Origin of the sequence: Roseovarius atlanticus, from assembly GCF_001441615.1 — a bacterium.
Taxonomy (GTDB): domain Bacteria; phylum Pseudomonadota; class Alphaproteobacteria; order Rhodobacterales; family Rhodobacteraceae; genus Roseovarius; species Roseovarius atlanticus.
Genome location: NZ_LAXJ01000016.1, coordinates 57,074 through 168,223, shown reverse-complemented (window position 1 = coordinate 168,223; position 111,150 = coordinate 57,074). Strand labels below are relative to the sequence as shown.

Below are 111,150 nucleotides of genomic sequence, written 5' to 3'. Positions count from 1 at the left end.
TCGGCCTTACTGATAGAAGCTTGCAGCATTCCGGCGAAATCGGTCTGATCCTTCCCGCCGAGTGCGCTGCGCAGCGCCGTGTTGGGCCACTGCAACGGCATGAGTCGGGCGCGCAGGATCGGCTCTTGCAGCAGACCGGGCAGGCGCGGTGCCAACGGACGCAGCAGCCGGGCTGTCATCAGCCAGAAACGGTAGGGCAGGGGCAGCACGAGATGTGGCCACCCGGCAATCCGGCGATGCGTTCGTACGAAACGGATGCGCGTCGGGCGATCATCATCCAGTACGTTGAGCGCGCGCACCCCACCCGGATCCGTGCAAGCCGCTGCGACCAGAGCCTCGGCCGTGTGATCGACATGGGTGTGCGGCAATTCTCCGCCGCCATCGATACAGACGAAGAGCTTTGATACCCAGAAGCCAAGCAACGGATGGAAGGTGCGCCCGGGACCATAGACCGCGCCGGGCCGCATAAGCCATGTCGGTTGGCCCGCCGCGATGATCAGTTCCTCCTGCCGGAGCTTTCCAGCGGTGTACGCGTCGCGCGCGGTCTCGGGATTGTCCTGCGCAGTCTCCTCGGTCACCGTGTCGCCATCCGCCAGAGTCATCGGATCGTAGACGGCGATCGAACTGACATGAACGAGACGAAGCGGCTTGTCAGATAGTACCGCCAAAAGCGTTTGCGTCGCGGCCACGGTGTCGCGGTCATGTGCATCAGCATCTCCACCGAGATGCGCGGCGGCATGGATTACTGCGTCGACATGGTCCAACGCATCGACCAGAGCGGCTCCGGCAGTATCATCCGACAGGTCGATCCGAAGCGGCGTGATCCCTGCATCGTCGGCCCAGTCGGGGGGCAGTGTGCTGCGGTAGATCGCAAAGACCTCGAGCCCGCGCGCTCGGGCGGCCCGGACACTCGCCTGGCCGATGAAGCCACTTGCCCCGGTGATCAGTATCCGCGTCACATCGCCCATGGCATCGGCTCCATCGGGGCGCACCGCGTGGTCATGCTTTGCGCGCCGCTTGTCTCGCCCGCGGACTGGATCGCGAGTGTCACTTCAGTCATGTGCAGCGCAAAATCCCCGCCGAGCCGACACTCGCGCCCCTCGCGGATCGCAGCAAGAGCGTCAACGGGACCGAGCATGAAGTTCATTGCCGCCGCGCCCTTGCGCGTGACCTTGGGGTGGGTCGGTTGCGGCAACCGGATACGGCGGGGAAAAGGATGCTCCAACAGCCGCCGCCGGATCGTCATTCGCCGAGCGAACGTCACCTTCGCGGCATTGTCCCAAGCCGCCTTGCAGGCCAGTACGCCGGCATCTCCGGTGATGCGGATGGTGTGATCGTGTGGCGCTAGGATTGAACAGGTCAGGCGCGCAACGGGTCCGTTCTCGAAAAACAGCGTGGTCACAGACAGGTCCGGCGCGAAGGGCCCTTGGCCTTCTTTCTCGGGATAGCATTCCGCCGAGGCCGAGACCACGGTGCGCACAGACCCGAACCACGAGATCAGCCAGCCAAGGTAATACCCTGCATGTTCAAGTGTGCATCCCACGCGAAATTCATCCTCGAAGGGCCAGGGCGCACCGCTTTCCGAGGTCCATTTGCGGTAGGCGGCCTGCGGGATGAATCCGTCGTCGAGTTCGGCATAGATGACGCGCGGCGTGCCCGCGATTCCCCGACGCAACGCATGTCCCAGCGTCTGCGCCGCCTCGCCCAAGCTGGAGCATGGCGCCGAGGCGAGTATCAGTCCCTTTTCCCGTGCCCGGGCGTGTAAGGTCTTCGCGTCCTCCACGCTCATCGCCAGCGGCTTCTCCGAATAGACCGGATGACCGGCATCCAGGCAGGCCAGGGTTGTCTCGTAGTGTGCGGACGGATTGGTGAGGTTGAGGACCAGCGCGCCGGGCGCCGCATCCAGCAACGCCTCGAACGACGGCTGTGCCGGCACGTTCCAGTAGTCGCAGAATTGCTTCAACCGGGTCTTGTTCTTGTCGTAGACCCCGGCGACGGAGATCTCCGGATGGCCCTTGAGGGACCGCATGTAGAGATCCGCGACAAACCCGCATCCCATCAAACAGACCCTATTGCTCATTCCACATTTCTCTGAAATCGCGCCACGTCCCGGCATTGCAACCCAAATACTTTAAAAAAGACGACGTTCGAAACCTTCTTTCAATCGACTGTAAGCTGCCATTATTCAGGGAGGCTTGGCAACGGAATTGGGCGGAATCGTCCAAGAACACCGTCAGAGCCGCCCTATGGCACAACAATCCACCACGTACCCCGGCATTGTTGCGCCGGGGCGGTTTTGCCGCCGAAAGCCCGTGAAAAATCTTCGCGGCGATTGAAATTGGTATAAAAACCGGCTCAGGGGAAGTCGCGCGCGCCGAGGTTTACCTCGCGATGCGTCTTCGTCCTAGGCTGACAGCCGTACTGTATACTGCTAAAGATGTCGATATTTTTATTGAAGGTACAAGATGGTTGATAGAAGTCCGCCGCGCGTCCTTTTGATAGCCGAAGCGGCGAACCCAGAATGGGTCAGCGTGCCTCTTGTCGGCTGGTCACTCGCCAAGGCGATCCACGATCAGTTTGATGCTCATCTCGTTACCCAAATTCGAAATTGCGACGCTATCGAGCGAACAGGCTGGACACAGGGTAGGGAATTCACCGCCATCGACAGCGAGGCGCTCGCGCGGCCTATGTGGGCGATGTCCAAGACTCTTCGCCTGGGACACGGTAAGGGCTGGACTATGGTGACGGCTATCTCCGCGGTCTTCTATCCCTATTTCGAGCGCCTTGTCTGGCAGCGTTTCGGTGCGGATATCCGTGCGGGAAAATACGATATCGTCCATCGAATCACACCACTCAGTCCCACAACCAACAGCAGCTTGGCCTCCAAATGCGCGGCCGCCGGTATTCCCTTTGTTCTCGGCCCGCTCAATGGAGGCGTGCCTTGGCCCAAGGGTTTCGATGCTGAGCGGCGCCGTGAAAGGGAATACTTGTCTTACGTCCGCGGAGCCTACAAGGCAATGCCGGGGCGTCACTCCATGCTACGGGCGACATCCGCGATTCTGACAGGCTCGCGCTTCACCGCCAGCGAGATCCCTAAGGCATACCAAGACAAATGCATTTACCTGCCAGAGAACGCGATCGACCCGTCCCGTTTCAATCTGAAGACCGACCAGGTTTTAGAAGAGCCACTCAGGGCGTGTTTCATCGGTCGCATGGTGCCCTACAAGGGGCCCGACATGCTGCTGGATGCGGTCGCGCCGTTCGTGCGGGAGGGGAAACTTTTGCTCGACATGGTCGGAGACGGGCCGATGCTCGTCGATCTGAAAGCTACGGCGGCCCGGGAAGGAATTGAGGCGGGTGTCAATTTTCACGGCTGGCTGGAACACATCAAGGTGCAACAGGTTGCCGCTCGTGCCAATCTGCTGACCTTTCCCTCTGTGCGTGAATTCGGCGGTGGTGTCGTACTTGAGGCAATGGCGCTCGGCGTGGTGCCGGTCATATGCGACTATGCCGGCCCTGGAGAGCTAGTCAGTGATGAGACGGGCTACAAAATCGCAATCGGGTCAAGAGCCGAGATCGTCGATGGGTTGCGACAGAGGCTCGGGGCGATCCTCGCGGATCCCGCGGCTTTACCTGCCAAAGCGAAAGCAGCGCGGGAAAGAGCACTGACCCATTTCACATGGACCGCCAAGGCCGAGCAGGTTTCGCGGGTTTACGATTGGGTTCTGGGTCGGCGCGCTGACAAACCGGTACTGGTCTAGTTGTGAACTCTCAGTAGGTTGTTCATCCGGTTCGGAGTTAGGCTGCAATCGCCAAACTCCAGCCGAGGACCCCGAAGGATGAACAACCCACATCAAGGTGCACGTCTCACTGTTCATAGTCGAGAGCTTATCGTGGCCCGCCGTGCCGCAGGTCGGCCCGCCCGACAGATTGCCGAGGAGTTCGGCGTGTCGGTGCGCACGATCCACGAATGGCTCCGACGATACCGGGAGGGCGGTCATGGCGCGCTCGGCAATGGCGCAAGCGCGCCCGTTCGGCGCCCAAGGCGTCTCGGTGAGGCCCGGATCGCTCTGATCCTCGATCTGCGCCGCCGCTTCCGCATGACGGCGGCGGTCATCGCCGAGCGCCTCGGTCTGGCCCGCTCGACCGTCGCGCGGTGGCTGGCCCGTCATGGTGTCGGACGACGTGCGGCACTCGATCCGCCGCCACCCGTCCGGCGCTATCAGCGGGAGAGGCCGGGCGAACTGATCCATATCGACATCAAGAGGCTGGGCCGCTTCGACCGGCCGGGTCATCGCGTCACGGGGTCACGGACGAAAGGATCAAGCCGCGGCGCCGGCTGGGACTTTGTCCATGTCGCCGTCGATGACGCGACCCGGCTGGCCTATGTCGAGGTCCTGCCCGACGAGCGCAAGGAGAGCGCCACCGCCTTTTTGGGCCGCGCGCGGGCCTGGTTCGCCGCGCGCGGCATCAGGATCGAACGGGTGATGACCGACAACGGGTCATGCTACCGGTCGCGCCTCTTCCGCCAGGTCCTCGACGCACACACCATCCGTCACATCCGGACCCGGCCCTACACGCCCAAAACCAACGGCAAGGCAGAGCGCTTCATCCAGACCCTCATCCGCGACTGGGCCTACGGAACGACCTACGCCTCCTCCGCTGCACGCAACTCTGACCTGCAGCGATGGCTTGACTGGTTCAACCTTCGAAGACCACACTCAGCCCTCAATGGCCAAACTCCGACAATGGCTCTGAACAACCTTATGAGAAGTCACATCTAGTCGCGGCAACCTGCGGCAATTTACTTGACACGCTTTGGACATCAAGAAACCCTGTGTCTCACGTGTGATCCTACTACCGAAACGAACAAATTCGTAGCGGGTCCACAGATTTTAGTAGCCGAGATTAGTTTATGTCGCAGTCAAAGAAATTGGGATACCTGGTCCCACAGTTCCCGGGTCAAACGCACATTTTCTTTTGGCGGGAAATCGAGCATCTGGAAAAACTTGGTGTTGACGTGCACATCTTTTCGACCAAGCCGCCACCGCAAGGGTTAATTTGCCACGAATGGTCGCACGATGCCATTGATCGTACTACGTATCTGGCAAGTCGGTCGATTGCTAAGCTCATCACCGCCCTTCGGCGATTGCCGCTGCGCGAAATCGCTTCAGAGATATCAAGGGACGGGAAAAACGTGCTGAGGGACTTTTTGATTTCCGTTCCGGCCGCGCAACGTCTGATAGCCGAATGCAAGCGGCACGGAATAACCCATGTTCATGCGCATTCGTGCGGACGTGCGGCGTTGATCGCCGCGACCGCGAACCGTATCAGTGGATTGAATTATTCTCTGACCTTGCACGGTCCGTTGCAGGACTACGGTCTCGGGCAATGCTTCAAGTGGCGAAAGGCCAGCTTCGCGACCATTATAACGCAAGGGCTTCTGGCCGAAATGCGACGGCAGATGGCGGCGGATATGCCTGAAATCATCCACGTGCAGGCCATGGGCGTGGACACAGCAGTTATGCGCCGAGATACACCTTATAAGGCTCCGGCGGTCAGCGAGCCGCTTTATGTTTTCTGCTGCGCGCGGCTGAATGTCGTCAAGGGCCATCAGGATTTGATCAATGCCGTTGCCATTATGCGTGATCAAGGTGTCGACGTGCATTTGGAGATTGCCGGAGAGGACGACGACGGTGGATCCGGGTTTCGGAAAGTTTTAGAACGTGAGATTAACAAACTCAACCTCGGCGACCACGTGATCCTGCTTGGGGCAATTGATGCTGAAGACGTACGTCGGCGTCTCTGCAAGTCGCATCTCTTTGTTCTTGCCAGTTGGGCCGAACCTCTGGGCGTGGCCTACATGGAAGCGATGAGTTGCGGGACGCCCACCATAGGCACGGCGGCGGGAGGCGTGCGAGAACTGATTGAGAATGATGTGGACGGTATTCTGGTTCCCCCACGGGATCCGGAAGCGATTGCAGGGGCCATGTTACGGTTGGCAAGAGATCCGGCATCGTTGCAGCGGCTGAGCGCCGCAGGGCGCAAAACTGTTGAAGAGCGTTTTTCCTCAGAGCAAGGGGCTAAGCTTTTGATGAAAGAGATTTGGAAAAGCTAAGACTTCTAAGCGGTTTGAGATTGCTCGCTGTCGAATTGCGACCGTACTTCTACATAACGATGACTGGCCTGCGGTAGAGATCGGTGCGTAGGCGTTGCGGCTACCGTGTAAAGAAACTTGCTTTGCACTTAGGATTCTTGATAGACAGCCAAAGCTGAATTGCAGTTTGATAATGGATAAATTGAATGACTCATTGCCCTTTTAGACTTCGCTACCCTGCGGAGCGCTACAAGGCATAAATGGGCATTCTGTCCAAGTTTTCTCGTGGTAGCGGTCTGGAGGCGCGCGCCGCCCGATCGCTGGCTCTTACTGCGACAAGTTTCGCCGCAAGCCAGATCATACGGCTCGCAAGCAACCTCATTCTCACCCGCTTGCTTTTTCCCGAAGCGTTCGGTCTCATGGCGCTGGTCATGGTCGTCATTATCGGGCTTGGCCAATTCTCCGATGTGGGGATTAGCCCGGCGATCATGCAGTCGCGTCGAGGAGACGATCAGGATTTTTTGAACACAGCTTGGACGATCCAGATCTTCCGCGGTTTTTGTCTCTGGCTAACGGCTAGTGCTCTTGCATGGCCTGTGGCAGCTCTCTACGGAGAGCCGGATCTGGCCGCCCTTCTTCCTGTGGCCGCCTTCACACTTTTCATAAATGGCTTCCGGACAACCCGATTGGAAACGTCGCAGCGGCACTTGCAGTTCGGGAGGATCACAGTGCTGGATCTTTCGAGCCAATTGATCTCTGTCTTAATCAGCATCCTTTTGGCATGGTGGCTGAGGTCGGTCTGGGCCCTTGTTGTCGGCAATGTGGTCGCGGCCTTCTTCAGCGTTCTCTTGTACCAATTCTATCTGAAAGGGCCGAAAAACAGGCTTCATCTGGAGCGTGCGGCTGTTCATGAGCTGATCCATTTTGGCAAATGGATTTTTCTCGCCACTGTGTGCGGTTTTGTTCTGTCGCAAAGCGACAAGCTGATCCTAGGCAAGTACCTCAGCCTCGAGCAGTTCGGCGTCTACAATATCGGCTTCTTTCTCGCATCCGTACCGATGCTTCTAGGTCACGCAGTAAACAACCGCATCTTGATCCCGATTTATCGAGAGAAGCCGCCGCAAGTATCGGTTGAAAATTTTTTGGCGCTAAGGAGGATGCGAATGGCCATGACCGGTGTGCTTATGGTCCTCGTGGTCGCTTTTTCTGCCACCGGTGTCTGGCTGGTGACCTTGCTGTATGATCCGCGCTACTACGATGCCGGAGCGATCGTGACCGTTCTGTCGATCATGCACATCCCGCACATCATCATCCTGACTTATGACCAGGCGGCAGTCGCGGCGGGCGACACTCGCCGATTTTTTGTACTCGCTCTGGCAAAAGCTGCGTTCATGGTTGCAGGTCTGATCATAGGGCTCGAACATGCTGGGCTCCTAGGAGCATTGCTAGGACAGGGAGCGGCGATGATAGCGATCTATCCGGTCGTGGTCTGGCTTGCGCGGCGCATGCACGCGTGGGATCCGCAGCACGACATTTTTTTCGCAGTTCTTGGACTATTGATCGGCGCGATATGCTTCTGGCTGAACTGGTCGGCCATTATGGACCTCTGGACCAAAGCCCAGATTTAGTGCGGGCCATATGCGTTAACTTTCATTCGCCCAAGTACGGACTTCGCCACGCAGGTCAAGTATCTGGCACCAAGCCTCCAAAAAACAGCTGGAACGTCTTCCACAGAATGCTACGCGAGATAACAGGGTTTAAACTGCGCTTTTTCGAAGCACAGCAAGCCGGAAAAGACCCGCAAAATCCTGCCCATCACAAAAATTTGCATTGTGTCTCGGATGTGTGAAGCAATCTTGTTTCTCGATACCTTCGTAAACTCGTTTGATAACTGGAATTCTGAGCTCAACTAGTTTTTTCGGCGCATCACAAGAGGCAGACTTTATGATCAAGAACGAAGTCAAATTGCATCAAGTACCAGTTGGAAAACCCTTCAACCCGCAGCGCTTGCGGTTTGACGGAACATTGTCGCGGGATGAACTGGTCTTTTGCCGACAGAACGCCATCGCCTTGGCCTTCGACCCTGTGCAGCAAGGATGGGTGACCCTCGATTGTGAGGAAGGCGAAGAGGCTTTGATGACCGCCCGTTCAACTCGGGACAAACAGCCCGCCTCCGTCGTGGGACCCGTCGCATGTACATTCCGCCGGTGGCGGCAAGAAGACTTGCCGGTCTACAGAGCGCTTCTGGACGATCCAGAAATCTGGGCTCACCTTCCCGAGGACTATCCAGACCCTCTCGACACCGAGACGGCCAGGACCCTGATTGACATATCCATTGAAGGTCAGCATCACGATGTGCGCGCAATCGAGTTCGACGGCGACCCGGTCGGACAAGTGCGGTTGGCCTTTGATACGAAAGTTGCGAGGGACAGAGCCGATACGGCCGAACTCAGCTACTGGGTCGGAAGACGCTATTGGCGCCGTGGCATCGCCAAAGAGGCGATTGCACGGTTCTCCGAACAAGCATTCCTGCAGTACCCAGCTCTGAACGATATCTTTGCGGTCGTCGATGATGGCAACGCCGCCTCTGCAAGGGCGCTCGCACGTAGCGGTTTTCAAAGGGCCGGCGCTTCGGAAAACCAGGCAGGCGCGACAGTGTTCACGAAACGCCGCAGGGCCTGAAGCGGATCACGCAAACCGGATCTGTGCAAGTCCTACGCTGTCGATGCGGCGGGTCACCCCATTTTTTTGAATCGCTTTTCTCTGCAAAATCTTACTAGTATGCGCCAGTAACTTTTCCCGCCGAGTGCGGCCATGCGTTTGAGACCTGCGAGTGCGATTTCACATGACGGAGATACCGGCAGCGCGGCATGACGTGACACCTGACACGGACTCGCCGAAGTGGGGTGGCATCTGGCTGGTTTTCGCTACGCTCGCAACAGCGGCGTTTTTCTGGACTGGCATTGCCGGACTGATCGAGGTTTGGAAGCTTCCGGAATACAGCCATGGTCCACTGATACCGATCTTGTCAGCGCTTCTGTTCCTGCGGCATCTCAAATCCGTTCCGACGCAAGCTGGGCCTCCGGATCGGGTCTGGCCGGGCGTCGTTCTCTTGGTGGTGGCGCTGGCCTTTGGAGCGGTTGGCCGTCTGATCGATATCGATGACATAGTCGCCTACGGGCTGATCCTATGGATCGGGGCGATCATCCTGATCTGTTTCGGCTGGGACACCGGCAAGCAATTTTGGCCCTCGGTCCTTCATCTGGTTTTCATGCTGCCGTTGCCGGGTGCGCTCTATTATGCGGTCTCGACTTATCTGCAGGGCATCTCTTCCGAACTCGGCGTCTTTTTAGTCCGGCTATTGGATATTTCGGTCTTTCTGGACGGCAACATCATCGATCTCGGAGTGTACAAGCTACATGTCGCAGAGGCGTGTTCCGGGCTGCGCTATCTTTTTCCGATCCTCAGCTTTTCCTACATCTTTGCAGCCCTCTACCAGGGGCCGTTTTGGCATAAGGCCGTGCTTTTGCTCGCGGCCGCGCCGATCACGATCTTCATGAATGCGCTGCGCATTGCGATCGCTGCGGTGGTCGTGAACGAATACGGGGTCGCTCATGTCGAAGGCTTCGCGCATTTCTTCGAAGGCTGGGTGATCTTCATGTCCTGTGTGCTCTTGCTCTTCGTGCTGGCCGTTATACTGGTACGCCTGCATCCGCAGCGGCGGCGTCTGGTCGACGTGCTGGACCTTGAGACCAACGGTCTCTGGACGCAGGTGAGGCGAGCTAAGTTCCTCCATCCTTCTGCCGCCCTGATCGGCGCCGGACTGTTGACGGCCGTTGGCGCGCTCTTTTCGGAAAGCCTGCCCGCCCGTCCGACCGTTATTGCGGACCGGTATCAGTTCGTGGTTTTTCCGACGGAGCTTGAGGACTGGCGTCGCGGGCCACATTCCAGCTTGGATCCCGAAACCGAGGCGGTTCTGGCCGCGGACGATTATCTCTCTGTGCGGTTGGAACGGGCAGAGCACTCTGTTCCGGTCGAGCTTTTCATTGCCTGGTATGAGAATCAGAATCGCGGCGGGGTGCACTCACCCGAGGTCTGCCTGCCCGGTGGCGGCTGGGAAATCGCGAACCTGAACAGCATCGTGGCCCCGATAGACACCGGCGACAGCGCGGCGTCGTTCACACTGAACAGGGCGATCATCCAGAAGGGAATGGAGCGTATGTTGGTCTATTACTGGTATGACCAGCAGGGCTTGCGCACAGCATCGGTCCTCGACGCCAAGTTTCGCCTTCTGCAAAGCAAAATCCGCCATGGTCGAAACGACAGCGCCATCGTTCGTCTGCTTACTCCGATTCAGTCTGGTGAAGACGTTGCCGCGGCCGAGGCGCGTTTGAAGGACAGTCTTGGGGCCGTTCTCAAGACCCTGCCGCGTTTCATACCCGGTCACGGTCCAACTGCGGGCCATGTGTCCGAAAGCCGCTCCTGAAGGACACTTATGCAGACTCTGGATGCCGAAAACCGGATTTGGGATGTGATCGTAATCGGTGCCGGCATGGGAGGTGGCCTGGTCGGCCGGCGCTTGGCAGAGAAGGGACACCGTGTGCTCTTTGTCGAGAAAGGGCCCAGGGGCCATCGTCACGAAGGCCAGGGACTTGCCGACGACGTGACCGATCCTGCGGCGAGACTTGTGCGCGGGTACTGGCCTGTCCCAGTGCGCGCCGTTGTAGAGGGGCAGACGCTGAATTTCTACGCGCCGATCGGTGCCGGAGTTGGGGGGTCATCAGTGTTTTACGCTGGGTCGCTAGAGCGACCGGAGCGTCACGATCTTGAAGCAACGCCTGGTCATCCGCATCCGACCGGTGGCTGGCCGGTAAGCTACGATGCGTTCCAGCCTTACTTTGATGACGCTCAACGCCTGCTTGGGATCTCCGGCACGCCTGATCCGTTGTCGCGGGAGGATCCGGGCCCGCTTGCGCCGCCACCGCCACTGTCAGAGGGCGACGCAAACCTTTTGGCAAGTTTCCGCGACGGCGGGTTGCATCCTTACCGCCTGCATTCTGCGATCGGAAATGTTGAAGGATGCCTGCAATGCGTCGGCAGGAAGTGTCCCAAGTCTTGCAAGAAGGATGGCCGGTCTGCCGGTGTCGAGCCGGCCCTGGAAACCGGCCTTGCGGACATTCTGGACCTGTGCGATGTACGTGAGATCCAAGAAGATAAGGGGTATGTTTCAAGACTTGTCTGCGATCGACAGGGTGTACGACTGCATCTCCGCGCCCGCATATATATCCTCGCCGCGGGCGCTTTGAACTCGCCTCGACTGCTGCTTGCATCTGCCGCGTCGTCGAAACGCGCCATCGCCAATTCCAGCGGCTGGGTGGGGCGCGGGCTAATGTTTCACTTGGACGAGTACTTCGCGATCTGGCCGAAGAAATCGGTTCCGGGCGACGGTCCCTCAAAATCGATTGCATTTCGAGATCTCTACTCTCGCAATGGCGACCGGTTCGGCATGGTACAATCGCTCGGTGTCGACGCGACCTACGGAATCGTCGCCATGCATATCAAGCAGCTTTACGAGCGCTCGCGCTTTCCCAAGCTGAAACTTGTGCACAACGGTCTGAACGTGCTGGCGGCGGTTGCCTGCAGATACTTCGGCAACGCCAAGATCTTTGCCGGAATGGTCGAAGACCTGCCCCGCTACGAGAATCGCGTTATTTTCGATCCGGATGACCCCGATGTTCCGGTTTTTCACTACGAAATCCCCGAGGAGCTGCATCACCGCCGGCGCCTTTATCGATCAGCGATCCGCAAGGCGATGAAAGGCATGCGGCTTTTCCATCTCACCAAGGGGCCACAGATCAACTACGGTCATCCGATGGGCACGCTGCGCTTCGGCGACGATCCGAAATCATCCGTTCTCGATCGGTCCTGCCGATCCCACGATCTTGCAAATCTTTATGTTGCGGATGCGTCCTTTATGCCGACCTCGACGGGCGTGAATCCGAGCTTGACGATAGGGGCAAATTCGCTGCGCGTCGCTGAAATCGTATCCGACCGTCTGAAGGAGGCAAATCAGCAAAATGACTGAAACCGTGACTGCGCTGCGCGATGGTGTGGCTGTCGTGACCGGCGCAAGCCGGGGCTTGGGACTACAGTTGGTCAAAGGCTTTCTGGACCGTGGTATGCGGGTGGCGGGGATCGTCAGGTCGACCGACGTGCTGTCGAGCCTTGCCTCCGAAAGCGACGGCCGCTTTCTTCCGGTGACCGCAAATATAGCCGACCCTGAGCAAGTCAAAGCTGCCTTTGCGCAGATCAAGAACCAACTCGGCCCTGTAACGATCTTGATCAACAATGCCGCCGTCTATCCGCGCCGCGATATCCTTGACGAAACGCCGGCCAGCTTCATGGACACGATCAATATAAACCTCGGCGGCAGCTTCTTCGCCTGCCACAATGTGCTGCCCGTGATGATGGACCTCGGGTTTGGTCGTGTGATCAATGTGGTCACTTTCGCGGATCAGGCCCCGATCCCCTTTGCTGCGGCCTACTCGGTTTCGAAAGGCGCGCAGAGGGTGCTGACCAAAGTTCTCGTTGCCGAAATCGGCGACCGGTTCCCCAACATCGTCTTTACCGACTGGGTGCCGGGCGCGCTGCAGACCGAAATGGGCTTGCCCGACGGACTGCCGCCAGAGAAGGCGGCGCAGTGGGGCGTCACGCTCGCCCTGATGGATGAACGTGATTTGCAGGGTGCGTTCTTTGTCGAGAACGCGCAGGTCCTGCCTCCGCGATCAAAGAAAGAGCGGGTCGTTCAGGCCCTTCTCGGTCAGAAGCCCGTCGCGCGCAGTCTCGACTGACGCGTTGCGTCTCACCTGAGACGAGGGATTGAGCATGGAGGCGCCAAGCGCTTTTATTTCGGCTTGTTGCCGGAAGCAGCACTTAGGGCCTTCCAGGCGAGACCCGGAAGGATCGCGGCACAAGCGCCGTAGCGGCGAGCAAGGCGGCCGGGATTGCTTGCCATGCGCCACAACCACTCCATCGCGATCTGTTGGACCCATTTCGGAGCACGCCGTTGGCTGCCCGCGATGAAATCGAGTCCTGCACCGATCGAAACGAACCCGCAGTCCGGGGCGATGTCGCAACCCCGGGCGGCGAATATCTCCTGCTTGGGTGCGCCCATCGCGACGAAACACAGGCCGGCGCCGCTGGATGCGACCTGTTGCAGCGTCTCATCGGCGGCAGTGGAGTCGGGGTCAAATCCCATGGGAGGCGAGATACACAATACAATGCGCAGACCGTCATGCGCATTAGCAAGTCTGTCGGCCGCACGGGATAGGGTATCGTCCGTTGACCCGAACAGGGCAACCGGCACATTCATCTCCGCGGCCATCGCGCACAGCGGCTGTACCAACTCCGAACCCGGGATCAGTTCCACTGGTTGACGCATCAGTCGCCGAAGCCAGACAATCGGATTGCCATCCGCGACGACATAGGTCTGCTGTTGATATGCCTCCTGGAACCGAACTTCGTTATGCAGCTTTACCACATGATCCAAATTGAGCGTCGCCACCGAAAAACCTTGCCCGGCGCGAAGGCGCGTAGCGACGGCGTCCAGCAACTCCTGCCATGTCGCCACATTGACGAGGTTCATGGGATTGTACCGATCTTTCAAATCGTCCAGAGGCATGAGGTCCCGCATTGTCTTGTTTCGCATTATGGGTCGGCCAGTGCCGGCGCTATCGTCGCATTCTTCTTTACGCAAGCCAGCCTTGTCCAGAGCGCACCCAATGGCACGAAAAACACTGCGTGCTCTGTTTGGGCGGAACTTTTGGCATGGCCTTCAGCGATGCGCGACGCTAGCTTTGGCGACACTGTCTTACTTTGTGTTCGGTAATTACGAAAAATGGCGCAGCAGGCCCAAAGCTACGACCCGACCGACCTCATCAGCGTCATCATCCCGGCTAACAACGAGGAACCCTATATAGATGACTGCCTGAAGGCTCTGGCTGCGCAGGATGCAGCCGCCGGCCCGGTCGAGGTTTTGGTCGTTGCAAATGCATGCACCGACCGTACCGTCGCGTTTGCACGCGAGCATACTGCGGCTTTTTCTGCGCGGAACTGGACGCTGACAGTGCTCGACCTTGAAGAGCCTGGAAAGATCAATGCGCTGAATGTCGGGGACAGAGCGGCAACCGGGTGCTTAATTGTCTATCACGATGCAGATATCCGCTGTGATCCCGCGCTTCTCGGTCAACTGCGGGAAGCGTTGTCCATAGAAGCGCCGCGATATGCCACGGGCAGCTTGCGGGTCGGGCCGGCATCCAGCTGGGTCACCCGGCAGTACGGGCGTTTTTGGACCAAGCTGCCGTTTGTCGCAGGCGGCGCGGTGGGGGCCGGCCTTTACGGGGTCAATCGGGCAGGCCGGGGGCGGTGGGCCGAATTTCCTGATATAATCTCCGATGACACGTATGCGCGCCGCCAATTCAACCCAGACGAGCGAATCGAAGTACCTGCCAAATATCAATGGCCTATGATCGAGGGATTTCAGAATCTTGTTCGTGTTCGAAAACGTCAGGACGAAGGTGTGCAAGAACTGTCCGAACAATTTGGTTCGATGCTGAGGGAGGAGGGAAAAAAGCCCTTGTCTTGGCGGGAGCTTGCACGATTGGCTATCGCAGATCCCATTGGATTCACGGTATATTCCTGCGTCAGCCTTGTGGTCCGGCTCAAAAGATCGAACCGGGAATGGGTGCGCGGCCGTTAGTGCGGGACCCGGATCAGAAGGTGAGCGAGACAGATCCGAACAAAGTTTTTCTTGCTTTGGAAGTGTTTTAGAGGGATTATTTCGATGCTGGGAAGGTATAAACAAGCATCTTGTGGTTTCTGATTATGCATTCTTAAACTATTGGGGTTTTTATGAGAATTTTATACACAGTTGCGGTCGCAATCGGATTGATGAGCTTTCAAGCATCTCAGTCAAAAGCTGCCGTTTATCAGATTGATCTTGTTGGCGAAATTGGGCACGTTTCGTCGGCGTTTTCAGACACGGTATCAGTCGGCGATTCCGCAACCTTCAGCCTCACATACGACACGAATACACCGGACGTGCATCCTGCCGGCCATGTTGGCATTTTCACCAGCGGCATCCTTGGCTTGAGCGCAAGCTTCGGCGGCCAAGAATCCGCAGTGCGTCGCAATGCGCTCCTTAGAACTTCGAGCGTGGACAACTGGCTGGTTGAGCTTAGTTCGCTGCTCTATCTTGGCGACGCTTCGCTCGGAGCACATAACGGTATTATGGGTATCCGCCTTTTCAGTTCCGACGCCAACGCAGTTTCGGCAAGCAGTCTGCCGACGGTTTTGAATCTTTCCTCTTTCGACATAGACAGCAGTTTCTTTTTCGGTCGCCCACTGAATCCCGGGCTATCCGGAACGTTCAGCAGCTTGACGGTGACGGCCGTGCCGTTGCCAATGTCGGGTCTGCTCTTGCTCACGGCGGTTGGAGGTCTTTTGATGTGTCGCCGTAAGGCTGCGGTTTCCGGAAAACAGACCAAGCGCCTGGAGACGGCCTGAACCGCAAACTTACTCCTCTTCGCGCAGACGTTGCGCGTGAAGCTTGGTGATATTAATAAATTATTTAAGGCATCACTGCCTGCTATTGGATGCGTTTTTGAGATCCGCCCATATGAACAATTGTTAGACTTGCAAGAACTAGGTTGACCCATTTGAGAAGGACAGGGCCGGCTGCGGTGTATTAAGCAAGCATACCTTTATTTAAAAGGATATATACTGTTGCACAATCCCTGCTTTTGTAGTCCGCACTAGCCCGATGTCGAAATGTGCGTCCCACTTGCGTTGGCTGGATTGATACCGATGTCAGCCTTACAACGGAACGGGATTGAACTTATTAGAGTTGCCTATCGGACGAGGCGCTGCACCGATTTTTGAAGTTAAGTGATTTAAGTCCCATGTCTCCAAAACCGTTTTTTGCACATATTTGCCCTATACTTTGCCACACCAGATCACACGACCCGAAACATGCACGTGACCTCGAGTAAAACTGTGATTCGCTTACTCTGTACAACCTTAGATTACCAGCCTAAATCGTGATGATACCCTTGCGTGTTGAAGGGTTGTTTAGTTCCGAACAATCGATTGAAAATTAGACAATTGTTCACCTAGGAAATTTTAAGAAAAATGTATAAATTTCAAAAGCTTAAAGGGGGGTATATCGATTAATTTGAAGGCAAAGCCCACGTCGTACGCGTAAATTTCTTTGGCGGACGCGTGCCATGGGTTAATCTCTTCCACTAGGGGAACTTTCAATCGCAAACGGTATTTTAGTCAGAAGGTTGTTGGTATTGTGTTTTATTTTAGGCAATTAGAAATCATTTCTCCGGATGCTCTCCGGTTCTTAATCCATAGCTCTAGCAATTAGGCGTAAAATGTCATGACTGTAAGATTTGAAAGCACTTTCGTTTCCAAAGGTATAGGTCCAGACAAAGGCCTTGTCGTTAGGTCTTTTGAAGGCCGGGTTGGATTTTATCAACATTTTTTCAAGCGAGTTTTCGACGTGCTGCTCGTCGGTCTGTCGCTGCCCATCGTTGTACCGCTAATAGCACTTTTCGCATTGGCTGTGGCTCTGGACGGACGCAAACCGTTTTATCGGCAGTCGAGGATCGGCAAGGATGGCCGCATCTTCTTCATGATGAAGCTGCGCACCATGGTCCCAGACGCGGATGCGACGCTTGAGGCTTACCTGGCTTCAAACCCGGATGCGCGCTTAGAGTGGGACATCAAGCAGAAGCTGACGCACGATCCTCGGATCACCCGTATCGGCCATGCTCTTCGCAAAAGCTCTATGGACGAACTTCCGCAGCTTTGGAACGTGCTCAAGGGAGATATGTCGTTGGTCGGACCCCGTCCGATGATGACAGGCCAAGATCAGCTTTATCCGAGAATGGACATGTATACGCGTATGCGTCCTGGCATTACCGGACTGTGGCAAGTGTCGGATCGGAACCATTGTACTTTCGCAGATCGCGCGAAGTTCGACCTTTCATATCTCGACGAGATGTCGTTCAAAACAGACATCCACCTGCTGATGCGTACCGTCGGTGTTGTGTTCCGTGCGACCGGATGCTGAACTAGACTGAGGGTGCTGTCAGAAAAGGGACCACGCCAGACACAAAAGAAGAGACGGGAAACCTTATATGCTCAAGCGCATGATGTCCCTCGGGGCGGTGGTGGCATTGTCCCTTTATCTCGCAGCTTGCGACTCGGCCGAAAAGCGGGCTGAAAAGCATTTTGAGAAAGGGCTGGCCCTTCTGGAAGAAGGGGATATCGACCGAGCGCTTGTCGAGTTCCGAAACGTCTTCAAACTCAACGAGACGCATACTGGCGCGCAGCTTGCCTATGCCGAAGCGCAGGAGCGTCGAGGCCATTTCGAAGAAGCCTATGCACAGTACCTCCGTCTGATCGAACAGGACCCCGAGCATCTTGCCAGTCGTCGTGCGCTGGCCCGCTTGGCAACAGAGCTTCGCGATTGGGATGAAGCGGCGCGTCATCTCGCGATTGCCGAAAGGCTTGCTCCGTCCGATCCGCTGCTTCTCTCGCTGCGCGTAGGTCTCGATTACCGTAGTGCTCTGCTCGCAGAAAACCGCACAGAGACCGCTGCTTCGGTCGATCGCGCGGGTGCTTTGCTGGCCAGTGATCCAACACTGACAATTGCGCGCCAGGTCCTGATCGACGACCTGATCCGAAATCGAGACTGGAATGCGGCCCTGACTGCAATCGACAATGGCCTGGAGCAGGTAGACAACTTCGAGCTTTTCCGGCAACGCCTGGGCGTGCTTGAAGAGCTTGGGCGCGAGAGCGACGTAATCGCCCAACTGGAGGACATGGTCGCGCGGTATCCCGACCAAGGCCTGCATAGGGTTCTCATCGCTCGCCACATCTCTCAGGGCCGGATTAACGCCGCCGAAGCTTATCTTCGGTATCGCCTCGAGAAAGCGGGGACGGCGGACGTGCACGACACGACGACCGATCTTATCGCCTTCCTGAGGACATATGTCGGTCCGTCAGCAGCGATCGAAGAAATCGACAGGCTTCTTCAGGATCCGCCACTGGAGCCGCGGATGCTGCAGGCTGCGCGAGCGGAACTGGCTTTTGAAACCGGCAAGCATTCGGCAGCCATAACCGGAATGCAGAAAATCCTACAAAGTGCCGATCCATCTGACAGGACCAGCAGCATCAAGGTCACGCTGGCGGAAATGCACTTTGTAACAGGTGCCATCGATAGCGCTAAAACGCTTGTGGAGGAGGTGCTGGCTGATGATCCGGGTCAAATCGATGCACTCAAAATCAAGGCCGAGTGGCTGATTGAGGAAGACCGTCCCGCCGAGGCGATCATTCAGCTCCGCACGGCCCTGGATTTCGCACCGCGCGACGCTGACACCATGTCTCTCATGGCCGCCGCATATGAACGCGCCGGCGATGCGGACCTCATGGGTAACATGCTATCTCTCGCCGCCGAAGCGTCGCTGTTCTCCCCCGAAGAGAGCTTGCGCTATGCGCGGTATCTTTTGGGCAGCGACAAACTTTTGGCCGCCGAGGAGGTGTTGTTGTCTGCCCTTCGTATGCGGCCGGGACATCTGTACCTTCTCGCCTCACTGGGGGACCTTTACGTGCGCAAGGAGGATTGGGCTCGAAGCGCGCATGTCATCTCGACACTTGAAAAACAAGAAGGCGATACAGCACAGAACTTTGCCCACGAGCTGACTGTAAGAAACCTCGCCGCGCGCAACCGGGCCCAAGAACTCGAAGATTTTCTGCTGGGGCTTGCGGAAGACGGCGCGACGCTCAGGACAGCGCCCGCGATCATACGTCTGCGACTGACCGAAGGCGACGCTGCTGGCGCGGTGCGATACGCAAATGACCTTCTAGCAAAGGATCCTGACAACCCGACCCTGAAATATCTGCGTGCTGCCAGTCTGATCGAAAGCGGGCAATTGGATGAAGCGATCACCGCACTCGAAGGGATCCTTGCGGACATTCCCGAGGCCGAGGCGGTCTGGCTTACGCTGTACAAGCTTCACCGCCGACACGGTGACACCGATGCTGCGTCATCTGTGCTGGCCCGGTCGCTAGAGGCGCTTCCTGCAAGCACCAAGCTCAACTGGGCCGCCGCTGGAGAAGCCGAGGAGCAAGGCGATGTCGACCGGGCGATCGCTATCTACAAAGATCTTTATTCAGCCGACAGCACGTCCGTAGTGATCGCCAACAACCTTGCAAGCCTCTTGGCCAACTACCACAGCGACAGGGTGAGTCTGGAACGTGCCTTTGCTATCGCGCGCCGATTGCGCGGCACGGAGGTACCTCAGTTTCAGGATACGTATGGATGGATCTCCCATCAGCTTGGCAACGACGCTGAGGCACTTGAGTATCTTGAAGACGCAGCCGGAACTTTGGTTTCAGATCCGGAGGTGCAGTACCATTTGGCCGAGGTCTACTTGTCCCTTGGGCAAATGAAAAAGGCTCTTCACCAGTACGGGATAGCATCCGAGCTTTTGCGGGATGAACAACGCAGCCGACCTTTCACAGAAAACCTCGAAGCACAGCTTGAACGGCTGAAAATGGAACTCAACTGACGACACTGCTTAGCGTGCAAGCGGACAACGCAACATAAGACAAATTTCGCGCTTTTTGCCCACTGACCTTACCCCAATGCGTGCTACAGGTTGGATCAATTGCATCGTCGGCCTGCGTTACATCGGGACGATGCTTTGCGGCGCGGGGAAACAAGCAGAATTCCCTTACATCAGGTTGTCTGGTCGTCGACCCGCGCACTGGGCGCATTGGATTCCACAGACGCGTCTATATTTTCGCTTGCCGAAGCGCTGGTATAGGATTGGCTGGTTCCAATGACCTGGCCGCTGCCGGCCTTGAGATTGAACATCGGCTTTCCGGCAGAAATGATTTTACATTCGTAGCGCTCGTCCACGGGCCCAGGCCATCGCTATGCTTGCCTGTAGGGAGAGATTTGAGTTTTGCGACTGTGAATGCATTAGATTTTGCCATGATAATATCCTCCGTTTTATATACGTTCTGGCTTCGCACTTCACGGGTCATTCCGGGACGTACTGAGATCTTAGGTTTTCCGACTAAAGGAAGATTTATTCCGGTGATACGCAGTTCAAACGTATGACAAAGCGAGGACACCCCTCCGGCGGGAGTATTTCGGGAACCGTGAAACCGTTTTCGGCTTCACTGTTAGGACAACACTCCGGGGTGCTCGAGGGGCTGGCCCCTCGACGAAAAATAGAGCGCGGCGCAGCCGCACCTTTGGATCAGGCTTTTTCTTCCAGTTCGCGCAGGTATTCGGCGCCGCGATCGGCCAGCGGGCCGGTGCCGTCTTTCCAGCGGCGATGGATCCAGAACCATTGTTCCATGTTGTCGCGCACGGCGGCTTCCAGCCGGGCATTGAATTCGCGGGTCATGGTGACCGGGTCGGAATGGGCGATGGGCGTCTCGGTGTGGATGGTGAAGTTGAGACCGTCGGGGTCGCGCAGGCCCCAGACCGGGACCAACAGCGCGTCGAATTTCAGCGCCATCTCGGCGGTGGCGAGCGACGTGAGCGCAGGTTTGCCGAAGAAGTCGAGCGGCACGCCGTCATGGGCGTTGAGGTCGTTGAGGATCGCCAGCACGCCGCCGGAGCGCAGGTGCTTGACCATCTGCATCATGCCTTTGCGGCCTTGTTCGAACATCGGCTCTGACAGGGCGGCCATGGCCTGCACGTAATGCGAGTTGAACGGGCGGTTGGCCATGGGGCGATAGAAGACGCCCATGTTGAAGCCCTGTTCCATCATCGCCATGCGGGCGGCGTTGAAGCTGCCGAAATGCCCGGTCACGAAGATGACCGGGCGGCCGGCGTCGCGGGCGGCGCGCACGTCCGGCAGGCCGGGGCCCACCACTGGCGACTTGCGGGCATGGTCGGGAAACTCTGGTGAGTAGAGTTCCATCATGTTGCGCCCGGCATTGTCGGGCACGCGGCGGGCCAGTGCCTCGACTTCCGCTTGCGACAGGTCGGGGCGGACGAGGGCGAGGTTTTCACGGACGCGTTTGCGGTAGCCCGCGAGGGGCGCCAGCACGCGGGTGGTCAGCCAGGCCGCGACGGGGATGCGCCAGCGGTAGGGCAGCAGGCGGGCCATGCGGATGGGGGCGACGAGGACCGCGCCGGTCAGGCGTTCGCCAAGGGGGATCGTTTCGGGCTCGGGGCTCATGGGCAGGGGATACGCCGGGGGCGGAGCTGCCTCAAGTGTTTTCAGGCGCGAGGGGCAGGCCGGTGCCGATCATGGAGTCGCGGGTGACCAGCTTGGCCAGCGCGGCCTCGTCCATGCCGTCGGTGTCGACGGGCCGAGCGGGCAGGACGATGTAGCGCATGTCGGCGGTGCTGTCGTGGACGCGGATGCGCGTGGTTTCGGGCAGGTCCAGGCCGAATTCTCGCAGCACGGCGCGGGGTTCTCGGACCGCGCGCGAGCGGTAGGCGCGGGTCTTGTACCAGTCGGGCGGCAGGCCCAAGAGGTTGCGTGGATAGCACGAGCAGAGCGTGCAGACGATCATGTTGTGGGTGTCGGCGGTGTTCTCGACCGCCACCAGGTGCAGCGGCCCGATGTCGAAACCCATGTCGCGGGTGGCGTCGCCGGCGTTTTCCATCAGCCGCGCCTTGAAGTCCGGGTCGGTCCAGGCGCGCGCCACCACAGCGGCGCCGTTGGCAGGGGATCGGGCATCCATCCTGTCGATCTGGGTGGCGATCTCGGCCTGGGTGAGGTGGCCCTTTTCGATCAGGAGTTCGCGCACGGCGATTTCCATGCGTTGGAAATAGGTGAGAGGCGCATCGTTGTCCTGCCGGTAAGGGTGGCCCGAGGGCGAGAGGTGATCGTGGTGGTCGTGGGGCATGTCAGGCCTCTTCCAGCCAGTGGTCGTAGATCTCGGCGTCCAGCGTGTCGGCGGGGTTTTCCGCCGCGTCGCCCCAGAGTTCGGCCATGGTGAAACGGACGCGGTAGAGGATTTTCTGGGACGCGGGCAGGCCATAGGCCAGTTGCTCGGGGTTTCTGAAAGGCCCCAGGACGCGTTCGATCTCGCCCGTTTTGCCGCGCAGGTAGAAGGGCGCGCGGATATGGCCCGGGGGGGTCATCGCCTTGACGCGGACCTTCGTGCCCGAGGGTGTCATGCCTGCGCCTCGCCATAGGTGGCGCCGCGCTTGGCGATGTCTTCCATGCGCTGGCCTAGTTCCTCGAGGCTGTAGACGCCCGCCTCGATGAGGTTCTGGTTGGTGGCGGCGATCCAGCGGTCGTAATAGGAATATTTCTCGAACGCGTCTTCGCCCATGTCCTCAAGCGCGCGCCTGAGCCCGTCGACGGTGAAGAGGCCCTTGGCGCCGCAGAGCACCATCAAGGCGTCGACGCGTTTTTCCCACAGGGCGAAATCGTGACCTTCCATCGGGATGGGTCCGGCGGATTGGCCGCCCATGTCGTGCCAGCGGTGTTCGGGTGTGTCGGTCATGGGGGGAGCGTAGGACAGCCCGACGGGGTGTGTCCATGGGGGTCGGTGGCGGAGCGTGGGTTTTCACCCACCCTACGCGATGAAGCCTTCGCCGTTGCAGAGCCCGCAGCGGGTGGTCTTGCGTCCGAAGCAGCCGTCGCAGCGGTCGTGGACGGGTTTGCCGAAGCGGTCCAGTCGCCGGTGGGTGGTGCCTTGGCCGAAGCAGACCTGGCAGGGGGCCTGGCCCGAGCCGGTGCAACGGTGACAGCGGCGCATCTGCGCGTGCGCGTGGGACGGTCTGTTGAATCCGACTGACATCGTATCGCCTTTCGCCCCCGGCGCAGGTGCGTATCATGCGTTTTGGGCGATTTTTAGGCAGTGCGCGGGAGGCGCGCGGGGTCAGGCGCGAGGCGTGTCGTCCTTCGGCCTGCCGGTGTAGAGCAAGAGACCCACGCCGATGACCATGACGATGGCGACAAAGAGCGCGGGCGAGCCGATGCAGCCTTCGGCGGCCGCGGCGATGCGCTGACCGCCGGTGGGGTCGTAGATCGTGAAGGCCGAGACGAGGAGGCTCCAGCCGACAAAGACTGCCAGTGCGCCCCATGCGCTGCGGAAGCGCAGGACGAGGGCGGAGGCGAAGAGCAGGACCAGCGCGGCGGGCGAGCCGAAGAGCAGGATCGCCTCTTCCCACGCCGGGACGGGCGCGCCGTCCCAATCGGGGCGGACCTTGGCGCAAACGTCCTGTGCGCGGGCGGAGGCGGGCAGGACCAGGAGCGCGGACAGGATCAGTCCTCTTCGAAGGGGTCCCATTCTTCGTCCACTTCGGGCAGCGCGTCGGCCTGGGCCTCGGCGGCGATATCCTCGGGCGTGCGGATGTCGTCGATGCGCGCCTCGGGGAAGGCGGCGAAAACGGCCATGACCAGCGGGTGTTCGCGAGCCTGCTGTTCCAGTGCGTTGCGGGCGGCGTCGCGGATTTCGGCGATAGTTTCGGCCCCGCCGTCGTTGACCACCGAAACGGCCCAGCGGTTACCGGTCCAGGTTTGCAGTCGCGTGCCGAGGCGTTGGGCGAGGTCGGTGGGTGCGTTGTCGGTCGGGACGAATTCGATGCGGCCCGGCTGGTAGGCGGCGAGGCGCACGCAGGTTTCGACCTCGACCAGCAGTTTCACGTCGCGGTGGGCGCGGATGAGTTCGACCACGTGGTCGAAGGTGGGGTAATGCGCCAGGGCGGCCTCGGCCTGGGTGGCGAGCGCGGTGACGCCGCTGCCATGGCCGCCGCCGGACGTTTGCGTCGGGGCATATCCGCCGGACTGGCCGGGCTGGGGCGCGGGCGCGCCGAGGGATGCGCCGTTGCCGCCGGAGGGCGGCGTGGGCGCGGGGCCGGAGGGAGGCCCGGATGGAGGATTGTCGCGCAGGCGGCGCACGAGATCCTCGGGGGTGGGCAGGTCGGCCACGTGGGTGAGGCGGATGATCGCCATCTCGGCCGCCATCATGGAATTGGGGGCCGCCGCGACCTCTTCCAGCGCCTTCAGCAGCATCTGCCACATGCGGGTCAGCACGCGCATCGGCAGCGCCTCGGCCATCTGGCCGCCGCGGGTGCGCTCGTCGGGGCCGATGGTGGGGTCCTCGGCGGCCTCCGGCGTAATCTTGACCACGCTGACCCAGTGGGTGACCTCGGCCAGATCGCGCAGGACCGCCATCGGGTCGGCGCCTTCGGCGTATTGCGAGGAGAGCTCAGTCAGGGCGCCCGCGGCGTCGCCCTTCATCACGAGGTCGAAGAGATCCATGACGCGGCCCCGGTCGGCGAGGCCCAGCATGGCGCGGACCTGTTCGGCGGTGGTCTCTCCGGCGCCGTGGGAAATGGCCTGGTCCAGCAGCGAGGTGGCATCGCGTGCGGAGCCTTCGGCGGCGCGGGTGATGAGGGCGAGCGCATCCTCGGCGATCTGGGCGTTTTCGGCGGTGGCGATGCGGCGCAGGAGGTCCAGCATCACCTCGGGTTCGATCCGGCGCAGGTCGAAACGCTGGCAGCGCGAGAGGACCGTCACCGGCACCTTGCGGATCTCGGTGGTGGCGAAGATGAACTTCACATGCGCGGGGGGTTCCTCGAGCGTCTTCAGAAGCGCGTTGAACGCGCCCGTGGACAGCATGTGAACCTCGTCGATGATGTAGACCTTGTAGCGGGCCGAGGCGGCGCGGTAGTGCACGCTTTCGATGATTTCGCGGATGTTGCCGACGCCGGTATTCGAGGCCGCGTCCATTTCTAGCACGTCCACGTGCCGGCCTTCCATGATGGCCTTGCAATGCTCGCACTGGCCGCAGGGATCGGTGGTGGGACCGCCATTGCCGTCGGGGCCGATGCAGTTCATGCCCTTGGCGATGATCCGGGCGGTGGTGGTTTTCCCGGTGCCGCGGATGCCGGTCATGATGAAGGCCTGCGCGATGCGGTCGGCCTCGAACGCGTTCTTGAGCGTGCGCACCATGGCGTCCTGGCCCACGAGATCGGCAAAGGTCTCGGGGCGGTATTTCCGGGCCAGAACCTGATAGCCTTTGTCTTGGGTCTCGCTCATGCCACGCCTTATGGGATTCGGGGTTTCCGGGCAGAGTAGAGGCGTGGCGCGCCGGGGTCCAGACGGGGTGTTAGTGTCAGAGGTGCCAGAGGATTGCGCCGACGGCCAGGGTGGCGAGTGTCATCAGGCTGGCCAGAAGGGTGAAATTTTTCGTCGGCATGGGGGCCGCGTCGTAATTTTCCATGCTGCGGATGGTCTTCCGGGCCTGGTTGCGGGCGGCCCAGAAGACCACGATGGCGATGCCGAGAAAGACCGATGCGACGGCCTTGGCGGCCCAGGTGGGCTCGAAATCGCCGAAGACGGCTTTCAAACCGATGGCGACGCCCACGGCACCGAGGCCCGTGCCCATCCAGCTGTTGAAGGTGCGCTCGTTGGCCAGGATCGTGCGGTCGGAGGCCCAGTCGGTGCGGTTCTCGGCCCACCTGGTTTTCTTGTCCTGTTCGCCGTGGTCGGCGTCGTCCTGTGGCATCCCCGGCTCCTTGCGGAATTTTCGTTCATATTCAGTATATCCGAAGGAACGAAAACCGGGCTATGTTGGTTGCGGAACATCGTCCTTGGGGGGACATCATGCGGTTGAAGGGCTTTCGGCGCAGCCGGAATGTGGAGGATCGGCGGGGCATGGGCGGCGGCGGGCTGCGCCTTGGCGGTGTCGGCCTGCTGATCGTGCTGGCGATCGGGTATTTCACCGGGATCGACATCACGCCGCTTCTGGAAGGCGCGGGCGGACAGCAGACCGCCCCGCGTGAGATAAGCGCCGAGGACGAGGCGGCGGCCGAATTCACCTCGCGCGTGCTGGCGACCACCGAGGAAGTGTGGACAGGTGTGTTCGAGGCGCAGCTTGGCGAGACCTACGTGCCGCCGGTGCTGGTGATTTATTCGGGCGTGACGCAAAGCCCTTGTGGCGGGGCGTCGGGGGCAACGGGGCCGTTTTACTGTCCGGCGGATCGCAAGGCGTACCTGGACACCGAGTTTTTCGGCACGCTGTCGCGGGAGCTGGGCGCGAAGGGGGATTTCGCGGCGGCTTACGTGATTGCCCACGAAGTGGCGCACCATGTGCAGAACGAGCTGGGCATCCTGCCGCAGGTCAGCCGCGCGCGGCAGCAGGCCAGCCAGGTGGAGGCCAACCAGCTGACCGTGCGGCTGGAATTGCAGGCCGATTGCCTGTCGGGGGTCTGGGCGCGGTCGGTCGAGGGGCTGCTGGAGCCGGGCGATATCGAGGAGGCGCTGAACGCGGCGCGGCGGATCGGGGACGATCATCTGCAGAAGCGCGCGGGGCGGGTGCCGCAGCCGCATACGTTCACCCATGGCACGTCCGAACAGCGCGCGCGCTGGTTTGCCACCGGCTACGAGAGCGGCGACCTGCGCTCTTGCGACACGTTCGCGGCGGATCGTCTCTGAGGGCCGGGCGGGCATGTCGCAATTCGTCATATACGCGTTGCCGGTGGCCGAGGGCATTCTTGGCATCGCCCCGATGCCGGGACGGGGCGGGCATTGGGACGACGACCTGCAACACCTGGCCGACTGGAAGCCCGCGCTGGTGCTGTCGATGACCACGGTGTCGGAGCAGGTCAGTCACGGCCTGACGGAAATGGGTGCCGAGATCCAGGACAAGGGTACGCGGTGGATCCACCTGCCGGTCGAGGATATGGGGGTGCCCGGGCCGGAACGGATCGAGGATTGGCACGTCGCCAGCAAGACCGCGCTGGCCGCCCTGCAAGGCGGGGGGCGCGTGCTGATCCATTGTTTCGGCGGCTGCGGGCGGTCGGGCATGGCCGCGCTGCGCCTGATGGTCGAGGCCGGCGAGGACGCGGATGCAGCCCTGGAGCGGCTGCGCGCGGTGCGGCCTTGCGCGGTCGAAACCGACGATCAGCTGCGCTGGGCGCGCGCCGGCTGAGGCGGGCGCAATTTTTTTGTGAAAAAATTTGGGGCGGAAAATTTGGAGTTTTCCGGCGCAGAATTTTTGGAAAAATTCTGTTGCGGTCAACGGAGGTCGTGCGGGATTGGTTTGGGGTGGGCCTTACGGGGATGCGAGGCATCCCCTTTCGGCCTTCGCAAACCGCGCTGTGTCCGGTTCACGTAGGTGAGAGGCTGGACAACGACCCAAGCGGGGCTCGTTACGGCTGCTTCCTTCCGGACCTGACCGGGTTGGCGAGGCGCCTGCCCGCGCCAACCTCTCGACCGGGTATCTAGGGTTTCCGGCGGAGATTCGCAAGGTCTGCCAATGCGGCAAGAGGAATCGCGAGCTGCAGAAAGCCTGTGGTGTCCACGCCCAGATCGCGCGCGCGAAGGGCCGCCAGATCCTCGGGGTGATTGCGCACGCCGGGGCCGGTTTCCAGCAGAAGGGTCGCATCCCGCGGGTCGTCGATATGCCAGCCTCCGGGGTCGGGCAAGGTGCTGTGGCTGCCGTTTTCCCGCAGGTGCGCGGTGAGGTGATCGCGCACGGTCCGCGACCCCTGATGCACTATGATGTCTGGCGTGGCGGCGGGATAGGGGCCGCCACCGAAGGCGCGGAAGTTGTTGGTGGCCACGCAAAAGTGCGCATCCCGTGACAGCGGTGCGCCGTCATGCACGAGGTCGCGGATGCGCCGGGCGCCGGGGTTCGCCAGCTTCCCGCGGGGGTCGTAGCGTGGCGGCTGCGACAGGTCGATGCGATAGCCGAGGTTCGAGATCGTATCGAGCGCATGGCTGGCAAAGGCCGGGTTCCAGAGCGGTTGCGGTGTATCCCGCTGACCAGGCAGGATCTGATAAAAGCAGGAGGCGGCGCGTTCGAGCCAGTCGGCCACCTGGGCCCCGGTCAGAAGCAGGCCGACCAGCGTGTTGGGAAACGGATAGAGCTCGGCCATGTGGCCCTGGTTCAGCGGGCCGGGGGGTATGTCGATGAAGTCGGTGGGCCCGCCATGGCCGCCGGATTTGAAGCAGGGTGTCGCGGCCAGCACCGGCAGATGCGCGTACCGGGTTCCCGCAAGCGCGGCGGAGAGCGCGGCGGTCTTGGCCTCGAGCACGGGGCGGAGCGCGTTGCAGGGTCGCACGCGGGAGAAATAGCTGTGGATCGGTTGCGCGGTATGACTGACGGGTCGGGATGTGACATCGAGCGTGGCCAGGTGCGCCGGGCGCAGGATGGCCGAAACATCCGGATCCGCGGCGGCCGGGGCGGTGCCGTCGGGCGGCGCGACCGGGCGCGCGCGGCAGTGAAAGGCCTGGACGGACCAGCCCGCCGTCGCGTCCTCCTGGACCAGGCAAAGATCGAGTACGCCGAGATGCGAGCCGCGGAAGCCCGCCATGACCGTCGGAACCCCGGCCAGGGTCCCGTTGTCGTGATCGACGTCAGGCATCGGCGGGTCGGCTGCCCACGGGTCGGGGAAGACCTGGTGACTGTGCCCGGTCAGAATCGCGTCGATCCCCAGCACCTTCGCCAGTGCGAGGGCGGCGTGTTCCGCGGCAGGGTCGGCGCTCGCGGGTGCGGGTGTCGCGGGGCCGATGCCTGTATGGGCCAGCACGATCACGATGTCGGCGCCGGCCTCGCGCAGGCGGGGCACTTCGGTCATCGCCGTCTCGACGATGCCGCGTGTGGTAACGCGGCCCGCAAGGTGCTGGTGGTCCCATGTGGTGATCTGCGGCGGCAGCAGGCCGAGCACGCCGATGTGCAGCTTATGCTGTTCGCCACGACTGTCGCGCAGCACTGTGGGCAGGATTATCGAGGGCGGACGCAGCGGCGTCGCGGCCGTCCCGGCCCGTAGCGCGTTGGCGCAGAGCACCGGGAACGTGGCCTGGGACAAGGCGCGGTCCAGCCAGTCGAGTCCGAAGTTGAATTCGTGATTGCCAAGGGCGGCGGCGTCGTAGCCCAGCCGGTTCATCGCCGCGATGACCGGGTGGGGGCCGGACCAGGCGCTGTCGGGGCCGGTGCCGATATCGCTGAGCGCGGAGCCCTGCAGGAAATCGCCGTTGTCGAAGAGCAGGCTGTTGGCGGCCTCGGATCGGGCCTGGGCGATCAGCGTGGCGGTGCGTGCAAGTCCGTAGTGCGGCACCTCGGTATCGCGGTGGTAATCGTATGGTGCGAGATGGGCGTGCACATCCGTGGTTTCCAGCACCCGCAGCCAGATGTGCCGGTCCGGTAGGGGATGTTTTTCAGTAGCAGGCGCGTAAGGCCAAGCAGGGTCGGGCGCGTCGTAACTCATGTGCGTCGTAGAACTGTTAACGAGCCGGGCGATCTTCCGGCCTTTTATCAGAGTGACACAGACCCCGGGGGCACGGCAATCGCCTTTCGGTTGATGTCATTTATTTAGGATCGCGCGATGATTGGGCGTCCTGAGGATGAGCGGGAGCCGCGGGGCCGGCTGTGGCGGGTGCCGCTTGCCGTTGGCAGGGGGCTGTGGCAGGTCTGCGGCAAAAGGAGATGCAGATGCGCCATGCCGAGACGGTGACATTTGGCGGCTCGACGCTGGACCGTGCTGCCGAGCTGCGGCGGCGGCCGGAAGAAATTGCGCAGGCGCCGCGCGACATTGTGCTGCTGTGGCAGGGCAAGCCGCTGGTCGAGGCGCCGGGGCTGGACCGGCTGGTGCGGGTGCCGGTGGATCATCCGGTGCTGGCGCAGACCGCGCCCGAGGCCGTGCTTCTGGGCCGGCAGGAGGATGGGCGCTTGATCGAGGCGCGCGAGCTGGTGGGCTGGATGCCCGAGGACGTGGACCCCGCGCAGATGAACAGCTTTGTCGACACGTCCGAGCAGCGGCATCCGCTGATGGATGACGCGCAGGTCTTTGCCGAGCTGCGCCGCGTGATGACCCGGCTGAGCCCGCGCGACGCCGAACTGGCCGCCACCGCCAAGGCGGTGCTGCACTGGCATGTCAGCCACCGTTTCTGCGCGCGCTGCGGGGCGCAGAGCGAGGCGGTCCAGGCCGGGTGGCAACGCGCCTGCGCGTCCTGTGGCGCCCAGCATTTCCCGCGCACCGATCCGGTGGTGATCATGCTGATCACCCATGGCAACAGCGTGCTGATGGGCCGTTCGCCGCATTGGCCGACGGGCATGTTCTCGCTTCTGGCGGGGTTCGTGGAGCCGGGCGAGACGATCGAGGCGGCGGTGCGGCGGGAGGTCTGGGAAGAAGCCGGCGTTAAGGTGGGCGCGGTCGCGTACCTGGCAAGCCAGCCCTGGGCCTTTCCGGCATCATTGATGTTCGGCTGTCGCGGCGTGGCGCTGAGCCGAGAGATCACCATCGACCCGGTCGAGATCGAGCAGGCCATGTGGGTCAGCCGGGAAGAGATGATGCAGGCCTTTGCCGGAACGCATCCTGTCCTCAGTCCGGCGCGAAAAGGTGCGATTGCGCAATTTTTGCTGCGCAACTGGCTGGCGGATACGCTATAACGCCGGTAATCGACAGTTATCCAGAGCCCAGCCCGGCGCGAAAGACCGGGCGGGACAAGACAAGAAGAGGCGCAGTGATGAAATTCGTGGCCCATGAAGACGTAGAAGCCCCGATCGAGTTCGTGTTCGAGCAGGTGACCGATTTCGCCGCGATCGAGCGGTCGGCGTTGCGGCGCGGGGCGGAGGTGCAGCGCGTCGACGACCTGAATGAGACGCGGCCGGGGATGAAATGGGACGCGGCCTTTACCCTGCGGGGCAAGCGGCGCGAGATGCAGCTGGAGCTGACCGAGCTGGACCGGCCCAACGGCCTGGTCATCGCGTCGCGGTCGCCCAACATGGGCGGCAAGATGGTGCTGGACCTGGTGGCGCTGTCGCGGTCGCGCACGCGGATCAGCGTGGTGATCGACATGACGCCCAAGACGCTGGCGGCGAAACTGCTGGTGCAGTCGATGAAGCTGGCGAAGGGCAACCTGAACAAGCGGTTCCGCCTGCGCGTGGCGGGTTATGCCAAGGAGCTGGAGGACCGCTACAAGACCGTCGCCTGAGTGTCTTGGGCTGAACGCAAAACGGGCCGCCGATAGGGGCGACCCGTTTTTCCGGTGTCAGTCGGGGCCGATCTTAGCCCAGCTGGTTGTCTTTTTCTTCGTCGAAGTAGGGCGCGCCGTAGCCGAACGCCAGGCCCAGCTGGTTGTCTTTTTCCTCGTCCTGGAACGGCGCGCCGAAGCCGAAGCCCAGCTGGTTGTCCTTTTCCTCGTTCATGAAGGGGGCGCCGTATTTGCTGTTCGCGATCAGCTGGATGTCGGAGGCCGCGTCGGTGCCATAGCCGCGCTGGCCGTCTTTCTCTTGGTTTACGAAGGGCGCGCCGAAGTTGGCGGCGAGGCCGAGCTGATTGTCCTTTTCCTCGTCCTGGAACGGTGCGCCGAAGCCGAAGCCGAGTTGATTGTCTTTCTCATCGTTCATGAAGGGAGCGCCGTATTTGCTGTTCGCGATCAGCTGGATGTCGGAGGCCGCGTCGGTGCCATAGCCGCGCTGGCCGTCTTTCTCTTGGTTTACGAAGGGCGCGCCGAAGTTGGCGGCGAGGCCGAGCTGATTGTCCTTTTCCTCGTCCTGGAACGGTGCGCCGAAGCCGAAGCCGAGTTGATTGTCTTTCTCATCGTTCATGAAGGGAGCGCCGTATTTGCTGTTCGCGATCAGCTGGATGTCGGAGGCCGCGTCGGTGCCATAGCCGCGCTGGTCGTCTTTCTCCTGGTTTACGAAGGGCGCGCCGAAATTGGCGGCGAGGCCGAGCTGATTGTCTTTTTCCTCGTCCTGGAACGGCGCGCCGAAGCCGAAGCCCAGCTGATTGTCCTTCTCGTCGTTCATGAAGGGGGCGCCATTGGTCAGGACGCTGCTGTTGAGCGGCGTGCTATGCTGGCCCAGAACGTTGACCACCTGGAGTGCGGCGGCGGGAGTGGCAAGTGCGGCGATGACCGCGACGGTGCTGATGATACGCATGATGTGTTCCTTTCGTTGTTTGTGTGGGCGTCGCGGGCTGTCCGCGTCGTCTGGCAACAAGATGGGGACATATGGGGTGGCGCGACAGGGGACCTCCGCGCCTCGTTACCGGAGCGTCACGCGAATGCACAACGCTGTGATAAGCGAGCGATAGGCGATCACGAAGAACGTGTTTAGGGCGAGATGTATTCTCATAAGAGTTTGTTTTAATGAGGTAAAATAGTTTCAAAATAATCGTGCAAATTTGCACATGAATGGTGTGAAATTTGGAGTCACGGCGCTTTTGTAACAAGTGAGCGTTCGTGGCGCCGCCGTGACCCGGTTGTGCGATCAGCCGTTGCCAGAAAAGAGGCCACTACCGGCATTTCCGACCCCGCATGGACCGCGAGTGACGGGTTTTGGCGATGCCACACATCCGATCCGGCGCGCCCTAGTGGCGGCGCGGATCTGCGGGATAGACGCCCAGAAGGGTGACGTCGGAGGTGAAATAATCCAGTTCTTCCAGCGCCAGCTTGACGCCGGGGTCTTCGGGGTGGCCTTCGATATCGGCGTAGAACTGCGTCGCGGTGAAGGAGCCGCCGACCATGTAGCTTTCCAGCTTGGTCATGTTCACGCCGTTGGTGGCGAAGCCGCCCATCGCCTTGTAAAGGGCCGCTGGAATGTTGCGGACCTGGAAGACGAAGGTTGTCATCATGCCGTCTTCGCCTCGATAGGAATGATCCGGCTCGCGCGACATGACGAGGAAGCGCGTGGAGTTGTTGCCCTCGTCCTCGATCTCGCGGGCGAGCACGTCGAGGCCGTAGATCTCGCCGGCGAGTTCCGAGGCGAGTGCTGCCATTTCGGGATCGCCGGCCTGGGCCACCTCGCGGGCCGAGCCGGCGGTGTCGGCGCCGGTGACGCGCTGGATGTCGTGTTGGGCCAGGAATGCGCGGCACTGGCCCAAAAGCATCGTATGACTTTTGGCGCGTTTGATCTGCGTCAGCGGCACGCCGGGCAGGGCCAGAAGATTGATGTTCACGCGCACGAAAGCCTCGGCGATGATGTGCAGGCCCGAGTCCGGCAACAGGTGGTGGATGTCGGCCACCCGACCGAATGTGGAGTTTTCCACGGGCAGCATGGCAAGGTCGGCCTCGCCCGAGCGGACGGCCTCGATCGCGTCTTCGAAGGTGCGGCAGGGCAGGGTATCCATGTCGGGATAGGTGTCGCGGCAAGCCTGGTGGGAATAGGCGCCGGGCTCTCCCTGGAAGGCGATGCGTTTGGTCATGTGAGTGGGTCTTCGCCTGTTTTTTAACTGTTTCCCGCCAGTTTTAACGAAAGGCGGGCGTTTGGTCGCGGAAACTACACCTTGCACCGCCCGAGGGGAAGCGGATAGATACCGCGCGAGAGATTCAGATGGAAGCGGGCTATGTTTGACACAATGACCTTCACAAAGATCATGGGCGGCCTTTGCGGCACGTTCCTGGTCTTTCTTCTTGGCAAGTGGGCTGCGGAAGAGATCTATCACGTCGGCGGAGGCCACGGCGGCGAGCACGAGGCGGCCTATGTCATCGAAGTGGACGAAGGCGAAGGCGGCGGTGAGGAAGAAGAGGAAGCGGTGACGCTGGCCTCGCTTTACTCCGAAGCTGACGTGGGCGCTGGTGAGCGCGTGTTCGGCAAGTGCAAGGCTTGCCACCAGGCGGAAGACGGTGCGAACGGCGTCGGCCCGCATCTTTATGGCGTGGTCGGGCGTGATGTGGGTTCTGTCGATGGGTTCAGTTATTCTGGTGCGCTGAGCGAAGCCGCAGACGTGTGGACACCCGAGAATCTGTATGCATTCCTGGAGAACCCGTCGGGCTATGCGCCGGGGACGTCGATGAGCTATAACGGTCTGTCCAAGCCGGAAGACCGCGCCAACGTAATTGCCTTTCTTGATCAGACCGATGGCGACATGACGGAAGTGGCCGCCGAGGAAGGCGCGGAAGAGACCGCATCGGCCGAAGAGGGCGCCGAGGAGGGATCGACCGAAGAGGGTTCGGAAGAAGAAGCCACGGAAGAGGCTTCTGCCGAGGAAGGTTCGGAAGAGGAAGCGACCGAGGAAGCATCTGCCGAGGAAGGCTCGGAAGAGGAAGGCACGGAAGAAGCCGCTGCCGAGGAAGGCTCGGACGAAGAAGCTACCGAGGAAGCGTCGGCTGAAGAAGGCTCTGAAGAAGGCTCTGAAGAAGCAACCGAGGAAGCGTCCGAGGAAGGCTCTGACGAGAGTGGCTCGGAAGAACAGGCGTCCGAAGAAAGCTCGGGTGGCGAAGGCTCGGCCTTTGCCGAGCTGGTGGCTGCTGCGGATGTGGGCGACGGGGAACGCGCGTTCCGCAAATGTGCCGCCTGCCACAAGGCCGAGGAAGAAGCGAATGGCGTCGGTCCGCACCTTGTGGGTGTGGTGGGCCGTGACCAGGCTTCGGTCGAAGGGTTCAACTATTCCGACGCGCTGGCCGGTCTGGGCGGGCAATGGACGCCCGACGAGCTGAACGCGTGGCTGGAAGACCCCAAGGGCTATGCACCGGGAAACAAGATGGCCTATCGCGGCGTGCGTGACGAAGAAGAGCGCGCGGCGCTGGTCAAGTACCTGGAGTCCACCGGCGGCTGAGCCGGGCGCCGAGACATGGAAAGCTGTCGCTCCAGGCCGGAGCGGCGGCTTTTTCGTGCGCGATGCCAGCCAGAGAGGCGGCAAGACGTCGCCACACGGAAAGTTTGAGCGGGAATTCCGCTTTCGGCGCTTGAAACCCCTTTCAAACCTCCTTTAGCTTGCCTTGCAACGACACTGACCCCACATCAGGCAGGTCAAGAGGAGAGACCAATGACCCGACGCCACAGCCGGGCCACGACCCCGGCCATCGCCGTTTCCCGCACCCGTTTCCTGACCGCCGCGCTGACCGGGCTGTGCATCGCGGCGCTGGCCGCGACCACCGCGCTGGCGCAGGACGAGGCCGCGGACGAGACCATTATCAAGAGCCACGGATATTCGTATTTCGGAGAGCTGAAATACCCCGAGGATTACGAGCATTTCAGCTATGTGAACCCCGATGCGCCGAAAGGCGGCGAGATTTCCATCGCGCTGGCGGGCAGTTTCGATTCCATGAATCCCTATACGCGCAACGGACGCGCCTCGGCCCTGTCGACGATCGGGTACGAGAGCCTGCTGGGCCAGGTTCTGGCCGGGTCGGGCAGCCTGCCGGGCGACGACATGAACGGGCTGTACGGTCTGGTGGCGCACACGGTCGAATACCCCGAGGACAAGTCCTGGGTGATCTTTCACATGCGGCCCGAAGCGACGTTTTCCGACGGCACGCCGGTCACCGCCGAGGATGTGGCGTTTTCGCACAACCTGCTGTTGGACCAAGGGCTGAAAAGCTATGCCGAGGCGGTGCGCAAGCGCATTCCGAAGGTCGAGGTGCTGGACGAGCACACGGTGAAGTTCTATTTCGCCGAAGGCATTTCGCGCCGCAGCCTGATCGACCAGGTGGGCACGGTGCCGATCTGGTCGAAGGCGTGGTACGAGGAGACCGGCGCGCGGCTGGACGAGCCGCGGCTGGAGATCTCGCCGGGCTCGGGCCCTTACGTGATCGAAGAGGTGGTGCCGAACCGCCGCGTGGTGATCAAGCGCAACCCCGATTACTGGGGCTGGGATTTGCCGATCAACAAGGGCCGGCACAATTTCGATACGATCCGGCTGGAGTATTTCGCAGATGCCACCGCCGCTTTCGAGGCGTTCAAGGCAGGCGAGGTGACCTATCGCACCGAGGCCGACCCCAAGCAGTGGGCGAGCGCCTATGACTTTCCCGCCGCCAACAAGGGCTGGGTGAAGCTGGAGGCGATCCCGGATGGATCGCCGCCGCAGATGACGGGCATCGTGTTCAACACCCGCCGCGACGTGCTGAAGGACAAGCGGGTGCGGCAGGCCATCGCGCTGATGTTCAATTTCGAGTGGACCAACGAGTCGTTGTTCGCCGGGTTCTACGAGCAGCAGCGGTCCTATTCCACCGGCACACCGCTGGAAGCCACCGGCGTGCCCGAGGGCGACGAGCTGGAATTCCTCAATTCGCTGGGTGACGTGGTGCCCGAGGAGGTCAAGACGACCGAGCCGTGGGTGCCGCATACGAGCGATCCCGCGCGGCTGACCTCGCGCAAGAACAAGCGGCAGGCGCTGCGGCTGATGCAGGAAGCCGGATACACGGTGGGCGACGACGGCAGGATGCGGGGCGAGGACGGCCAGGTGCTGCGGCTCGATTTCCTGCTGAACGCGTCGGGGCAGCCCACGGAAAAGGCCGTGGCCGAAAATTTCATCTCGAACCTACAGGACCTGGGCCTCGATGCGCGGGTCGAGGCCGTGGACAGCGCGCAGTTCACCAAGCGCGAGCGCGATCATGACTATGACCTGGTGTTCGACGGCTATCCGGCCCTGATGGGGACGGGCACCGGCCTGGCCCAGCGGTTCGGAAGCGAGGCGGCCGACGATCTGTTCAACCCTGCGGGATTGCGCAGCCCGATGGTGGACCGGATCATCGAGGAATCGCTGATGACCGAAAGCCAGGAAGAAGAGGACATGACGATACGCGCGCTTGACCGGGCGTTGCGGCACGAGTTCGTCCTGATCCCCGATGGCTATGCGCCCGATCACTGGGTCGCCTATTGGGATCAGTATGGCCGGCCCGAGGAAATCCCGCCCTACCTGCTGGGAACGCTGGACTTCTGGTGGTACGACGCCGAGAAGGCCCAAAAGCTGAGAGAGGCGGGCGCGCTTTGACGATCTGGCAGGTTCTGGAAGACGGGGCGCTGACGCGCGCCGCGCGGGCATAGGGGGCCACGGGTGGGCGCCTATATCGTAAGACGGCTGTTGCTGATCATTCCGACCCTGATCGGAATCATGATCATCAACTTTGCGCTGGTGCAGTTCCTGCCCGGCGGCCCGGTGGAGCAGGCGATTGCCGACATCCAGGGCCAAGGCGACGTGTTCGGCGGTTTTGCGGGCGGTGAACAGGATGGCGCGGTGACCGGCAACGAGGGCGACAGCGGCTATATCGGCTCGCAGGGTCTGCCGCCGGAGTTCATTGCCGAGCTCGAGGCGCAGTTCGGGCTGGACAAGCCGCCGCTGGAGCGGTTCCTGACCATGCTGGGGAATTACGCGACCTTCGATTTCGGAGAGAGCTATTTCCGCAAGATCGACGTGATGGACCTGGTGCTGGAAAAGATGCCGGTCAGTATCACGCTGGGCATCTGGACGATGCTTCTGTCCTACTTGGTGTCGATCCCCTTGGGCATCCGCAAGGCGGTGAAGGACGGCAGCAGTTTCGACACCTGGACGAGCGGGATCATCATTGCGGCCTATGCGATTCCGGCTTTCCTCTTTGGGATCATGCTGCTGGTGTTGTTCGCGGGGGGCAGTTACTGGCAGATCTTTCCGCTGCGGGGCCTGACCTCGGACGGGTGGGAGGACATGACCGTTATCGGCAAGGTGCTGGATTACCTGTGGCATATCGTGCTGCCGGTCACCGCGCTGAGCATCGGCGGGTTCGCCACGCTGACGATCCTGACCAAAAATTCGTTCCTCGACGAGATCAAGAAGCAATACGTGATGACCGCGCGGGCCAAGGGCCTGACCGAGCGCAAGGTTCTGTACGGGCATGTCTTCCGCAACGGGATGCTGATCGTGATCGCGGGCTTTCCGGGGGTCTTCGTGAGCGTCTTTTTCACCGGCAGCCTGTTGATCGAGACGATCTTTTCGCTGGATGGGCTGGGCCGGCTGTTCTTTGAGGCGGCGATCGGGCGGGATTACCCGGTGATGTTCGCCACGCTTTACCTCACCACGCTGATCGGGCTGATCGTGGCGCTGATCGGGGACCTGACCTATGTGCTGATCGACCCGCGCATCGACTTCGAGAAGAGGTCGGGCTGAGATGATCAAGCTCAACCCCCTGAACCAGCGGCGCTGGCGCAATTTCAAGCGCAACAGGCGGGCGTTCTGGTCGCTGATCATCTTTGCGCTTTTGTGCGTGATCACCCTGCCGGCCGAGTTCGTGGCGAATGACAAGCCTTTGTTGGTGAAGTATCGCGACGCCTATTACATGCCGATCTTCAAGTTCTATCCCGAGACCGAGTTCGGCGGGGATTTCCGGACCGAGGCGGTCTATGCCGATCCGGAGGTGGAGTGCCTGATCGTGTCGGGGGGGCTAGTCGATTGTTTCGACGATCCCGAGGGGATCATCGAGAACGCCCAGGACGGCGAGGTGATGGGCGAGACGATCGAGAAGGGCTGGACCATCTGGCCGATCATTCCCTACAGCCATGACACGCCGGTGGACCGGCCGGGGGCCGCGCCGCTGCCGCCGAACGAGCAGAACATCCTGGGAACCGACGGGACCAAGCGGGACGTGCTGGCGATTGTCATCTACGGCTTCCGGCTGGCGGTGATGTTCACGCTGGTGGTGACGTTCTTTTCGTCGGTCATCGGGGTCGTTGCCGGTGCCGTGCAGGGGTATTTCGGCGGGCGGATCGACCTGTTTTTTCAAAGGTTCATCGAGATCTGGGCGTCGACGCCGCAGCTATACGTAATCATCATCCTGTTCTCGATATTGCCGAGGGGATTCTGGCTGTTGGTCGGGATCATGGTGGCCTTCGGGTGGATGGCACTGGTGGGCGTGGTGCGCGCCGAATTCCTGCGCGCGCGCAATTTCGAGTATGTGCGCGCGGCCAAGGCGCTGGGCGTGGGCAACATGAAGATCATGTTCCGCCACATGCTGCCCAACGCGATGGTCGCGACGCTGACCTTTTTGCCGTTCATCATCACTGGTACGATCAGCCTGCTGGCGACGCTGGATTTCCTGGGCTATGGCCTGCCGTCGGGGGCGCCGTCGCTGGGCGAGCTGACATTGCAGGCCAAGCAGAACTTGCAGGCGCCGTGGCTGGCCTTTACCGCGTTCTTCACCTTCGCGATCATGCTGTCGCTGCTGGTCTTCATCTTTGAAGGCGTGCGTGATGCGTTCGACCCACGGAAGACCTTTCAATGAGCCTGCTTGAAGTCAAAGACCTGAAGGTGGGGTTCCGCCAGGACGGGGCGGTGACGCAGGCGGTGCATGGCGTGTCGTTCAGCGTGGACCGGGGCGAGACCGTGGCGCTGGTGGGCGAGAGTGGCTCGGGCAAGTCGGTGACGGCGCTGAGCACCGTGTCGCTGTTGGGGGACAGCGCGATTGTCGAGGGCAGCGTCACCTATGACGGGCAGCAGATGATCGGGGCGAACGACAAGTTGCTGCGCAAGGTGCGGGGCAACGACATCAGCTTCATCTTCCAGGAGCCGATGACCAGCCTAAACCCGCTGCACACGCTGGAAAAGCAGCTGACCGAGTCGATCGAGCTGCACCAGGGGTTGCGCGGCGCGGCGGTGCGGGAGCGCATTTTGGAACTGCTGAACCGCGTCGGTATCCGCGACCCCGAAAGCCGGCTGGGCGCCTATCCGCACCAGTTGTCCGGCGGCCAGCGGCAGCGGGTGATGATCGCCATGGCGCTGTCGAACAAGCCCGATGTTCTGATCGCGGACGAGCCCACCACGGCGCTGGACGTGACCATCCAGGCACAGATCCTTGAACTGTTGGCGGAGTTGAAGCGGGAAGAGAACATGGGGCTGCTTTTCATCACGCATGATCTGGGCGTGGTGCGGCGGATCGCCGACCGGGTCTGCGTGATGAAGGACGGCGAGATCGTGGAGACCGGCCCGACATCCGAGATCTTCGACAATCCGCAGCATGACTACACGAAAAAGCTGCTGGGCGCCGCGCCGTCGGGTGTGCCCGATCCGGTGCCGGAGGGCGCCGAGACGCTGGTCGAGACGCATGGGCTGCGCATCTGGTTCCCGATCCAGAAGGGGCTGTTGAAGCGCACGGTGGGCCATGTGAAGGCCGTGAACGAGGCCGATATCGAGGTGCGCCGGGGCGAGACGCTGGGGATCGTGGGCGAAAGCGGGTCGGGCAAGACCACGCTGGCGCTGGCGCTGATGCGGCTGATCGAATCCGAGGGCGAGATGCGGTTCGAGGGCGAGGACATGCGCGCGTGGTCCACGCGGCAGCTGCGCCGCAAACGCTCGGATATCCAGATCGTGTTCCAGGACCCGGTGGGCAGCCTGAGCCCGCGGATGACCTGCGAGCAGATCATCGCCGAGGGGCTGGGCGTGCATGGCAACCCGGACGGACGGCCGGTGCGAGAACTGGTGGCCGAGGTGATGCGCGAGGTCGAGCTGAACCCAGAGACGATGGACCGCTATCCGCACGAGTTTTCCGGCGGGCAGCGCCAGCGGATCGCCATCGCGCGGGCGATGATCCTGCGGCCCAAGCTGGTGGTGCTGGACGAGCCGACGAGTGCGCTGGACATGACGGTGCAGGTGCAGATCGTGGACCTGTTGCGCCGGTTGCAGGTGAAACACGGGCTGACGTATCTCTTTATCAGTCATGACCTGGCCGTGGTGCGGGCGATGAGCCACAAGGTGGTGGTGATGAAGCAGGGCGATATCGTGGAATACGGGGCGTCCGAGGACATCTTCAACGCGCCAAAGACCGAGTACGCCAAGACGTTGTTGCAGGCGGCGTTGGATTTGACGGTTTAGGGGGCGCGTGGGTTTTACCCACCCTACGCAGGGGCCTGCGGGGCGAGCTTACGATATCGCGCTTACCCTGCGGCAGGCTGCGCACCACCTTGACCCACGGGGCCAGTTGCGGCCTACTTGCCGAAATCAAAAAGGGGGCGGCGTGATTCAACCCATACGGTCGATCATGTACCGGTCCCGGCACCTTAGGGAGAGACGCATGACACTGATGAAGACCCTTATGAGCGCGGCCGCCACGCTGGCGCTGTCCGCCGCTGGCGCGCTGGCCGATCCGGCGCTGATCTATGATCTTGGCGGCAAGTTCGACAAGTCGTTCAACGAAAGCGCCCATAATGGCGCGTCGCGCTGGGCCGAAGAAACCGGCGGCAGCTACAACGAGGTCGAGCTGGAATCCGAAGCGCAGCGCGAGCAGTTCATGCGCCGCTTTGCCGAGGCCGGAAACAACCCGGTGGTGATGGTCGGCTTTGCCTTCGGCGAGACCCTGGGCGAGGTGGCGCCGGACTATCCCGACACCAAGTTCGTGATCATCGACATGGTGGTGGAAGAGCCCAACGTGCGCTCGGTCGTGTTCAACGAGCACGAGGGCAGCTATCTGGTGGGGATGATGGCGGCGATGGCCAGCGAGTCGGGCACGGTCGGGTTCATCGGCGGCATGGACATTCCGCTGATCCGCAAGTTCGCCTGCGGTTACGTGCAGGGGGTAAAGGCCGCCAATGCGGAGGCCACCGTGATCCAGAACATGACCGGCACCACGCCCGACGCCTGGAACGACCCGGTCAAGGGGTCCGAGCTGACCAAGGCGCAGATCAGCCAGGGCGCGGACGTGATATATCACGCGGCGGGCGGCACCGGGACGGGCGTGTTGCAGACCGCCGCCGACGAGGACGTGCTGGGGATCGGCGTGGACAGCAACCAGAACTACCTGCATCCAGGCAGCGTTCTGACCTCGATGGTCAAGCGGGTGGACAACGCCGTCTATGACGCGATGTCGGCGGGCGCGGACGTCGAGACCGGCGTGAACGTGATGGGCCTCGCAAATGACGGGGTGGCCTATGCGATGGATGAGCACAACGAGGCGCTGGTCACGCCTGAGATGAAAGAGGCCGTGGACGCCGCCGCCGAGCAGATCGCGAATGGCGAGCTGGTGGTGCATGACTACATGTCCGACAACAGCTGTCCGGCGTCCTGATCATGTCAGGCCGGGCCGCGACGGTGGCCCGGCGCTGGCCGGAGGCTGCCATGAGTGACAGTGTCAGACGGTTTTTCAACGCCTGGGGCGACGGTGACGCAGAGGCGCGGATGGCCGTGCTGAATGACGTGCTGGCGTCGGGCGTGCGCTATGCCGACCCGAGGCTGGAGGCGCCGGTGGTCGGCACGGCGGCGGTGATGGATTACGTCGGACAGTTTTCGCAAATGGCCCCCGGCGCGATTGCGCAGATCGCCTGTATGGAGGACCGCGACGGCGTGATCCTTGCCACGGTCGAGTTCATCATGGCCGGCGGGCACATGCAGACCGGGCAATTCGTGATCGAGACGGACGCGGGCGAGCGGCTAAGCCGGATCGTGGGCTTCAAGGGGACGGGCACGTGAGCGTGGCCCCGGCCATCGAGTTGCGGGGGATATCGAAATCCTTCGGTCCGGTGCAAGCCAACAAGGATATCTCGATCCGCGTGGCCCCCGGCACGATCCACGGGATCATCGGCGAGAACGGGGCGGGGAAATCGACGCTGATGTCGATCCTTTACGGGTTCTACAAGGCCGACGCGGGCAAGATTTTCATCAAGGGGCAGGAGACGCGCATCCCCGACAGCCAGGCGGCGATTGCGGCGGGCATCGGCATGGTGTTCCAGCATTTCAAGCTGGTGGAGAATTTCACCGTTCTGGAGAACGTGATCCTGGGGGCTGAGGACGGCGCGCTTTTGCGGCCCAGCCTGGCGAAGGCGCGGCGGGAACTGGCGGCCCTGGCCCGTGAATACGAGCTGAACGTGACGCCCGACGCGCTGATCGAGGATATCGGCGTGGGGATGCAGCAGCGGGTGGAGATCCTCAAGGCGCTGTACCGGCAGGCGGACATCCTGATCCTGGATGAGCCGACGGGGGTGCTGACACCCGCCGAGGCGGATCAGCTGTTTCGCATCCTCGCCCGGCTCAGGGACGAGGGTAAGACGATTATCCTCATCACCCACAAGCTGCGCGAGATCATGGAGATCACCGATGACGTGAGCGTCATGCGGCGGGGCGAGATTGTGGCGACGGTCCGGACCGCCGAGACGGGGCCGGAGGAACTGGCCGAGCTGATGGTGGGGCGCAAGGTGCTGCTCAGGGTCGAGAAGGCGCCGGCCCGGCCCGGCGACGTGGTGCTGGAGGTCGAGAACCTGCACGTGGTCGATGGGCAGGGGGTTGAGCGGTTGCGCGGCATCGACCTTCAGGTGCGCCGCGGCGAGATCGTGGGGCTGGCCGGTGTGGCCGGGAACGGGCAGTCGGAGCTGCTGGAGGTTCTGGGCGGGATGCGGCCCGCGACGGGCCGCGTGACGGTGAACGGCGTGGACCTTGCACTGACCGGGCGTGGCGCGGATGGCAAGGCGCGGCGCGCGGCGGGGGTGGGGCACGTGCCCGAGGACCGGCAACGCGAAGGGCTGATCATGGCGTTCTCCGCGTGGGAAAACAGTGTGTTCGGGTATCACCGCGATCCGGCTTCGGGAACGGGACTGTTGATGGACAACGCCGGGATCGAGGCCGAGGCGGCGGCCAAGATGGAGAGGTTCGACGTGCGGCCGCGCGATGCGAAACTGTCGGCCAGGCATTTCAGCGGCGGCAACCAGCAGAAGATCGTTCTGGCGCGGGAGATCGAGCGGAACCCCGATCTGTTGTTGGTGGGGCAGCCGACGCGGGGCGTGGATATCGGCGCGATCGAGTTCATCCACGCCCAGATCATCGCGCTGCGCGATGCGGGCAAGGCGATTTTGCTGGTCAGCGTGGAGCTGGACGAGGTGATGGCGCTGAGCGATCGGATCGCGGTGATGTTCGACGGGCGGATCATGGGCGAGCGTCTGCCAGGGCAGACGGACGAGACCGAGCTGGGCCTGCTGATGGCCGGGATCGAGGGGCGGCCCGAGGATGCCGCCGCCGCCGTGCAGGAGGCACAGGAGGCGCAGGCGCAGGAGCACGCGGAAGAACACGGCACGGCACAGGGAGGCGGGCATGGATAGGCTGCCGGGCTGGGCCGACGCGGTGCTGGTGCCGCTGGTGTCGCTTTTGCTGGCCGCACTGCTGTCGGCGCTGGTGATCCTGGCGATCGGGGAAAGCCCGGTCGAGGCGGTCAGGATCATGGTCGTGGGCGCGTTCGGGTCGACTTATGGCTGGGGCTATACGCTTTATTACGCGACGACGTTCATGTTCACCGGGCTGGCCTTTGCCGTGGCGAGCCATGCGGGGATGTTCAATATCGGGGCCGAGGGACAGGCGATGCTGGGCGGGCTTGGCGTGGCGCTGGTGTGCCTGGCGCTGCCCTGGCCGCACTGGACGCTGGCCTTGCCGGCCGCGATGGCGGGGGGCGCGGTGTTCGGGGCGCTTTGGGCGCTGATACCGGCGTGGCTGCAGGCGACGCGGGGCAGTCACATCGTGATCACCACGATCATGTTCAACCTGATCGCGGCCGCGCTGCTGAACTACCTTCTGGGCGGTGTGTTACGCCCGGCGGGATCGGTGGAGCCGGCCACGGCGCGGTTTCCGGAGGGGGCGACCTTGCCGACGCTGCACGACATGCTGGCGCCCTTGGGTATTTCGTTTTCGCGCGCGGCGCCGGTCAATATCAGCCTGTTCGTGGCGGTGCTGGCCTGCCTGTTCGTCTGGCTGCTGATCTGGCGGACGCGGCTGGGATATGAGATCCGGGCGCTGGGGTATTCGCAGACGGCCTCGCGCTATGCCGGGATCGGGCCGGTGAAGATCGTTGTTGTGGCGATGCTGATCTCGGGCGGGCTGGCCGGGCTGATGGCGGTGAACGTGGTGATGGGTGAGGCGGAACGGCTGCTCTTGAACCCCACCGAAGGCGCCGGGTTCATCGGGATCGCGGTGGCGCTGATGGGGCGGAACCATCCGTTGGGGGTGTTCCTGGCGGCGATCCTCTTTGGGTTCCTGTACCAAGGCGGGGGCGAGCTGGGCCTGTGGACGTCGATCCCGCGGGAGCTGATCGTGGTGATACAGGCGCTGGTGATCCTGTTCACCGGGGCGCTGGACAACATGGTGCGGATGCCGATGGAGCGGGCCTATGGCGCGCTGCGGCGGAGGCGGAAGGCATGAGCGCGCATGGTACGGCCTGGAGCGAAGTGTTGATGGTGGGGAAGTGTGGCGGTGTGTGGCATATTGGACGTGTCACACTTTATCGGAGCCTCGCATCATGACCGAATTCGCGCCTTACTTTCCCGGTTTCGTCGCTGCCTATGCCATCTTGCTGGTGGGGGCGTCCTCGCCCGGACCGGCAGTCGCAATGCTGTTGGGCATCTCGACCAACCAGGGGCGGGGGCCGGCACTGGTGACCTGTGCCGGGATCGCCACGGGCAGCATGACGATCAACATCCTGACCATGCTGGGCGTGGGGCTGATCCTGTCGCAGGCTGCGTGGGCGATGAGCCTGCTGAAGCTGATCGGTGCGGCTTACCTTGTGTGGCTGGCCTACGGGGCGTTCAAAAAGGCGCTGAACCCGCCAAAGCTGTCGGTGATGAAAACGCCGAAGCAGGCGACTGCAATGCTGTTCGCGCAGGGCTACGCGTTGCAGGTGACGAACCCAAAGGCGATTGTCTTCTGGCTGGCCATCGCGGCGGTGGGTGCTGTCGAAGGGGCGCCGGGGACGGTGATTGCCGCCTTCGTCGCCGGGGCCTTTGCGATCAGTTTCACGATGCACGCGGCCTGGGCGCTGTTCCTGTCCTCGGGCCCCATTCGCACGGCCTATGCCAGCGGGCGGCGCTGGATCGAGGCGGGCCTGGGCAGTTTTTTCAGCTTTGCGGCATACAAGATGGCCACATCGGAGAGTTGACCGCATGGAGTTCCTGACCCTTCTGCAAGTTCTCGACAGCACTGTGCGGTTGGCCATACCGCTGTTGCTGGCCTGTCTTGCGGGGCTGTTCAGCGAGCGGGCGGGGATTTTCGACATCGGGCTGGAAGGCAAGATGCTGATGGCGGCGTTCTTTTCGGCCGCCGTCGCTTATGTGTCGGGGTCGGCCTGGGTGGGGCTGCTGGCGGGGATCGGGTCTTCGATGATGTTGTCGGGGCTGCACGGGCTGGCCAGCATCACGTTCCGGGGCAATCAGCTGATCTCGGGCGTGGCGATCAATTTCCTGGCGGCGGGGCTGACGGTGCTGATCGCGGCGGACTGGTTCGAAGAAGCGGGGCGGACGCCGTCGCTGGGCACGGGCGCGCGGTTCGAGCCGCTTTCGCTGCCGTTTGCGCACAGTCTCGGGCCGGTTTATGGCGAGCTGGTGTCGGGGCATACGATACTGGTTTACCTGGCATTCTTGTCCGTTCCGGTGAGTTGGTGGGTGCTGTATCGCACCCGTTTCGGGCTGCGCCTGCGGGCGGTGGGCGAAAACCCCGAGGCGGTGGACACGGCGGGCATCAGCGTGCCGGGGATGCGGTTCGCGGCGCTGGCGATCTGCGGCGTTCTGTGCGGGGTCGCGGGGGCGTACCTGTCGACCGCGTTGCAGGCCGGGTTCGTCAAGGACATGACGGCGGGACGGGGATTTATCGCGCTGGCGGCGCTGATCTTTGCCAAGTGGCGGCCGTGGCACGCGTTGTGGGCGACGCTGCTCTTTGGGTTGTTGCAGGCGGTGGCGCTGCGCTATCAGAACCTTGAACTGGGCGGGATCACGATCCCGACGCAATTGATGGATGCGGCGCCGTATATCCTGACAGTAGTGATCCTGGCGGGGTTCGTGGGTAAGGCGATTCCCCCGAAATCGGGTGGGGTGCCTTACGTGAAGGAGCGCTAACTGCCTAAGGTGTCTCAAAAGTTTTGGAAACGGAAGCGCATGGACCGATGCGTTCACACTTCGTAAGGCCAGTTCACATAAATTGATCAGACCTGAGACGGCAAAGCCGATGCCGCACTTGCAAAAAGCCCTGAGCCGGGGCTAACACGGGTTATGCAGATCTACCTTCCCATCGCCGAGGTTTCGGTCAACGCGTTCCTGCTTTTGGGGCTGGGTGGATTGGTGGGTGTGCTGTCGGGCATGTTCGGCGTGGGTGGCGGGTTTTTGATGACGCCGCTGCTGTTCTTCATCGGCATCCCGCCGGCGGTGGCCGTGGCGACCGAGGCCAACCAGATCGTGGCGTCTTCCTTTTCGGGCGTGCTGGCGCATCTGAGGCGGAAGACCGTTGATCTCCGAATGGGCACCGTTCTGCTCATAGGCGGCCTTATAGGCGCCGCGCTGGGCGTTGTGGTCTTCAACTACTTGCGGTCGCTGGGGCAGGTCGATCTGCTGGTGCGGCTGTGCTACGTGGTGTTCCTGGGCATCATCGGCGGGATGATGTTCTTTGAAAGCCTGCGGGCGATCCGGCGCAGCAAGTCGGGCAAGCCCGCGCAGCGCAAGAAACACACCTGGATCCAGAAGCTGCCGTTCAAGATGCGGTTCCGCACGAGCGGCCTTTACATCAGCGTCATTCCCCCGGTGATCGTTGGCATCTGCGTGGGGATCCTGGCCGCGATCATGGGCGTTGGCGGCGGGTTCATCATGGTGCCGGCGATGATCTATCTTCTGGGGATGCCCACGAAGGTGGTCGTTGGCACGTCGCTCTTTCAGATCATTTTCGTGACCGCATTCACCACGCTCTTGCACGCCACGACGAACTTTACCGTGGACGTGGCGCTGGCCGTGCTGCTGTTGATCGGGGGTGTGATCGGGGCGCAGATCGGCACGACGATCGGCACGCGCATGAAAGCCGAGCAGCTGCGCATCCTGCTGGCCATCATGGTGCTGGCGGTGTGCTTCAAGCTGGCGCTGGACTTGCTGCTGGTGCCGTCCGAGCTTTATTCCATCGGCGCGGCGGAGGGGCATTGATGCGCTGGCTCATTGCCCTTGTGTTCATGGCCGGGCCGCTGATGGCCGAGGAGGTCGTGCTGGGCCTGAGCCGTGACAAGGTGGCGATCACGGCGACCTTCGACGGCTCGGAGATCCTGGTCTTCGGTGCGGTCAAGCGCGAGGCAAAGATCCCCGAAGAGCCGCTGGACGTGATCGTGACCATCGCGGGCCCCAGCAAGCCCGTGGTGGTGCGCCGCAAGGAGCGGCGGTTCGGCATCTGGGTCAATGTCGACTCGGTCGAGGTGGACCGGGCGCCGTCGTTCTATGCCATCGCCACGACAGGGCCGCTGGACAAGGTGCTGTCGAATGTCGAGGATCTGCGGCACAGCATCTCGATCCCGCGGGCGATCCGGGCGGTGGGAACGGCCAGTGCCACGGTCGATCCCAAGGCCTTTACCGAGGCGATCATCCGCATCCGCAAGGCCAACGGGGCCTATAGCCTGCTGGAAGGGGCGGTGTCGCTGGACGAGCAGACGCTGTTCCGAACATCCATCGAGATGCCGGCCAACCTGACGGAAGGGGCCTATGCGACGCGCATCTTTCTGACGCGCGGCGGCGAGGTGGTGGCGACTTACGAGACGGCCATCGGGGTGCAGAAGGTCGGGCTGGAGCGGTGGATCTTCAACCTGTCGCGGGAACAGCCGCTGATCTATGGGCTGATGTCGCTGGCCATCGCCATCGCGGCGGGCTGGGGCGCGTCGGCGGCGTTCCGGGCGATACGGGACCGCTGAGTCGGGTCTTTGGTTAAATCCTGTTTTACTGGGTTTCAGACGTCGGTATCGCGTCGGTATCCGGGGGGTATCGCGGCGGTGCCGGTTCGTGGCACGGCGGATTAACGCACCGCGCGCATTTCGCGAGCGCAGCATCAAAACTTAACGATACGTAAAAACCATAAGTCCAGATATTGCGAATTCACCGGGCGAGGACGACGTCCCCGCGGATGTCCAAACCCTGCTCGATCGCGTCGATCAGATAGCAGGCGGTGTCGGCGCGGGAGATAAGACCGTTGCGCCACGCCTTGGGTTCGCGCAACACCTTGCAGGTACCGGTGCGCGCGCCGTTGGTCAGGATGACGGGGCGGGCGATGGTCCAGTCGAGGGGGCTGTCCATGATCAGCGCCTCCTGCCGGTCCTTGTCGGCGTAGGGCCGGCCCAGGATCGCCTTGTGGCCGAGGCTTTCAATACTGCTAATGGCGGCGCGGCTGCGGCCTGCGCCAAAGCCGGTGACGGCGACGAGGCGGGAGACGCCCGCGTTTTGCATGGCGTCCAGAAGGATGCGGGTGGACTCGGAAAAGAGCGTGACCTCTTTCCAGAGCATCGAGACGCTTTCCTTGATGCCCAGCGCGTAGATCACCGCATCCGTGCCCTTGAGCGCCTCGGCGACGGTGGCGGGGTCGAGCGCGTCACCGGGAAATGGTTCCAGCCCCGGAGCGGGGGCCATGTCGCCGGCCGAGCGGGCGAAGGCGCGGACGGTGTGATTGCGGCGCAGCGCCTCTTCAACGGTGCATTGGCCGATGCCGGAGGTGGCGCCGAAGATGGTGATGTGTGTGCTCATGCGGGTCCCTTGCGTGGCGTTCGTGTCAGGACCTAGCGGCGGCGGGAGCGAGGTAAAGTGCGTCGGGTCACCCTGAGACAATCAGGTCCCAGGCGGCGGCGATCCAGTCTGTGCGAAAGCTGTGGCCGCCGGGATGCAGGCATTTGAGCAACCGGGTCTCGTTGGGGGCGGTCCAGGCTTCGCAGGTCAGGCCGTCATGCAAGGCGGAGGCCTTCGACGGCTCATGCCCGCCGACCTTGCGATACATGGCGAGGACGGTTTCGACATCGCCCTGCCGTGCCTCGCCGATGGCGCGGCCCGCAAGTGGAACGATCTGGTCGGACGTGCCGTGGACATGGATGATGTCGGCGGGAGGCATCGTGCAGCTGTCGGGCGTGGGCGCCCAGAAGGTGCCGGCGACGGGAATGAAGCCGGCATAGTCGGCGGGCCGGTGGCAGGCCAGTGTCCAGGTCATCATCCCGCCGGCGGAAAAGCCGGCCATGACGATGTGCTCGGGGTCTATCGCGTTCCTGGCCAGAATGTCGGTGCGCAGGGCGTCGAAATAGGCCAATTCCGTGTCGGGCGAGGTGACGCCGCCAGAGGGCGTGCCGGGCAAGCGCCAGTCGTCGCCCGCCGCATTTGCCGCGACCAGTGCGATTCCGAGGCGGTCGGCCATGCCGCGCAGTGAGCCGTTGCGCATCGTGCCCGCCGCCGAGCCCTTGTACCCATGGGCGAAGATCAGCGCTCCCATGGGCGTGATGCCGTCCTGCCCCTGTGGCAGGTAGATGCGGTAACTGCGGTCGCCGATCCGGCAGTCGGTGTCGGGCCCGCAGGCGAAGGCCGGAAGACCGGGCAGCGTCAGGCTGAGGAAGAGGGCGAGGAGGGCAGGCAAGCGTTTCATGTTGAAAGGAGTAGCATCGACCACGCCGAGAAACAGGGTCAATGCGGGCCTTCACAGCCATTTGACCATGCGTCCATGCAAAACGCCCCGCAGCGGAACCGCGGGGCGTCTCAAGCAAGCAGAACTCGCTTACTTGTGCTTCTTGTACTTGGTCGCCTCGATGCTGTTGCCAAAGAGCAGGGCGGCGATGCAGATGCCTATGGCGATGACGCTGTAGATCAGCGTGTGGCCGCCGGTGCCGCCGACGAAGATCACGCCGCTGACACCGTCCCAGGATGCGTTTTCAAAGGGAAATCCCATGGTTTCTTCCTTTCATTACTGTGACGCCGGGGGCGACGCCATGATGCCTTCGGGATAGGCCTGTGCCGGCACCTTGACCGTGTCCAGACCCGCGATTTCGGCCGCCTCGGGCACGCGCAGCATCCCCACCATTTTCAGGATGAGGGAACTGACATAGCCGGTGCTGAAACCGATGGCCACGAAGACGACGATGCCGACAAGCTGGCCGATGAAGCTGACCGTCGGAGCGCCTTCGCCGGTGAGCGCGGGGTAGCCGGATGCGAAGATGCCCAGCATCAGCATTCCGAAGATGCCCATCGTGCCGTGCACCGTGACCGCGCCGACGGCGTCGTCGATCCCCATGTTTTCGAGGATCGTGGCGGCGGGTTTCAGCATGATGCCCGCGACGATGGCGATGATGAAGGTCAGCGACGGGAAGTAGATGTCGAGACCCGAGGCCACCGAGATGAGTCCCGCCAGCGCGCCGGACATCATCCAGAACGGATCGCGGGTGAAGAGCCACGCGCCGATGATGCCGCCGGAGACACCCATCAGGATGTTGAAGCTGAGCGCGCCGAGGTTGGTGGGCGTGCCGTAGATCGTGGTGAAGTTGGCACCCCAAGACCACGCCTCGCCACCAACGACGAGGCAGGCCATCAGGAAGCCCCAGAAGCCCACGACGATGAGCATGAGACCCGTCGCGGTGAAGGGCATGTTGTGGCCCGCAAGGTGATTGGCGGTGCCGTCGGCATTGAACTTGCCGATGCGCGGGCCGAGGTTGATCAGCACGCCGAGGGCGAAGAAGGCCGCGACCGCGTGCACCAGTCCGGCGGCGCCGAAATCATGCACGCCCCAGTCCTGCACCAGCCAGCCATCCGCGTGCCAGCCCCAGGCGGCGGCCAGCGTCCAGCTGAACCCGCCGAGGATGATAGCGAGGATGACGAAGCCCACGGTCTGGATCCGTTCGATCACCGCACCCGACATAATCGAGGCGGTGGTGGCGGCGAACAGTGTAAAGGCGCCCCAGAAGACGCCGTCGATCTGGTCTTCGGTGTTGGGTCCCATGTAGGCGGCGGAGTCGCCCCAGGGCCAGGCGATGGAATTGGCATAGGCCGCGCCGGAAATGCCATTCGGCCCTTCGGAGAGCGAAAAGCCGGTGGGGAAGCCCCAGTAGACCCACCAGCCGAAGAAGTAGAAGGCGGGGATGACGAAGGCGATGGCGAGGATGTTCTTGACCCCCGACGACAGCGCGTTCTTGGCGCGCGATGCGCCCATTTCGTAGGCCAGGAAGCCTGCGTGGATGATGATCATGAGAGGGATTGAGAGGTAGTAGTACGTCTCTGCGAACATGGTGTTGGTCATGTTCCCCTTCGCCTCGATCGCGGCCACCTGGGCCGCAAGTTCCGCGAGTTGTTCTTCCATTTTTCTTATAACCTCCGTGTTGGCCGGAGTGCGCAGTCCCGTACGCTTTCGATTCCGGCGACGCCATTACTGAAACGGGTCAGCGGCGTTCCGCCAAACGTTTTTTTGGCCTTGAAACAGACCGCAATGCAGCACGTATGGACGGGATCTGAGGGGGTGCCGGGTCGCGGCAGCACGTTGATCGCGGCGGGTCTTGCGAGTTAAATTACGGGAAAATATAGATTAATTTCAATATCCAGCGCGATGGAGATCACAGCCTGAGTTTGAGCGCAGCGAATTTAATCCAGCCATGGTTGTGCGGCATTAATTTTCGGTGCTTTTTGGGAATGTACCAAAAGAATACCAATAACTGCGTAAATTTTAGGCGTCTGGTGGTGATCGAGCGGGCGGACGTACCAGATGTGTACCACATTCCTGTGGCGGGTCACGGCCGGGTCACTCGCTCTTCGGCGGCAGGACCTTTCCGGGATTGAGGATACCTTGCGGGTCCAGCGCGGCCTTGATGCTGCGCATCACGTCAAGCGCGACGGGGTTCTTGTGGCGGGCCATGGCGGGGCGTTTGGACAGCCCGACACCATGTTCCGCCGAGAAGGATCCGCCGAGCGAGATGGCCACATCCTCGACCGCGCGGACGATGGCGGCGTGTGTGTCCGGGTCGTCGGTCGAGGGCCAGCCGGAGAAATGCAGGTTGCCGTCGCCCAGATGCGCCACGTGCAGGAAGGGGATGCCGGGATCGACGGCGCTTGTCGCGGTCTCGATCCCGGAGATCAGGTCGGCCATGCGGTCGAGCGGGACGGCGATATCGTTGTCGACCACGGGTGAATGCAGGCGCGTGAGTTCGGCGGCGGCCTCGCGCCTGGCCCACATCTCGGACCGCTGGGCGGCGTTTTGTGCGACTGTGGCGTCGAGGATATCGCCGGCCTCGAGCATGTCGGCGAGCACGGTTTCGAGATGCGTCGCCATGGGCACGGCGCCGGTGGTGTCGGGCGTGGCGTCGCGCGCCGAGAGCGCGCCGAGTTCGAGGAAGATGTTGACGTCGTGACGCTCCTCGAACGGGGCGCGGGCATCGGGGTGGCGGGTGAGATGCGCGTCGATGTAGTTGCCGGGCATCAGCTCGAACGCCTCGACCGAGTTGGCGGTTTCAGCCTGAAGCCGGTGCAGCAGCTTCAGGGCCGCGCCGATGGAGGGGCAGGCGGCCATGGCGCTGACATAGGCACGGGGCTTGGGCGCGAGTTTCAGGACGGCGGCGGTGATGATGCCGAGCGTGCCCTCGGCGCCTATCAGAAGGTCGCGCAGGTCGTAGCCGGAATTGTCCTTGTGCACGGCGCTCATCAAATCGAGCACGCGGCCATCGGCCAGGACCGCCTCGATCCCCAGGCAGAGGCCCCGGGTGGAGCCGTACCGCACCACGTTGGAGCCGCCCGCATTGGTGGAAAGCGCGCCGCCGATCATCGCCGAGCCACGGGCGCCGAAGGTCAGGGGGAAGATCAGGTCGTGGGCGTCGGCGGCCTCGTGCAGGTGGGCGAGGATGACGCCGGCCTCGACCACGGCGACACGGGCGTCGGGGCGGATCTCGCGTATGGTGTTGAGCCGGTCGAGCGACAGCAGAAGCGCGCCGCCGGCGTCGGTGCCGTGGGTTAGCCCGGTATTGCCCGAGATCGGCACGACGGGGGTGGCGTGGCGCGAGGCGCATTGCAGGATGTCCGAGACCTGGGCGGTGTCGGCAGGTCGCAGCACGGCCAGCGGTTCGGGGCGGGTGTCGCCCATCCAGTCGATGCGGTAGGGGGCCATGGCCTCGCCGGTCAGCACGTAGGCGTCACCGAGGGCCGCGCGCAGGTCGGAAAGCAGGGGGGTGGTGCGTGTCGTCATGGCGCGCAGACTGCGCTTGGTGCTTGGCCGCTGCAAGATGGAAATGCGTTGGATTTCCGGCTTGACGCAGTGAAGCGCCTGTCTTAACTAGCGCCACGGTTTGGCGGAGTAGCTCAGGTGGTTAGAGCAGCGGAATCATAATCCGCGTGTCGGGGGTTCAAGTCCCTCCTCCGCTACCAACACCCCACAATGAAGAAATCCAGAAAATCGGCTTCAGGCGCGCTTTCGGCCGAAACCGCATGTGTTGCGGGGGATGCCGGATCTCGCCTATTCCGCTCGGTTTCCGGGTGTTCGTGTAGGTCGGCTTTGAAAAAGTGGCGTTGGAGAACGGACGCCGCCCAATGGCACGATCCGAAAACACCGGTTGCAGTACAATGCCGTGGCCGCCTAAGCTCAAACAGAAAACGAGCCGACGCTTCCGTTGCCAAAATAAACGACGTGTCCGAATAATCTTGAAGGCGAACAGCGATGAAGGGATATGCGCATGTCTGACCCGTTTCAGCCGACCCGGGGCGTCACGACGCTGGATCGCCCTGCATCCGGAACCGCCTATCTGAACCAATCTTCCGTGGACTGGCAGGAAACCGGTACAACCGGCTTTGAGACGAAGCCGCTGTATCAGTCTGCATCGGGCGAGATGACAATGCTGATGAAGATTGCCCCCGGCGCGGTCTCGGAGGCCCACGCGCATGACACGGTCGAGGAAATTTACGTGCTGGAAGGGTCTTTCTTTGATGACGAGAACAGCTATGAAGCGGGCGATCTGATCATCCGGGCACCGGGTGCCGTGCATACCGCGGGAAGCAAGTCCGGTGCGCTGGTGCTGCTCAAGTTCTCGCCTGCCTGAAACGCAGGCATCGGTGTTCAAGGCGTTGGCGATGCCGGCCAGTCCGCCGTTTGTGGGAGTCCCCGGTTGCCGCCGGTCTGATCTTGAGCCGAAGGACAGCTTCATGACGTACCAGGACAGTCTTGTCGCCTGCGGAGTGAGCGCCGCCGGAACCATCCGCGGGCGCGAACGCGGATCTGGCGCATGGCGCGCCTGTATGCGCCGCCAGACCGGCGCGGTGAATTTCGCGCGCGATTTGCCGCCGGTCCAAGGCAGTTCGTTCAACATATGAAACACGCGCCGCGCCCAGACAGCCTGTGGTCCGACACGGCCCCCGCCCGTGCCCGCTTTGCGCCCTTGCAGGGTGCGGTCACCGTCGATGTCGTGGTCATCGGCGGCGGGTTCACGGGGGTTTCGGCGGCGTATCACCTGGCGGCCGAGGGTGCGTCGGTGGCGCTGATCGAGGCGCGCAGCATCGGGTTCGGCGGATCGGGCCGGAACGTGGGGCTGGTCAATGCCGGGCTTTGGACGCCGCCGGACCAGGTGGACGACAAGCTTGGCAAGACGGTTGGCGGGCGCCTGAACGCGTTGCTTGCCGGCGGGCCTTCGGCGGTGTTCGAGCTGATCGAGACGCACCAGATCCGGTGCGAGGCTGTGCGGCAGGGAACGCTGCATTGTGCGCATTCGCCGGCGGGTCTGCGCGACCTGGAAGACCGATTTGCTCAGCAGCAGGCCCGTGGCGCGCCGGTCAAGCTGCTGGATGCCGCCGAAACGGCGCGGCGCACCGGCAGCACGGCCTATTGCGGTGCCTTGTGGGACGCACGGGCCGGGACGATTCAGCCGCTGGCCTATGTTCAGGGGCTGGCCCGCGCGGCCGAAGCGCAGGGGGCGCGGATCTTTGAAGAGACCGCCGCGCTGGGTATTACGGAAAGCGGCGGTGGCTGGGTCGTTCGGACCGCCGGGGGAGAAGTGCGCGCGGCGCGGATGATCCAGGCGACCAATGCCTATGGCATGGGTGCGGCGGACGATAACGCGATCATCCCGGCGCATTTCTTTCAACTGGCGACCGCGCCTTTGCCGGAGGAATTGCGCCAGGACATCCTGGCGGGGGGCGAAGGTTGCTGGGACACGGCGCTGGTCATGTCGGCCTTTCGGCTGGACCAGGCGGGGCGGATGATCTTTGGCGCGCTGGGCAATCTCGACGGTCCCGGCGGCGGGATGCATCGCGGATGGGCGCGCCGCAAGCTGGGCCAGCTGTTCCCGCGGCTGAAAGGCATACCGTTCGAGCAGGAATGGACCGGCCGCATCGCGATGACCGGCACGCATCTGCCGCGCATCGAACGCCGCGGGAGGTCCGGTATCTCGATCTTTGGCTATAGCGGGCGGGGCATTTCGCCGGGCACCCTGTTCGGCCGGGCCGCCGCGCAGTGGGCGCTGGGTACCGGCGATCTGCCACTGCCCGTGACCGAACCGCGCCCCGAGCGTCTGGCCGGTGCCAGGGGGCTTTACTATGAGACCGGCGCGACGCTTGCGCATTTCACGAATGGTCGGTTGTAAGGGCAGACGGACCCGGGCGATTTGCCTTCGGGTCGGAAGGATCATCGCAGAAATGTGTTAAATCCTTGCCATCTTCGCGTGTTTCGCGATCCTTTTGGGCAGGAGAATGATCATGCAGGATGATGTCCTCTACGACCGGCAGGTCATAGCGTTTCTGGAGCATATCTGGGGCGACGGGTTCCTGTCGCCCGGCGGCCCAGAGGAGGTGGCGCGCGTTCTGGCCGGAGTGGATGTGGCCGGCGCGCATGTGCTGGATATCGGGTCGGGGTCCGGGGCCTGTGCGGTCTTGCTGGCGCGGGATCATGGCGCGGCGCGGGTGATCGGCATCGACGTCGAGGCGCCGGTGTGCCAGGCGGCAAGGCGCCGAGTCGACGTAGAGAATGTTGCGGATCGGGTTGAAATCGAACTGGTCGAGCCGGGGCCGTTTCCGTTTGCGGACGAGACGTTTGACCTCGTTTTCTCGAAGGACTCGATCATCCATATCCCCGAGAAGGCCGCCATGGCCCGCGAGGTCTTTCGCATTCTCAAACCCGGCGGGAGGTTTGCCGCGTCGGACTGGTTGATCAGCCACGAAGGCCCGCCCTCCGACGAGATGGCGGATTACATCAGGGAAGAATGGCTGGATTTCGCCATGGCGTCTCCGGTAACATATGCGAAAGCCGTGTGAGACGCGGGCTTTGCCGATGTGGAACTCGCCAATCGCAATCCGTGGTACGCAAAGGTCGCCGCCAAGAAGCTTGAGTGGCTGCGCGGGCCTGACCGGGAGGCACTGTCAGAGCGGCACGGTGCGGATTTCATCGATCACCAGATCGCGATCTGGACCAAGCTTGTCCGCGTGCTGGAAAGCGGTGAACATTGCCCGCATCATATCCGTGCCCGAAAACCCGGCTGACGGACTGGGGACGCGAGCGCCGCTGCGTGCCGACATTGAACTGGAAATGACATGACACTTGCCGACGACCATAACAGCCGACTTGAAACCCTGATCGACGCGGATCGCAGGCATCACCTGCACCCGTGGGAGGACCTGGCGACTTGGCAGGAGGCGAAGCGGTTCACCGTGACGCACGGCGAGGGCATTCATATTTTCGACGACAAGGGCCGCAAGTATATCGACGGGCCCGCGGGCATGTGGGCCGTCCAGATCGGGTATGGCCGGACCGAGATGGCCGAGGCGTGTTTTTCCTGACATGGCCGTTCGGGTTCGACCATTCCGTCGGATTCTTGGGCGGTGCCTTCGGTTGGGATCTGGCTCGGGCGGGCGAGGACGCGATGATTGATTTCGCCCTGGAAAAATTCGTCGAGATGGCCGGCAGCGATGCGCGCAAGCACTTTGTCGGTGGCATGGCGTCGGGATGGGCCGATGACCCCAATACGCTGGGCGCGTATGCCGCGGCCCGTCCCGGACGATACGCGGCACGTGATCTGTTGGCGCGGCCCATTGCCGACAAGCTGTTTTTCGCGGGTGAGGCGGTTGCCGGACCTTATGCGGTTCTGTGCAGCGGTACCTATTATAGCGGACAGGCCCAGGCGGAGGCCGTCATAAGGGCGCTGGGGCCATGAAAGAACCGCCCTCGCGGGATCGGGCCGTGCCACATTTGCCGCCAGAGGGTCTGGTTCTGAGAACGGCCAGGCTAGAACTCCGTCCACTCACACTGGAAGACGAGGACCTGGCCGTTGCGCTTTTCACCGATCCCGAGGTGGTGAGGTATGTGTGCGACGTCTACACCCCCGAAGCCATCAAGGATCATCTGCCTGTCGAGGTCGAACGCGGTGCCGGAGGGCGGATCGGGATCTGGACGGCCAAGCTGATCGAGACGGGCGCCAAGATCGGAACCGGTGTGTTGCTGCCGCTTCCGATTGACGCCAAGGACACCGATTGGTCCTTGCTGGTGCACGACCGGTATCCGGACGCCGAGATCGAAGTGGGATACATGCTGTTGCCTGGCGCCTGGGGGCAGGGATTTGCCACCGAGATCTGCGTGTGTCTTTTGCAATTCGCCTTCGAGCACATGGCGCTGGATGAGATCAAGGCCGTCACCGACCCCGGCAACCTGGCGTCGCAGCGGGTTTTGCAAAAATGCGGTTTGGCCGCCGAAGGGATGCGGCGGGCTTATGGCGAGGATTGCGCCGGTTTTGGCATCACCCGGCGGGCCTGGGGCAACACTGCGCAAGGCCGTGGTGCGGGCGGGCGGCGCGGCTAGGTGCGCAGGGCGATGGGTAGTATGAGAAGAAGCGCGAGGATCCGGGCGAAATGGTGCAAGGCCACATAGGCCGGATCGTACCCCAGGGACAGGCCGATCGCCGCCATCGCTTCGACCCCGCCGGGCGCATAGGCGATCCAGACCTGCGCCAGTGACACGCCCGTCACGGCTTGTGCGATCAGCGCGAATGCGAACGATATCACCAGCGACACGGCCACCACCGACAGGCCCGCCAGCACGTAGAGCCTGATCTGGGCGGCCGTCACCCGGCTGAGCCGGGCGCTGAGCACGGCACCGGTTACGGCGAAGGCGACGAAGATCGCCCACGGTGGAGCCGCCCCGTCGATCAGCCCGGTGGCATGGCCGGACGCGCTGACGATCATTCCGGCCAAGAGGCTGGCGGCGGGCACGCGCAGGCGCGTGCCCAGCAGTCCGAGCGCGATGGCGAGCGCCAGAAGCACGGCAAACCCCGCCACGGACATGGCCGGCGCGGCAGTTCTCAACGCGGTGGTCGAGCCTTCGAGCGCGACGGCGAGTGGCGGCGCCGCGATGACGAGGAAAAGAAGGCGCATGAGTTGCAGGAACATCACTGCGGTCGCGTCGCCATGTCCTTCGCTGGCGATGGCGATGGTGTTCGACATCGTGCCCGGCGCGCTGGCGAGCGTCGCTGTCTGCCGGTCCAGGCCGTACCCACGGGTGAGAACAAGCCGCCCCACAAGGACGGTCACGACGAGGGACACCACCAGGATCAGCAGGCTGGCGGCCCAGGCCCCGAGCTGATCCATCAGCCCTTCGTCCACCCCCGAGCCGAGCGAGATGCCGATGGTCGCGAAGGCGACATCGCGCAGCCGGGCCGGCAGGCCCACTGGATGCCGCGCTGCGGCCACGGCGACGACGGCCAGCGTGCTGCCGATCAGGGGGCCGGCGGGAATGCCGGCGAGGGCGGCCAGTGCCGCCCCCGCAAGTGCGGCCGCAAGCGTGACCGCGTGGGTTCTGAGATCCTGTGGCATCGTCTCAACCTCTGGAGGTTGCATCCCCTTCCATGCGGCGCGCGCGGCGGGCCAGCCAGATCGGCGCGATCACGACCAGCACGGCCAGCACGTAGAGCGTGACGCTCTTGTAGTCCTGAACGAGGATGGACCAGTCGCCGCCCGAGATCGACAGGGCGCGGCGCAGGTTGTTCTCGAACAGGCTGCCGAGGACGAAGCCGAGGATGACCGGCGCGAGGCTGAAGTCCAGCTTGCGCAGGAACCACCCGAAGACGCCCAGGCCGGTGATCAGCAACAGGTCGAACGGGTTGCCGACGATGGTGTAGATGCCGATGAAGGCGAGGATCGCGATCAGCGGCGTCAGGTAGTGTTGCGGGATCGTCAGCATCCGCGCGAAGAGACCCACCAGCGGCAGGTTGATGACCAGAAGCGCGACGTTGCCGATATACATCGACGCGATCAGGCCCCAGGCCACTTCGGGGCGCTGGGTGAACATCATCGGGCCGGGCTGGATGTTGAACATCAACAGGGCCCCCAGCAGGATCGCCGTGGTGCCCGAGCCGGGAATGCCCAGCGTCAGCATCGGCACCATCGCACCGCCGGCGGCGGCGTTGTTGGCGGCCTCCGGTGCGGCAAGGCCGCGCACGTCGCCCGTGCCGAAAGTCTTTTCGTCATCGTTGATGCGCTTTTCCGTGCCGTAGGCGACGGCCGAGGCGACCGAAGCGCCGGTGCCCGGCAGGATGCCGATGAAGAAGCCGATGATGGACGATCGCACGATGGTCCACTTGCACTTCACCAGATCCGCCATCTTCACGAAGCTCTTGTCGACGGGAAGAGACTTCAGCTTGCCCGAGACCTGCTGTTCGACCAGCGTCAGCAATTCGGCCATTCCGAAGAGGCCCACGACGACGATCAGGAAGTCGATACCGGCAAGGATGTCGGGGATGCCGAAGGTGAAACGGGGCACGCCGGTGTTCGCGTCGATGCCGATAGTGGCCAGCATCAGGCCGATGACGGCGCCCAGCAGGGTCTTGACCGTGCTTCTGCCCACCAGCGAGGCGAGCGACGCGAAGGCAAAGACCATGAGCGCCACGTAGTCCGCGGGTGAGAAGGTGACCGCGAAGCTGGCCAGCAGCGGCGCAAACAGCGAAAGCAGGATCACCGCGAATGTACCGCCGACGAATGAGGCGATCGCCGAAAGGGACAGTGCCCTTCCCGCATCGCCACCCCGCGCCATAGGGTTGCCATCGAGCGTGGTCATCACCGCGCTCGCGTCCCCCGGCACGTTCAGCAGGATCGACGAGATCCGCCCGCCGTATTCGGCACCATAGTAGATGCCCGCAAGCAGGATTAGCGCGGATTCCGGGCCGAAGCCCAGGCCGTAGGCGATAGGCAACAGGATCGCGACACCGTTGATCGGGCCAAGGCCTGGCAGCGCGCCGATCAGGGTGCCAAGGAAACATCCCGCGAGCACGAGGAACAGGTTGAAGGGGTCGAGCGCGACGCCGAAGCCTGTCGCAAGACCGGAAATCACGGCATCCATCACGAGGCTCCTTCCGTGGACGACGGTTCGAAAAGCCATTCGACCAGCTCTCCGAAGGGCAGGTTGAGGTCGAGCAGCGTGACGCAGAACAGGTAGCCGCCGACGCCCGCCGCCACGCCGAAGATGACGGAGCGCAGGATGCCGGCGCCCAGCATGGCGCTGAGGGCAGTGCCGAAGAGGATCGTCGAAAGGATGAAGCCGAGTGGCTCGTAAAGCTCGGAATAGGCGGCAAGCATCACCACCGTCGCGGCAAGGCGGAACCAGGTCTGCCGGGCCACGTTCATCTTGATGGCGTCAGGTTTCCACAAGATCACCAGAAGGCAGGCGATCGCTACGACCGACAGGATTTGGGGCCAGCTTTCCGGGCCGAGCGGGTCGTATTGGAAGGGCGCACTGATTGCGGTGAAGGCGATGACAGCATAGGCCAGCGTCACGATCAGAAGCACCCCGGCGAAAATGCGGTCGACCATGGCAGGTCTCCTTGTATTCATGGGGTGTGGTGTCGGGGCTCCGGCCCGCATCCCGAGGGAAGCGGGCCGCACCCATGGCGCGCGATCAGTTGCCCAGCAGACCGGCCTCGGTGGCGATCTGGCGCAGGTTCTCGACGCGCTTTTCGATGGAGGCCTGAAGCTCGTCACCGGCCAGGTTCAGCGGCAGCAGACCCTTTTCCTTTTGCACGGCAGCGAATTCTTCGGTCGCATAGGCGGCCTTGAAAGCATCGACCCACTTCTGGTAGTCCTCGTCGGAGACCTCGCCGCCCATGTAGAAGCCGCGCAGGATGGTCCATTCCACGTCATAGCCCTGTTCCATGGCGGTCGGGATTTCGGCGAAGGGCGCGTCGAGGCGGTCGGGCGACATGACGGCGAGAATGCGCATCTGACCGGACTCGAGATGCGGGACCATTTCGCCGACATCGCCCATGTAGACCTGGATAGAGCCGCCCAGCAGCGCCGCGATGGCGTCACCGCCGCCGTCGAACGCGACATAGCGCATGTCCATCGGCGCGGCACCGGCCTCGCGCAGCAGAAGCGCGCCTTTCATCCAGTCCTGCGAGCCGACGGAGCCGCCCGCACCCACGACGACCGACGCCGGATCGGCCGAGAAGTCGTCCATCAGGCCCTTGAGGTCCTGATACTCACTGTCGGCGCGCACGACGACGGCGCCGAAATCCGCACCGGCGGTGCCGACCCAGCGAACGTCCTTTTCGGTGAAGTCGCCGTATTTGCCGGTCACGATGTTCAGAAGCGAGCCTGTCGAGAAGGCGACGATGGCCGAGCCGTCATCGGTGCGGGTGGTGTTGAACAGGTTGTAGGCCACGGCGCCGATGCCGCCCGGCATGAACGTCACCTGGACGGGGTCGGCGATGTGGGGCTCAAGTCCGGTTTGAGCGACCCGGCAGGTCAGGTCGAAACCGCCGCCGGGGTTGGCGGGGGCGACGCATTCGGCATCGTCGATCTGGCTTTGGGCGAAAGCGGGTGCCGCGAAGGCGGCGGTGGCAGCGACAAAGGCCGCGCCAAGGCGTGCGAATGACATTGGTGTCCTCCCATAAGTGTGTGTCCGGGTCCTCCCCCGGAGTGTGGTGGTTATCTCGAAACAGGCTGTGCACATCCTGACGCGAAACTGACCGGATGCTGACTCGGGGCTTTGACCCCGATGCGCAGCTTCCCCGCGCCTGTCGGCAGTGCTAATTTCCCCACATGAGAATGCTGCTTGTGGAGGACAACGAGGACCTTGCGGAGACGATCCTGGATCGTCTGCGGGCCGAAGGGCATTCGGTGGACCACGAGCGGGACGGCAACGAGGCGAATGAGCTTTTGCGGCATTTCAAGTTCGATATCGTGCTGTTGGATGTAAACCTGCCGGGGCGCAGCGGCTACGAGGTGCTGCGGTCTTTGCGCAACCGGTCGGACGAGACGCCGGTGATCATCCTGACCGCGCGCAGCCAGATCGACGACCGGGTGATCGGGCTGGATGCCGGGGCGGACGATTACATGATCAAGCCGGTCGATTTCCGCGAATTGTCGGCCCGGTGCCGCGTGCTGGCCCGCCGCCGCGCGGGCGCCGCCAGCAACATCTTTACCGCCGGCGCGCTGGTGTTCGACCGCGCGGCGAAGCAGGCCAAGATCGACGGCCGCGACGCGCAGTTACGGGCGCGGGAAATCCAGCTTCTGGAAATCATGATCGACAACATGGGCCGGATGCTGACCAAGGAGGATGTCGCCGACCGGCTTTACAGCTTCGAGGAAGCGCCGAGCCTGAATGCCGTGGAGCAACTGGTGACAAGGCTGCGGCGCAAGCTGGAAGGCACGCCGCTGGTCATCAAGACGGCACGGGGGCTGGGGTATATCGCCTATCTGGCGGAAGATGACTAGCGGGATGACAGGCTCGGGCGGCCATTCGCTTCAGCGCCGGCTTCTGGTGACGATGGCGCTGGGATTTGTCATTCTGCTGATGCTGATCTCGGCCCTGCTGTGGACCTATGCGCGGGCGTCCGCGAACCGGCCGCACGACCTGCTGTTGGCGGGAACCGCGCTGTCGATACTGGAGCGGATCTCGGTCGGGCCCGATGGGGCGACTGTGGATTTGCCGAATTCGGCCATGGAGATCCTGTCGCTCAATCCCGTGGACAGGGTGCTTTATCGCGTGTTCGTGCCGGGCGGGCGGAACCTGACGGGCGCGGCTGATCTGCCGGCGCCTTCGGATCTGGCGCCCTCTGCCGAGCCGGTGCTCTTTGAGGACGCGTATGGGGGGGCGCAGTTCCGTTTCGTCATCCAGTCGCGGCAGTTGAGCACCGCGGAGGGGCGCCAATGGTTCGCGGTGCAGATCGGACAGACGGTCGAGCTGCGGAATGCCGAACAACTGTCATTCTTTGCGACCAGCTTGGTGGGGCTTGCCGGTCTTTCGCTGATCGGCCTGGGATTTGTCTGGGTCGCGATCCGAACATCGCTGGCGCCGCTGCGCCAGGTGGCGGCCGATCTTGCGCAGCGCGAACCTGCCGATCTGGGCCGGGTCGTCGGCACGCCGCCGCGCGAAATCAAAGGCCTGTTCGACGCGATCAACGGCTTTATCGAGCGATTGGGCCGCAACCGTGCGCTGACCGAGACTTTCATTGCCGATGTCGCCCACCAGACGCGCACCTCTTTGTCGGCCATGCAAGGGCATCTTTCGCTGGCGGTGGACGCGGACGACCCCGCGCAGATGCGGTCGCGGCTGATCAAGGCGGATCGGCAGGCCACGCGGACGGTCCGGCTGACGAACCAGCTTTTGGCCAACGCGATGGTCATTCACCGGTCGGACCGGTCGAACCTGGAGCCCGTGGCGCTTAGGCCGCTGGTGCGTGATATACTGGCCGAGATGCTGCGCGACAGCCGTATGCGCCATATCTCTTTGTCGTTCCTCGACGGCGGAATCGAGGCGGGGCAGGACATGATCCTGGGCGACGCCGTGTCGATACGCGAGGCGCTGCGGAACCTGATCGAGAACGCCGTCCGGCATGGCCCGCCGGACAACACTGTGACGATCAGCCTGGAGGCCACCGACACCGAACTGGTGCTGAAGGTCGAGGATGCCGGGCCCGGCATCGCCGAGGCCGATCTTGCGCGCGCGACGCAGCGTTTCACCTCGCTGTCGGAAAACAGCATGGGGTCGGGCCTGGGCCTGTCGATCGTCAAGGCCGTGACCGACGGGCACGGCGCGGACCTGAGCCTGGGGCGCTCGTCGCTTGGCGGGCTTGGCGTGACGTTGATTTTCAAACGGCTGCTGGCGGTTCTTTTCCTGGTGCTTTGTCCGGTTTGGTCCGGTACGCCCGCGCCGGCCGATACGCTGGTGATCCACAGCGCGACCGACACGCCGGCGATGCAGCCCTTGATCGAGGCGTTCGAGTCCCGGATGGCCGAGGTCGATGTGGAATATGTGGAGTTCCAGACGCTCGATCTGTACCGCGCGATGCTGGCGGAGGCGGACACGGCCAGACCGGACGTGGTGATTTCCTCGGCGATGGATTTGCAGGTCGACCTGGTCAATCGCGGCCTTGCCCTGCGGACGCAATTGTCGGTCCAGACCGCCCCGCCAAGCTGGGCCGTGTGGCGGTCGGAGCTTTTCGGGTTCACTTTCGAGCCTGCCGTCGTGGTCTACGACACGCGGGCGATTTCGAAAGAAGAGCTGCCTGTGTCGCACCGGGAACTTGCGACCTTCGTGCGCGACAACGAAGAGCGTTTTCGGGGGCGGATCGGGGCCTATGATATCGCGCAATCGGGTATTGGCTATCTTTATGCGACGCAGGACAGCTTGCAGGGGCCGCAGTCCCTGCGCCTGTTCGAGGTTCTGGGCCGGGCCGATCTGAAGACCTATTGCTGCACCTCCGAGATGGTCGAGGCGACGGCGCGCGGCGAGCTGGCATTCGCCTTCAACGCGATCGGATCGTACGCGGCGGCGCAGGTGGCATCGGAGCCAAACCTTGGGCTGCATTTCTTTGACGACTACAATCTTGTGATGACCCGAACCGCCTTTATCCCCAAGGAGGCGCGGCAGGCCGAACTTGGGGCGCGCTTCATCGAGTTCTTGCTGTCCCGCGAGGGCCAGCGGATCATCGCGGACAAGACGCCGCTGTTGCCATTGATCCGGGAAGGCGAGCAGCAAAGCCTGATCGGGCGGGAAATTCAGGCCCGGCTAGGTACATTTCTTCCGATCAGGCTGACGCCGGGTCTGTTGACGTATCTTGATGAGTTGAAGCGGAACGATTTCATGTCCGCGTGGGAGACGTCGCTGAGGCGGTAGGTGCGGTTCGGTGGCCGACGCCGCAATGTCCGTGCCGGGCCGGTTCCGGTCAGATGCGGCGCAACAGGTAGCTGTCCATGATCCAACCGTGTTCGGCGCGCGCCTGGGCGCGTGTCTTGACGATTTTTTCCCCGACCTCAGCCAGGGGCCCTTCGATAAGGAGCTGCTTGTCAGACCCCAGGTAGGCACCCCACCAGATATGGAGGCCTTCGGGGTCGAGCTGTTGAAACGAGCACAGACCGTCCAGCATCACGACCGCGGTGGTTTCATCTTGCGGCAGGCCGCCATCGCGAAGTTGGCGGCCGGTCGTGATGCGCACAGGTCCGTCAACGGTGTTGAGCGGAATGGCGTGGGCCGCGGTCAGGGCCTGAATGGCGGTGATGCCGGGCACGACACGGATCGCCGGTTTCGGCGACAGGCGGTCGGCGATCCGGATGGTGCTGTCGTAGAGCGACGGATCGCCCCAGACGAGCAGGGCCACCGGCCCGTTGACGGATTGCCCGCCCAGGGCCGCGATCCAGCGTCGGGCGATCTCGTCATGCCATGCGGCAACGCGTTCCATGTAAGGCAGGTCGGGGTCGCGCACCGGGTATTCGAAGGGCACGATGCGAGCCGTGCTGCCGGACGCGGTGATGATGGCGCGTCTGAGATGGGCCAGATCCTCTTTGTCGTCGCCTTTCGTCGGCAGCAGGATGACGGCGGCGTTCCGCAGCGCATCCGCACCTTCGAGGGTGACATGCGCGGGGTTGCCCGTTCCGATCCCGATGAGCCAGAGATTGTCGATCATGGGCGGGGTCCGGTCTGGGCCCGCCGCGCTGCGGGAAGGGCGCCGGAATGTGGGGCGCGTCTTTGCATCATGTGTCTGCCAGAGATCCGTAAAGGATGAGGGCGGGATGGTCGCTGCTCTCTTGCGCCAGCAGGTCGGACAGGGTTGCGACGGTGTGGCGGCTGATCTTCTGTTCGGGGCGGCTGACGGCTTCGGCCAGGATCGCGGGGGTCGCGGGCGGAAGGCCAGCATCGATCAGGCGCGCGGCCAGTTGCGGAAAGGTGCGCTTGCCCATGAAGACGACGGTGGTCGCGGCCGGATCGGCGAGGGCGGCCATGTTGACGTCCTCGGGCAGGGCGCCGGTGACGTCGTGGCCGGTGATGTATTGTACGCGCCGTGCCGTCAGGCGGCGGGTCAGCGGAATGCCGGCGGCGGCGGCGGCGGCATTCGCGGAGGGAACGCCGGGGATGATCTCGTAGGGGATGCCCTCTGCCTTGAGCGCGACGATTTCTTCCTCCAGCCGGCCGAACACGCCGCTATCACCGGATTTCAGGCGCACGACCCGCTGATCCAAGCGGGCGTAATCCACCAGCAGGCGGCTGACATGGTCCTGCTTGGGCGAGTTGCGCCCGGCCCGCTTGCCCACGCCCACCAGGTCGGCTCCGCGCCGTGCGTGGGCCAGGATCGGTCCCGAGGACAGGTCGTCGAACAGAACGGCGTCGGCGCGCTTGAGCCGGTCGACGGCCTTGAGCGTCAGCAGGTCGGGATCGCCCGGACCCGAGGACACGAAGGACACGAAGCCGGTCATTACGTCTCGTCCCCGGTGATCAGGTGAAAGAACGTGCCGGAGACGTGACCCCGGGTCGAGCCGGTTTCCGGCACCGGGTTGCCATCGGCATCCGCGACCTGCGCCAGCGGCGCATCGGGTTGATCGAGGATGGTGGAATAGTGGAATTCATGACCGCGCAGGGTTGCGCCTGCATCGAACCCCGGCATCGGGGCCGACAGGGTCGCGCGGCGGTATCCAAGGTGGAACTTGCGCTTTTCATAGGAGGTGACGAGGCCCAGGAGCCCGGCCATTTCGTGGCGCGTGCCGTCCTTGTCGATCAGCGCCTGGCCGAGCGCCATGTAGCCGCCGCATTCGCCATGCACAGGCTTGGACTCGGCATGTTTGCGCAAGGCGGCGCGGAACCGCGTGGCGGCGGCCAGTTTGCCAGCGTGCAGTTCGGGATAGCCGCCGGGCAGCCAGACGAGATCGGCGTCGGGATCGGGCGCTTCATCCGCGAGGGGAGAGAAGGGCAGGATCTGAGCCCCGGCGGCGTGCCAGCCTTCCAGCAGGTGCGGATAGGTAAAGCTGAAGCCGGCATCGCGGGCGATGGCGATGCGTTGCGCCGGGGGGCGGGGCAGCGCGGCGGGCGCGGGCAGGGGGGCGCCGCGAGCGGCGGATTTGATCGCGTTAAGATCGACGTTCTCGCGCAAGAAGGCGGCATATCCGGCGATGGCGGCGTCAAGGTCAGGATGTTCGACCGCCTGGATCAGCCCCAGGTGGCGTTCCGGCAGGGTCAGGTCGCCGCGCCGGGGCAGGACGCCTAGAACCGGCATCCCGGCGCGGTCCATCCCCAGCCGGGTGAGCCGTTCATGCCGCGGCGAGGCGCAGCGGTTCAGGATGACCCCGGCAAAGGGCAGGTCGGGCATATACTGCCGGAACCCCAGCGCCGTGGCGGCCGCGGATTGCGCCTGGCCTCCGACGTCGAGCACCAGCACCACGGGCCAGCCCATGGCCAGCGCTGTCTCGGCACTTGAGCCGAAGCCTTGCTGGCCGCGCGTTGCGACGCCGTCGTATAGCCCCATCGAGCCTTCGGCTACGCATATATCCGCGCCCGCCGCCTGTCCTGCGATGGCCTGCCACAGGCCCTTGCCCATGGCCCAGCCATCCAGGTTGAAGCTGTCGCGCCCGCAGGCGGCCTTGTGAAAGGCGGGGTCGATATAGTCGGGGCCGGACTTGAACGGTTGCACATTCAGACCGTCATCGGCCAGCGCCCGCAGAAGGCCCAGCATCACGGTCGTCTTGCCGGTGCCCGACGACGGCGCGGAGATCAGCAGCCCGGGGCTCATGACGTGCCTTCGCTTTCCGGGGTCCAGTCAGACCAGGGGCTGTCGGCGCTTTGCGGCCGGTAGCGGCGGTCGTAGTCCACGGCATAAAGGCAGGACTCGTCGAAGCCTTCGCCTGCCAGCGCTGGGCCTACCAGAATCAGCGCGGTGCGGGTGATGTCCTCGCCCAGGCGGGCGGCGATATCGCCGAGCGTGCCGCGTATGATCTGCTGATCCGGCCAGGAGGCCCGGTAGACCACGGCGACCGGACAGTCGGCGCCGTAGGCCGGGGTGAGATCGGCGGTGACGGTGTCGAGGTTCTGGATCGACAGGTGAATTGCCAGCGTCGCTCCGGTGGCGGCGAAGTTGGTTAGCGTCTCGCCCCTAGGCATCGAGGAGGCGCGACCGGGCGTGCGGGTCAGGACCACGGATTGCGCGATACCCGGCAGGGTCAGTTCCGCGCCGAGTGCCGCCGCAGCGGCGGCGAAGGCGGGGACCCCCGGTGTGACCGACACGGGGATGTCCAGCGCCCGTAGCCGTCGCATCTGTTCGCCCATGGCCGACCAGACGGAAAGATCTCCGGAATGCAGGCGCGCCACGTCATGGCCTGCCTGATGCGCGGCCTGGATTTCCGCGATGATCTGGTCCAGATCGAGCGGCGCCGTGTTGACGATACGCGCGCCGTCGGGGCAATGCGACAACACCGCCTCGGGCACCAGAGAACCGGCGTAGAGGCAGACCGGGCAGGACGCGATAATATCGCGGCCGCGCAGGGTCAGAAGATCGGGCGCGCCGGGTCCGGCGCCGATGAAATGAACGGTCATGGGGTCTTTCCTTGGGCCAGGGCACAGGTGGCCATGCGGTCGGTTGAAATGGAGCGGGGGGCCAGCAATGTCGCGCCGGGGCCTGCGGCGGCAAGGGCCGCGGCTTCGGCGACCGAGCCGGTGCCGCGTGCGCGCAGGGACGCCGCAGAGGTGCTGTGCGTGACTTGTCGCGCCAGCTCTTCGGGAGGCACCGCGTGCAGGGGCAGGCCGAGCTCGCGGGCGAAGGGCGCCAGTTGATCGGCCTTGTCCTCCGCGGTGGCCAGCGCATCGGGCGTGCCGCCGGTCCGCGTCAGGGCATCTTGGAACGACTCGCGCGTGGCGCGTTTGGTGAATCCCATCCCGGCGACGATCATGGCAAGCTCCATTGCGTGATCGGATAGGCCTGCGTCCAGCCGCGTTTGCGTCCCATGGGTTGCGCGTGCGCGACCTCGATGCGGGTCAGATCTCCCCCAAGGCGGGCGTGGGCGTCGGTCAGAAGCGCCTCTGATTCCAGGGTGACCGCGTTGGCGACGATGCGCACGCCGTCTAGGGCCTCGACACAGGCCAGAAGCGGCGCCGACAGACCGCCACCAATGAAGATGGCATCGGGGTTTGGCAGGTTTTTCAGCGCGGTGGGGGCCTTGCCCTCGACCACGTGCAGGCGGTCGACGCCGAGCGCGCGGGCATTGGCGTCGATCAGCGCGATGCGGTCGGCGCGCGGCTCGACGACGCTGGCCGTGAGGGATGGATCACACAGCAACCACTCGATCCCGATTGTGCCCGAGCCGCCGCCGATGTCCCAAAGGTGCTCGCCCGGACGGGGGGCCAGCGCGGAAAGGGTCAGCGCCCGGATGTGGCGCTTGGTCATGACGCCATCGGTTTCAAAGAGCGTGTCGGGCAGGCCGCTGGTGCGGGGCAGGACGGAGCCGTTGCCGGCAACCTCGATCGCGGCGCAGACCGGGTGGGCGAAGTTGCCCGACAAGGTGTCGGCGGTGCATTGCGTGATCCGTTCGCGAGGTCCGCCCAGTGATTCCATTACCGTCAGAGCCGATGCGCCGAACCCGGTGTCTTGCAGGTAGGCCGCAAGCTCTGTCACCGCGTCGCCATCGCGCAGCAGGACGATAAGGCGCACGCCCGGCGACAGGTGCGGGCGCAGGCGGGTCAGCGGTGCCGCGTGCAGGCCGGTGCAGATCGTGCGGTCGAGCGGCCAGCCCAGGCGATTGGCGGCCAGCGAAAACGTCGACCGGCCCGGATAGGCGTGCCACTCGTGCCGGTCCAGGTGCCCGGTGATCGTCGTGCCCGCGCCGAACCAGAACGGGTCACCGGACGCCAGGACGACGCAGGGCGTGCCGCGCAGCTCCAGCAGGTCTTCGACCCCCTTTGAGAATGGCACGGGCCAAGGGATCGTGCGGGCGGAGGTCTGGATCAGCGAGAGGTGCCGCTCGGGCCCCATGACGATTTTCGCCGCGTCCAGCGCGGATCGGCTTGCGGCGCACAGGCCGTCCGGGCCATCTTCGCCCAGACCGATGATCGTCAGCCACGGAGCCTCAGACATGACACCGACCGTTCTGCTGTTGGGTGGTACGACCGAAGCCATGCAGATGGGGCAGGCATTGGCCGCGCAGGGCGTGCGGGCCACTATCAGCCTTGCGGGACGGGTCAAGACCCCCGCGGATCAGCCGTTGCCGGTGCGCGTTGGAGGTTTCGGCGGGGTGGACGGGTTGGTTGCCCATCTCAAGGCAAATGGCGTGACCCATTTGATCGACGCGACCCATCCCTTTGCCGCGCAGATGAGCGCCAACGCGGTCTCCGCCTGTGATGCGCTGGACCTGCCCCTGCTGGCTCTGACCCGGGCGCCGTGGCAGGCCGGGGCGCAGGATCGCTGGACCCATGTGCCGGACATGGAGGGCGCGGTGGCTGCGCTGTCGGGCCGGCCGAGGCGCGTTTTCCTGGCGCTGGGGCGCATGAACCTGCCCGCCTTTGCCGCGCAGCCGCAGCACGATTACCTGTTGCGACTGGTCGATGCGCCGGGTCGGGTGCCGCTGCCCAAGGCGCAGGTTGTTGTCGACCGGGGACCGTTCGAGGTGGAGGGCGACCTGGCGCTGATGCGGGCGCATGGCACCGAGTTGGTCGTGTCCAAGAATGCGGGCGGCACGGGGGCTCAGGCCAAGATCATCGCGGCGCGACAGCTTGGCCTTCCGGTGGTCATGATCGACCGGCCCGCCATCCCGGCACGCACGGAGGCGCATAGCGTCGAGGAGGTTCTGAGCTGGCTTCATGGTGCCACCGCGCGCGGCGTATAGACGATGGGAGCGCCGCGACGTTCGATCAGGCGGGTGGTGGAGTTTCCGACCAAGACAACCGTGCGCATGTCGGCCATCACTGGCGTACATTCTGACAAGGGCACTATCTGCAACATTTCTTCGGGGGTGCTGACGGCGCGGGCAAATATCACCGGGCGATCGTCGCCACAGGCATCGTTCAGGATGTCCAGTGTCTTGGCAAAGCCTTCGGGTCGGGATTTCGACCGGGGATTGTAGAAGGCCATGGCGAAATCCGCCTCTGCCGCGAGGCGCAGGCGCTTTTCGATCAGCGCCCAGGGCTTGAGGTTGTCGCTGAGGTTGATTGCGCAAAAATCGTGGCCGAGGGGGGCGCCCGCGCGCGCGGCAGCGGCCAGCATCGCGGTGATGCCGGGCAGGACGCGGATGTCGAGATCGCGCCAGCCGGCCGGGCCGGCCTCGACCGCCTCGAAGACCGCCGAGGCCATGGCGAAGACGCCCGGATCGCCCGAAGACACCACGACAACGCGCCTGCCCCCGCAGGCCATCTCAAGCGCGTGGCGGGCGCGGTCCAGTTCGACGCGGTTGTCGGACGGGTGCAGCGTGAGGCCCGGACGCTCGGCCACGCGGGCGACATAGGGAATGTAGCCGACCACATCGGTGGCCTGCGCAAGCGCCGCCGTGACCTCGGGCGTTACCAGGTCGTCGGCGCCGGGGCCAAGGCCTGCTATGACGATGCTGCCCGTCATGGACGCCGGCCCTGCCCGTGCACGATGATTATCGAGAAGTAGGGCGTTATCTTGTCCTCGGCCTCGGACAGGCGCTGTACCGTCTGGTTGGGCATCGAGGCGTATTCCACGAGCCATGCCGCATCGTACCGGCCTGCGCGGCGCAGCGCACGGCGGATCTTTTCGATGTTGCGGCCGATCTTCATGATCACCAGAGCGTCGGCCCGCTTCATGTGTTCGACCAGCGTGTCCTCGGGCAGGGTGCCCATGAGGGTCGAAAGGATGTCGTCGCCCCAAGTGATCGGCGCGTCGGTGGCCGTCCATGCGGCGGACATGCCGGTGATGGCGGGCACGACCTGCACCGGGCGGTGGTCGCGCAGGCGTGAATGCAGGTGCATGAAAGAGCCGTAGAAGAACGGATCGCCCTCGCAGACGATCACCACGTCCTCGCCCGCCCGGGACAAGGCACACAAACGGTCGGTGCAAGTCTGGTAGAATGCGGACAGAATTTCGTTGTAGCGCGGATCGGTCAGCGGAATTTCCGTGGTGACGGGGTATTCCATCGCGATTTCGGTGACGTCGGCGCGCAGCATTCCCTCGACGATGCGCCGGGCCTGTCCCTGCCTGCCTGCCTTGCGGAAGAACGCGACGTGCCGTGCGCCGCGCAGAAGGCGGTCGGCCTTGACCGACAGGAGGTCGGGGTCGCCGGGGCCGAGGCCGACGCCCCAGATCGTGCCGGGCGCGCTCATTCCGCGCGGCTCGCGATGGCGTTGATGGCGGCCACGGTGATGGCGCTGCCGCCCAGCCGACCCCCGACGATGCAGCAGGGCACGGGCTGATCGGCCCAGAGCGCATCCTTTGATTCGCGCGCGCCAACGAAGCCGACAGGGCAGCCGATGATGGCCGCCGGGCGCGGGCAGTCCGGGTCTTCGAGCATGTTGAGAAGATGGAAAAGAGCGGTGGGCGCGTTGCCGATGGCCACCAGCGCCCCGGCCAGTTTCGGGCGCCACAGTTCCAGCGCGGCGGCGGAGCGCGTGTTGCCCATTTCGCGCGCACGCTCGACGATGCCGTCGGCGTGCAGGGTGCAGATCACCTCGTTGTCGGCGGGCAGGCGGGTGCGCGTGACACCCTCAGACACCATACGCGCATCGCAGAAGATCGGCGCGCCATTCTCCAGCGCGGCACGGGCGGTGCGGGCAAATCCGGGAGAGAAGCGCACATGCTCTTCCAGCCCGACCATGCCGGCGGCGTGGATCATGCGGACGGCGATGGGCTCTTCATCGGGGTCGAACCGCGACAGCGCGGCTTCGGCCCGGATTGTGGCGAAGCTTTCGCGGTATATGGCCGCGCCGTCCTTTTCGTATTCGTATGGCATCAAAGGGTCTCGTTCAGGTCTTTGGGGCTCAGGCCCCGTGCGCAGGGTGTGTCCCACGGGGCTCCGTTGCGGACAAGGTCGAAACGACCGTCGCGTCCGGTCAGGGTGGTGTCTGCGGCGCGGGGAAGGGCGCAGCCCTTGGCGCAGCCGGAGACGTGCAGGGTGCCGGAAACGCGGGAGGCCAGATCGCGGGCGATATCCATGGTGGGCACTGTTGCCTGGGGGCAAAAGGGTGCACCGGGGCAGGCGTGGGCGGACATGAGCGGATTGCCGGGTTCGGTGACGAAGGGCGTGTCACCGGGGGTGCCGTCCACCAGCAGGAAGAGGCGGTTCAGCATCAGGCGCATGTGCGATGCGCCGCTTTTTTCCAGAAGGGTCTGTAGGTCGTCGGCGGCCAGTTTGCCGAAAGGTGCGCCGAGGATAGAGCCCTCGGGTACGGAGCCGGGGACGCACGGGGCGGACTGGGTGCGCGGTTCTGTCTGGGTCCAGGCTTGGGGAAGGGATGTCGTGGTCAGGTGCCGCGCCATGCGGCCCGCAGGGCCACCGCCGGTCTCGGCGAACCACCGGGCGAGGTCCAGCAAGGCGGCCTTAGCCGTAGCTTCTGTAACCGGGCGCGCAGTTTGGGCACCGTCCGCGCGCAGGAGCAACGCGCCGGTGGTGTCCAGCTCGAACCGGAAGTCCGCCGAGCCGTAGCCAAGGCAGGCGTCGGGGCCGGTGTCGATGGCAAAGCCCATCTTTTCGGGCAGGTCGGGCAGGCGCGGGAGGGCAGCGAGGACCTGGTCATAGAGCCTGCCAGTCAACCCGCCTGCATCGCGCCGGGCCGGGACGAGGATGTTGCGATGACCCTCGATGGCGGGGTCTGCATCTATCAGGCCCAGCGCGTCGAGCGCGGTGAGCAGGGCGGGATGGTCGGCCTCGGCCACGCCGCGCAATTGCAGGTTGGCGCGCGAGGTCAGGTCGATCACGCCGTTGCCGTAGCGCTGCGACAGGTCGCACAAGGCCAGGGTCTGGGCGCTGGTCAGTTCGGCCCGAAAGGGGCGCACGCGCACGACCAGCCCGTCGCCCGACATCATCGGGCGATGCGCGCCGGGGCACCATCCCTTGACGATTGGGTGTGTTGCGCCGCTCATGCGCTGCTCTCGAGCCCGGCCAGGATGGCGTTGCGGCGGGTTTGCCAGAGCCCGGCATCGAGCAGGGCGCGGAACCGATCCTGCATGGCGGCATATGCTTCGGGGTTGGCCTCGCGCAAAAAGGCGTCGGTTTCGGGGTCGCCCAACGTGGCGTCATGATAGGCATCGAACAGATGCGGGCCGACGACCTGCGCGAGATGGGCGAAGGCGGCCATGTGGTCAAGAGTGGCGGCGATTTCGGCGGCGCCCCTGAAGCCGTGGCGTTTCATGCCTGCGATCCAGCCGGGGTTGGTGGCGCGGGCATGGACGACGCGCGCGATCTCCTCGGGCAGGGTGCGGGCGCGGGGGCGGTTGGGATCGGTGTTGTCGAGATGATAGAGCGCGGCCCGCCCGCCGGTGACCGATTGCGCGGCGGCAAACCCCGCCTCGTGCGTGGCATAGTCGGCAGCGAGCAGCAGGTCGGTTTCGGGCAGGTCCTGAAGGTGGACGAAGCTGTCGGCATTCTCGACCCGGGCGCGGATACCGGCGTCGTCGCGGGTGGCGTGGTCGCCGTCGAGCGCCCAGGCGGAGGCGGAAAGCCAGGCCTCGCCCGCCTGTGTGCGGGCCTCTGCGGTGTAGGTTTCCGGTGCGGCGCCCATGCCGAGGCCGAAGCTGCCGGGGGCGGGGCCATAGACCCGCGCGCCGGAGGCGTGACCGGCATAGGGGTTCCAGTCGGGGGCTTCGTCGCGTTGTTCGAGGGCGCGCACGGCTTGAGAGAAGAGGCCCGAGAGGGTCGGGAACACGTCGCGGAAGAGGCCCGAGACGCGCAGGGTGACGTCGATGCGGGGGCGGTCGAGTTCGGCGATGGGCAGTACTTCGATCCCCGAGACCCGTTCCGAGCCCTTGTCCCAGATCGGTCTGACGCCCAGCAAATGAAGGGCCATGGCGAATTCCTCGCCCGCCGTGCGCATGGTGGCCGAGCCCCAGAGATCGACGATCAGGCCGCGGGGCCACTCGCCTTCTTCCTGCAGGTGGCGGCGGATCAGTTCCTCGGCCAGCTTGACGCCTTGGGCGTGTGCGGCCCGCGTGGGAACAGAGCGGGGATCGGTGGTGAAGAGGTTGCGCCCGGTGGGCAGAACGTCGTCGCGGCCGCGATAGGGCGAGCCGGAGGGGCCCGCCGCGATGCGCCGCCCGTCGAGCGCGTCGAGCAGCGACTGCCGCTCGGCCAGGGCGCTGCAAACCATCGGTTCCGCGTCGGTATCCGGTCGGCCCCAGATGTGCAGCCCGTCACCGAACATGCTTTCCTTGATGTCGCAGACAAAACGGTCGATGCGGGTGATCGCCTCGGTGGTCGATGTGGCGCGGTCGAGGCCCAGATCGTCCTCGACTCCAAGCGCTTGCGCCTCGGCGCGGATATCGGCCTGCAGGCGGTCGCGGCGGCGGGGGTCGAGCCCGTCGGCGGTGGAAAACTCGTCGAGCAGCGATTCCAGCGTTGACAGGCGGTCAGGCGCTGCGCTGGCTTGCATCGGCGGGGGCACGTGGCCCAAGGTCACGGCGCCGATGCGGCGCTTGGCCTGCGCGGCCTCGCCGGGGTCGTTGACGATGAAGGGGTAGATGACGGGCAGCGCGCCGGTCAGCGCCTCGGGCCAGCAGGCAGGCGACAGGGCGACGGCCTTGCCCGGCAGCCACTCAAGCGTGCCATGCGCGCCGATATGGATGAGCGCGTCTGCTTCGGTCTGGAGCCAGAGGTAGAAGGCGACATAGGCATGGCGGGGCACGCGTGACAGGTCGTGGTAATCGTCGTCGCGGGCCTTTGGCGTGCCCCGTTCGGGTTGCAGCGCGACGATGGCGTTGCCGAGGCGGAGGGCGGCGAAACGGAATTCGCCGTCCGTGGCGTTGGTGTCGTCCTCGGGACGGCCCCAGGCCAGGTAGAGGTCGTCGCGCAGAGGGGAAGGCAGGCGTGCCAGCAGCGTCTTGTAGTCCGCAAGCGACAGGCGCATCTCGCGCGCCAGCAGGCGGTCTTCCTGCGCGTCCGGTGTCGCGTCCAGCGTGTAGCCCGCATCGCGCAGGTCCGAGAGGATGGCGCGGGCCGAGGCGGGGGCGTCGAGGCCCACGGCGTGGCCCATCTGCCAGTCCTTGCCGGGATAGGTGGAGAGGATAATCGCCGGATGACGCGACGCGGCGGGCGTGGCGGCGAGGTCGAGCCAGCCTTGCACGCGGGAAACCAGCGCCGCGGTCAGGTCCGGCTCGGCCCGGTGTGCGAAGCGGGAAAATTCCAGGTCGGGATCGCGCGTGCCTGGTTCCTTAAAAGAGATCGTGCCGCCGGTCAGCCGCCCGTCGACCTCGGGCAGGACGACATGCATGGCGAGGTCAGCGGGCGACAAGCCGCGTTCGGAGCCGTCCCATACGTCGCGGGTGGAGGTGGCCAGCGCGGCCTGGAACACAGGCACGTTGCCCGCGTCGAGTGGCGAGGTGCCGTCGTCGCCCTTGCCGGAAAAGGCGGTGGCGTTGACGATGGCGTGGGGGCCGTAGGCCTGCACCTGCCGACGCAGCCAGCCTGCCGCCTCGGGGGCCTTGAGCGACGGTGTGAAGAGCGCGCGAACGTGATGACCCCGCGCCTGGAAGGCCTGCATCAGTGCCTCGATCGGGGCGAGGTCGGCGGCCACCACGTAGGAGCGGTAAAAGACGATCAGGATGCGGGTCTGCGTGACGGGCAGATCGGCGAGCGGGCAGCACGCGCCGTGCTCGGGCGTCCAGGCGCCGACCATGGGCAGCACCTTGGCCCCGCGCACGGGCGCGGCATAGAGGCCTGCGGCGAGCGCCAGTTGTTGCAGGGCGGCCTGCGCCGCGATGCTGCCGCCGTTGTCGCAAAGCTCGGCGAGGCGCCGCAGGGTCGAGACAGGCAGGGTGGAATAGGCGTCGAGCCGGGGGTCGGGCCGGCCGTCGGCGGGCAGCACGGCGAGCGCGATGCCTTTTTCCTGCGCCAGCGCCAGGACCTGCTGAAGCCCGTATTCCCAATAGGGCACCCCGCCGATCAGCCGGATCAGGATGCCTTTGGCGCCGGTCAGCGTCTGTTCGACATAGGTGTCGACCGAGAGCGGGTGCCGCAGGGCTGTGAGGTTTGCCAGGCGCAGGCCGGGCAGGCCCTCGCGCCGCCGATGCCAGCCTTCCGCGAAGGCGCCAAGGTCGCTGTCGGAAAACGACAGCACCACCAGGTCCGCCGGGCTTTGGCCCAGGTCGGTGGGGGTGTCGGTTTCTTCCAGACCGTGGCTTTCGCGGAAGACGACGTGCATCGGTTACTCGGCGGCCTCGGCCGGAGCCAGCACGGCGCGGATGGCATCGACATTCACGTCGTCATGCTCGGCGATGACCACGAGACGCCCGCGGCGGGCCTCGTCCGGTTTCCACGGGCGGTCGTATTGATGGCGCACGCGCGCGCCCACGGCCTGCACCAGAAGGCGCATAGGCTTGCCCGCGACGCTGGCATAGCCCTTGACGCGCAGGATGTTCTGGCTGTTGGCCAGATCCTCGATGCGGCTGACCAGGTCGGCGGGATCGCCGAGTTCCGGGAGGTCGATGACGACGGAGTCGAAATCGTCATGCTCGTGATCGTCGTGGTCGTCGTGGTGGCTGGGGCGTGCGTCCATGTCATCCTCCGCGGCGGCCTCCAGCCCGAGGATCACGCGGGGATCGACAACGCCCTCGGCGACCTCGACGACGGGCAGGGGGCGGGGCGCTTCGGCGGCGATGACCTCCTTGGCGCGCGCCACGCCCTCGGGGCCGGCAAGGTCGGGCTTGGTCAGCAGGATGATGTCGGCGCACGAGATCTGGTCCTCGAACACCTCGGACAGAGGGGTTTCGTGGTCGATGCTGTCATCGGCCAGGCGCTGGGCGTCGACCCGGGCCACGTCGGGGGCGAACCGGCCTGCCGCGACGGCCTCGGCATCGGCGAGGGCGATGACGCCGTCGACGGTGATCTTGGAGCGGATATCGGGCCAGTCGAACGCCTTGAGCAGGGGCTTGGGCAGGGCGAGGCCGCTGGTTTCGATCAGGATGTGATCGGGCCGCGGATCGAGCGCCATCAGCGCCTCGATCGTTGGGATGAAATCGTCGGCCACGGTGCAGCAGATGCAGCCATTGGCCAGTTCCATGATGTTTTCCGCCGGGCAATCGGGGATGGCGCAGCTTTTCAGGATGTCGCCGTCGACGCCGACATCGCCGAATTCGTTGACCACAACGGCCAGACGGCGGCCGCCGGGGTTCTGCATCAGGTGGCGCACCAGCGTCGTCTTGCCGGAGCCCAGAAAGCCCGTGATTACGGTGACGGGAAGTTTCGCAAGATCGGTCATTGGTCAGCCTTTGCAGTCAGAGGTGGGATGCGCGCAACGCAGTTGCGCTTGAAATGTTCGGGGCGCTGGCGCCACGGGATCAGCCCGTCGTCGGTCTGTTGATAGAGGACCGCGCCTTGCAGCAGCATGTCGGGATGCGACGTTTCGTCGAGATTTCCGTACAGATACGTCCAACGTTCGCCGCCGCGCATGGCTGCGGTGCAGCCCGCCTCACAGTTCTGCAGGCATTCGACGGGTGTCACGGTGACGCCGTCGGGCAGCGCACGCGCCGCGACCTCGTCATAGAGGCGCTGGCCGGGGCGGCGCTCGTCCTCGGGGATCTCCTGCCCCTTGCGGCACTTGATGCAGATCAGCAGCTCGATAGGCGTGCTCATGTATCCTCCAATGTCGGGGGTGCGCGCGGAGGTGGCGGGTGGCCACCCATCCGAGCCCGGCACACCCCGTCCGGTCCGTCTGTTCGTTCTTGTTGGCAGGTCTCCCGGCTTGCGGTTTCGGGCCTGTCGGCCCACGGTTTCCGGCCTTCCCGGCATTGCGCCAGTGGCGGTGGAACCCTTCCCGGTTCACGGTCGCGGGGGCGGCTGTGCCTGGCGCGATGCGCTGCACATTCCCTTTTCACCTGTTTACACAGGCACCAACACGGTGCGACATGCTGCGAAAACCAACCTTGTGTCAAGGAGACGTCACATGTCCGACCCGTCTGACGCGGAAAAGACCGCCCGCCACAACGAGAAGATGAAGAAGATAAAGGCCGCGCGCGACCGCATGATGCAGGACAAGACCGAGGAGAAAGGTCTGATCATGGTCCATACGGGGCCGGGCAAGGGCAAGTCGTCTTCGGGATTCGGGATGATTCTGCGCTGTATCGCGCATGGGATGCCCTGCGCGGTGGTGCAGTTCATCAAGGGCAACTGGGTGACCGGCGAGGCCGAGATGCTGCGCAACCGCTTTTCGGACGAATGCCGGTTCTTCATCTCGGGCGAAGGGTTCACCTGGGAGACGCAGGACCGGGACCGCGATATTGCGGCGGCGCAGAACGGGTGGAGCATCGCGAAAGAACAGATTCGCGACCCAGAGATGAAGTTCGTGCTGCTGGACGAGATCAACATCGCGCTGCGTTACGACTATATCGATATCGACGAGGTCGTGGATTTCCTGCTGCACGAAAAACCGGCGATGACGCATGTCTGCCTGACGGGGCGCAATGCCAAGCCCGAGTTGATCGAGGCCGCCGACCTGGTGACCGAGATGAGCCTGGTCAAGCATCCGTTCCGGGACGGGATCAAGGCTCAGAAAGGCGTGGAGTTCTGATGGGTCCTGTGCTGGCCGGCGGCGGAAATGTTCCGAGGACAGTATCGGGTGAAAAGGTCCGGCAATGCCCGCGTTGATGATCCAGGGCACGGGGTCGAATGTCGGCAAGTCGATGCTGGTGGCGGGCCTGTGCCGCGCGGCGCGGCGGCGGGGCCTGAGCGTGGCACCGTTCAAGCCGCAGAACATGTCGAACAACGCCGCGGTGACGGCGGACGGTGGCGAGATCGGCCGTGCGCAGGCGTTGCAGGCGATGGCCTGCGGGGTGGATTTGCACACCGACATGAACCCGGTCCTGCTGAAGCCGGAAACGGATGTCGGGGCCCAGGTGATCGTGCAGGGCAAGCGCCTGACCACGGCGAAGGCGGTGGAGTATTCCAGCCTGAAGCCCACGCTGATGGCGGCGGTGCAGGACAGTTTCGCCCGTTTGCGCGCCCGGCATGACCTTGTGATCGTCGAAGGGGCAGGCTCGCCCGCCGAGATCAACCTGCGCAAGGGTGACATCGCGAACATGGGCTTTGCCGAGGCGGCGGACGTGCCGGTGGTCCTGTGTGGCGATATCGATCGCGGCGGCGTCATCGCGCAGATCATAGGCACGCAGGCGGTCCTGCCAAAGGCGGATGCGGCGCGCATCGGGGGTTTTCTGATCAACAAGTTCCGCGGTGATCCGGCGCTGTTCCAGGATGGCTACCGGGAGATCGAGGCGCGCACCGGCTGGCGCGGCTATGGCGTGGCACCGTGGTTTCCCGAGGCGTGGCGGCTGCCGGCGGAGGACGCGCTGGATATTGCAGACAGCCCGGTTCAGGGCGCGTTTCATGTCGTGTGCCTGCAATTGTCGCGGATCGCGAATTTCGACGATCTTGACCCGCTGACGCAGGAGCCGGGCGTGCGGGTCACGATGCTGCAACCGGGGCAGGTGCTGCCGTATGACGCGGATCTGGTGATCATTCCCGGCTCGAAATCGACGCGCGGTGACCTGGACTTCCTGCGGCGGCAGGGGTGGGACATCGACGTTCTGGCACATCACCGGCACGGCGGCAGGGTTCTGGGCATCTGCGGCGGCTACCAGATGCTGGGTCGCATGGTCTCGGACCCGGAGGGGATCGAGGGGCCGCCGGGGGATACGCCGGGGCTGGGCTTGCTGGACATCGAGACGGTCATGGGGGGCGACAAGAGCCTGGCCCAGGTCGCCGCGCGGCACGTGGGGCTGGACCTGCCGTTTGCCGGTTACGAGATTCACATAGGCTGCAGCGACGGCCCGGACCGCGCGCGGCCTTTTGCCGAGGTGGCGGGCGTGGCCGAGGGGGCGGTGTCTGCCGATGGTCGCGTTGCGGGCAGCTATCTGCACGGCATGTTCGGGGATGACAGGTTCCGCGCCGCATGGCTAGCATCGAACGGGGCCGACGCCTCGGACCTGGGGTATCGGGCCGTGGTCGAGCGCACGCTGGATGAACTGGCGGCGCATCTTGAGACGCATCTGGATGTCGCGGGCCTTTTGGCGCTGGCCAGATGAGGTCAGGCGGCGCCGATCGCTGCCTCCAGCTGCGGCCAGCGGGTCTGCGGGGGCAGTCCGAGGCGTAGCCAACGGTCCGAATAGGGGAATATGCGGGACCATACCCTATGGCTCGCGAGGGCTTCTTGTACCTTTGGCGCATCGGGCACCTCGTAGGTGCGAAAGAGCGGGGTACCTCCGACCAGCGTCCAGCCGTTGCGGGACGCCAGGGAATCCAGCCGCGCCGCGTCTTGGTTAAGTCTTTCGACCGTGCGCGCCTGCCACCCCTTGTCGGCCAGCGCCGCGCAGGCAATCTCGATGGCGGGGCCGGAGACCGGCCAGGGGCCTGCCAGATCGGCAAGCCGGTCGGCGACAGAACCCGAGGCGAGGGCGAACCCGAGGCGCAGGCCCGCGAGACCGTAGAACTTGCCGAAGGATCGCAGGACGATGCAATTCTCGGAGCAGTCCCTGGTGCCGATGGACAAATGCGGCTCTGGATCGACAAAGCTTTCGTCGACGATCAGCAGCCCCACATCGCCCGCCAGGTCCAGCAACGCGTCGGGCGTGGTGCGGCGGCCGTCCGGGTTGTTGGGGTTGACGACCACGGCAAGGTCTGCGCCCCGCAGGGCGTTTGCCGATGCGACCTCTTCGACCTGCCAGCCACAAGCCCTGAGGGCGGCGGCGTGTTCGTTGTAGGTGGGGGCCATGACGGCGGCGCGGCCCGGTTGGGCCAGCCACGGCACCAGCTGGATCGCGCCTTGTGCGCCGTTCATCGGGATGACGCGCAGTGAGGTGGCATAGGCGCTGGCCGCCGCGTCGCGTAGCCGCGCCATGTCGGATTTGCGGGGCAGAACCGCCCAGGCGTCGCCGGAGATGCGGGGCACAGGGTAGGGTTCGGGATTGATGCCCGTCGACAGGTCGAGCCAGTGAGCGGGGGTGCCGCCCAGCCTTGCGATGGCCGCATCGAGGTTGCCGCCGTGATCCCGGATTTCCGTCATGGTGCCCTTAGAGCAGCGCAAGCGCGGCCAGCGCAAGGGCGCATAGCGCCATCGCGCGCCGGTAGAGCGACAAGGCGCGCGCCAGGTCTTCGGGTGCTGGATCAGGGGCCGCGCCGTTCAACCAGGGCTCGTCGTTGGCCTGCCCGTCATAGATGCGGGGGCCGGAGAGCCGGACGTTCAGGGCGCCGGCCATCGCCGCCTCGGGCCAGCCTGCATTCGGGGACCGGTGGCCGGGCGCGTCCTGCCGCATGACGTGAAGCGCGGGAAAGAACGCGCCGGAGGCCAGCGCGAAGACGAGGCCGGTCAGGCGGGCGGGAAGCCAGTTGACGAGATCATCCAGCCGGGCGGCGGCCTTGCCGAAGGCCTCGAACCGATCGTTGCGGTGGCCGATCATGGAGTCCATCGTGTTGATGGCCTTGTAGGCGGCAATTCCGGGCAGGCCCAGGATCACGCCCCAGAAGACGGGGGCGATGATGCCGTCCGAGGTATTCTCGGCCAGGCTTTCGGTGGCTGCCCGCGCGATGGCCGGCGTATCGAGTTTGGACGGGTCGCGTCCGACGATCATGCTGACGGCGTGGCGCGCAGCGGTCGTATCTCCGGCGGCCAGCGGACGGGCGACGGCGGCAACATGCGCGTGCATGGACCGGATGGCAATGAGCGGCCAGGCCAGCCCTGCGCCGATCAGCGCGCCGACCCACCCGTGGGGCAGGACGGCCTGAATGATCAGGGCGGGCAGGCCAGCAAGAAGGGTTATCCCGAGGACCGTAACGCCTCCGGCGATCAAACGCTTGCGGCGGTAGCCGACGTTCAGGCGGCGCTCGGCCGCGGTTATCGCCCGGCCAAGCCAGGTGACGGGGTGGCCGATACGGGCATAGAGCCTGTCGGGCCAGCCGAAGGCGACGTCGAGGGCCAGAGCACCCAGCATCATCAGGGCGAAACTCATGCGCGGCCCGTCTCGAAGCTGAGGACGGTCTTGAGTCCCGCTTCTTGCAAGGCGGCCGGGCCGTGCGGCGGGATGGTTCCCGGAGCAAAGATTAGACCGCGGGCGGATCCGGTATGAGCGCGCACCATGCCCAAAGCGCCGAGATCATGTGCAAGATCGGCCATCGGATCGGGCGGACCACGGCGCGCTGTGCAACGGCGCGCGGACTCCGAGGCGAGGGCGGCGACGCGGGGCAGGTCGCGTGCCGTGGTCGCGTCGGCCCAAGCCTCGGCGAGGTCCGTCACGTCGTCGAAGGCATCGTCACGCGCGTCGGTACTCTGGGGTGCCCCCCACAGACCGCCAAGGATCGCGGCGCGGGGCGGGGCGGGCATTGGTCTGATCACCTTACCCGACCGGGAGGCCCAGAGGTGCTGATCGGGCGCGTCGAACATCAGGGGGTCGGTTGCGCCCTCGATGGCGATACACGACTTGGCCAGCCGTTCGGGTGTGCCATCGTACCCGGCTGCCCTTGCGGCGGCCACCAGCGTTGCCGTCGATCCGCCCGCCCCGATACCAAGCGCGAAATTGCGTGTCGCGCCAGTGACGGAATCGAGCTCCAGGTCGGCTGCAAAGCGCTTGAGTTGATCCGCGGTGAACGGCAGGGCGTCCTCAGAGGGGGCCGTGACACGCATCGCGGAGCAGGCCAGGGTGATCAGGGCGACCGGCCCCGACGGGCCCAGCCGCCCTTGGATCCATTCCCCGAAATGGCCGCAGACAGTCACATGCGTCATGTACGGTTGACCTCGATCACCGAGAGCGGGCCGTCGGGGCCGCACCGCAGACGCGTTATCGACAGGTGCGCCACCTCGAATGCGAGTCCGCCGGGGCCATGCCCGGTCACAAAGCCGAGCGCGGCGCGGATCACGCCTGCATGGACGATCAGCGCCACCGGACCATGCGCCGCGGCATAGCGCCCATGCTCGATCAGGGCGGGGGACACGCGCGCGCAGAGGTCTTCGAAACTCTCGCCGCCGGGCGATCGATGCGCGGCGAGGGCCCTACTGTCCAGAACGCCGATATCTGGCAACGCGTCAAACGGCACGCCGTCATGCGCGCCGAAGTCCTGCTCCCAAAGGCGTGCGTCCTGCTCGTGGGTTTCGAAAAGCGCCTCGGCGGTCTGACGGCAGCGGCGTGCCGGACTGCTGACGACCCGCGTGATCGACGTCAGACGATTTTTGAGTTGGGCGACCGCCGTGCTGTCGAGCGCAGCCGCGACATCGGAACGGCCATAGAGGCGCCCCGGATCGGCCACGGGGGCGTGACGGATCAGGACAAGCTCTGGCCGGGTCAGTGCAACGGGTTCCAGGACGGCGCCTTTCAGCTTTCTTTTTTTCTCGAAAAGTGCTTTCCCACGCTGCAATGAAAAAGTCGATACTCATCACCGGAGGCGCGCGGTCCGGCAAGTCGGCACTTGCCGAGCGGATGGCTTTGCAGCCTGCCGGCCGGGCGATCTATATCGCGACGGCGCGTCTGCACGACGGCGACGACGAAATGGCCGAGCGCGTGGCGAAACACAAGGCGCGGCGCGGTGCGGCGTGGCAGGATGTTCATGCGCCGACCGACCTGGCCGGCGCATTGCAAGACACCGACGGCGGCGTGCCGCGGCTGGTCGATTGCCTGACGCTGTGGTTGACGAACCTCATCCTGGAAGACAGCGATTGGCAGGCCGAAGCCGACAGGTTGGTCGAAACGCTGGCGCGCCAGTCCGCGCCGGTCGTTTTCGTTACCAACGAGGTGGGGCAGGGGATCGTGCCCGAGAACAAGCTGGCCCGGCTGTTCCGCGATGCGGCGGGGCATGTGAACCAATCCGTGGCGCTGGCCTGTGACGAGGTTTGGCTGACCGTGGCGGGATACCCGATGAAGGTAAAGCCGAATGACCATTCTTTCTGACGTCTCGTTGCTTGGGGAGGTTGCCGGGCTGGCCCGGTCCATGCCAGTGACCGACGCCGCGGCGGCCGAGGCGGCGCGGGCGCGCCAGAACAACCTGACCAAGCCGCCGGGCGCCCTGGGGCGGCTGGAGGAACTGGCGATTTTTATGGCAGGCTGGCAAGGCACGGACCGGCCAGACATTGCCGGGGCGCAGGCCCTGGTCTTTGCCGGCAATCACGGCGTCTGCGCGCAGGGGGTGAACCCGTTCCCGCAGGATGTGACGGCGCAGATGGTGGCGAATTTCGAGCAGGGTGGCGCGGCGATCAACCAGTTGTGCCGCGCGAACGGGGCAAATTTGTCGGTGATTGCGCTGGAACTGGACCGGCCGACGGGGGATATCAGCGCCGGGGCCGCCATGTCGGAGGCTGAGACGCTGGACGCCCTGCGTCGCGGGGCGGCCGCCGTCGATCCGGGCGCCAGCGTGCTGATTCTGGGTGAGATGGGCATCGGAAATTCGACCATTGCCGCCGCGATGGCCAAGGGCGCATTCGGCGGAGACGCGGCGCATTGGGTCGGCAAGGGGACGGGGTCGGATGACGCAGGGGTGGCGCGCAAGATCGACGTGGTGACACGCGCCTGCGTGCGTCACGCGGAGGCCAGAGGTCTTGAAATCCTTGCCCGGCTCGGCGGGCGTGAGCAGGCGGCGATCTGCGGCGCCGTGCTGGAAGCGCGGGCGCGGCGCATTCCGGTCATCCTTGACGGGTTCATCTGCACGGCGGCGACAGCGCCGCTTTTTGCTGCCGACCGGCGGTTCCTGGACCATTGCCTTGTCGGGCATGTCAGCCGTGAGCCGGGCCATGCTCGGCTTTTGTCGGAACTGGGGATGCGGCCGATCCTGTCGCTGGACATGGCGCTGGGCGAAGGCTCGGGCGCGGCGATAGCGCTGGGCGTGTTGCGTGCGGCGCTGGCCTGTCACAACGGGATGGCGACCTTTGCCGAGGCCGGGGTGTCCGGTCAATGAACCTGCGTGCGCGTGTTGCCGAGCTTCAACTGGCGGTGATGCTGCTGACCCGGCTGCCGGCGGGGCGGACCGGTGACGATCCGCCGACGATGCTGGCCGCTCGGTGGGCCTTTGTCCCGGTGGGAGCCATTGTCGGCGCGTTGACGTGGCTGGTTTTCAGCCTGGCGGATGCGGTCGGCGCGTCCGAGCAGATTTCGGCCCTGCTGGCGCTGGGCGCAATGGTGCTGGTCACCGGGGCGCTGCATTTCGACGGGCTGGCGGACTTCGCCGACGGGCACGGTGGCGGGCGCGACAAGGCCCACGCGCTGGAGATCATGCGCGACAGCCGAATCGGCAGCTACGGCGTGGTTGCGGTGGGGTTGATTGCGGCCCTTTGGGCGGTGTCGGTGGCCGATGCCGACGCCGGCTTTTGGGCGTTCGTCGGCGCGGCCATGCTGAGCCGCGCAGCCATGGTCGCAGTGCAGGAGAGCTTGGTCCCGGCCCGCGCGGATGGTCTGGGGCGTAGCGCGGCGGGGCGCAGCAAGGCCGCGCGCGGCGTCCTCGTGGCTGCGGCGGTCGTGGCGCTGCTGTTTTCGCCTTGGGCGCTGCTGGCCTGCGCGCTGGTGACTTTTGCCATCGGCTGGCTGGCGTGGCGCAAGATCGGCGGGCAAACCGGCGACGTTCTGGGGGCCGTGCAACTGGTTTCGGAAACCGCCATCTGGGTCGCGCTGGCGTGCCTGTGAGGTCCGTGGTGGGCCGCGTTAATCCTGCCAGCCCTCGTGCATGATAAGGTCATCGAGCGATATCCGCTGCCGCCACCCCTTGGCGGCCAGTTCGGGCTGGTCGTAGAGCTGATCGACATATCCCGCGCAGAGGTAGGCCACCAGCTCGACATGTTCGGGAATACCGAGCAGGGTGGCGATTTCGCGGTGATCGAAAATGCTGACCCATCCCACGCCTATCCCCTCGGCGCGGGCGGCGAGCCAGAGGTTCTGCACCGCGCAGACGGTCGAATAAAGGTCCATCTCACGGTTGTGTGTGCGCCCCAGGACCACTTTTCCGCCGCGGGTGCGATCGCAGGTGACCACGATATTGAGCGGCGCCTTGGTGATCCCTTCGAGCTTCAGCGACCTGTAGGTGGACTGACGATCATCGGGGAACATGGCGGCGGCTTCTTCGTTGGCGCGGCTGAAGATGCTGTGCACCTGGGTTCTGAGTTCGGTGTCACGCAACAGAATGAAGTTCCACGGCTGCATGAAACCGACGGAGGGCGCGGCATGGGCCGCTTCTAGGATTCGCCGCAGCGCGTCATCGTCGATCGGGTCGGGCAGAAACTCGTTCCGCACGTCGCGGCGCGCGGCGATGATGTCATAGAGGCATTGCCTTTCGTGCGAGGAAAAGACGCGTGCCGGACTTGGCCTGGGTTGATCCGCCATGAGGGGCCTTTGCGATAGATGCGGCGAGTTTCGGGCGACCCTGTCAGAGGGCGATATCCAGTGGAACGCGTCGGCAAGCGGCATTGCTTTGAGGTCCGGCGCGGCGATTGTCATGTCTATGTCAGAACGGGGCGGGACTTTGCAAGCATGACTCAGATTGCGTGCCCGAGCCGGGCGGGAACTCTCGTCTTGCGGTTCGGTCGCTGGGTTCGAGATTCGCCTGTCGCCATGCGTTGTATTGTTGACAGGTGGCAATGCTTGCTAGACTAACGAGGATGATCGGTTCCATTTCCGCACGGGATGGAGAACAGGGAACGCGGTGCGCCTGAAAACACTTGGCAATTCCGTGGCTGTCCCCGCAACTGTAGGCGGCGAATCAGGCTGAATACGTCACTGGAGCACTCCGGGAAGGCCAGCCAGACGATGAAGACCCGCAAGCCAGGAGACCTGCTGATCGCGACTGAAACCACAAGGCCTTCGGGTGTGAAGGCAAAGAGGTAGTACTATGACTGCAAAGACTGCAACCGCCGCACAGACAACATCGGCCTCCGGGCTGGTTTCGGTGATCGCCATCGCCGCGCTGGGCCTTGGCGTGATCTTCGTGGCAGGCCACGTTCAGGCCGCGACGCTGCACGACGCGGCGCACGATGTTCGTCACGCCACCGGCTTCCCCTGCCACTGAACCGGTGTTTACGCGTCTGCTGACCAGCGCCTTGTTCGCTGGCGCTGCCGCAGGGTTGATTATCGCCCTGTTGCAGCTTTTTTTCGTGCAGCCTGTCCTGCTTCATGCCGAGCTTTATGAAGGCGGCGAGCTGGTGCATTTCGGATCCGACTCGAACGTTACAGCCACGCCGGAGTTGCCTGGCTTCGATGCCGTGCGCGACGGGCTTAGCATCGTCTTCACGATGCTGATCTATTCCGGTTACGCGATGGTTCTGGTGGCGCTGATGTCGCTGGCCGAGACCCGTGGTGCGGCGATAAACGCGCGCACGGGCCTGATCTGGGGCGTTGCCGGGTTTGTCGCGGTGCACCTTGCGCCGGGCTTTACCCTCGCGCCGGAAGTTCCGGGCGTGGCTGCTGCCGATGTCTACGAGCGCCAAGTGTGGTGGTTCGCAACGGTGCTGACTGCGGCCATCGCCATGTGGCTGATCGCCTTCAGCCGCAACTGGGCCGGATGGGGCGCCGCCGTGGTGCTGTTGCTGGCGCCGCATGTCATCGGTGCGCCCGAACCCGAGGTCTTTACCGGACCCGTGCCGACCGAGATCGGCGCTTTGTTCGCATCGCGCGCACTTGGGATCGGATTGGCGGCCTGGGTCATGCTGGGAGCCTTTGCGGGTTTCTTCTGGTCGCGCGAAAGCGAAGCGGCCGGCCAGACTCAGACCGCCTGATACCGGCACATCCTATTCCGGGCGCGCGCCTTGCGCGCCCGCTTTCTTTTCAAACCTGAGGTCTGACCCGCTCATGGACCGTTCCATTCCAATGCTTTTAATCGGCCTCGTTTTCGGCGGGGGACTTGGGTTCACGGTGGCTGCGGCGAACGGTGTCACCTTTGACGGGCATGACCATGGCGACCCGGCCCATCACGGCGGGCATGAGCAACACGCCGCGGCCGGAATGCACGATCACGGTGACATGTTGTCGGTTCCTGCGGGCGCCGATGCGCCGAAGCTGAAGATCGAGGTCACGCCCGATCCGTCCGCCGGATGGAACCTGCATATCATGACCGAGAACTTCCGGTTCTCGCCTGAAAACGCGAGCCGTGACCATGTTCCGGGCGAAGGACATGCCCATGTCTACGCCAACGGCGTCAAGCTGGCCCGGGTCTATGGCCCCTGGATGCACCTGGACAGCCTGCCGGAAGGCGAGGTGGAACTTGAGGTGGCGTTGAACAGCAACGATCACCGCTCGCTGGCCGTGGACGATACGCCGGTTGCGCAGACCGTCACGTTGAGCAACTGAGCGCGGGGACACGCCCCACCAGACAGAATCGAAGCCGGCCGCAGGGCTGCGCGTCCTCGATCCAGCCATGCGGCGCGGCGAGGTAGGCGCGCAATGTTGCAACGATATCGTCGGCATCCGCCGTCGGGTCGACGCCGTTGAAGAAATAAGTGGCCCGGCCCGGGCCCTGCATGGCCATCGAAACCGGGCGGGAGCATCCGTTCATGCATCCGCGTTCGACGATATGCACCGCGTCTTGCAGTTCTGCCGTGGCTAAAGCCTCGTTCAGTGCCCCAAGGCTCAAAGGGCCGCAGTTCTGACAGAAATGGATGGTGGCGGAAGGGGTCATTCGGTGTCTCGCAATGCGTCGGTACCTTGAGGCATACAGATCAATGCGGTCGCGTCAATTCAGGCGGATGGCATCGCGCAGGAAATCAATGGTGGGCCTGCACACCAAGTCGTGGGGGCTGGTGTCAGCGCAACCAGCAAGACTTTCAAATCTGGTCGACACCTGGCGCAATCTAAATCTGCCGGCCGGAGAATGAGTCTCCTTTACCGCCTGCTTATGCGGACAATGCCGATCACATGTCTTGTCGGTCACTCTGACTTCAATGCGATTTTTCTTGACGCCTGAGTTGTGTTCATCCGAGCATTACACACTCAAAACGAGAAAATACCGGCGACTGGGAGGATTACTATGGAAAAACGGCTTTTATCAGCCGTCGCGGCACTCGGTGTGATGACCGCGGCACCCGCTGCATTTGCGCAGGGAAACGACGGAGCGATGGACGTACCGAAAATTACGCCCTCGGCTGTTCTGGAGGATCTGGACGCCCCCTGGGACATGGCTTTTCTGCCGGATGGCACAATGTTCTTCACCGAGAAATGCGATGGTCTTTCGGTCAGAACGCCGGATGGAACCGTGAATGCGCTCTATGGCATGAGGGATACCGAAGGCTACGCAGATACTGGCAGTGACCTCTTTTGCGAAGGTCAGGCCGGTATGCTGGGCGTGGCACCCGATAGCAACTTCGCGGAGAACCGAACGCTCTATCTTTATTCGAGCTCGGACAAGTATCATGGCGACGGGTGCAAGACCAACTTCGAGCGGTGTGACGGCAACATCGTGATGAAGTTCACGGTCAGCGATGACCTGACAAGCGTGTCCGACAGAGCCGACATCGTAACGGATATCCAGTACAAGCCGTTTGATTCCGACCAGCCCTTTGGCGGGCCTGGCGCGCATAACGGTGGCAGAATCCGTATTGGGCCGGAGGGCTTTCTGTGGGTCACGGGTGGTGATCGTCACCGGGGGATCTGTCCGCAGGATGGAGAACTGCTTTGTGGTAAGGTCCTGAGGATCGACGGGGATGGAAACGCTCATCCCGACAACAATCCCCCCGAAGGTTTTGACCCGCGCATCTATACCTACGGGCACAGGAACGTGCAGGGCATCGATTTTCGCCCGAGCGATGGCAGAGCCTTCACCGCAGAGCACGGGCCCTGGCACAACGACGAAATCACGGCGCTTGTGAACGGGGGCAATGCCGGGTGGGATCCTGCGCAGAACACGGGTGGCCGGGGCGAGTGCCCGGATGAATACTGTGGCTACGAGCCGAACCAGACCGAAGGCATGGATCCCGCGATCCGCGCGGCCTACACCCCGATGAGTGACACGCGTTTCGAAGACCTGATGCCGCCGTCGTGGAACAATAACGGGTTTTCTCAGGGCACCGGGTCCGCCGCGTTTCTCACGGGGGAGAACTGGGGCATCTACGAGGGTCGCCTGGCCGTCGGCATCATGGGAATCGGATTTGGCGACACGCCGATCGGGTCCAGGATCGACATGATCAGTCTCACAGATGACGGCATGGGCATCAACACCATTACGCGGATGCCGCTTGGCTTTTCGGAGAGATTCCGTGGTCTTGCCATGGGCCCCGATAACGCGCTTTATGTCGCCACGGATGAGGGCATGATCTACAAAGTGACCGCAGAGAGTACGCAATAGGTTTGCAGAAGAAGCGCCCGCGCCATTATGTCGGCGCGGGCGTTTTATTTGCTGCACATGACGCCGTGAAGATTGGCTAGGCTTGTTTTCCCGCGATCAAGATGTCGGGCGCGTCATAGCGTTGACCAGATCAACGGAAGAAAAGCATCGCTCAGCAGATGCAAGTGCGTTGCGCGGCGAAGTGCCGCTCTTTGTCCTGCGCTACAGTCGCCTCCCAAATCATTTCCGGACACTCACCTAGAAAGCGCGCGCGCCATGGCCGAACCTTCAACAAGGGCTGCAAGTTTTGCCTGGGTCAGATCGATCGGAAGGTATTTCATCCCGCAATCAGGTGCCGCCACGATATTGGCGGCCGGGATGCGCTCTGCGGCGGCGACCAGCCTGTCGCGGACCTCTTCAGGCGTTTCGGGTGTCTCACGCCCAAGGTCCAGGGCGCCGATCAGGAAGCCCTTTTTCATCCCCTCGATGAGTGACAGGTCAAGGCCCGGCTGCGCGACCTCGATCGACAGTTCGTCGGCGGTGCACTCTTCCAGTTCGCTCAGGAACGAATAGCCCTGGGGCTTGGCCTGGTCCATGATGTAGGCATAGCCGAAGCACATGTGGATCACGGTGCGCCCGGCCGCGCCCTGAAGCGCGTGATTGATGGCCGGGATGGCGAAGGCGCGGGCCGCTTCGGGTTCGGCCTGCATGTAGGGTTCATCCAGCTGCACGATGTCGACGCCGGCGGCGAAGATGTCGGCGATCTCTTCGCGCAACATTTCGGCATAGGCCATCGCAAGCGCGGCTTCATTCTCGTAATGCTCATTGAGCGCCTGCATCGTCATGGTGAAAGGACCTGGCAGGGTCATCTTGGTAAGCCGCTTGGTGTGCTTGCGAAGGAAGGCGGCTTCGCGCTCCATGACCGGTTCGCGGCGCTGGATCGGCCCGACGACGCGCGGCACCACCATGGGGCGCCCACTGCGTCCGGTCTTGGTGCCGGGATTCTCCAAATCCAGCCCGTCGAGCGACGTGGCGAGGTGGTTGGAGTAGCTTTCGCGACGCACCTCGCCGTCGGTGACGATATCGAGCCCGATCTCTTCCTGGTCCAGAATGGCCAGCCGCGTGGCGGCGTCCTGCGCCTCGGCCAGATCGGCCTCGGCCATTTTCCATAGCGACGCGTCGCGGACACGCGGCGGCCCCTTGGAGCGGAGTTTCTCGCGGTCGATCAGCCAGTCCGGTTGCGGGTAGCTGCCTACGAGGCTGGTCGGGAAGAGCGTGTCATACATGGGACAAATCCTGTGTCTGAGCGGTCGCGATTTCACGCGATGGCGCTGATTTCTTCGGTGATGTCGTGGACTTTCCCGTTTTCGATGGGCAGGCAACGGGCGGGAAAATCCTGAACGAAGTCCACGCCCAACTCTTCGACCTGGTCGCAGAAGCGCGCAAGCACGTCGAGCTGCGGCGCGATAAAGCGGTCGTGCAGAACGAGCACGGTCCAGTCGTCTCGTTCGAGCGCCTCGAACGCGCCTTTGGTCCAATGGGTGTGTGGTGGCTTCCAGTCGCCGGGGGCGGAGGTCCAGGTGACGACGGTAAAGTCATTGCGTTTCAGATAGTCCACGGCTTCGGGGCACAGCAGGTGCTGGCCCATGGCGCCCCCGCCATTTGGGCGGAAGAACTTGCGCGGATGGGCCAGTGTTCCTATCGCATCCTGCGCGGCGCCGATCTCTTCGGCGTAGCGGACGGGGCCATCCTCGCGGCCCAGCGGTGCGCCGTGGGTCATGGTATGGTTGCCGATCCAGTGGCCTTCGGCATGGGCCCTTTCGACGAGGCTGCGTGCAGAAGGATCCTCGAGCTGTCGGCCGACGACAAAGAAGGTCGACTTGAGCTTCCGCGTGGCGAGAAAATCGAGCAGGTGTTCGGTCGCGCCAGTCCAGGGGCCGTTGTCGAAGGTCAGCGTCAATCGCCTTGGCATCACTGCGAGCCTTTCTCGATATCCTTGAGTGCCTGCCGAAGCAATTTGCCTGTGCGGTTGTAGTGGGTCATAAGGCGCTCGACCGCGAGGTCGGGGTCGCGCGCCAGTGCCGCCTCGGCGATGCCGTCATGTTCATCCGACAGGTCACGCGGCGCGCGCCCGCCGCCGCAGCGCGACAGGTGGCGGTAGCGGCTGTTTTCATCGAAGAACTGGCTGCAGAGCCGCAAAAGCGTTTCCGAGCCCGAGCCCGCGTTCAGCGCCAGGTGAAAGTTGCGGTGGCAGCGCTCCCAATCGGGATCGTATCGATCCGATGGCGCGATGGCGCGCAGCCGGTACTGGGCCAGCACGATGCCTTCTTCCCAGTCGGGGCCGCCGCGTTCGATTGACAGGCGCAGGGCCCGTTCCTCGACGCAGGAGCGGACGTACAAAAGCTCGTCGAATTCCTGGCTGCTAATGCCGGCCACGCGAAAGCCGCGCTGGTCTTCACGCACGACGAGGCCGTCGGACACAAGCGAGCTGAGCGCCTCTCGTACAGGCGTGGCGCCGACGCCGATTTCGCGCGAGAGGTGCTCTATCTTGAGCTTGGTTCCCGGTTTCAGCTTGCCGCTGATCACGTCATCTCGAATTCGCATGTGAGTTTCACTGGTGCGCGAGCGGAACGCGCCATCTGGTTCCGAAGAATTGCGGGCCATGGTCATGTCGGTGTTATCCTTTGCGTCCGGCTGGCGATGTGCGCCCGCTGTCCTGCCGCGCTAGGCGGTGACCTTTTCTGCGACCACAGGATTGCGGAGCGTGCCGATGCCCTCGATCTCGACCTCGACGGTGTCGCCGTCGCGCATCCATACCTGAGGCCTGCGCGCATGGCCAACCCCGGCGGGCGTGCCCATCGCGATCAGGTCACCGGGTTCGAGCGTCATGATTTCGGACAGGATCTCAACCGTGCGGAAGGCGCCAAAAATCATCTGGTCGGTATTCGAGTCCTGCATGACATTGCCGTTGAGGCGCGTCTGGATCTTGAGCCCGCTGGCCTCGTCCGGCAGGTCGTCGGCGGTGACGATGCAGGGGCCAAGCGCCCCGGTCCCGTCGAAATTCTTGCCGGCCGTCCATTGCGCGGTCAGGCGCTGGTAATGGCGGACGCTGCCGTCGTTGAACGCGGTATAGCCGAAGATCACCGAGGCCGCGTCGGCGGCAGAGACATGGCGGCACCGGCGGCCGATGACGATGGTAAGCTCCGCCTCGTAGTCCAGCTGTTCGGAGCATTCCGGCAGGATCATCGGATCCTGCGGGCCGATCATGGAACTGGTCGCGCGTAGGAAAAGCGCTGGGTACTCGGGCACGGCGTGCCCGCCTTCCTTGGCGTGATCGGCATAGTTGAGGCCCAGGCAGACAATTTTCCCCGGGTCTGGCAGAGGTGTCAGCAGCTTGCAGTCCGCAAGGGGTGTGCGCGCCGCGCCGGACTGGACCAGGCGGTCGGCCAAAGTGGCGTGCACGGCGGGATCAGCGCCGATCAAGTCGCGCATGGTCCTGGGCGCCTCGGGCCAGGCGGCCTCGATATCGACGATGTCCGAATCGATCATGGCGCCCAGTCGTGCCTGACCATCCACTTCATACCTGACGTATCGCATCGTACCTCGCTTGCGTGTGTTCGTCCAAATACTCGTATCGAGTGTTGGAGCGACTATTATCGATAAAAATTAGTTTCTCAAGATAATTTCAAAAATATCGATTTTTATTGACAGAGTGTACAGTGGTCATGATGATCGGCCGTAGCAGCAGGGGCCATGCCGTGTTCCTGCGGGCCAATTCAGGCGCACGCATGTTGCGCCGCTGGGAGAGCGCAAGTTTCAAGCTGCGCGAGGGAGGAAATATCATGACGTCAATTCGCAATATTCTGGCGGTCTCGCTGACCGCAACCCTGGGCTTGGCGGGGAGCGCGCTGGCACAGTCGTTTCCCGATAAACCGATCACGATGATCGTGCCTTTCGCCGCCGGCACGTCGACCGACACGGTCAGCCGGCTGATCGCCGAGGGCATGTCGGAGGAACTGGGCCAGACCGTGGTGGTGGAAAACCGGGCCGGCGCGGGTGGCAGCGTCGGCACCCAGGACGTGGTCAGCGCCGACGCGGACGGCTACACGATTTCCATGGGCACCGTCGGAACCCTTGCCATCAACAAGTCGATTTTCCCAGAGCTGCCCTATGATCCGGAAAGCGACGTGACCCCGATCGCGTTTGTCGGATACACGCCGACGCTGTTGGTCGTGGGCGCCGATACGCCGTTCGAGACACTGGACGACCTGGTGGAGGCGGCCAAATCGGATGAGGGCGTCACCTTTGCCTCGACCGGCAACGGCACGTCGACGCATCTGGCGGGCGAGCTGCTGAAGACGCTGAGTGATACCAACATGATCCACGTGCCGTTCGGGTCCGGTGCGGTCGGCCTGGCGGCGGTGATTTCCGGTGAGGTGGATTTCATGTTCAACCACCCGGTTTCGGCCAAGCAGAACGTGGACGCCGGCAAGCTGCGGGCGCTGGGCGTCAGCGGTGCCGCCGGGTCCGAAGTGGCGCCCGAGGTGCCGCCCATCAACCACACCTTCGAGGGCTTCGACCTGATTGCCTGGTGGCTGATGCACGGCCCTGCCGACATGCCCGCCGACGTGACCGAGGCGCTGAACAACGCGGTGACGACGGCTATCGCGTCGGACGCGGTGACGGACTACTACGCCAAGAGCGGTATTTCCAAGGGCGAGATGGCCCTTGGTGAGCTTGACGGCTTCATTTCCTCGGAAGTGAAGAAGTGGGGCGATATCGCCAACGCGGCCAACGCGCAGGCCGACTGACGCAATTGCAACGGCTGGGACCGGGGGCTACGTGCTATCCGAACGGGCTCCCGGTCTTGTCACCTTGTCCGGCACATGGAGTCCCGCAGAATGCTAGGCAACCGGAATGTGGCGCACGATGCCTTCTGCCTCGTGATCATCGGCTTCGGTCTTTTCGTCATCTATGGTGGTATCGAGCTGTCCGTCGGCTCGATGCGCCGGATCGGTCCGGGGTTCTTCCCGCTGGGGCTCGGGGGGCTGATGGTCTTGCTGGGGATCGGCCTGTTATTCGAGCGACAGGAGGACAGAGGGGAAGACACGCGAAACCTGCGCGGTCTTTTCTGCGTGTCACTGGCGCTGGCGGCGTTTGCCGTTCTCCTGGAGCCGATCGGGCTGTTCCCGGCCACGATGGCGATGGTCCTGCTGGTCGTCGCCGCCGAGCCGGATCACATAACGCCCCTGACCGTTGCGGGGATCATCGCCGGACTGTGGGCTGTGGGATATTTCCTGTTCGTCGCGGTGCTGCGCTTGCCATTGGAGCCGATTTCTTCTGACATCTGGCCGGTGTTCTAGGCCATGGAGCTGCTGTCGAATATCGCGCTGGGCTTCGAGACGGCCTTTACCGCAGAGGCGCTGTTTTACTGCTTTCTTGGCTGTTGCATCGGAACATTCGTGGGGGCGCTGCCGGGCATTGGGCCGATGGTCACAATCTCGGTCGCGCTGCCGCTGACCTTCGGGCTGGACCCGACCGTGGCGCTGATCATGCTGGCGGGAATATTCTATGGGGCGCAGTATGGCGGCTCGATTTCGTCCATTCTGCTGAACCTGCCGGGCACGGCTTCGACGGCGGTGACGGCGCTGGACGGGTATCCCTTGGCGCAGTCGGGCCGCGCGGGTTTCGCGCTGTTCATCAATGCGGTGGCGTCGTTCTGCGGAAGCTCGATTTCGATCCTGGTGGTCATGGCATTTGCCCCTGCGATTGCCGAAATTGCGCTGCGGTTCAATTCAACGGAATATTTCGCCGTCATGGTGCTGGGGCTGGTGGCGGCCTGCACGATCGGGGGCGGCTCGCCACTGAAATCGCTGATCATGGTGGTCTTCGGCCTTATCCTGGGGATCGTCGGGATGGACATAAATTCCGGCGCGATGCGCTATACGTTCGGGTTCCTGGAGCTTACGGACGGGATCAGCTTGATATCCGTCGCGATGGGCATGTTCGGGGTCGCGGAGATCGTGCGCAAGATGGCGGGCCCGTCGCAGGATGCACCGAAGAGCATGGTGGCCGACTTGTCGCTGGCATCGATGCTGCCAAGCCGCAAGGATCTGTCGCTGCTATGGCTGCCCACCCTGCGCGGCACGGCCGTTGGCTCGATGATCGGGGCACTGCCCGGCGCGGGTCCGACCGTTGCGGCGTTCATGGCCTATGCCACCGAGAAGAAGGTCGCGCGCGATCCCGCCCGGTTCGGACGGGGCGCCCCCGAGGGCGTGGCGGCCCCCGAGGCGGCCAACAACGCAGCGGTGCAGGCTGCGTTCATTCCGACCCTCAGCCTGGGGATACCGGGCGATGTGGTCATGGCGATCCTTCTGGGCGCGATGATCATGCACGGGGTGGTGCCCGGGCCGCAATTCATCTCGAACGAGCCGGCGATGTTCTGGGGCCTTCTGGTCAGTTTCTGGCTGGGCAACCTTATCTTGCTGTTCCTGAACCTGCCGCTGATCGGTTTCCTGGTAAAGATCATTACCGTGCCGGGGCGGATCCTGCATCCGGTGGTGATCTTTTTCATCTGCCTCGGCTCCTACAGTGTGGCCAACAACGTTTTCGACGTGTTCGTGACGCTGATCTTCGGCGTGCTGGGCTATTTATTGATGCGGCGGGGATTCCATCCCGCGCCGGTGCTGCTGGGGTTCATTCTGGGTCCGATGATGGAAGAGAACTTGCGTCGATCGCTGGTCATCGCGCGCGGCGACCCTTCCGTGTTTCTGGAGCGTCCGGCAAGCGCGGTGATGCTGGGGCTGGCCCTGTTGCTGGTGCTGTTGCCGCTGAGAAAACCGGTGGTCCGAATTCTGCGTGGAAGACAGAGCCAGGACGGCCCGCCTCTATCGTAAGACTGGTGCCGAAAGCGACTTGCCTCGCATGGATGGAGAAATTTGCAATGCATTATGGACGCAGCCGGCCTGAAGAACTACCGTTCAATCCTTTCAAGGCAATCATCGCGCCCAGACCGATCGGATGGATCGGAACCTTGAACGCGGAGGGTGTGGCGAACCTTGCGCCATACTCTTTTTTCAACGGCGTCGGTTCCGGCCCGGACATGGTGATGTTCGCCAGCGAGGGCGCGAAGAATTCTTACATCAATGCGCGCGACGCAGGGGAATTCACTTTTTCTCTCGTTACAGCCGAATTGACCGATGCGATGAACATTTCATCCGAAAATGTTCCTGACGGTATCGACGAGTTCGAACTGGCAGGGCTTGAGCAAGGCCGGTCCGTCGAGATCCAGGCGCCGTTTGTTGCGGCCAGTCCCGCTGCACTGGAATGCGTCACGGTCGATGCGTTTCAACTCAAGGATAGGCAGGGCGCTCTGCTCGAAAAGTTCATGATAATTGGCGAAGTCGTGCAGACGCATATCAAGGATGAATTTATCAAAGATGGCTTGTTCGCGACGACTGCAGCCCAACCAATTGCCCGGATGGGATACCGAGACTACACCAGCATAGCGACAGCATGGAACTTGGCCCGCCCGGACGATCCGGTGTAAAGCAGTCTTGTTGCCCGTAAGGAAATGGAACGCGCGACGTAATGCCCGAGCGCGCTTAGTTCGGGGCGAATAGACTTAACCTGTCCCAATTTGCAGATAAGCCGGGATCGTGCAGATCCCGGCATATCAATGTGCAAAGCCCGACCCAAAGCGTTTCGACGCTTCAGTTGGGGCGGAAAGGCTGGGTTCAGACCACCTTGACTTCGAAGTCATTGAGGCCGTCGATCTTTGCCAGCATAATGTCTCCTTTCACAATCGAACCGACGCCCGATGGCGTTCCTGAAAGGATGACGTCGCCGGCGGCGAGTTCGAAGTATTCCGACAGGTAGCTGATCATTTCGGGGACCTTCCAGATCATCTGGTTCAGGTCGCCGTCCTGCTTGGGCTCGCCGTTGACGTGCAATTCAATCCGGCCTTCGTCGAGCGGACCGCTTTGCTCGATCGGGACCAGCGGAGAAATAGGCGCGGAACGCTCGAACGCTTTGCCGATCTCCCACGGGCGACCCATTTTCTTCATTTCGCCCTGCAGGTCGCGGCGCGTCATGTCGAGGCTGATCGCGTAGCCCCACACATGCGACATCGCATCCGCAACCGAAATGTTCGCGCCGCCGGATTTGAGCGCGACCGCAAGCTCGACCTCGTAGTGAACGTCGGAGCTGTGGGGCGGGTAGGGAAACTCGCCCGACGCGTCGAGGTTGTCCGGGTTCTTCTGGAAAAAGAACGGCGGTTCGCGGTCCGGGTCATGGCCCATCTCTATTGCGTGGGCGGCATAATTGCGGCCGATGCAATAGACGCGACGCACGGGGAATCGCGCGCCGGAGGCGGTGGGAACACTGATAACTTCGGGCGGGGAGATAGCAAAATCAGCCATGGCAACCTTTCAGATTAATTTGACATAAACCCATAGAAATAACTTCTGAGAAGATCAATTTAAAAATGATCTGCGGAATAAATTTATAAAACAGTTGATTTTTCGAATCCAGGGTGGCAACCATGTCGACCAATTGAAGTATTGATCGGATAGATTGAAAATTGATCGGGGTGGGCGTGGACGAGACTACTCAAATCCGGACGGCTGACAACGAGGCGGCGGCAACCCGGCTGCGCGCCTTCATCGAGGAGCGCAATTTCGGTCCGGGCGACCGTCTTCCGTCCGAGCGGGCGCTTTTGCACGAGCTGGGCCTGAACCGTGCGGCGCTGCGCAACGCGCTTCAGGACCTGGAAGACGAGGGAAAGATCTGGCGGCATGTCGGCAAGGGCACCTTCATGTCCGACCCCGACAGCGCGGAAGAGCAGGCGGACACCACTCTGGCCCTGTCGCGGCGCACCACGCCGGTCAAGATGATGGCCGCACGGCTGGCGATCGAGCCGTCCATCGCGCGGGAGGCGGCGATGAATGCCTCGGCCGAGGCTTTGGACCGGATCGCATCGGCGGAGCGCGCCACACACGCGGCGGACGACTGGGACGCCTACGAGGCCGCAGACGACGATTTTCACCGTGCGATTTCGGAGGCCACCGACAACATACCGCTGGTTGCCATCTTCGACAGGCTCAATTCGATCCGTCGCTCGGTTACGTGGGGCGCGGTGCAGCGGCAGACGCCGAAGCCGTCGCGCGATCATGGCAGCTTCGGCGAGCACAGGCGCATTGCCGAGGCCATCGCCAATCACGACCCGGACGCCGCCCAGGCGCTGATGCGCGCGCATCTCAAGGCGGTATCCGTCCGGTTGTTCGGAGATTTCTGAGTTTCCTGCCGGGCTAGTAGCGATGCCGGGCGGGACGCTGAAAACGATCGGTCTTTCGAGCCGATCAGTCAGGCGGCTCGAAGGGGCCGCACAATGGGAGGAGTGAAACACCATGAAGAAACTGCTGGGAGCCGCGTTTGCGGCGATGATTGCGACCGGCGCGGCGGCGCAGGAAGATTATCCGAACCGCGCCATCACCATTCTCGTGCCCTTTGCCCCGGGCGGCGTGGTCGACCTGGCGTCGCGCACGATCGGCGAGGGGCTTTCGCGGCGCCTGGGCCAGGAGGTTATCGTCGAGAACCGCGCCGGGGGTTCGGGCTTCATCGCGGCGAGCGCCGCGGCGCAGGCGGAGCCGGATGGATACACCCTGTTCATGGGCGAGGCCGGAACGCTGACGATCAACCCGTCCCTGTTCGAGGAAACACCCTATGACGCCGAGGCCGACTTCACCACCGTCTCGACGATCACGGACACGCCGTTGATCCTTGTCGCGAACAAGAATGCCAGCTTCAAGACGTTCGAGGAATTCCTGGAGGCCGCGCGGGCCGAGCCGGGGTCGATCACCTACTCGTCGGCCGGTATCGGTACGTTGAACCACCTGGCGCCGGAGTGGATGTCGCTGGAAGGGGATATCCAGATCCAGCACATTCCCTACAAGGGCGGTCGCCCTGCCGCGACGGCCGTGGCCAGCGGCGAGGTGGACGTCAGCGTGGTTTCGTACTCGTCGACCAAGCCGTTCATCGACAGCGGTGACGTGATCGTTCTGGCCACAACCTCGGCCAAGCGGATCGACCCTAGCCCGGAAACGCCGACGATGCAGGAAGGCGGCGTGCCAAATGTCGACACCAGCCAGTGGACCGGCCTGATGGCCCCGGCCGGAACGCCGGATGCGGTGCTGGACAAGCTCAACGCGACAATCGCCGAAATCCTGGCCGAGCCCGAGGTGGCCAAGACCCTGACCGATGCGGGCGCGGCACCTTACCCGTCGTCGCGCGATGAGTTCGATGCGATGCTCGACCGCCTGCGCGGTCAGTTCAAAACGATCATCGAGACTGCGGGCATCACCGCTCAGTAACGCATGACGCCACGGGCGGTGCATGTGCCACCGCCCGTGGCGCGACGGGAGGACCATCATGCAGATCGGAATGCGCAAGGATATCGGCGCCGGACTAATCGCGTTGGCCATCGGCATCGGGGTGTGCTGGATCAGCCTGGGCTATCGCATCGGCACGCCTGCGCGGATGGGACCCGGGCTGGTGCCGCTGGCGCTTGGGATCGTCCTGATCCTGTGCGGGATCGGCGCGGCGATCAGCGGGCTTCGGAGCAGCGAGAACGCGCGTCCGATGCGGGCGCGCCCGATGGTCATGGTGACCTTGTCGCTGGTCGTGTTCGCGCTGACCATCGAGCGGCTGGGCTTCGTTCCCGCGTCAGCCTTGCTGATCGTGCTTTCGGGCCTGTCCGAAAGCCCGCCGAAGTGGATCGCGCTGGCGGTGTTGTGCGTGGTGCTGATCCCGGCCGCCTATTTTCTTTTCATCGTTCTGCTGGGCATTCCTGCGCCCGCCTTTGCGTGGAAATTCTGATGGGAGTCGTGGACAACCTCCTCCTGGGTCTGGAAACGGCGCTTACCTTTCAGAACCTGATTTATTGCCTGATCGGTGTGACGGTCGGCATGGTCGTCGGCGTGCTGCCCGGGATCGGGCACTTGACGGCCATTTCGCTGCTGCTGCCCCTGACCTTCTATGCGCCCGTCACAGCCGGGCTGGTGATGCTGGCTGGCATATACTACGGCGCGCAATATGGCGGGTCGATCGCGTCGATCATGATAAACATGCCCGGCACGGCGTCGTCCGCCGTGATCTGTCTCGACGGGTATCCGCTGACGCGGCAGGGCAGGGCCGGGACGGCGCTGATCATCACGACCATTGCATCCTTCGTCGGCAGCTGCATCGCTATCTCGCTGCTGATCATGTTGTCGCCGCCCCTGGCGCGCGCCGCCCTGTCGTTTCATTCCGCCGACTATTTCTCGATGATGGCGCTTGGCCTTGTCGCGGCAGGCACGCTGATACAAGGATCGAAGTTCATCGGTGCCGCGAGCGTGACCGTCGGCCTGCTGCTGGGCATCGTCGGAACGGATGTCAGCTCGGGCGCGATGCGGTTCACCTTCGGAGCGCCCGAGCTTTTCGATGGAATCAGCATCGTCGTCATCGCGATGGCCTTTTTCGGCGTCACCGAAGTCATGACGAGCATCGGCCTCGCCCGCGATCACGCGCTGAATGCCAAGGTCACCCTGCGCAGTATGATGCCCAGTCGCGCCGATCTTGCCGAAAGCCGCAACCCGATCTTGCGCGGCTCGATGGTGGGGTCGGCCGTGGGAATCCTGCCGGGCGCCGGTGGCGGGTCGATGGCGGCGTTCATGGCCTACGCGGTCGAGAAGCGCATATCGAAAAAGCCCGATAGCTTCGGCAACGGGGCCATTCCCGGCATCAGCGCGCCCGAGGCGGCCAACAATGCTGCGGCGCAGTCCGCGTTCATTCCCACCCTGACGCTCGGCATTCCGGGCGATGCGATCATGGCGCTGATCCTGGGTGCGCTTCTGGTGCATGGCATCACGCCCGGCCCGCAAGTCATCGCGGACAGCCCCGAGCTGTTCTGGGGGCTGGCTGTCAGCTTTCTCGTGGGGAATTTCATCCTTCTGATCCTGAACATCCCGCTGATGGGGGTCTGGGTCCGGCTGCTGAAAATTCCGCCAACCTATCTGTTCCCCGCGATCAGCCTGTTCATCGCCGTTGGCGTCTACAGCGTGGCGAATATCAGCTTCGACGTCTTCCTTGTCGCGGGACTGGGCCTGGCCGCCTATGTCATGGTGGCCTTCGGGTTCGAGCCGGCGCCATTGCTCTTGGGATATGTCCTGGGACCCCTGATCGAAGAGAATTTCCGGCGTGCCTTGCTGATCAGCCGCGGGGATTTCATGGTGTTCATCGACCGCCCCATCAGCGCCGCGTTCCTCGTCATGTCGGTCCTGCTGGTGATCTGGGTCGCGCTTGGCGCCCGAAAGAATCCTGACCCCGTAAAGGAGAGTTAATCCATGCCATCAGGCCTTGTCATCAGTGCCCACGCGGCCGATTTCGTCTGGCGCTCGGGCGGTGCCATCGCGCTTCACGCCAGGGAAGGCTGGGACATGCATGTCGTCTGCCTGTCGCTCGGTGCCCGGGGTGAGAGCGCGAAGCTGTGGCGCCAGGAGGGCATGACGCTCGACCGGGTTAATGCGGAACGTACCGATGAAACCCGCCGGGCGGCGGATGTGCTGGGCGCGAACCTTCGGTTGCTGGGGCACTTGGATTACCCTATGCGGATCACGGAGGACACGATCCTGCAACTGGCGGATACCATCCGCGAGGTCGCGCCATCCTTCATCCTGAGCCACGCGCCGGGCGATCCGTGGAATTTCGATCACGAACTGACCAGCCGGGTGGCGCAGGAAGCGCAGATCATCTCGCAGGCGAAGGGGCATAATCCGCAGGTTCCTTCGGCGAAACCGGTTCCGATATTGATGTATGAACCGCACCAGCCGGAGAACTCAGGCTGGAAACCGGACCTCTATCTCAACATCGATCCGGTCTTTGACTTGAAACGCAAGGCGTTCGAGTGCATGGACGCTCAGGAATGGCTGTGGGATTATCACACGCGCGTGGCGCTTCAGCGGGGCAACCAGGCGTGGCTCAACTCCGGCACGCGCATCACGCATGCCGAAGCCTATCAGACGCTGTTCCCGCGCGTCGTGTCGTCTTTCCCTGCAATCTGAGAGCATCCAAGAGGGAGCAAAGTGATGGATTAGCCTTCGTACGGATGCCGAATCCGGTGCTGCGCTGCGCAGTCGGCGATGTTCAACAAATGGTTCAGCCGCGGCATGGGTTAGAGCAAGTGACCTGGTCAACGCGCTCTAGGCGCTCTGCTCCCCCGGGTTTGGCCGATCCACGGTCTGACCGGTTTGTCATCACTGCCTCAAATTCCGCGGATCAAGGCACTACGAGACTTGAGAACCTGCGTCTCATGGATCGGGAAACGTTTTCTAACTCGCTTTTCGAGTTTCTGGAGCCGAGTCAGCTGATTCACCCGCGTCGCAACTATAGATTTCGGACATGTTTTCCACATTTGCCTCGTCACGGTCCATTACCTCGAGCCGTTCGAAGTCGACATGGAATGTAGAGCCGACACCAAGCGCGCTGACATATCCGATCTCTGCGTTGTGGCTTTCGACGATTTGTTTCGAAATGTTAAGTCCCAGGCCGGTGCCGCCGACCCGGCGCACGTCGGATGAATCGAGTTGGCTGAACTTCCCGAAAACGCGCTCCTCCGCGAAGTCGGGAATACCCGCGCCTTTATCCTCGACCGAAATACGAACGCGGCTTCCAACGTTTTCGACAAACACCTTCACGGCGTCATCGTCCTTGGAGAACTTCAAGGCATTCGACAGAAGATTGTTCATCACCTGTATCAGCCTTTTCCGGTCACCCATGATCTGGCATTCGTCCTTGCAAACGTGCAATTCAAGACTGATCCCAAGCATGCTCGCATAGCCAGAGATGGAGTCGATAGCCTCTCTGGCCAGGTCGTTGCTGCAGATCGGCTCCATCTGGAAGTCGATCTCGCCCGCTTCGATCTTCTGCAGGTCAAGCAAATCGTCTATCAGGTTGGCCAGTCGGCGGCTGTTCTTGGTGGCCATGTCGATGACAGGCTTGAAATTCTGAGGCATTTCCCCGAGTACGCCGTTGTTGACCAGTTCAAGCGACCCGATGATCGAGGTGAGCGGTGTGCGCAGTTCATGGCTAACAGTGGATAGAAATTGCGATTTGATCTCCAACGCCGCTTTGGTCCGTTCGTTCTCTTCTTCAATCAATTTCATTTGTTGCAAACGGTCTTGATAGCCGCGGTAGAACTTCGCGGAGTTGTCCACGATAAAATAGAGAACGAACATGATCGTGAAGAACTGTAGCCAGATCGGGGAAGTGATCGGCGGTGCGAAACGCAAGACATCCAGAAATGCGATGAAAAGAAATGTGACGCTGTAGATCGAAAGGCGCAGTATGAGGATGCCGATCATCTGGCTGTTGTACATTGCCGCGAAGAGCGACGCCGAGAAGAGGAAGAAAAGTGAAGTGAACTGGCCGCCGGCATTCTGCTGGACGGCTATGTTGGCGATGAACACGCTGATCGCCAAGGCGCTGATGGCGGTGTTGGCGGCGATGCGTTTCAGCAGTTTGCGGCCGAAAACCGGATCTACGCCGTCCCAGGACTTGGCCTGCGCTCCGAGGATCTGGTCGAGCATCTCCGTTAAAAGGACGACGCTGTAACACGCGAAGACCGACAGCGGATCGAAGTAAAACGCTGCCAGAACGGCCGCCGCAAAAAAGCTCGCCTGCCGTTGCCAGATCAATCCATTGGACAGCACCATGTAGTCCTTGATCCGTTGTTCTCGGCCTTGCGAGGTGAACCAGTCTCCTGGTGGCGACCAAGCCTTCAATAGCGTTCTCATCTCGACCTCTGTTTATGCACGCGTTGGCTGAACATAAGGACCCTATTTGTTTAAATTCTGCTGTTAATCGGGCAGAAAGTGGCAAATCGCTGGACAGTCTAAGGCAGAAAAAGGCGAGAGTTTGCTCTCGTTAAGCGGTTTTCGCGAAACGAACGCTCAGTGCTGGCCATGTTTCACAGCCCAGGTTGCGCTCCGACTTTGCTGCCTTAGGTCATGCCGCTTCGGAACTGCCCGATTTGAACGGGGCATATGCGCCTGAAAGAGAAGGGAACTCGATGTTCGCCCCCGGAATATCCTTAATCGGACCGAAGACCGGCGTGCGGGCCAGAACCTGTTCGCGCTGTTCCTGGAAATTGGCGGTCAGAAGCTGTATGGGTTTTGCCAGCCCGGGATAGCTGCGGGGTTCCAGCGCCGGTTCATATCCCAGGTAACGACGGTAAAACGCCGTATGCTCGGCGCGAACCGGGGCCAAGGCCAGGTCGATCTTGTAGAAGATCGACGCAAGGAACGGGATCCGCAACGTCAGGAAGTTCAGCGGGATCCTCCTCTTTCTGGCCGATGAAGAGATGACAAATCGAGTCGGATCAAGAATGGTTTGACCCTCATTGAGCTTGTCCAGAAGTTCCGGAAAGACCTCGAGGGTCGGCGATGTCCGGCAAAGTTTCGAAACCAGATGCAATCGGACAGCCGCCCGGATCGTGCCATCCACCCTGACTGCAACATGCACACAATTCTTGGTTTCGTCGAACGCGTCGGTCATCCGTTGGTCCGCCCTTGCGGGCACGGCTCCCTCGGCGCGGTAGCAAGAGTACCGCAGTCGAAAGACGTCTTCCATGTCGTCGTCCTTCGTCAGAACCTCGTAGCGGGACTGCTCGAGAGCCGCGATGACCTGCTCGTTCATGGTTGATCCTTCAAAGCTGAGGTTTCATGGCGTCGCGCGACACACCAGAAGGTCGCTGTAGCCGCGGTAGACTGAGCGCTGGTCGATGATCTCAAAACCTGCTGCCGTGACGGCCGACGCAATCTTGGCCGCGGTGTGGGTCCAGTATGTGCCGTCTTGCTGTGCCTTGAAGATCGCCTTGTTCTGCCTGGCGATCTGTCGGCCCTGCCAGAAGATCCTGAGAGTACCGAGCAGTCCGTGTTCTTTCCTGATCGAGGAGAAGAGAAAGTTGCGCCAGTCCCGGACATCCATCGGACGGCCGAGATCGATGAGGTAGAGTATCCCGCCCGGTCGCAACATACGGCGGATGTCGGCAAGCCGGTGCTCCGGCTCTGGCATCGCGTAAAGCGAATGTACGCTGATGACGAGATCGGCGCGGTCGGGTACCTTGGCGCTTTCCAGCCCAACATTTTGGTATGTTACGTTCTTGTGAGCGCTCAGTTTTGCCTTGGCGGCCCGCATCATGCCCGGATCGGGTTCGACGAGGCAGATAGTGCTGTCAGCGCACAGGCGAGCCGCGATCTCGGTATAGTTTCCGGTCCCGCCGCCCACGTCGTAGATGATTTTCGGCGCCTCGATCTTTGAAAGGAAGGCTTCGAAGTCCTTCATCAGCGCCTTATACTCTGGGTTGTGTCTGGACAGTAAGTCGTAGGCCGTTGCATAGGCGCTCCAATCCGCATCCGGCGCGTGATGGGTGCCCGTTGTTTCAACAGAACTCAAAACAGACACGTCCTTCCGAATGCGTTTGCGACGGCATGTGGATAACCTCCAAATCTCGTGCGAAAACAATCGCAACGTGGCCTTTTTCCTTAACAAATTGTTAATAGCTCAGGTTGATCTTGCAAGCTGAGGTGGCAACAAAGGGTTGTTCTTAGGTGTATTGTTTCCACCGAAGGTTAATTTTGAAGCAAATATGCCACACTTCCTCTTCAGCTTCCATCCAAGGGCTCAGGCGGTTGGCGGGCATGTCGAGAAATACGCGGATGCTCAAGTGGCCGTTCAGCCCAACGGTGCATTCTGGGCCGGCGGAATGACCGGTATCCGCAAACTGGAGAAACCGTCCTGCTGCGAATGTCGTTAGACGAGTCGCAGACCCCGGCGCGGCGCGGTTCACGAACCCAAGTATGGCAGCTTGAAGGCGCAAACGTCTCAAGCGCGGGAAAAACTCTCTATTTCGACAAAAAAGAACCGGATTCGTCCGCGACAACAATTGCGATCCGCAATAGCGCAATGGTCATGGAGGCGTAATGTTCATAACTTCATTTAGTGAAGGCCCGACCGATTTGGACCTCGTTGCGCATTTTCTTGGCGTTGCCACGCATGACAACATCAATGCCGCTCCAGCCGGGGATGCGTCGGACAAATTCGTGTCGTCGGGGCATTGGCAGAGTGCTGAATGCGTCTCAATTTTGCTGGCAACCCAGAACCAGTTTGCTCCGACCTTTGGTGCATCGCGCCGGACACTTTCGGTCGGGGCAAATACCGCGAAATAATGCTGGCAAATTTTGAATCACCTTAAAGTTGACTTAATTTGGCCGGTTTTCGAGGTTTAGATCGCGTTTAGGCGGACAAGTTTGCACGAGACAGCAACGGGTCTGAGAACCGCCTGACCTTTCGGGAGTCATGGAAATGCATCTACTCGCTGTTGACGACGAACCAACAATCCTCGAACTGCTTCAACTGATCATTCAGACGCTCGGCGACCACACCGTGATCACTGCGACATCCGTTGCCGAGGCGCATACAATACTGGCGAAACCCGAGACGCCGGCAATTGATTGCTTCCTTATCGATATTCAAATGCCGGAAACCGACGGCATCGCGCTCTGCGAATGGCTGCGCGCGCAACCGCAGTATCAGTTGACACCCATTCTCATGCTGACCGCGATGACCGACAAGTCCTACATCGACAGGGCTTTCGCGGCAGGGGCCAGCGACTATATCACCAAGCCGTTCGATATCGACAACCTGCGCGGCCGAGTCCAGCTGATCGGCGACCTGTCCCGGAACGCCAGCCAAACCGTCGTGAGCGCAAAGACCAATTCCAAAACCGAGACGATCACGTCGAATTCAGCGACGCTGGCGCTGCATGAACCGATTTTCGTTCAGGACGTCGACGGATGTATCACGCATCAGGCGCTTGAGAATTACGTTTCGCTGATGTCCAGGAAAAAGCTGTTCGGCTCATCCATAATCGGGTTCACCATCCGCGAAATCGAGGAACTGCACCGGAAATCTACCCGTTACGAATACGAGTGCATCGTGACCGATGTGGCCGAGGCGATCTCTGTTGCACTCGAAGAGTTCGGCGCGTTGTTTTGCTATGCAGGGAACGGCACCTTTCTCTGTGTTCTGGAGTATGGATCGCAATTGAAGCCGGATACGCTTGCGGATCAGGTGAACCTGATCCTACGCAGCATGGAGCTTTATAACAACGACGGTTCGCCGATCAGTGCGTTCGTTTCGGCCGGTGAACAAGTTCGGCTGGTCTGGAAGTCAGGCCAGAGCGCGGTTGATGCGATGGCAACGGCGCACGAGAGCGCGGAAAGAGAAAGCGGGCGCCATGCACGAAACCTCGAAGACTTTTGGTACGACAAGCACGGCATTGGTTTCTAGAGGCTCCAAACTAGGAATAGCCGCCCGGAATTGCTCCAAACGTCGATAGTAGGCCAGTAGCACGAGCCGGAATACACCACTCCGTCTAGGAGGCGCCGGTCGCGAATTATGCAGCGGCGGCGGTCGCCGATTACGCGAAGAGGGTCGCAGCGGCACGCACCTTATTCTGCAGTCCTCAATCGGCGCACCCCTGCTTATCAGAGCCATTGACCATCGGACCGTGAAGAATTCCCACCGTGAGAAACTGGCCGAACCGTGAACGAGTAGATGAGGTGCAAGATTGAGATCGCATTTCAAGAACAAGAAAATTCATGAAAGGCGCGGCTGGGACTGGGAAACCGAAGAAGCCAGGCAGATGCACAGAGATGTGGCTGCGATTCTGGAGGGGCACTTCTCAAAATTTGGCTTGAGTGACTTCCAAGACATGTCGACTGTCCGGGATCAGCGCCCATGGGACAGATCGGCGTGATTGCATAACGGAGGATTTCTGGCTCATCTGAACCGTCAAGGAGTGAAGATGAGACACAAATCCGGAACACCAAAAGGGTCGGCCGAAAAGGTCGTCAAGGACAGACACCATCCTCAGACGACGAAAGGAGATCAAACAGAAGACAATCGAG

The 111,150-nt window shown here is 63.2% G+C and carries 111 protein-coding genes, 1 tRNA gene, 1 other RNA gene and 2 riboswitches (1 of these 115 running past the window's edge); of the genes, 61 read left to right on the top strand and 52 right to left on the bottom strand.

Features of this window, described 5'->3' with window-relative positions:
• Positions 1-968, bottom strand: partial view of an NAD-dependent epimerase/dehydratase family protein gene (locus XM53_RS14525; RefSeq protein ID WP_057794524.1) — the 5' portion only. It extends 7 nt beyond the left edge of the window; only the first 968 of its 975 coding nucleotides appear in the window; its start codon is at positions 966-968; the stop codon falls past the left edge of the window.
• Positions 956-2,080 (bottom strand): Gfo/Idh/MocA family protein, encoded by a 1,125-nt coding sequence (locus XM53_RS14520; RefSeq protein WP_057794522.1) that lies wholly within the window; start codon positions 2,078-2,080, stop codon positions 956-958. Before XM53_RS14520 ends, XM53_RS14525 begins: the two co-directional genes overlap by 13 nt.
• Before the next feature lie 385 nt (positions 2,081-2,465).
• Here XM53_RS14520 and XM53_RS14515 point away from each other — a divergent pair, with 385 nt between their 5' ends.
• The 8 genes from XM53_RS14515 to XM53_RS14480 all read left to right on the top strand — a co-directional run bounded on the left by XM53_RS14515 (position 2,466) and on the right by XM53_RS14480 (position 12,948).
• The gene (locus XM53_RS14515; protein ID WP_057794520.1) at positions 2,466-3,761 is read left to right on the top strand and encodes a glycosyltransferase family 4 protein; all 1,296 of its coding nucleotides are present in this window, start codon (positions 2,466-2,468) and stop codon (positions 3,759-3,761) included.
• A 78-nt stretch (positions 3,762-3,839) separates the two neighbouring features.
• The gene (locus XM53_RS14510) at positions 3,840-4,784 is read left to right on the top strand and encodes an IS481 family transposase (protein WP_082631031.1); all 945 of its coding nucleotides are present in this window, start codon (positions 3,840-3,842) and stop codon (positions 4,782-4,784) included.
• Positions 4,785-4,915: 131 nt separating this feature from the next.
• Entirely contained in the window at positions 4,916-6,118 is a 1,203-nt protein-coding gene (gene epsE, locus XM53_RS14505) for an exopolysaccharide biosynthesis GT4 family glycosyltransferase EpsE (protein ID WP_057794517.1), read from the top strand.
• 239 nt (positions 6,119-6,357) lie between these two features.
• Positions 6,358-7,725 (top strand): oligosaccharide flippase family protein, encoded by a 1,368-nt coding sequence (locus XM53_RS14500; protein ID WP_057794515.1) that lies wholly within the window; start codon positions 6,358-6,360, stop codon positions 7,723-7,725.
• A 316-nt stretch (positions 7,726-8,041) separates the two neighbouring features.
• Positions 8,042-8,779 (top strand): GNAT family N-acetyltransferase, encoded by a 738-nt coding sequence (locus XM53_RS14495; protein ID WP_057794513.1) that lies wholly within the window; start codon positions 8,042-8,044, stop codon positions 8,777-8,779.
• 163 nt (positions 8,780-8,942) lie between these two features.
• Entirely contained in the window at positions 8,943-10,583 is a 1,641-nt protein-coding gene (gene xrtD, locus XM53_RS14490; protein WP_057794511.1) for a VPLPA-CTERM-specific exosortase XrtD, read from the top strand.
• Positions 10,584-10,592: 9 nt separating this feature from the next.
• The gene (locus XM53_RS14485; RefSeq protein WP_057794509.1) at positions 10,593-12,182 is read left to right on the top strand and encodes a GMC oxidoreductase; all 1,590 of its coding nucleotides are present in this window, start codon (positions 10,593-10,595) and stop codon (positions 12,180-12,182) included.
• Between the two features lie 4 nt (positions 12,183-12,186).
• Complete coding sequence (locus tag XM53_RS14480) at positions 12,187-12,948, top strand: SDR family NAD(P)-dependent oxidoreductase (RefSeq protein WP_236544512.1); 762 nt, start codon at positions 12,187-12,189, stop codon at positions 12,946-12,948.
• Between the two features lie 53 nt (positions 12,949-13,001).
• Here XM53_RS14480 and XM53_RS14475 read toward each other — a convergent pair whose 3' ends face one another.
• Positions 13,002-13,778, bottom strand: coding sequence for a WecB/TagA/CpsF family glycosyltransferase (locus tag XM53_RS14475; RefSeq protein ID WP_057794580.1), 777 nt, complete (start codon positions 13,776-13,778; stop codon positions 13,002-13,004).
• A gap of 216 nt (positions 13,779-13,994) precedes the next feature.
• Between XM53_RS14475 and XM53_RS14470 the strand changes: the two genes are divergently transcribed.
• From XM53_RS14470 to XM53_RS14450, 4 genes are all read left to right on the top strand, one after another.
• On the top strand, positions 13,995-14,855 hold the full coding sequence (locus XM53_RS14470; protein ID WP_057794505.1) for a glycosyltransferase: 861 nt from the start codon (positions 13,995-13,997) through the stop codon (positions 14,853-14,855).
• A 191-nt stretch (positions 14,856-15,046) separates the two neighbouring features.
• A complete protein-coding gene (locus XM53_RS23070; protein ID WP_144435547.1) occupies positions 15,047-15,661 on the top strand; it encodes a hypothetical protein in 615 nt (204 codons plus the stop codon).
• A gap of 877 nt (positions 15,662-16,538) precedes the next feature.
• Entirely contained in the window at positions 16,539-17,234 is a 696-nt protein-coding gene (locus XM53_RS14460; protein WP_057794501.1) for a sugar transferase, read from the top strand.
• Positions 17,235-17,301: 67 nt separating this feature from the next.
• Complete coding sequence (locus XM53_RS14450; protein ID WP_082631030.1) at positions 17,302-19,737, top strand: tetratricopeptide repeat protein; 2,436 nt, start codon at positions 17,302-17,304, stop codon at positions 19,735-19,737.
• 170 nt (positions 19,738-19,907) lie between these two features.
• Here XM53_RS14450 and XM53_RS22550 read toward each other — a convergent pair whose 3' ends face one another.
• The 9 genes from XM53_RS22550 to XM53_RS14410 all read right to left on the bottom strand — a co-directional run bounded on the left by XM53_RS22550 (position 19,908) and on the right by XM53_RS14410 (position 25,663).
• Positions 19,908-20,090 (bottom strand): YegP family protein, encoded by a 183-nt coding sequence (locus XM53_RS22550; protein WP_236544511.1) that lies wholly within the window; start codon positions 20,088-20,090, stop codon positions 19,908-19,910.
• Between the two features lie 346 nt (positions 20,091-20,436).
• Positions 20,437-21,369: a lysophospholipid acyltransferase family protein gene (locus XM53_RS14445; RefSeq protein WP_057794495.1), complete on the bottom strand. Its 933-nt coding sequence runs from the start codon at positions 21,367-21,369 to the stop codon at positions 20,437-20,439.
• A gap of 31 nt (positions 21,370-21,400) precedes the next feature.
• A complete protein-coding gene (nthA, locus tag XM53_RS14440) occupies positions 21,401-22,045 on the bottom strand; it encodes a nitrile hydratase subunit alpha (protein ID WP_057794493.1) in 645 nt (214 codons plus the stop codon).
• Between the two features lies 1 nt (position 22,046).
• Complete coding sequence (locus tag XM53_RS23940; RefSeq protein ID WP_057794492.1) at positions 22,047-22,319, bottom strand: SH3-like domain-containing protein; 273 nt, start codon at positions 22,317-22,319, stop codon at positions 22,047-22,049.
• On the bottom strand, positions 22,316-22,651 hold the full coding sequence (locus XM53_RS23935; protein WP_408006072.1) for a ScnB-like protein: 336 nt from the start codon (positions 22,649-22,651) through the stop codon (positions 22,316-22,318). Before XM53_RS23935 ends, XM53_RS23940 begins: the two co-directional genes overlap by 4 nt.
• 72 nt (positions 22,652-22,723) lie before the next feature.
• Complete coding sequence (locus XM53_RS14425) at positions 22,724-22,948, bottom strand: hypothetical protein (protein ID WP_144435546.1); 225 nt, start codon at positions 22,946-22,948, stop codon at positions 22,724-22,726.
• Between the two features lie 81 nt (positions 22,949-23,029).
• Entirely contained in the window at positions 23,030-23,440 is a 411-nt protein-coding gene (locus XM53_RS14420; protein WP_057794490.1) for a hypothetical protein, read from the bottom strand.
• The gene (locus XM53_RS14415) at positions 23,416-25,194 is read right to left on the bottom strand and encodes a DNA polymerase III subunit gamma/tau (RefSeq protein WP_057794489.1); all 1,779 of its coding nucleotides are present in this window, start codon (positions 25,192-25,194) and stop codon (positions 23,416-23,418) included. The genes XM53_RS14420 and XM53_RS14415 overlap by 25 nt, the downstream gene beginning before the upstream one ends.
• 76 nt (positions 25,195-25,270) lie before the next feature.
• Positions 25,271-25,663 carry a YidH family protein gene (locus XM53_RS14410; protein WP_057794488.1) on the bottom strand — a complete coding sequence of 131 codons (393 nt, stop codon included), beginning with the start codon at positions 25,661-25,663 and terminating at the stop codon, positions 25,271-25,273.
• 98 nt (positions 25,664-25,761) lie between these two features.
• Here XM53_RS14410 and ypfJ point away from each other — a divergent pair, with 98 nt between their 5' ends.
• Together ypfJ and XM53_RS14400 are read left to right on the top strand one after the other, a co-directional pair.
• Positions 25,762-26,592 (top strand): KPN_02809 family neutral zinc metallopeptidase, encoded by an 831-nt coding sequence (ypfJ, locus tag XM53_RS14405; protein ID WP_057794576.1) that lies wholly within the window; start codon positions 25,762-25,764, stop codon positions 26,590-26,592.
• Between the two features lie 13 nt (positions 26,593-26,605).
• Positions 26,606-27,088, top strand: coding sequence for a protein-tyrosine phosphatase family protein (locus XM53_RS14400; protein ID WP_057794487.1), 483 nt, complete (start codon positions 26,606-26,608; stop codon positions 27,086-27,088).
• A gap of 185 nt (positions 27,089-27,273) precedes the next feature.
• On the opposite strand, the gene ffs is transcribed toward XM53_RS14400, so the two are convergent.
• An RNA gene (gene ffs / locus XM53_RS22545) (signal recognition particle sRNA small type) lies at positions 27,274-27,370 on the bottom strand.
• Positions 27,371-27,380: 10 nt separating this feature from the next.
• On the bottom strand, positions 27,381-29,369 hold the full coding sequence (locus XM53_RS14395; protein WP_082631028.1) for a bifunctional 2',3'-cyclic-nucleotide 2'-phosphodiesterase/3'-nucleotidase: 1,989 nt from the start codon (positions 29,367-29,369) through the stop codon (positions 27,381-27,383).
• Positions 29,370-29,593: 224 nt separating this feature from the next.
• Here XM53_RS14395 and nudC point away from each other — a divergent pair, with 224 nt between their 5' ends.
• Both nudC and XM53_RS14385 read left to right on the top strand, forming a co-directional pair.
• Positions 29,594-30,550 carry an NAD(+) diphosphatase gene (gene nudC / locus XM53_RS14390; RefSeq protein ID WP_057794485.1) on the top strand — a complete coding sequence of 319 codons (957 nt, stop codon included), beginning with the start codon at positions 29,594-29,596 and terminating at the stop codon, positions 30,548-30,550.
• Positions 30,551-30,627: 77 nt separating this feature from the next.
• Positions 30,628-31,095: an SRPBCC family protein gene (locus XM53_RS14385; protein WP_057794483.1), complete on the top strand. Its 468-nt coding sequence runs from the start codon at positions 30,628-30,630 to the stop codon at positions 31,093-31,095.
• A gap of 73 nt (positions 31,096-31,168) precedes the next feature.
• On the opposite strand, the gene XM53_RS14380 is transcribed toward XM53_RS14385, so the two are convergent.
• Together XM53_RS14380 and XM53_RS14375 are read right to left on the bottom strand one after the other, a co-directional pair.
• Positions 31,169-32,044 (bottom strand): hypothetical protein, encoded by an 876-nt coding sequence (locus tag XM53_RS14380; protein ID WP_057794481.1) that lies wholly within the window; start codon positions 32,042-32,044, stop codon positions 31,169-31,171.
• 430 nt (positions 32,045-32,474) lie between these two features.
• Complete coding sequence (locus tag XM53_RS14375) at positions 32,475-33,308, bottom strand: prephenate dehydratase (RefSeq protein WP_057794479.1); 834 nt, start codon at positions 33,306-33,308, stop codon at positions 32,475-32,477.
• A gap of 141 nt (positions 33,309-33,449) precedes the next feature.
• Here XM53_RS14375 and XM53_RS14370 point away from each other — a divergent pair, with 141 nt between their 5' ends.
• From XM53_RS14370 to XM53_RS14310, 13 genes are all read left to right on the top strand, one after another.
• On the top strand, positions 33,450-34,661 hold the full coding sequence (locus tag XM53_RS14370; protein WP_057794477.1) for a c-type cytochrome: 1,212 nt from the start codon (positions 33,450-33,452) through the stop codon (positions 34,659-34,661).
• Positions 34,662-34,871: 210 nt separating this feature from the next.
• Positions 34,872-36,818: an extracellular solute-binding protein gene (locus tag XM53_RS14365; RefSeq protein WP_057794476.1), complete on the top strand. Its 1,947-nt coding sequence runs from the start codon at positions 34,872-34,874 to the stop codon at positions 36,816-36,818.
• A gap of 63 nt (positions 36,819-36,881) precedes the next feature.
• Positions 36,882-37,967 carry a microcin C ABC transporter permease YejB gene (locus XM53_RS14360; RefSeq protein WP_057794474.1) on the top strand — a complete coding sequence of 362 codons (1,086 nt, stop codon included), beginning with the start codon at positions 36,882-36,884 and terminating at the stop codon, positions 37,965-37,967.
• A gap of 1 nt (position 37,968) precedes the next feature.
• On the top strand, positions 37,969-39,078 hold the full coding sequence (locus tag XM53_RS14355) for an ABC transporter permease (protein WP_082631027.1): 1,110 nt from the start codon (positions 37,969-37,971) through the stop codon (positions 39,076-39,078).
• A complete protein-coding gene (locus XM53_RS14350) occupies positions 39,075-40,664 on the top strand; it encodes an ABC transporter ATP-binding protein (RefSeq protein ID WP_057794472.1) in 1,590 nt (529 codons plus the stop codon). The genes XM53_RS14355 and XM53_RS14350 overlap by 4 nt, the downstream gene beginning before the upstream one ends.
• Before the next feature lie 199 nt (positions 40,665-40,863).
• Complete coding sequence (locus XM53_RS14345; RefSeq protein WP_057794471.1) at positions 40,864-41,853, top strand: BMP family lipoprotein; 990 nt, start codon at positions 40,864-40,866, stop codon at positions 41,851-41,853.
• 50 nt (positions 41,854-41,903) lie between these two features.
• Positions 41,904-42,254, top strand: coding sequence for a nuclear transport factor 2 family protein (locus XM53_RS14340; RefSeq protein ID WP_144435545.1), 351 nt, complete (start codon positions 41,904-41,906; stop codon positions 42,252-42,254).
• Positions 42,251-43,873 carry an ABC transporter ATP-binding protein gene (locus XM53_RS14335; protein ID WP_057794467.1) on the top strand — a complete coding sequence of 541 codons (1,623 nt, stop codon included), beginning with the start codon at positions 42,251-42,253 and terminating at the stop codon, positions 43,871-43,873. Before XM53_RS14340 ends, XM53_RS14335 begins: the two co-directional genes overlap by 4 nt.
• Positions 43,866-44,963: an ABC transporter permease gene (locus XM53_RS14330; protein WP_057794465.1), complete on the top strand. Its 1,098-nt coding sequence runs from the start codon at positions 43,866-43,868 to the stop codon at positions 44,961-44,963. Before XM53_RS14335 ends, XM53_RS14330 begins: the two co-directional genes overlap by 8 nt.
• A 97-nt stretch (positions 44,964-45,060) precedes the next feature.
• Complete coding sequence (locus XM53_RS14325; RefSeq protein WP_057794464.1) at positions 45,061-45,696, top strand: LysE family translocator; 636 nt, start codon at positions 45,061-45,063, stop codon at positions 45,694-45,696.
• 4 nt (positions 45,697-45,700) lie between these two features.
• Positions 45,701-46,648, top strand: a complete 948-nt coding sequence (locus XM53_RS14320; protein WP_057794462.1) for an ABC transporter permease — start codon at positions 45,701-45,703, stop codon at positions 46,646-46,648.
• A gap of 153 nt (positions 46,649-46,801) precedes the next feature.
• The gene (locus XM53_RS14315; RefSeq protein WP_057794461.1) at positions 46,802-47,716 is read left to right on the top strand and encodes a sulfite exporter TauE/SafE family protein; all 915 of its coding nucleotides are present in this window, start codon (positions 46,802-46,804) and stop codon (positions 47,714-47,716) included.
• A complete protein-coding gene (locus XM53_RS14310; protein ID WP_057794459.1) occupies positions 47,716-48,468 on the top strand; it encodes a TIGR02186 family protein in 753 nt (250 codons plus the stop codon). The genes XM53_RS14315 and XM53_RS14310 overlap by 1 nt, the downstream gene beginning before the upstream one ends.
• Before the next feature lie 181 nt (positions 48,469-48,649).
• Here the strand turns inward: XM53_RS14310 and XM53_RS14305 are convergent, their stop codons facing one another.
• The 5 genes from XM53_RS14305 to XM53_RS14290 form a co-directional block, all read right to left on the bottom strand.
• Positions 48,650-49,291 (bottom strand): NAD(P)-dependent oxidoreductase, encoded by a 642-nt coding sequence (locus tag XM53_RS14305; protein ID WP_057794457.1) that lies wholly within the window; start codon positions 49,289-49,291, stop codon positions 48,650-48,652.
• Positions 49,292-49,358: 67 nt separating this feature from the next.
• Positions 49,359-50,213 carry an alpha/beta hydrolase family esterase gene (locus XM53_RS14300; protein WP_236544510.1) on the bottom strand — a complete coding sequence of 285 codons (855 nt, stop codon included), beginning with the start codon at positions 50,211-50,213 and terminating at the stop codon, positions 49,359-49,361.
• A gap of 87 nt (positions 50,214-50,300) precedes the next feature.
• A complete protein-coding gene (locus XM53_RS23450) occupies positions 50,301-50,471 on the bottom strand; it encodes a hypothetical protein (protein WP_160321395.1) in 171 nt (56 codons plus the stop codon).
• Positions 50,472-50,486: 15 nt separating this feature from the next.
• Positions 50,487-51,872: an ammonium transporter gene (locus XM53_RS14295; protein ID WP_057794455.1), complete on the bottom strand. Its 1,386-nt coding sequence runs from the start codon at positions 51,870-51,872 to the stop codon at positions 50,487-50,489.
• A 435-nt stretch (positions 51,873-52,307) separates the two neighbouring features.
• Complete coding sequence (locus XM53_RS14290) at positions 52,308-53,741, bottom strand: FAD-binding oxidoreductase (protein ID WP_057794454.1); 1,434 nt, start codon at positions 53,739-53,741, stop codon at positions 52,308-52,310.
• A gap of 102 nt (positions 53,742-53,843) precedes the next feature.
• Between XM53_RS14290 and XM53_RS14285 the strand changes: the two genes are divergently transcribed.
• From XM53_RS14285 to XM53_RS14255, 9 genes are all read left to right on the top strand, one after another.
• Positions 53,844-53,920 (top strand) — tRNA-Met (locus XM53_RS14285).
• Between the two features lie 305 nt (positions 53,921-54,225).
• Entirely contained in the window at positions 54,226-54,588 is a 363-nt protein-coding gene (locus XM53_RS14280) for a cupin domain-containing protein (RefSeq protein ID WP_057794452.1), read from the top strand.
• Between the two features lie 103 nt (positions 54,589-54,691).
• Positions 54,692-54,859: a hypothetical protein gene (locus XM53_RS23445; protein ID WP_160321394.1), complete on the top strand. Its 168-nt coding sequence runs from the start codon at positions 54,692-54,694 to the stop codon at positions 54,857-54,859.
• Positions 54,856-56,124, top strand: a complete 1,269-nt coding sequence (locus XM53_RS14275; protein ID WP_057794449.1) for an NAD(P)/FAD-dependent oxidoreductase — start codon at positions 54,856-54,858, stop codon at positions 56,122-56,124. The genes XM53_RS23445 and XM53_RS14275 overlap by 4 nt, the downstream gene beginning before the upstream one ends.
• A 112-nt stretch (positions 56,125-56,236) precedes the next feature.
• Positions 56,237-56,791 (top strand): methyltransferase domain-containing protein, encoded by a 555-nt coding sequence (locus XM53_RS14270; protein WP_236544509.1) that lies wholly within the window; start codon positions 56,237-56,239, stop codon positions 56,789-56,791.
• An 18-nt stretch (positions 56,792-56,809) separates the two neighbouring features.
• Positions 56,810-57,016 (top strand): hypothetical protein, encoded by a 207-nt coding sequence (locus XM53_RS23740; RefSeq protein WP_236544508.1) that lies wholly within the window; start codon positions 56,810-56,812, stop codon positions 57,014-57,016.
• 51 nt (positions 57,017-57,067) lie between these two features.
• Complete coding sequence (locus XM53_RS23440; RefSeq protein ID WP_057794447.1) at positions 57,068-57,313, top strand: hypothetical protein; 246 nt, start codon at positions 57,068-57,070, stop codon at positions 57,311-57,313.
• Complete coding sequence (locus XM53_RS14260; protein WP_057794445.1) at positions 57,301-57,687, top strand: FAD-dependent oxidoreductase; 387 nt, start codon at positions 57,301-57,303, stop codon at positions 57,685-57,687. The genes XM53_RS23440 and XM53_RS14260 overlap by 13 nt, the downstream gene beginning before the upstream one ends.
• Entirely contained in the window at positions 57,684-58,328 is a 645-nt protein-coding gene (locus tag XM53_RS14255; RefSeq protein WP_057794443.1) for a GNAT family N-acetyltransferase, read from the top strand. Before XM53_RS14260 ends, XM53_RS14255 begins: the two co-directional genes overlap by 4 nt.
• Here XM53_RS14255 and XM53_RS14250 read toward each other — a convergent pair.
• From XM53_RS14250 to XM53_RS14235, 4 genes are all read right to left on the bottom strand, one after another.
• The gene (locus XM53_RS14250; protein WP_057794441.1) at positions 58,325-59,338 is read right to left on the bottom strand and encodes an AbrB family transcriptional regulator; all 1,014 of its coding nucleotides are present in this window, start codon (positions 59,336-59,338) and stop codon (positions 58,325-58,327) included. The two genes, XM53_RS14255 and XM53_RS14250, sit on opposite strands and share 4 nt — an antisense overlap.
• 4 nt (positions 59,339-59,342) lie before the next feature.
• Entirely contained in the window at positions 59,343-60,860 is a 1,518-nt protein-coding gene (locus XM53_RS14245) for a tripartite tricarboxylate transporter permease (RefSeq protein WP_057794439.1), read from the bottom strand.
• Complete coding sequence (locus tag XM53_RS14240; RefSeq protein WP_057794437.1) at positions 60,860-61,330, bottom strand: tripartite tricarboxylate transporter TctB family protein; 471 nt, start codon at positions 61,328-61,330, stop codon at positions 60,860-60,862. Before XM53_RS14240 ends, XM53_RS14245 begins: the two co-directional genes overlap by 1 nt.
• Positions 61,331-61,415: 85 nt before the next feature.
• On the bottom strand, positions 61,416-62,393 hold the full coding sequence (locus tag XM53_RS14235; RefSeq protein WP_057794431.1) for a Bug family tripartite tricarboxylate transporter substrate binding protein: 978 nt from the start codon (positions 62,391-62,393) through the stop codon (positions 61,416-61,418).
• A 170-nt stretch (positions 62,394-62,563) separates the two neighbouring features.
• On the opposite strand from XM53_RS14235, the gene XM53_RS14230 reads away from it, so the two are divergent.
• Entirely contained in the window at positions 62,564-63,232 is a 669-nt protein-coding gene (locus XM53_RS14230) for a response regulator transcription factor (RefSeq protein ID WP_236544507.1), read from the top strand.
• Between the two features lie 4 nt (positions 63,233-63,236).
• Entirely contained in the window at positions 63,237-65,636 is a 2,400-nt protein-coding gene (locus XM53_RS14225) for a sensor histidine kinase (protein ID WP_236544506.1), read from the top strand.
• A gap of 49 nt (positions 65,637-65,685) precedes the next feature.
• Here the strand turns inward: XM53_RS14225 and cobF are convergent, their stop codons facing one another.
• The 6 genes from cobF to XM53_RS14195 all read right to left on the bottom strand — a co-directional run bounded on the left by cobF (position 65,686) and on the right by XM53_RS14195 (position 70,851).
• Entirely contained in the window at positions 65,686-66,423 is a 738-nt protein-coding gene (gene cobF / locus XM53_RS14220) for a precorrin-6A synthase (deacetylating) (protein ID WP_057794425.1), read from the bottom strand.
• Between the two features lie 67 nt (positions 66,424-66,490).
• A complete protein-coding gene (cobA, locus tag XM53_RS14215) occupies positions 66,491-67,210 on the bottom strand; it encodes a uroporphyrinogen-III C-methyltransferase (RefSeq protein WP_057794423.1) in 720 nt (239 codons plus the stop codon).
• Positions 67,210-68,517 carry a cobyrinate a,c-diamide synthase gene (locus XM53_RS14210; protein WP_057794421.1) on the bottom strand — a complete coding sequence of 436 codons (1,308 nt, stop codon included), beginning with the start codon at positions 68,515-68,517 and terminating at the stop codon, positions 67,210-67,212. Before XM53_RS14210 ends, cobA begins: the two co-directional genes overlap by 1 nt.
• Positions 68,514-69,317, bottom strand: a complete 804-nt coding sequence (cobM, locus tag XM53_RS14205; protein ID WP_057794419.1) for a precorrin-4 C(11)-methyltransferase — start codon at positions 69,315-69,317, stop codon at positions 68,514-68,516. Before cobM ends, XM53_RS14210 begins: the two co-directional genes overlap by 4 nt.
• Positions 69,314-69,670: a cobalamin biosynthesis protein gene (locus XM53_RS14200; protein ID WP_057794417.1), complete on the bottom strand. Its 357-nt coding sequence runs from the start codon at positions 69,668-69,670 to the stop codon at positions 69,314-69,316. Before XM53_RS14200 ends, cobM begins: the two co-directional genes overlap by 4 nt.
• Positions 69,667-70,851 (bottom strand): bifunctional cobalt-precorrin-7 (C(5))-methyltransferase/cobalt-precorrin-6B (C(15))-methyltransferase, encoded by a 1,185-nt coding sequence (locus XM53_RS14195; protein ID WP_057794415.1) that lies wholly within the window; start codon positions 70,849-70,851, stop codon positions 69,667-69,669. The genes XM53_RS14200 and XM53_RS14195 overlap by 4 nt, the downstream gene beginning before the upstream one ends.
• On the opposite strand from XM53_RS14195, the gene XM53_RS14190 reads away from it, so the two are divergent.
• Positions 70,850-71,599, top strand: coding sequence for a cobalt-precorrin-6A reductase (locus tag XM53_RS14190; protein WP_057794413.1), 750 nt, complete (start codon positions 70,850-70,852; stop codon positions 71,597-71,599). The two genes, XM53_RS14195 and XM53_RS14190, sit on opposite strands and share 2 nt — an antisense overlap.
• On the opposite strand, the gene cobJ is transcribed toward XM53_RS14190, so the two are convergent.
• The 7 genes from cobJ to XM53_RS14155 are packed head-to-tail and all read right to left on the bottom strand — an operon-like array spanning position 71,572 to position 79,510.
• Entirely contained in the window at positions 71,572-72,324 is a 753-nt protein-coding gene (cobJ, locus tag XM53_RS14185) for a precorrin-3B C(17)-methyltransferase (RefSeq protein WP_057794411.1), read from the bottom strand. The genes XM53_RS14190 and cobJ overlap by 28 nt on opposite strands.
• Positions 72,321-73,052, bottom strand: a complete 732-nt coding sequence (locus XM53_RS14180; RefSeq protein ID WP_057794409.1) for a precorrin-2 C(20)-methyltransferase — start codon at positions 73,050-73,052, stop codon at positions 72,321-72,323. The genes cobJ and XM53_RS14180 overlap by 4 nt, the downstream gene beginning before the upstream one ends.
• Complete coding sequence (locus XM53_RS14175; protein WP_057794407.1) at positions 73,049-73,678, bottom strand: precorrin-8X methylmutase; 630 nt, start codon at positions 73,676-73,678, stop codon at positions 73,049-73,051. The genes XM53_RS14180 and XM53_RS14175 overlap by 4 nt, the downstream gene beginning before the upstream one ends.
• A complete protein-coding gene (locus XM53_RS14170; protein ID WP_057794404.1) occupies positions 73,678-74,808 on the bottom strand; it encodes a hypothetical protein in 1,131 nt (376 codons plus the stop codon). The genes XM53_RS14175 and XM53_RS14170 overlap by 1 nt, the downstream gene beginning before the upstream one ends.
• Positions 74,805-78,080 carry a cobaltochelatase subunit CobN gene (cobN, locus tag XM53_RS14165; RefSeq protein ID WP_057794403.1) on the bottom strand — a complete coding sequence of 1,092 codons (3,276 nt, stop codon included), beginning with the start codon at positions 78,078-78,080 and terminating at the stop codon, positions 74,805-74,807. Before cobN ends, XM53_RS14170 begins: the two co-directional genes overlap by 4 nt.
• Positions 78,081-78,083: 3 nt before the next feature.
• Positions 78,084-79,136 carry a cobalamin biosynthesis protein CobW gene (cobW, locus tag XM53_RS14160; RefSeq protein ID WP_057794401.1) on the bottom strand — a complete coding sequence of 351 codons (1,053 nt, stop codon included), beginning with the start codon at positions 79,134-79,136 and terminating at the stop codon, positions 78,084-78,086.
• A complete protein-coding gene (locus XM53_RS14155) occupies positions 79,133-79,510 on the bottom strand; it encodes a DUF1636 family protein (RefSeq protein WP_057794398.1) in 378 nt (125 codons plus the stop codon). The genes cobW and XM53_RS14155 overlap by 4 nt, the downstream gene beginning before the upstream one ends.
• Before the next feature lie 77 nt (positions 79,511-79,587).
• Positions 79,588-79,787: riboswitch (cobalamin riboswitch) on the bottom strand.
• Positions 79,788-79,820: 33 nt separating this feature from the next.
• Here XM53_RS14155 and cobO point away from each other — a divergent pair.
• Entirely contained in the window at positions 79,821-80,444 is a 624-nt protein-coding gene (gene cobO, locus XM53_RS14150) for a cob(I)yrinic acid a,c-diamide adenosyltransferase (protein WP_057794397.1), read from the top strand.
• A gap of 64 nt (positions 80,445-80,508) precedes the next feature.
• Positions 80,509-81,954: a cobyric acid synthase gene (locus tag XM53_RS14145; RefSeq protein ID WP_057794395.1), complete on the top strand. Its 1,446-nt coding sequence runs from the start codon at positions 80,509-80,511 to the stop codon at positions 81,952-81,954.
• Positions 81,955-81,956: 2 nt separating this feature from the next.
• Here the strand turns inward: XM53_RS14145 and cobD are convergent, their stop codons facing one another.
• From cobD to XM53_RS14125, 4 genes are read right to left on the bottom strand one after another with little or no spacing between them, the layout of a single operon-like run.
• The gene (gene cobD / locus XM53_RS14140; RefSeq protein WP_057794570.1) at positions 81,957-82,922 is read right to left on the bottom strand and encodes a threonine-phosphate decarboxylase CobD; all 966 of its coding nucleotides are present in this window, start codon (positions 82,920-82,922) and stop codon (positions 81,957-81,959) included.
• Between the two features lie 16 nt (positions 82,923-82,938).
• Positions 82,939-83,874, bottom strand: a complete 936-nt coding sequence (cbiB, locus tag XM53_RS14135; RefSeq protein ID WP_057794393.1) for an adenosylcobinamide-phosphate synthase CbiB — start codon at positions 83,872-83,874, stop codon at positions 82,939-82,941.
• Entirely contained in the window at positions 83,871-84,644 is a 774-nt protein-coding gene (locus tag XM53_RS14130; protein WP_057794391.1) for a hypothetical protein, read from the bottom strand. Before XM53_RS14130 ends, cbiB begins: the two co-directional genes overlap by 4 nt.
• On the bottom strand, positions 84,641-85,273 hold the full coding sequence (locus XM53_RS14125) for a histidine phosphatase family protein (RefSeq protein WP_236544505.1): 633 nt from the start codon (positions 85,271-85,273) through the stop codon (positions 84,641-84,643). Before XM53_RS14125 ends, XM53_RS14130 begins: the two co-directional genes overlap by 4 nt.
• Here XM53_RS14125 and cobU point away from each other — a divergent pair.
• The 3 genes from cobU to XM53_RS14110 are packed head-to-tail and all read left to right on the top strand — an operon-like array spanning position 85,273 to position 87,525.
• Positions 85,273-85,803 carry a bifunctional adenosylcobinamide kinase/adenosylcobinamide-phosphate guanylyltransferase gene (gene cobU / locus XM53_RS14120; protein WP_057794389.1) on the top strand — a complete coding sequence of 177 codons (531 nt, stop codon included), beginning with the start codon at positions 85,273-85,275 and terminating at the stop codon, positions 85,801-85,803. The two genes, XM53_RS14125 and cobU, sit on opposite strands and share 1 nt — an antisense overlap.
• Positions 85,787-86,803, top strand: a complete 1,017-nt coding sequence (gene cobT / locus XM53_RS14115) for a nicotinate-nucleotide--dimethylbenzimidazole phosphoribosyltransferase (protein WP_057794388.1) — start codon at positions 85,787-85,789, stop codon at positions 86,801-86,803. Before cobU ends, cobT begins: the two co-directional genes overlap by 17 nt.
• A complete protein-coding gene (locus tag XM53_RS14110) occupies positions 86,800-87,525 on the top strand; it encodes an adenosylcobinamide-GDP ribazoletransferase (protein WP_057794386.1) in 726 nt (241 codons plus the stop codon). The genes cobT and XM53_RS14110 overlap by 4 nt, the downstream gene beginning before the upstream one ends.
• A gap of 18 nt (positions 87,526-87,543) precedes the next feature.
• On the opposite strand, the gene bluB is transcribed toward XM53_RS14110, so the two are convergent.
• A complete protein-coding gene (bluB, locus tag XM53_RS14105) occupies positions 87,544-88,218 on the bottom strand; it encodes a 5,6-dimethylbenzimidazole synthase (RefSeq protein ID WP_057794384.1) in 675 nt (224 codons plus the stop codon).
• Positions 88,219-88,481: 263 nt separating this feature from the next.
• Positions 88,482-88,687, top strand: a riboswitch (cobalamin riboswitch).
• A gap of 36 nt (positions 88,688-88,723) precedes the next feature.
• On the opposite strand from bluB, the gene XM53_RS22540 reads away from it, so the two are divergent.
• The 3 genes from XM53_RS22540 to XM53_RS14095 all read left to right on the top strand — a co-directional run bounded on the left by XM53_RS22540 (position 88,724) and on the right by XM53_RS14095 (position 90,177).
• Positions 88,724-88,900: a CbtB domain-containing protein gene (locus XM53_RS22540; protein WP_082631025.1), complete on the top strand. Its 177-nt coding sequence runs from the start codon at positions 88,724-88,726 to the stop codon at positions 88,898-88,900.
• 4 nt (positions 88,901-88,904) lie between these two features.
• Positions 88,905-89,606, top strand: a complete 702-nt coding sequence (locus XM53_RS14100) for a CbtA family protein (RefSeq protein ID WP_057794382.1) — start codon at positions 88,905-88,907, stop codon at positions 89,604-89,606.
• Between the two features lie 91 nt (positions 89,607-89,697).
• Positions 89,698-90,177, top strand: a complete 480-nt coding sequence (locus XM53_RS14095) for a hypothetical protein (protein ID WP_328586679.1) — start codon at positions 89,698-89,700, stop codon at positions 90,175-90,177.
• On the opposite strand, the gene XM53_RS14090 is transcribed toward XM53_RS14095, so the two are convergent.
• On the bottom strand, positions 90,161-90,505 hold the full coding sequence (locus XM53_RS14090; RefSeq protein ID WP_057794378.1) for a DUF1636 family protein: 345 nt from the start codon (positions 90,503-90,505) through the stop codon (positions 90,161-90,163). The two genes, XM53_RS14095 and XM53_RS14090, sit on opposite strands and share 17 nt — an antisense overlap.
• A 348-nt stretch (positions 90,506-90,853) precedes the next feature.
• Between XM53_RS14090 and XM53_RS14085 the strand changes: the two genes are divergently transcribed.
• Entirely contained in the window at positions 90,854-92,167 is a 1,314-nt protein-coding gene (locus XM53_RS14085; protein WP_057794376.1) for a PQQ-dependent sugar dehydrogenase, read from the top strand.
• A 233-nt stretch (positions 92,168-92,400) separates the two neighbouring features.
• Here the strand turns inward: XM53_RS14085 and XM53_RS14080 are convergent, their stop codons facing one another.
• Genes XM53_RS14080 through XM53_RS14065 form a run of 4 tightly spaced genes read right to left on the bottom strand, consistent with a single transcriptional unit; the run spans position 92,401 to position 95,695 of the window.
• Entirely contained in the window at positions 92,401-93,432 is a 1,032-nt protein-coding gene (locus tag XM53_RS14080) for a 5-methyltetrahydropteroyltriglutamate--homocysteine methyltransferase (protein WP_057794375.1), read from the bottom strand.
• Positions 93,433-93,464: 32 nt separating this feature from the next.
• Positions 93,465-94,118 carry a polysaccharide deacetylase family protein gene (locus XM53_RS14075; protein ID WP_082631024.1) on the bottom strand — a complete coding sequence of 218 codons (654 nt, stop codon included), beginning with the start codon at positions 94,116-94,118 and terminating at the stop codon, positions 93,465-93,467.
• Entirely contained in the window at positions 94,118-94,816 is a 699-nt protein-coding gene (locus XM53_RS14070) for a GntR family transcriptional regulator (RefSeq protein WP_057794371.1), read from the bottom strand. Before XM53_RS14070 ends, XM53_RS14075 begins: the two co-directional genes overlap by 1 nt.
• A 54-nt stretch (positions 94,817-94,870) precedes the next feature.
• Positions 94,871-95,695: a fumarylacetoacetate hydrolase family protein gene (locus XM53_RS14065; RefSeq protein WP_236544504.1), complete on the bottom strand. Its 825-nt coding sequence runs from the start codon at positions 95,693-95,695 to the stop codon at positions 94,871-94,873.
• Between the two features lie 293 nt (positions 95,696-95,988).
• Between XM53_RS14065 and XM53_RS14060 the strand changes: the two genes are divergently transcribed.
• From XM53_RS14060 to XM53_RS14045, 4 genes are all read left to right on the top strand, one after another.
• Positions 95,989-96,957: a Bug family tripartite tricarboxylate transporter substrate binding protein gene (locus XM53_RS14060; RefSeq protein ID WP_160321393.1), complete on the top strand. Its 969-nt coding sequence runs from the start codon at positions 95,989-95,991 to the stop codon at positions 96,955-96,957.
• Positions 96,958-97,047: 90 nt separating this feature from the next.
• On the top strand, positions 97,048-97,509 hold the full coding sequence (locus tag XM53_RS14055; protein WP_057794365.1) for a tripartite tricarboxylate transporter TctB family protein: 462 nt from the start codon (positions 97,048-97,050) through the stop codon (positions 97,507-97,509).
• A gap of 3 nt (positions 97,510-97,512) precedes the next feature.
• Entirely contained in the window at positions 97,513-99,042 is a 1,530-nt protein-coding gene (locus XM53_RS14050) for a tripartite tricarboxylate transporter permease (RefSeq protein ID WP_057794363.1), read from the top strand.
• A gap of 47 nt (positions 99,043-99,089) precedes the next feature.
• A complete protein-coding gene (locus tag XM53_RS14045) occupies positions 99,090-99,695 on the top strand; it encodes a flavin reductase family protein (protein ID WP_057794565.1) in 606 nt (201 codons plus the stop codon).
• 187 nt (positions 99,696-99,882) lie between these two features.
• Here XM53_RS14045 and XM53_RS14040 read toward each other — a convergent pair whose 3' ends face one another.
• Positions 99,883-100,566 (bottom strand): fumarylacetoacetate hydrolase family protein, encoded by a 684-nt coding sequence (locus XM53_RS14040; RefSeq protein WP_057794361.1) that lies wholly within the window; start codon positions 100,564-100,566, stop codon positions 99,883-99,885.
• 170 nt (positions 100,567-100,736) lie between these two features.
• Here XM53_RS14040 and XM53_RS14035 point away from each other — a divergent pair, with 170 nt between their 5' ends.
• The 5 genes from XM53_RS14035 to XM53_RS14015 all read left to right on the top strand — a co-directional run bounded on the left by XM53_RS14035 (position 100,737) and on the right by XM53_RS14015 (position 105,243).
• Positions 100,737-101,441, top strand: coding sequence for a FadR/GntR family transcriptional regulator (locus tag XM53_RS14035; RefSeq protein WP_236544516.1), 705 nt, complete (start codon positions 100,737-100,739; stop codon positions 101,439-101,441).
• A 112-nt stretch (positions 101,442-101,553) separates the two neighbouring features.
• A complete protein-coding gene (locus XM53_RS14030) occupies positions 101,554-102,516 on the top strand; it encodes a Bug family tripartite tricarboxylate transporter substrate binding protein (RefSeq protein WP_057794357.1) in 963 nt (320 codons plus the stop codon).
• 58 nt (positions 102,517-102,574) lie between these two features.
• The gene (locus XM53_RS14025; protein WP_057794355.1) at positions 102,575-103,021 is read left to right on the top strand and encodes a tripartite tricarboxylate transporter TctB family protein; all 447 of its coding nucleotides are present in this window, start codon (positions 102,575-102,577) and stop codon (positions 103,019-103,021) included.
• Complete coding sequence (locus XM53_RS14020) at positions 103,021-104,523, top strand: tripartite tricarboxylate transporter permease (RefSeq protein WP_057794354.1); 1,503 nt, start codon at positions 103,021-103,023, stop codon at positions 104,521-104,523. Before XM53_RS14025 ends, XM53_RS14020 begins: the two co-directional genes overlap by 1 nt.
• Positions 104,524-104,526: 3 nt before the next feature.
• Entirely contained in the window at positions 104,527-105,243 is a 717-nt protein-coding gene (locus tag XM53_RS14015) for a PIG-L deacetylase family protein (protein WP_057794352.1), read from the top strand.
• Between the two features lie 267 nt (positions 105,244-105,510).
• On the opposite strand, the gene XM53_RS14010 is transcribed toward XM53_RS14015, so the two are convergent.
• The 3 genes from XM53_RS14010 to XM53_RS14000 form a co-directional block, all read right to left on the bottom strand.
• Positions 105,511-106,974 carry a sensor histidine kinase gene (locus XM53_RS14010; protein WP_082631021.1) on the bottom strand — a complete coding sequence of 488 codons (1,464 nt, stop codon included), beginning with the start codon at positions 106,972-106,974 and terminating at the stop codon, positions 105,511-105,513.
• A 211-nt stretch (positions 106,975-107,185) separates the two neighbouring features.
• The gene (locus XM53_RS14005; RefSeq protein ID WP_057794350.1) at positions 107,186-107,875 is read right to left on the bottom strand and encodes an N-acyl amino acid synthase FeeM domain-containing protein; all 690 of its coding nucleotides are present in this window, start codon (positions 107,873-107,875) and stop codon (positions 107,186-107,188) included.
• A gap of 24 nt (positions 107,876-107,899) precedes the next feature.
• Positions 107,900-108,643, bottom strand: a complete 744-nt coding sequence (locus tag XM53_RS14000) for a class I SAM-dependent methyltransferase (protein ID WP_408006071.1) — start codon at positions 108,641-108,643, stop codon at positions 107,900-107,902.
• Between the two features lie 518 nt (positions 108,644-109,161).
• Here XM53_RS14000 and XM53_RS23065 point away from each other — a divergent pair.
• On the top strand, positions 109,162-109,407 hold the full coding sequence (locus tag XM53_RS23065; RefSeq protein WP_144435542.1) for a hypothetical protein: 246 nt from the start codon (positions 109,162-109,164) through the stop codon (positions 109,405-109,407).
• A 136-nt stretch (positions 109,408-109,543) separates the two neighbouring features.
• Positions 109,544-110,530: a response regulator gene (locus XM53_RS13995; RefSeq protein ID WP_236544502.1), complete on the top strand. Its 987-nt coding sequence runs from the start codon at positions 109,544-109,546 to the stop codon at positions 110,528-110,530.
• Positions 110,531-111,150: the final 620 nt, after the last annotated feature.

Bases quoted from the DNA above. Each gene is read 5' to 3' on its own strand.
- bluB (WP_057794384.1), bottom strand. From the start codon at position 88,218: ATGGCGGATCAACCCAGGCCAAGTCCGGCACGCGTCTTTTCCTCGCAC.
- XM53_RS23445 (WP_160321394.1), top strand. From the start codon at position 54,692: ATGACGTACCAGGACAGTCTTGTCGCCTGCGGAGTGAGCGCCGCCGGA.
- XM53_RS14355 (WP_082631027.1), top strand. From the start codon at position 37,969: ATGATCAAGCTCAACCCCCTGAACCAGCGGCGCTGGCGCAATTTCAAG.
- XM53_RS23070 (WP_144435547.1), top strand. From the start codon at position 15,047: ATGAGCTTTCAAGCATCTCAGTCAAAAGCTGCCGTTTATCAGATTGAT.
- XM53_RS14400 (WP_057794487.1), top strand. From the start codon at position 26,606: ATGTCGCAATTCGTCATATACGCGTTGCCGGTGGCCGAGGGCATTCTT.
- XM53_RS14350 (WP_057794472.1), top strand. From the start codon at position 39,075: ATGAGCCTGCTTGAAGTCAAAGACCTGAAGGTGGGGTTCCGCCAGGAC.
- XM53_RS14420 (WP_057794490.1), bottom strand. From the start codon at position 23,440: ATGGGACCCCTTCGAAGAGGACTGATCCTGTCCGCGCTCCTGGTCCTG.
- XM53_RS14375 (WP_057794479.1), bottom strand. From the start codon at position 33,308: ATGACCAAACGCATCGCCTTCCAGGGAGAGCCCGGCGCCTATTCCCAC.
- XM53_RS14255 (WP_057794443.1), top strand. From the start codon at position 57,684: ATGAAAGAACCGCCCTCGCGGGATCGGGCCGTGCCACATTTGCCGCCA.
- XM53_RS14155 (WP_057794398.1), bottom strand. From the start codon at position 79,510: ATGAGCACGCCTATCGAGCTGCTGATCTGCATCAAGTGCCGCAAGGGG.
- XM53_RS14310 (WP_057794459.1), top strand. From the start codon at position 47,716: ATGCGCTGGCTCATTGCCCTTGTGTTCATGGCCGGGCCGCTGATGGCC.
- cobF (WP_057794425.1), bottom strand. From the start codon at position 66,423: ATGATCGACAATCTCTGGCTCATCGGGATCGGAACGGGCAACCCCGCG.
- XM53_RS14450 (WP_082631030.1), top strand. From the start codon at position 17,302: ATGCTCAAGCGCATGATGTCCCTCGGGGCGGTGGTGGCATTGTCCCTT.
- XM53_RS14170 (WP_057794404.1), bottom strand. From the start codon at position 74,808: ATGAGCGGCGCAACACACCCAATCGTCAAGGGATGGTGCCCCGGCGCG.
- xrtD (WP_057794511.1), top strand. From the start codon at position 8,943: ATGACGGAGATACCGGCAGCGCGGCATGACGTGACACCTGACACGGAC.
- XM53_RS14415 (WP_057794489.1), bottom strand. From the start codon at position 25,194: ATGAGCGAGACCCAAGACAAAGGCTATCAGGTTCTGGCCCGGAAATAC.
- XM53_RS14075 (WP_082631024.1), bottom strand. From the start codon at position 94,118: ATGCCAAGGCGATTGACGCTGACCTTCGACAACGGCCCCTGGACTGGC.
- cobN (WP_057794403.1), bottom strand. From the start codon at position 78,080: ATGCACGTCGTCTTCCGCGAAAGCCACGGTCTGGAAGAAACCGACACC.
- XM53_RS23935 (WP_408006072.1), bottom strand. From the start codon at position 22,651: ATGACCGACACACCCGAACACCGCTGGCACGACATGGGCGGCCAATCC.
- XM53_RS14385 (WP_057794483.1), top strand. From the start codon at position 30,628: ATGAAATTCGTGGCCCATGAAGACGTAGAAGCCCCGATCGAGTTCGTG.
- XM53_RS14050 (WP_057794363.1), top strand. From the start codon at position 97,513: ATGGAGCTGCTGTCGAATATCGCGCTGGGCTTCGAGACGGCCTTTACC.
- XM53_RS14460 (WP_057794501.1), top strand. From the start codon at position 16,539: ATGACTGTAAGATTTGAAAGCACTTTCGTTTCCAAAGGTATAGGTCCA.
- XM53_RS14200 (WP_057794417.1), bottom strand. From the start codon at position 69,670: ATGATCGTCGCCGGGATGGGATTCACCAAACGCGCCACGCGCGAGTCG.
- cobA (WP_057794423.1), bottom strand. From the start codon at position 67,210: ATGACCGGCTTCGTGTCCTTCGTGTCCTCGGGTCCGGGCGATCCCGAC.
- XM53_RS14025 (WP_057794355.1), top strand. From the start codon at position 102,575: ATGCAGATCGGAATGCGCAAGGATATCGGCGCCGGACTAATCGCGTTG.
- XM53_RS14065 (WP_236544504.1), bottom strand. From the start codon at position 95,695: ATGATCGATTCGGACATCGTCGATATCGAGGCCGCCTGGCCCGAGGCG.
- XM53_RS14240 (WP_057794437.1), bottom strand. From the start codon at position 61,330: ATGGTCGACCGCATTTTCGCCGGGGTGCTTCTGATCGTGACGCTGGCC.
- XM53_RS14210 (WP_057794421.1), bottom strand. From the start codon at position 68,517: ATGAGCCCCGGGCTGCTGATCTCCGCGCCGTCGTCGGGCACCGGCAAG.
- XM53_RS14365 (WP_057794476.1), top strand. From the start codon at position 34,872: ATGACCCGACGCCACAGCCGGGCCACGACCCCGGCCATCGCCGTTTCC.
- XM53_RS14475 (WP_057794580.1), bottom strand. From the start codon at position 13,778: ATGCCTCTGGACGATTTGAAAGATCGGTACAATCCCATGAACCTCGTC.
- XM53_RS14520 (WP_057794522.1), bottom strand. From the start codon at position 2,080: ATGAGCAATAGGGTCTGTTTGATGGGATGCGGGTTTGTCGCGGATCTC.
- XM53_RS23440 (WP_057794447.1), top strand. From the start codon at position 57,068: ATGACACTTGCCGACGACCATAACAGCCGACTTGAAACCCTGATCGAC.
- XM53_RS14245 (WP_057794439.1), bottom strand. From the start codon at position 60,860: ATGGATGCCGTGATTTCCGGTCTTGCGACAGGCTTCGGCGTCGCGCTC.
- XM53_RS14320 (WP_057794462.1), top strand. From the start codon at position 45,701: ATGGAGTTCCTGACCCTTCTGCAAGTTCTCGACAGCACTGTGCGGTTG.
- epsE (WP_057794517.1), top strand. From the start codon at position 4,916: ATGTCGCAGTCAAAGAAATTGGGATACCTGGTCCCACAGTTCCCGGGT.
- XM53_RS14425 (WP_144435546.1), bottom strand. From the start codon at position 22,948: ATGTCAGTCGGATTCAACAGACCGTCCCACGCGCACGCGCAGATGCGC.
- XM53_RS14110 (WP_057794386.1), top strand. From the start codon at position 86,800: ATGAACCTGCGTGCGCGTGTTGCCGAGCTTCAACTGGCGGTGATGCTG.
- XM53_RS14410 (WP_057794488.1), bottom strand. From the start codon at position 25,663: ATGCCACAGGACGACGCCGACCACGGCGAACAGGACAAGAAAACCAGG.
- XM53_RS14325 (WP_057794464.1), top strand. From the start codon at position 45,061: ATGACCGAATTCGCGCCTTACTTTCCCGGTTTCGTCGCTGCCTATGCC.
- cobT (WP_057794388.1), top strand. From the start codon at position 85,787: ATGACCATTCTTTCTGACGTCTCGTTGCTTGGGGAGGTTGCCGGGCTG.
- cobW (WP_057794401.1), bottom strand. From the start codon at position 79,136: ATGACCGATCTTGCGAAACTTCCCGTCACCGTAATCACGGGCTTTCTG.
- cobU (WP_057794389.1), top strand. From the start codon at position 85,273: ATGAAAAAGTCGATACTCATCACCGGAGGCGCGCGGTCCGGCAAGTCG.
- XM53_RS14010 (WP_082631021.1), bottom strand. From the start codon at position 106,974: ATGAGAACGCTATTGAAGGCTTGGTCGCCACCAGGAGACTGGTTCACC.
- XM53_RS13995 (WP_236544502.1), top strand. From the start codon at position 109,544: ATGCATCTACTCGCTGTTGACGACGAACCAACAATCCTCGAACTGCTT.
- XM53_RS14030 (WP_057794357.1), top strand. From the start codon at position 101,554: ATGAAGAAACTGCTGGGAGCCGCGTTTGCGGCGATGATTGCGACCGGC.
- XM53_RS14270 (WP_236544509.1), top strand. From the start codon at position 56,237: ATGCAGGATGATGTCCTCTACGACCGGCAGGTCATAGCGTTTCTGGAG.
- XM53_RS14015 (WP_057794352.1), top strand. From the start codon at position 104,527: ATGCCATCAGGCCTTGTCATCAGTGCCCACGCGGCCGATTTCGTCTGG.
- ypfJ (WP_057794576.1), top strand. From the start codon at position 25,762: ATGCGGTTGAAGGGCTTTCGGCGCAGCCGGAATGTGGAGGATCGGCGG.
- XM53_RS14005 (WP_057794350.1), bottom strand. From the start codon at position 107,875: ATGAACGAGCAGGTCATCGCGGCTCTCGAGCAGTCCCGCTACGAGGTT.
- XM53_RS14395 (WP_082631028.1), bottom strand. From the start codon at position 29,369: ATGAGTTACGACGCGCCCGACCCTGCTTGGCCTTACGCGCCTGCTACT.
- XM53_RS23065 (WP_144435542.1), top strand. From the start codon at position 109,162: ATGTTCATAACTTCATTTAGTGAAGGCCCGACCGATTTGGACCTCGTT.
- XM53_RS14500 (WP_057794515.1), top strand. From the start codon at position 6,358: ATGGGCATTCTGTCCAAGTTTTCTCGTGGTAGCGGTCTGGAGGCGCGC.
- XM53_RS14225 (WP_236544506.1), top strand. From the start codon at position 63,237: ATGACAGGCTCGGGCGGCCATTCGCTTCAGCGCCGGCTTCTGGTGACG.
- XM53_RS14085 (WP_057794376.1), top strand. From the start codon at position 90,854: ATGGAAAAACGGCTTTTATCAGCCGTCGCGGCACTCGGTGTGATGACC.
- XM53_RS23940 (WP_057794492.1), bottom strand. From the start codon at position 22,319: ATGACACCCTCGGGCACGAAGGTCCGCGTCAAGGCGATGACCCCCCCG.
- cobJ (WP_057794411.1), bottom strand. From the start codon at position 72,324: ATGACGGGCAGCATCGTCATAGCAGGCCTTGGCCCCGGCGCCGACGAC.
- XM53_RS14445 (WP_057794495.1), bottom strand. From the start codon at position 21,369: ATGAGCCCCGAGCCCGAAACGATCCCCCTTGGCGAACGCCTGACCGGC.
- XM53_RS14180 (WP_057794409.1), bottom strand. From the start codon at position 73,052: ATGAGCGCGCCCGGCACGATCTGGGGCGTCGGCCTCGGCCCCGGCGAC.
- XM53_RS14130 (WP_057794391.1), bottom strand. From the start codon at position 84,644: ATGACGCATGTGACTGTCTGCGGCCATTTCGGGGAATGGATCCAAGGG.
- XM53_RS14340 (WP_144435545.1), top strand. From the start codon at position 41,904: ATGAGTGACAGTGTCAGACGGTTTTTCAACGCCTGGGGCGACGGTGAC.
- XM53_RS14250 (WP_057794441.1), bottom strand. From the start codon at position 59,338: ATGCCACAGGATCTCAGAACCCACGCGGTCACGCTTGCGGCCGCACTT.
- XM53_RS14380 (WP_057794481.1), bottom strand. From the start codon at position 32,044: ATGCGTATCATCAGCACCGTCGCGGTCATCGCCGCACTTGCCACTCCC.
- XM53_RS14485 (WP_057794509.1), top strand. From the start codon at position 10,593: ATGCAGACTCTGGATGCCGAAAACCGGATTTGGGATGTGATCGTAATC.
- XM53_RS14040 (WP_057794361.1), bottom strand. From the start codon at position 100,566: ATGGCTGATTTTGCTATCTCCCCGCCCGAAGTTATCAGTGTTCCCACC.
- XM53_RS14495 (WP_057794513.1), top strand. From the start codon at position 8,042: ATGATCAAGAACGAAGTCAAATTGCATCAAGTACCAGTTGGAAAACCC.
- XM53_RS14315 (WP_057794461.1), top strand. From the start codon at position 46,802: ATGCAGATCTACCTTCCCATCGCCGAGGTTTCGGTCAACGCGTTCCTG.
- XM53_RS22540 (WP_082631025.1), top strand. From the start codon at position 88,724: ATGACTGCAAAGACTGCAACCGCCGCACAGACAACATCGGCCTCCGGG.
- XM53_RS14515 (WP_057794520.1), top strand. From the start codon at position 2,466: ATGGTTGATAGAAGTCCGCCGCGCGTCCTTTTGATAGCCGAAGCGGCG.
- XM53_RS14305 (WP_057794457.1), bottom strand. From the start codon at position 49,291: ATGAGCACACACATCACCATCTTCGGCGCCACCTCCGGCATCGGCCAA.
- XM53_RS14055 (WP_057794365.1), top strand. From the start codon at position 97,048: ATGCTAGGCAACCGGAATGTGGCGCACGATGCCTTCTGCCTCGTGATC.
- XM53_RS14070 (WP_057794371.1), bottom strand. From the start codon at position 94,816: ATGACCATGGCCCGCAATTCTTCGGAACCAGATGGCGCGTTCCGCTCG.
- XM53_RS14280 (WP_057794452.1), top strand. From the start codon at position 54,226: ATGTCTGACCCGTTTCAGCCGACCCGGGGCGTCACGACGCTGGATCGC.
- nudC (WP_057794485.1), top strand. From the start codon at position 29,594: ATGCGCCATGCCGAGACGGTGACATTTGGCGGCTCGACGCTGGACCGT.
- XM53_RS14175 (WP_057794407.1), bottom strand. From the start codon at position 73,678: ATGCCATACGAATACGAAAAGGACGGCGCGGCCATATACCGCGAAAGC.
- XM53_RS14045 (WP_057794565.1), top strand. From the start codon at position 99,090: ATGCATTATGGACGCAGCCGGCCTGAAGAACTACCGTTCAATCCTTTC.
- XM53_RS14095 (WP_328586679.1), top strand. From the start codon at position 89,698: ATGCTTTTAATCGGCCTCGTTTTCGGCGGGGGACTTGGGTTCACGGTG.
- XM53_RS14290 (WP_057794454.1), bottom strand. From the start codon at position 53,741: ATGACGACACGCACCACCCCCCTGCTTTCCGACCTGCGCGCGGCCCTC.
- nthA (WP_057794493.1), bottom strand. From the start codon at position 22,045: ATGCCCCACGACCACCACGATCACCTCTCGCCCTCGGGCCACCCTTAC.
- XM53_RS14295 (WP_057794455.1), bottom strand. From the start codon at position 51,872: ATGGAAGAACAACTCGCGGAACTTGCGGCCCAGGTGGCCGCGATCGAG.
- XM53_RS14470 (WP_057794505.1), top strand. From the start codon at position 13,995: ATGGCGCAGCAGGCCCAAAGCTACGACCCGACCGACCTCATCAGCGTC.
- XM53_RS14275 (WP_057794449.1), top strand. From the start codon at position 54,856: ATGAAACACGCGCCGCGCCCAGACAGCCTGTGGTCCGACACGGCCCCC.
- XM53_RS14090 (WP_057794378.1), bottom strand. From the start codon at position 90,505: ATGACCCCTTCCGCCACCATCCATTTCTGTCAGAACTGCGGCCCTTTG.
- XM53_RS14235 (WP_057794431.1), bottom strand. From the start codon at position 62,393: ATGTCATTCGCACGCCTTGGCGCGGCCTTTGTCGCTGCCACCGCCGCC.
- XM53_RS14145 (WP_057794395.1), top strand. From the start codon at position 80,509: ATGCCCGCGTTGATGATCCAGGGCACGGGGTCGAATGTCGGCAAGTCG.
- XM53_RS14080 (WP_057794375.1), bottom strand. From the start codon at position 93,432: ATGTATGACACGCTCTTCCCGACCAGCCTCGTAGGCAGCTACCCGCAA.
- XM53_RS14330 (WP_057794465.1), top strand. From the start codon at position 43,866: ATGGATAGGCTGCCGGGCTGGGCCGACGCGGTGCTGGTGCCGCTGGTG.
- cobO (WP_057794397.1), top strand. From the start codon at position 79,821: ATGTCCGACCCGTCTGACGCGGAAAAGACCGCCCGCCACAACGAGAAG.
- XM53_RS14345 (WP_057794471.1), top strand. From the start codon at position 40,864: ATGACACTGATGAAGACCCTTATGAGCGCGGCCGCCACGCTGGCGCTG.
- XM53_RS14060 (WP_160321393.1), top strand. From the start codon at position 95,989: ATGACGTCAATTCGCAATATTCTGGCGGTCTCGCTGACCGCAACCCTG.
- XM53_RS14510 (WP_082631031.1), top strand. From the start codon at position 3,840: ATGAACAACCCACATCAAGGTGCACGTCTCACTGTTCATAGTCGAGAG.
- cobM (WP_057794419.1), bottom strand. From the start codon at position 69,317: ATGACCGTTCATTTCATCGGCGCCGGACCCGGCGCGCCCGATCTTCTG.
- XM53_RS14195 (WP_057794415.1), bottom strand. From the start codon at position 70,851: ATGTCTGAGGCTCCGTGGCTGACGATCATCGGTCTGGGCGAAGATGGC.
- XM53_RS14020 (WP_057794354.1), top strand. From the start codon at position 103,021: ATGGGAGTCGTGGACAACCTCCTCCTGGGTCTGGAAACGGCGCTTACC.
- cbiB (WP_057794393.1), bottom strand. From the start codon at position 83,874: ATGAGTTTCGCCCTGATGATGCTGGGTGCTCTGGCCCTCGACGTCGCC.
- XM53_RS14370 (WP_057794477.1), top strand. From the start codon at position 33,450: ATGTTTGACACAATGACCTTCACAAAGATCATGGGCGGCCTTTGCGGC.
- XM53_RS14190 (WP_057794413.1), top strand. From the start codon at position 70,850: ATGACACCGACCGTTCTGCTGTTGGGTGGTACGACCGAAGCCATGCAG.
- XM53_RS23450 (WP_160321395.1), bottom strand. From the start codon at position 50,471: ATGGGATTTCCCTTTGAAAACGCATCCTGGGACGGTGTCAGCGGCGTG.
- XM53_RS14230 (WP_236544507.1), top strand. From the start codon at position 62,564: ATGCTGCTTGTGGAGGACAACGAGGACCTTGCGGAGACGATCCTGGAT.